A 115,343-nucleotide genomic window follows, 5' to 3' on the forward strand; every position below is an offset into this window, starting at 1 on the left:
TCGCCAGGGCACGAACAAGCCGTTCAACGTCAACTTCTTCTGCCATCAGCCTCCGGCCGCCGATGAGCAAAAGGCCCGCGACTGGAAAAACCTGCTGGAACCCTACTATCGCGAGCTGGGTGTCGATTTCGATGCGCCGACGCCGGTGTCCAACCGCGCGCCCTTCGATGCGGCCGCCTGCGAGGTGCTGGAAGAGTTTCGCCCTGAAGTGGTGAGCTTCCACTTCGGCCTGCCGGAAAAATCCTTGCTGGATCGGGTCAAGGCCACCGGCGCGAAAATCATCTCGTCGGCGACCACCGTCGACGAAGCGATCTGGCTGGAGCAGAACGGTTGCGACGCGATCATCGCCATGGGTTACGAGGCCGGCGGCCATCGTGGGATGTTTCTCAGCGATGACCTGAGCAGTCAGGTCGGTACGTTTGCCCTGGTGCCGCAAGTGGTCGACGCGGTGAGTGTGCCGGTGATCGCTGCCGGTGCGATTGCCGATGCGCGCGGCGTGGCGGCAGCGTTCCTGCTCGGCGCTTCGGCGGTTCAGGTCGGCACGGCGTATCTGTTTACCCCGGAAGCAAAGGTCAGTGCGTCGCACCACAAAGCCTTGCGCACCGCCAAGGAAAGCGAGACGGCGGTGACCAATCTGTTTACCGGGCGCCCCGCACGGGGGATTCTCAATCGGGTGATGCGCGAGCTGGGTCCGATGTCGGACAAGGCCCCTGCCTTTCCGCTGGCGGGCGGTGCCTTGATGCCGTTGCGCGCGAAGGGTGAGGCGGAGTTCAGCAACCTCTGGGCCGGCCAGGCGTTCACGCTCGGCAAAGACCTCGGCACCGCTGAACTGACCCGGCAACTGGCGGTAGGCGCACTGGCAAAACTGACGCGATGATGACCCCGAACGGGTGAGGAGCGTGGCGCCCTCACCCGTTTCAAAGCAGTGCTTCCCGTTTGGCGGCATTTCGCTATATATTTCGCTATATAGCGTTTCGCCCCCTCGCATCGGCGCAGTCTTCCTTCCAATAACAACTGCCCACTGCACTTGCCACCCACGGAGCCGTTACATGATCAATCGTGCCTCACGTTTTGCCCCTGCCCTGCTCGCGGTATTCGCCATCGGCGCCGCGCAGGCTGACGAAGTGCAAGTCGCGGTCGCGGCCAACTTCACCGCGCCAATCCAGGCGATTGCCGCCGATTTCGAAAAAGACACCGGGCACAAACTGGTCGCTGCATACGGCGCTACCGGCCAGTTCTACACCCAGATCAAAAACGGCGCGCCGTTCGAGGTGTTCCTCTCGGCCGATGACACCACCCCTGAAAAACTCGAGAAAGAAGGCGACACCGTCAAAGGTTCGCGCTTCACCTACGCCATCGGCACCCTGGCGCTGTGGTCGGCCAAGGAAGGTTACGTCGATGCCAAAGGCGACGTTCTGAAGAAAAACGAGTACCAGCATCTGTCCATCGCCAACCCGAAAGCCGCCCCTTATGGTCTGGCCGCCACTCAGGTGCTGGAAAAACTGAAACTGACTGAAGCCACCAAGACCAAGATCGTCGAAGGCCAGAACATCACCCAGGCCTATCAGTTCGTGTCCACCGGCAACGCCGAGCTGGGCTTCGTCGCCCTGTCGCAGATCTACAAGGACGGCAAGGTCAGCAGCGGCTCGGCGTGGATCGTTCCGGCGAGCATGCACGACCCGATCAAGCAAGACGCGGTGATCCTCAACAAGGGCAAGGACAACGCCGCTGCCAAAGCGCTGGTTGATTACCTCAAAGGCCCGAAAGCCGCTGCGGTCATCAAGTCCTACGGTTACCAGCTGTAAATGTCGCTCACGAGTGCCGATTTTGCGGCGATCTGGCTGACCCTGAAACTGGCGTCCCTGACCACCGCGATCCTGCTGGTCGTCGGCACTCCGATTGCCCTGTGGTTGTCGCGCAGCCGCTCCTGGTTGCGCGGCCCCATCGGCGCGATTGTTGCCCTGCCGTTGGTGCTGCCACCGACGGTCATCGGTTTCTATCTGCTGCTGGCCCTTGGCCCCAATGGCTTCATTGGTCATTTCACCCAATGGCTGGGGCTTGGCACCTTGACCTTCAGCTTCACCGGCCTTGTGATCGGCTCGGTGCTCTATTCCATGCCGTTCGTGGTGCAGCCGTTGCAAAACGCCTTCTCCGCGATCGGCACTCGCCCACTGGAAGTGGCCGCGACATTACGCGCCAATCCTTGGGACACTTTTTTCAGCGTGATTCTGCCCCTGGCCCGTCCCGGCTTCATCACTGCGGCAATCCTCGGCTTCGCCCACACCGTCGGCGAATTCGGTGTGGTGCTGATGATCGGTGGGAATATTCCCGACAAGACCCGGGTAGTTTCCGTACAAATCTACGACCACGTCGAAGCCATGGAGTACGCGCAGGCGCACTGGCTCGCCGGGGCGATGCTGGTGTTTTCGTTTCTGGTGTTGCTGGCGCTGTATTCCAGCCGCAAGACCCGCGCGGGCTGGAGCTGATCGATGATTGATGCACGTCTGAAACTGGCCTGGTCGGGCTTCAGCCTCGATGTCGATCTGCAGATGCCCGGTCGCGGCGTGACCGCGCTGTTCGGTCAGTCCGGATCGGGCAAGACCACGTGCCTGCGCTGCATCGCCGGGCTTGAACGCGCGCCGCAGGCGTTTATCCGCATCAATGACGAGGTCTGGCAGGACAGCGAACAAGGTATTTTCGTGCCGCCGCACAAACGCGCGCTCGGCTATGTCTTTCAAGAAGCCAGCCTGTTTCCGCACCTGTCGGTGTTGGCCAATCTGCAATTCGGCCTCAAGCGAATTCCCAAGGCGCAGCGCCGGGTCGACATGACCCAAGCCACAGAACTGCTAGGCATCGGCCACTTGCTCGATCGTCACCCTCAGCACTTGTCCGGCGGTGAGCGCCAGCGTGTCGGCATCGCTCGCGCGCTGTTGACCAGCCCCAAATTGCTGCTGATGGACGAGCCTCTGGCGGCCCTCGACAGTCAGCGCAAAAGCGAAATCCTGCCCTACCTGCAACGCCTGCACGACGAACTGGAAATCCCGGTGCTGTATGTCAGCCACGCGCAGGACGAAGTGGCCAGGCTCGCCGATCATCTAGTGCTGCTTAGCGGCGGCAAAGCGCTGGCCAGCGGTCCGATTGGCGAAACCCTGGCACGGCTCGACCTGCCCCTGGCCATGGACAACGACGCCGGGGTGATCATCGAAGGTCAGGTCAGCGGCTACGATGCCGACTATCAATTGCTCACCCTGCAACTGCCGGACTCGTCATTGAGCATTCGCGTGACTCACGAGCCGATGACGACGGGCCAGAGACTGCGCTGCAAGGTGCATGCGCGCGACATCAGCCTGACCCTGCAAAACAGCGAGTTCAGCAGCATCCTCAATCGCCTGCCGGTCACGGTCGTCAGCGAACAGCCGGCCGATAACGCCGCGCACGTGCTCATTCGCCTCGATGCCGGCGGGACACCGTTGCTGGCGCGCATCACTCGCTATTCACGGGATCAGCTTGGCGTGCATCCGGGCCAGTCGTTGTGGGCCCAGATCAAGGCTGTTGCGGTACTGGCGTAAATCTGCGGGCACGACCGTCATGACGCGCGGTCAATGGCTTTAACAGCCTGATTTGCCGCGAAGGAAGTCCGCCATGCCCGATACTGCGCTCACCGAGGTGTTGCCTTCGGATCTGCATTACGTCGATGACACGCAGCCCGGTATCACCCGCAAAAAACTGCGCGGAAAGTTCGCCTACTTCGATCCCGCAGGCCAGCGCATCACCGATCCCGACGAGATCAAACGCATCAATGCACTGGCCGTTCCACCAGCCTACGTCGACGTGTGGATCTGCGCCGACCCGCGCGGCCATCTGCAAGCCACCGGCCGCGATGCCCGTGGACGCAAGCAATATCGCTATCACGCTCGCTGGCGCGAAGTGCGTGACGCGGACAAGTATTCGCGTCTTCGCGAGTTCGGTCTGGCGCTGCCCAAACTGCGCAAACAGCTGGAGGCGCTGCTGGCATCGCCGGGCTTCAGCCGCGACAAGGTCATGGCGACGGTCATCACGCTGCTCGACGCCACCCTGATCCGCGTCGGTAACACACAATACGCGCGGGACAACCGCTCCTACGGCCTGACCACCCTGCGCAGCCGGCATGTCGAGGTCAACGGCAGCGCGATCCTGTTCCAGTTTCGCGGCAAGAGCGGCATCGAACATCAGATCACGGTGAAGGACCGGCGCCTGGCGCGGATCATCAAGCGCTGTCTGGAAATTCCGGGGCAGAACCTGTTTCAGTATCTGGATGAAAACGGCGAGCGGCACACGGTCAGTTCCTCCGACGTCAACACCTACCTGCAAACCCTGACCGGCGCCGACTTCACCGCCAAGGATTACCGGACCTGGGCCGGGAGCGCCCTCGCTTTGGCGGTTCTGCGAGAGCTGCAATGGGAATCCGAGACCGAGGCCAAGCGGCATGTGGTGGAGATGGTGAAAGGTGTCGCCCGACAACTGGGCAACACGCCGGCGGTCTGTCGCAAGTGCTACATCCACCCGGCGGTGGTCGAGCATTTCATGCTCGGCGCCTTGGCCGAGTTGCCAAAACCGCGCATCCGCAAAGGCCTGCGCAAGGAAGAAGTCGCGTTGGCGCTGTTCCTTGAGCGGATGGTCGAGCAGGCAGGCACGCCTTGAAGCCTTCGGCCGTCTCGACTAGGCTACGCCCTCCTACCTCCCCGGGATGACCGCAGAAGTGAACAACTAAGCCTTCAAAAATGTAATCGCGACACGCCGTACATGGCGCTTGTCACTGTTCACGACATTTTTTGGAGGTGCCGATGACTCACGTCTCGCGTACGCCTGCTCTCGTCTCCCTAAATCAACTGGGTTTTCAGTTCGCCAATGGCGAGACGATTTTCACTGCACTCAATCTGAAATTCGATCACACCCCGACCGCCATCGTCGGGCGCAATGGCGTGGGCAAAAGCGTACTGGCGCGCCTGATCGCCGGACATTGGCAACCCACCAGCGGCAGCGTGACGCGTGCCGTGGCAGCAACCTACGTGGCGCAAACCTTTGTCGCAGCATCCGGCGAGACGGTCGCCGAGACCACCGGCAGCGCCGCGATTTTTCAGGCGCTGGAGCGAATGAACCGGGGCTGCGGATCAGTCGAGGATTTCGATCTCATTGGCGAACAATGGGATCTGGCGGACCGTCTGCGTCGCCTGCTCGATGACGCCGGCCTGGCCGAAGTTGCCTTCACCGATCACACCGGGAACCTCAGTGGCGGCCAGCAAGCGCGCATCGCCCTGATTGGTGCGTTTTTGAGTCAGGCTCCGTTGCTGGTTCTCGATGAGCCGACCAACCATCTGGATGCATCGGGACGGCAATGGCTGATGAACTCGCTGGAACGCTGGCACACCGGCCTGATCGTCGTCAGCCATGATCGACAACTACTCGACCGGATGCAGCGGATCGTCGAGTTGAGCGCATCGGGGGCTATCGAATTCGGTGGCAATTACTCGGCATTCCGCGAGCATCAACGAATCCATCAAGCGGCGGCGCAGGCACGTCTCGACCACGCCAGAAGCGAACGCCAGCGCGAGCGGATTCGCTTACGACGCGAGCACGACACAATACAGCGGCACGCTGCCAACTCGCGACGCAACGCCGAAACCGCCAACATTGCCAGTTTCGAATACGTGGCGATCAAGGGCGCCGCGCGAGAGATCATGGGGCATGTCCGTCAGGGTCATCAGGCCCGCAAGTCCGAACTGGATGCCCAGGTGCGCGAGGCTTACGCCAAGGTGCAGCCCGAAGGCAGCGTGCTGATCAACCTGCCCGGGAGCGCGGTGCCGAACAACCGCCAGATCTGCACGCTGATCGACGCTCAGCTGCCCTGGCTGTCAAACGGCGCACTGAGCCTTACGATCCACGGCCCGATGCGCATCGCTGTCAGCGGACCCAACGCCTGCGGCAAATCAACCCTGTTGAAAGTTCTCGCCGGGGAACTGGCACCCGTCGCTGGAGCCGCCACGACTCACGTGCCCTTCGCATTCCTGGATCAGCAACTGGCGCAACTGGACGATCAGCGTTCCATCACCGAACAGCTGATGATGCAAGGGGCGGCGCTGACCGAGGGCACCCTGCGCAGCTATCTCGCTCACTTGCAGCTGGATGCGAGCCGCGCCACGGCCCCTTGCGCTTCGTTGAGCGGTGGCGAGCGCCTGAAAGCCGCACTGGCGCTGGCCTTGTGGCGAGTGGATCCTGCGCAGCTGTTGCTGCTGGATGAACCGACCAATCATCTGGATCTGCCATCGGTGGAAGCGTTCGAGCGGTCATTACAGACATTTCCGGGCGCAATCGTCGCCGTTTCCCACGATCAGAACTTCCTTGAGGCGTTGAATCCGACTCACCACTTGCGCTGGCACCCATTGGGCTGGCAACTGCACCCGACGAACTGACTTGGCTATTTTTTGCACGATTGCTCAGGGCTTCTATAGTTGATCTGGTACGAATCAGCCGCGGTGACGCCATGGAAGACATATTCGTCGTGAAGCGCTGCAACAAGATCGTCATCCACGGCCGGCGCGCCGGAGAGACTCTCCATGAGCCCGCCGAAGCCCTGGGCTGGTATCGCATCTGCGACACGCGAACCGGCGGCTTCATCGGCGACGGCTACGATCGGGAAGAAGACGCCCGCAAGGAATGTCATCGGCTCAACGCCGCCAGCTCGCGAGTGACCGCGCCCGAGTCGTCGGGCTGATAGCTGTCATTTACGGGTCTATACTCAAACCAGCTGAAGGAGCAGCGCCCCAACGGCAGAAAGCTCGCCCTTCGCGGGCTTTTTGCTGCCACCGAGCGGATTAATGAACGGAGGTGTTCCATGTCCGAAAGAGAGTCCATCACCACTCTCCTCACCTTGCTCGATGCCCGCGAAGCACGTCTGGCCGCGGCCTGCAAAGAGATCGCCGACTGGGTCGACCATCAAGGCGGGCACCCCACCGCCCTGCGCATCCGCGACCGGCTGAACGATATCGAAAAGGATACCCCGCTGATTCGCAGCACCCTGTCATCGCTCAAACCGATCGACCGGCCACTGCCACGCTTCAGGTAAGCCATCGATTCACGGTGCGCGAAAAAAGAACGTCCTTGGTCGTGAGAGGTCAATACCTTTACACGTCACCAAGGAGACGTCTTATGGTCATTCATTTCAAAGTCGACGGGCACCTGGCCTGCGGGCACAAGGGCAACAACCTCTCCTCCAGCAGCGAACTCAATCGTGTGAAGTGCCGCAGCTGCCGCAATACCGACGCATACAAGGATGCGCGCAAAGACCAGCGCAATGCGGCGCGGCGCGCGGCTCGCCATTCAAAGGATGCGCACACGGCGTCCGACTGGCGTTCCGAGTGGATCGAGCGGTTGACCGCGATGGCCGGACTTCAGCGTTTGCCTAGGGGATTCAACGGGCAGGCGTTTGTCTGAAAACAAAAAAGGCTTGCATGAGATATATCATGCAAGCCTTTGATTATTCGTGGTACCGAAAACCAAAATTGGGCCTCCCCTACAGCGTTCGCGCGCGAACTCCCCGATCACTTTCGCCGATAGTCATACTTTTCTCCGGGAAAAAATCTCGCTGAACGACGGGATTTCTACCAACTTACGAATGACTACGCTGATGCTGTACAATCGCGCGCAAATTTAGAGGAAGGCTCCATGCGAGACTCAATGGACAAGGCTGGGAGCATTCCAGCACTTACCGGCATTCGTTTCTTTGCTGCGTTAATGGTTTTTTTTTCGCACTATCCAATTATTGGATCCGGCGAAATTCTGAAAAGATTTCAAGTTGCCGGCTACTCAGGAGTTACGTTCTTTTTCATCCTTTCAGGTTTTATAATCACGTATAACTACCTGGATAAATTTGAGAAACGAAGCGGAGCATCAATATCTTCATTTTATGCTGCCAGGTTTTACCGAATTTACCCCTTGTATGCGTTTTGCACTCTTTACGCCTGGGCGAACTCATCCGAAACAATTCCATTATGGCCACACCTGCTGGCGGTTCAAGCATGGAGCGGAGACACGTTATTGGCCATGGGTTTCAACGGGCCTGGATGGAGCATTAGTGTTGAAGCATTCTTATACCTGATGTTCCCTCTCGTGCTGCCAGTAATGCACTATCTCGGCATCACAAAATCGAAAAATCGATTAATTGGCTTTGCAACACTAATGTTCAGCTGCCAGCTAGCTTTGGCTATGTATTTTTGGCTTTCAGGCAAAGCGGACTTATCACCGTTCGACCCTGACTCCGCCCACCGGTGGCTATACCGCACACCCGCAACAAGATTGTTCGATTTCTGCATTGGTATATCCGCCGCTATTTATTACAAGCAATTCATGCAGAACTCGCGTCAATCAGACGTGACATGGAGCAGACTTACTTATATTTCGTTAATGGCTGTATTTGCCATGATGCTATGGAAAGAGAACTACAGATCGGTATTCAGCTGGGACGTTATCTATGTTATCCCCTTTACCTTGCTGATTATCGGCGTCTCCCAGGCACGGCAATCCTTTATATCCAGGGCCTTGTCAACCAGAGCCGCCATACTGCTTGGAGAAGCTTCCTTCGCACTCTATTTGATACATACTCTGATGAGGGGTATGTACCCATCACAACCAAACGAGTCGTTTGCGTATACGCTGATGCAGCACGGATTTTTCCTGGCAGTAGTAATTGTTATGTCAATAGGTCTGCACCTTGCGATAGAAAAACCTGCACAAAAATCACTAAAATCTTTTTTTACGAAAAAACACACAAAAGAAATACAACACGAACTCTCTTAAAGTCGGCAGATCAGCCTCGGTAGAAAGAAACTCAACAATAGACTTGTACAGTGAAACCCAGGATGGAAACCAGAGATTTTAGTGAACCACGAAATTCGATCGCATCCTTCACTTCGCTGGGTGCTATTGCTTTAGAGTTATGTGAAATTGAGGAGCGGCATGATGCCAAAATTTTCAAATAGGACGGGAGCGATCCCAGCGCTAACCGGACTTCGGTTTGTGGCAGCGCTGATGGTATTCTTCTCTCACTATCCTATTTCCGGTCTTGGCGAAGTGCCTGAGCGGATTATGGCATCTGGATATTCAGGGGTCACATTTTTCTTTGTCCTTTCTGGCTTCATCATCGCTTACAACTATATTGAACAATTCGAGACAAATCCACTGCGCAGCACACCCAAATATTTGTGGGCTAGATTCAGCCGCGTTTACCCCCTTTATATATTGAGCATGGCTTTTGTGTGGCTGCAAAAAGACGCCAACACCCCCATCGCCATATATATTTTTGCGGCACAAGCCTGGCATTCAGACACATCCATAATCGCAGGACTTAACAGTCCTGCATGGAGTGTTAGTGTCGAGTTTTTTTTATATTTATGCTTCCCGTTACTAATTCCAGCATTTTCATCTCTTGGAATTCTACGACCGGGCTTCAATATGTTTGCAGCTGCGCTGATCGTCATAATTGCGCAACTGTCTTTAGCCGTATACTTCGGGACACCACCGCATGACTCTTTGACTCTCGGCGACCCCAATTCTGCGCATCGGATGCTTTACAATTTCCCTCTGCCAAGGATATTTGATTTCACACTCGGAATCTTGACCGCCGCTTACTATTTAAGGCGAGAAGAGAATCGCACAAATTCAAAACAGTGGGGTTACGCAAGTTACGCGATAGCCGCTGCCATTATTTTACTCATGGCATCAAAACTGAACTATTTATCATCCTTCAGTTGGGACGCGTCATATGCCTGGCTTTTTGCCCTGCTCATACTTTCAATTGCCGAAAGCCAACAAAGCATGCTCAGCATGTTTCTATCTACAAAAAAAGCTGTATTGCTCGGCGAGGCCTCATTTGCCTTTTACTTAATACACGTCATCGCACTGCCTTTATTCGACCTGAGCACACAGAGGTCATTCGCCGCAGCGATAGCATTTGAGTTTATGTTTCTTGGATTGATTATTACGATGTCCATCGGACTACATTTATCCGTTGAAAAACCTTGTAGGAGATGGTTGATTAGATTGGTATACGGTCGTGAAAAGGGTGGCGCGCATGGCGGCTCGATTAACACACAGCCCTCACCCGCATATCGCGCTCATCCCCCTGATTAAGGCGCCCAACCGGGTTACCGGGCCACATCCGCGCTGGGGCAGCGCCCCAGCTCAGTGCGAATATGAGCGGCGCACAATTAAAATTCTTCAAGTTCCGTCCATTCAGCGGCACAGGCACCGATGTCAGGATTAGACAAGATCAATACCTGAAGTGGCCGAGCACTGTTGTGATCAATCCGCTCGAGCCCTCCCGGATTTGGTGATCAAGGATTCACATAAGGGGGACTGACGCATAAAAATCTGTCCCGTCATACGCCCAACCCTGTTGCGGCTGCGGATTTATGATGAACGCCTCCGGAATAAAAACACCCTGCGAACGCGCAGCCCTCGCAGGGTGCCAGGGTGACATCTCATTAGCCGCGCTTAGGCGGTTTGAATAATCAACATCTACTAATAGGTAGCCACCCGAAAAAAGGATTTTCTCCTTATCGCCAACATTATTTTCCTGTGAACAGGTAACTCAACATAGTTTCCTATGGCACCGGAAACAATAATTACCAGAAAGAAATAACCAACAAATACAATCGATCCGGAAAAACCATTACTTGAGCACCATGTTCGAAGACCATTTCCGTAGGCTATGCCGAATGCTACCGTATGAATCAAATAAATCGAGTACGACCCATCTCCCAGCCAAACGAAAACCCGAGTTATTTTTTCTGAAATACCCAAGTCAACATCCTTGATTTCCGTGCCGATCGCTGCCGCAAAGATCAACACCGCAGCACCACCAAACAAAATTATCCTAGGTAAAAACATGTCTCCACGGGTCATAGAGACCCCATAGACATTAATCGAAAGATAGATTGCCAACGAAAGAACAAGGGCCGCGGCCATCCATAGTACAATTGACATTTTTGCCAATCGCGATTCCCATCCTAATGACAACAAATAGGCCAATGTGACACCGCAGAAAAATTCGACGAACCATAGTGATGTGAGGTAGCCAGGCAATAGACCATCTACCCAACGATTCCAAGACACGTCCGCCATGAAGGCATTGTAATCGTAGAAAGTCGCTGCCCCGGAGCTGATTACTACAACTGCCTTCAATACAAATAGCCCTACAACAATGCTTAGCGCGCAATACCTTTTACGACTGGAATAAATAAACATGAGCGCAAACGCCAGCCAATAAAACAAAACCTCATATACCAGAGTCCAGGCTACCGGCAATAGCTGCGTTGAAATCCGCTGCGGGTAGAGCATTATGGATTTTGCAACATCGGCATTTCCGCTACCAAGTCCAAAAAATAAAATAACAAACACCACAGCTAAATATGGAATATAAATTCGGGCAGTTCTACCAAGTAAAAAACCAACTCTGTCAGTAGATGTTAATTTTTCTTTGGCGATCATAGGCCAGAGTACAAACCCGCTTGTAACGAAGAACAGATCTACTCCAAAAAAACCGAACCAGCTCAATGGGCCGGGAGCGGCAATCCCTAGAACGGCCAATAGTTGATCCTCAAAATGGTAGGCCGCGACCAATAACGCTGCCAGACCACGCATTATCTGTACAGAAGTCCATCTTTTTCTTTCAATAGTTGAGCTGTTCACACCTGGTGATCCTTGGTCTATAGGCGCGGAACTATACCATCTGTAATGTTCGAATAAAGGCCGCCGTTGGGCTAATGCTGTTCACTTAAGCATTCGAGTCTCAGCAGGGCTTCCCCGAAAACCCGTTGCCAGATCTCTGTCTTCGGATTTTTTATGTCTGTTCAACAGGAATTGCTCGAACTTGGCGACTTTTTTTACTTCTGTGACCTGAGCACCTTCACCCAAAACATCCCCGTTGAATGGGTGGCGTCGGCGGTAAACCTTTCCAGTCAGGCCACCATTCACCGCCATTGGCTGATCCCGGCCAAAAACAAGCACGAATAGTGAGGAGGTGACCCGTTACAGCCAGCACGACCGCTTGGTGCGCATGAAAGTCTCTCCGCAGGCCAGGACACGAAACCTGACGCTCCCGACGCACCGGGAGGCGCGTGAAGTCCGCTATGAAGGTCAAGGCAGACTCAACGATTATCAGAGTTAAGGGAGGTATTGGAGCGTTATCACCACCCAAGGCCTTCGAGGCCAAGGACGCTGAAGATTTCAAAGACACGGTCTCCAGTGAACCATAAGGCTTCTCCCCTTAAGTGAACAGAATCAAGATCGAATCGGCCTTTTTTCTGTTCACTCAACGCCCGGGCGATCAAAGCCCGGTTAATGGAACACCCGGATTACTTCGTTTTCTTCACTTGGCAAACCCCATTGGCTTTGTTCTTGCCCGTATACGAGACATCAGGTGAGCCGTCGGACATGATCGTCAGCGAGATGGTCACCCCGCCGCCTTTCGCTTCGAAGGCGTTTTCGTTGAATTTCTTCAGTTTCCCTTCTTTACCGTTGATGTAGATGGGGCCGCCCTTGTCAGCGTGGACCTCGATATTTCCAGGGCATGTCGCGTTCAGCAGTGGAATTCCTGCTTGAGCAAGGCCGGAAAATATCAGCAAAACGCCCATTAGCAGTCGCTTCATCATCATTGCCCTGTGTCAGGTTTAGCGAGAAATAAACACTAGCTCACTTCGATTGCAATGACCTGACAACACGTCTGAAATCGAAAGGAAAAGCAGGTGATACCGCTAAATGATTGGCGGAAAGGAATTTTTCATTGCGGAAAAAACAGAAACGCCTGCATGAGGTATCTCATGCAGGCGTTTGATATTCATGGTGCCCGAAGCCGGAATCGAACCGGCACGCCCTTACGAGCGGGGGATTTAAGTCCTACGTTAGAATCAGGCGGGCTGCGGCTTTGAGCCTGTTTTCCGGGCCGCAATTCTTCCCAGTCCATACTCATTTGGCCCAATGTTTTCAGATGCTGAAAAATAATTGCGGCCCGGAGTTTTCTACAGAAATCGGCACTGCCAATGTTTAGAAAACGACTATCCATCAAATGGCATCATGCCGATTTTGCATACTCCCTCCCACGGCGTTCTGCCGACCGAACACAATCAAAAATCCTACAGCTCGTCGCTTCACCCTCGCCCACCTATTGCACCTCGATTACTGTATATCCAAACAGTTCAAAGCAAGACGGCCCCGTGGATCCCCTTTTTATAGAAGACACCGACGAATGGCTCGGCTGCCCGACGCCGCTCGAAACATGCCGTCAGCAACTCAGGCTTTACGAAAATGAATTCGAGGAACTGAATCGTCAGCTGTGCGAAGAGAGGGCGGATATTCAAGCTGGTCCAGATGAACACCGAGACCAACAAAGACCGTGACGCACTGCGTAAACAACTGCAGGCGGCCCAAGCCGATGTGGGAAGCCGAGACCGATCATTGCGATGACGCCTAAAAGCTTCATGTAACTGAACACACGCTAATCCTCTGCTATACAAGAGATCCGCAATCGATAACCAATGGAGTTGGAAATGCCTACAAAAAGGGAAATTACTATCGCAGGGATCGGCGCGGCGCTCGGTGCCGGGGCCAAACAAGCGCCTGCTGAATTCAGCATCGGCAATACAAATATCAAGATCGATAATCGGGGAATCAGCATCATCCTGAACGAGGCAGGCCTCGACCAATTCGCACTGAGAATTTACCGGCCGGATATCGACGCTTCAGCCTGGGGGTATGTGCTTGTGGCTGAGCCAGGTGCGAAACCCAGTGATAAAGGTGAGGCAGGTTGGAGCGACTATCATGTTGTCGGGTTCATGCCAAAGACTGCATGATCAGACGAGAATATTCAGCACTTTCTCGTACAAAGCTTGTAGCTCATCAGCGCCGTTTGGAGTACGCCCGCGCCGACCGGTGTTGATGATGCTGCCAATATTTGTGTTGTCACCAGAATCCGCCAGAGTGTTGAGTCAGTGCGTTGCCGACCACCAGGCTGCCGACATCGTGGCGTGCTGTAGGTCTGGTTCACCGAACCCGGGCGCCAATCCGACTTCACGCCCGGAAAGTTGTAGTTGCCGCTAGCATCACGAATCGGCGTGTTGTCCAGGTAAATGTCGTATTCGGTCGGAACGCCGTCAAACTCGCCCTCGCCCACGGCGATCAGCAGCTTGGCCAGGTTGGTCGAGCGCAGGCTGTCGCTGGCTTCGACCGGTGATTTCGGCTTACTGCCGCCGCCCTTCTCGCCGATATTTTCGATTTGTTCCGCTGCTCCCATGCTTTCCTCCAGGCATAAAAAACCGCCTCGCGGGCGGTTGGTGTACTACTGTCCTTCTTACACTTTGTCTTCGGCCAGGATTGAGGCCGAGATGATCATCCCGCCCCATCGGCGATCGCCGATGCAGATCGGCACCGGGTTTCCGCTGGCCGTGGTGTTGTTAGCGCTGCCGAAGGCGTGGGACGGGGCGATTTCGGGGGATGCGCTTTGCTTCAGGCCTGAGGCTTGGGGGCTGAGCATTTGGATAACGCCGCCGGCGACAAGGCCGATACCCGCGCCAATCAGTGGCGCACCAAATGGCGTGGTCGAAAGAAACGTACCGGCAACGATCAAAACAGCACCGATGATGGTTTGAATCAACCCAGCCTTCTTGCTTCCGTGGATGACCGGCACAATACGAATGTCGGTTGCGCCACCCAAACCAAATTCTGCTTCGCCAACGTTCTTTCGATTGCGAAACACGGCGAAGCGCATGCCCCGCCGATCAAGGCGCTGAATCTCCTCCTTGAATCCCTCAAGCGTCGCCTTCAATGCTCGGAACGCTTCCCAAGCCTGGCCAGAATCCAATACTCGACGATGAACTCTGCCAAACTTGGCCGCAAGAGACCCGGACAGCTTGATCGTAGTCGTCGGCTGATAGCGAGCAACGCTCGATTGCATGACTTTCTCCAGTCATAAAAAACCGCCCGAAGGCGGCTGATTTGAATTCATTTACTGATAATCGACGTGCGGTACGAGAAAATAGCCGCTCATGTCTCCACTGATTCTGTAGAGGCTTTCTTTGCCGCTTTGCACATTGGCAGAGATCGTACGAATGGCTGCTCCGCCACACAGCCCAGAACCAGCGAGACTTGCTCCAATACTTGGATTACCCGGCGGCAGATAAAAGGAAGCGCGCTGACCGGTGCCGATTTTCGCGGCCTTCCGACCATCGACATACACGACGATGTCACAACCAGATCCAACCATTCCCGAGTCCCGGACGACCATTACCTTGCCGCTTTCTCCGGGTGGTTTGGTTTGAAACGCGTACAGCTCATCACGCGGTACCGGATCAGCCTGGCTAACCGGAATAGCTGACGATGCACATCCAGCCAACAGCGCCAACGCCAGCGCTCCTACGATCAATTTCATGCAGGTCACTCCTGTGGAAATGGCGCGTACTGTAGCATTGACCGCGCAGGCGATTCGAACCTGCCCCAACGCCAATTGAAAACCCTACAAACAGCGGAATTCCTCATGGAAGAATGGACAACAAACCCTCAGTTTTGGATAAGCAGTGCTGTATCGGCGCTCGTAGGGTTTCTACTTCAATTTTTGTATCGCTCATCGCAAAGTGCAGTTCACGCTATGCTCGTCGGAGCAAAGGGCCGCATTCGATCCTTTTTCCGAGGTCGGAAGCTGAAAGACTTAAAACGAATCAAGGCTGCTAGATTCGACAGCGCAAAGATTAACCGGGAGATCGCGCTGAGCTACGCCATGCTGACGCTGTTCATTTTAAATGCAGCAGGATGTCTGTTGAGCTTCGGATTTGCTCCATCCGTGACACAAAAGAGCTACATTTTGGCAATTCTCTACGCCTCACTCACAGGCATTCCGCTTCTAATTTTTGAATTCGCATGGCTGGTGACGTCAACAAGAGTGGACGAAATGCTGAAGTATCGTAGTCGCATCAAACGACGCAATCGTCGCCTCCGCTAAACAGAAGCCCGGCCCGCAGGTTCTTCATTCGTATAAGAAAAAATTTTAAGTGCAGTGCTGGGCCTTCAATGAATAAATATGGAACCGTATGACAGCCCCCTCCCTCATCTTCAAATACCTTGGCCACACCAAACGAGATGACGGTTTGATTAGACGTTACAATTTAGAAGTCACCGATAGCCGGAGCGGCAAGACTGTAACGATCTCTGTCGAACCCAAGCACCTTGCCTCAGCCCGAAGCATGAAAAGAATCCTTCTGGACCGGTGTATGTTCTACAGAGCAACTCGTGCAGAGCATGACGAGATGCTACTCAAGATTCTTGATCTACAGTCTGAAGCGCTCCAAGAGTAGCCCTGCTTCGCCTGCCTTTTAAGACTGTTCAAGCCCTTAAAAAACGCCCCTCATCAGCACAAACGCCAGCGCTCCTAAGATCAACTTCATGCAGGTCACTCCTGTGGGAAAGGGTTCACTGTAGCGCGGCACTGTCCGGGCATCCAGCGTGGATGAAATGCCAGTGGCAGAATTGGATCCAGCCATAGTAGCCTTATGCCAACAACAAAGAAAAGAGGACATGAAGCATCACTGCTTTAATAAAACCATGGATGAAATTAAAGACCTTCTGCCTACTCTCCAATTGTTGTTACCTGGCTTTCTGACAACTGTCATTTTCTATTGGTTAGCAGATGTTCCTAAGCCGTCTCAATTCGAGCGAGTGATTCAGGCACTAATTTGCACCCCGCTTATCAACCTTACTGTTCAATTAGTAAAATTCTTATCACTGAAGATTGGGGATTATTACTCATTCGGAAAATGGGAAGACCATACCAACACTATTTACTCTATAGCCATTTCAATATGCGCAGGAGTAGTCCTTGCTTACGCTTGCAACAAAGACTTTTTCTACTCCATTGCTAGAAAAAGAAAAATAACATCAAAAGCGTCACACAGTGATCAAATCCATATATTTCGGAGTCGTGCAGGAAACGCAATAACACTTCAACTCAAGGACTCCAGACGTCTAATGGGATATATCGCTGCAATCCCATCCTCAGAATCTTCAGGTCAATACTTGATCCAATGCCCTAGATGGATTGTCGGCGAAGAATACAAGGAGTGTGAAGGCACAGAATCGATAATGATTAGCCACTCAGAAGTGCAATGGGTTGAATTTACAGATTAATGGAGCATCACTATGACACCGAAAGAGCTGGAAGAACTGCAGAAGCGATTTGAGCGCGGCGAAATAAGCGTGGGCATTGAGCATTTGATTCCAACAGTTGACAGAAAGCCAATGCCGACGAAGGTTCCAACCCCGCCCCCCCCAATAGAGGGTGAGAAAAAACAATAGCGACTATCCCAGTCCTTTTCCTGCAAGCCCAAGGACTGGGATTGCGCCAATTTCGGCGCGGACAACGCAAGGAGCATGAAATGAGTGAAAAAAAAGTTTTGAGTTCATTCGAGACAGGAACCCTCGCCGCGATCACCCTTATAGGAACCGCCCTCGCTGGTTTGGATCTGTCAAAGCGTACGAAAATCAGTAATGCCGCGCAGGACCTTATCGAGGCGCTGCCTGTTGATCGAGAGTACGCTGATGGCTCATCGGGTCATCAGTTGGCGCTTCGAGCGCTGATAAAAGGTTTGCACCCAATTGAGTCGCCGAAATCTGACGACTGATCCATTGCAACAACTTCCCTGCGTCAGCGTGACCAGGGAAGTCGCCAATGGGCTTATTTTTGGTTCTTCACGGATTACCGGGAAAGACGCTCTTGATCTTCATGAAAAAGAATTCGCTATCCCGGTAACCGTACGCCATACGCTTGATGACCTTTATTCGATTGTTTATTCCTTCCAACTGACCGGTGTGCATCGGCCAGCGAACCCGACTCACGATGGCCCGCCAGAACCTTTTAGCCGTTTGGCAAAAGGATCAGGGCCGGAATTTCGCTTTCATGAGCATGACGCAGCCATTGCTTCCAGGCCGATCTCCAGGCGCAGGCGGTACTCGGTGCCCAGCGAATTCATCCATCACCAAACGTCGTGGTTGCGCCTTCGGCAGTTCGCTCAATACCGCCTGCAAGGCGCGACGCTCCAGCAATCTAACCGTGTCCCAATGCAGGCCAAACATTTGGGCCACGTGCAGGGTAGGAAAGCGCTCGCAAGCCTGAATAACCGCATCGGCCAGGCGGCGCGTCATGCGCGCATAGCGATCCAGCCAACTGACGGCCTCCATGCGTTTGCCACAATCGCGGCAGCCAACTCGCCTGAGCAAAACGTTGAGGCGTACCGCACGGCCAAGAATGGGCAAATCACGAACGACTCGCTCGCAATACTCATGAGTGGTTGAACAGGTTTTTTGGCAGCCGCCACAGGAAGGGAATCGGGTGGCGTGGGGTGTTAGATCGATCTGGAGGGCGTCACCATCGGGCTTGATGTTGACGACAGAAAAGCCCTCCCAAAAAGGAAGGAAAGTATTAATATCGCGCATAAGAACGCCGGTTTGTTAGATGTGTTTGCTCGCACGAACATCATCAATCAAATCGGCGTTCTTGTTTCTGTGTTTCCCGGGATTCCGTGAAGAACCTATTAATTCGCCCACCCTCCACCGCCCGGGCATGCCCCGGCATAGGACTCCACATGCCCACAGAAAACAAACCGGTCGATCCGTTCGGCCCCAGCGGTCGCACATTCCACATTCACTTAAGCGTGCGCGGCGCGCTGCGTGACTTCAGCAAGCGCCAACTCCGCGGAATGTTCCAGCACGCCGACGGCACCAAGTGCTCCGCCGATGAGGCGAAGGATCACCTGCTGAAGCGCTGGCCCAGGGCAAAAGAGGTGCTGCCGTTCGGGCCGCCTTGCGAGGGTTTCGATTTCACCGGCAATGGCTGCCCATGACACGACACGGAGGCAGCATGAAGCGCATCTACCTCAGCGGTCCCATGACCAATATGCTGGACCTGAACTACCCGCTGTTCCATTCCACGGCCGCCAGCCTACGCGTCGCCGGGCACAGCGTCATCAACCCCGCCGAGTTAAACCCAGGCCCGGGCACCTGGAGCGAGTGCATGCGCCGCGATATTAAAGCGCTGATGGAATGCAACACCGTTGCCACGCTGCCCGGCTGGCAGGACTCCCGCGGTGCCAGCCTCGAAGTGCACATCGGAAAGGAACTCGGCATGAAGGTTGTGAATGCCCATGATCTGGCATCGATGGAGATTGCAGGATGAGTGACTACTCTGCGTCTAGGTCCGCCCTGATGCGAGCAGCGATAGACGGCGCCCAGTCCTGGCCAGTAATTTGATACGTCGAACGCTTCTTGCTAACGATTCGAATTGAATAACTGTCTGCTGATGGCGAGACAGGAGTCACAAACAAACCGATGACCTCCCCCCAGGTGGCCATTCCTGCAGGTGCTTCGGATTTGATGACGCCAGCACTCTTGTTTGACTCGACGATTGCCAAGCCGGAACTCATAGCGCTCACCGACGCCTTCCACACCTCGTTGTAAGTTTTATCACGTACCTCAACAGTCACTCCACTGTCAGTTGGCTGAAGCCCGTCAACAGTAGAGCAAGCAGAAACACTAAGGCACAAAGCACCCACAGCTAAAACCTTCGATACGTTTTTAATCATAAAAACCCCCATCGATCAGAAAACTTAGTAAAGCTCAGTTCCACTGAAGCGGTTTGGCTAGATGAAAGCTCGCAACGGGCCAGAGCTTCGCATAAATCCCGGAAAAAATTCCCTCCCCTTCAAAGTCAGCCGCTATAGCGGATCGAAATCGCCTAATTGCTCTCGAGCAATTGGGATAGCGAATTCCAGCAGCTCCAGAGGTACATCCTGCTCGAACAGTGTCACCTCAAAGCGCATCGACCCATCGTTTCGAAAGATTTCAAACACTGGTCCGGCATTTCCGCGCCAGCACTCCCACGCGAGACCATCGCGCCCGTGGACAACGCTGGATGCCCGACAGAAACGATATTCAATCCCGTGAACGACCATCCGCAACCTCCTTTCTTGAGGACTGAACGATACCCCTCCATTGATAGCCGCTATAGCGGTAAGGACCCCATGTGCTCAATGCAAAAATTTACCACTCACTGAACACGCTTACTGCAAGCCAAATGGCCAAGTTGCTGGCGATGCATCACGGAATCGGTGCTTTCGGCTACAAGTACGAAAGCCTGCGTGACGCACCGAATGGCCTAATTACGCTTGAAGATTTGGCGTCCATGCCCGGCGAGGATCTGGAACGACTTTACGATGAGAGCTCGCACAATGACGCGGTGAACGAGGTACGTTACAGCGCAGTAGCCGCCCCGGGAATGCCGTCTTGGTGCCACTACAGCTGGGAGCGCGACTACGAGGTTGATGTGAAGTCCTTCATCCTGCCCGATGGCCGTGCGCTCGCTTTTTTGTGAGATGAGCGGCGGCGGTAAGCACGGCGAGCCAGATGCCTACCCCCCCTAGGTTGAAGAGGCCAGGTTCATCAAGGTCTCCGGCGTCGAAGAGCGCGTCATCAAGACTTACAAGTTCGAGGATATTCCAGAAGCCTCAGAGCAGATGCCATGATTGCCCTCGCCTGGTTCACCTACGTCTACTGCTACAAAGTCCGGCATCCATGAACCGTCTGGTCAGCGTCCGCATCAAGGAACTGACCGGACCGGCGCTGGACTGGGCCATCAACGCGATCGAGGAGGACCAGCAGCCCGTGGCAGGCCAGTTGGACCTCTTCGCCCTGCCCGACACTGAGCATCTGATCGCGAACTACGGCGTCTGAGTCGAGCGTGGGAACCAGTCACCCTGGTTGGCCGATATGGCCCGTGATCCATTCAACCGCCAGCCCGGCGAAACCCGAACCATCGCTGTGTTCCGCGCCGTGGTCTTTGCCAAGCGCGGCGCCACGGTCAAAGTCCCCGCCGAACTCCTCTAGCAGCAAATCACTACCGAAAAACCACCTTCTGCCGCCGCGCGCGGCATGGATAGCTCATGAACATTCAATTTTTATCGCACGAAGAAGTTTGCGAGCTGACCGGCGCGCGGACCAAGGCAGGACAGATCCTGAACCTGAAGAAAAACGGAATCCGGCACTCGATCAAGCGCAATGGCTGGCCGGCGGTGACAACGTTGGCAGTAACCGCCGTTGGAAGCTACGAAGCTGAAAAACCAGTATGGACGCCAAGAAAGGCGAGTTGAGATGGGACGAAGACCTAGCAAGCCGGGCTCAATTGCTCGGGTGAGAGAGCGCAAGAAAGCCAGCGGCCGCATCTACTATTACTACAACACCGGCGGAAAGGACCGCAAGGAGATCGCGCTTGGCAGCGTTTACGGCCTGGCAATCATGGAATACGCCAAGCTGGAGCGGGATCGGACAGACGTTGACTTGGTCGCCAAGGTCGTCACGTTCCGCTATGTGGCAGAGAAGTACATGGTCGACGTGGTGCCCACCAAGGCCGCAAGCACCCAGAAAGACAATGCACGCGAGCTGAAGAACCTGATGGCATTCTTCGACGATCCGCCGGCGCCACTGGAAACAATCCAGCCCCTGCACGTACGCCAGTACCTTACCTGGCGGAAATCCGCACCCATCCGCGCAAACCGTGAGAAAGCTCTGCTCAGTGCGATCTGGAACTACGCCCGAGACAAAGGCTATACCTCGCTTGCCAACCCATGTTCAGGCATCAGGGGCAACAAAGAAACCGGCCGGGACACCTACGTCGAAGACGAACTGTTCAAACGGGCCTACGACAAAGCAGACCCAGGGTTACAAGATGCGATGGACCTGGCTTACCTGACCGGTCAAAGGGTCACAGACACCCGAATGATGGACGAACGGGACGTCCGGGATGGCCAGATCTGGGTTTTGCAGGGGAAAACGAAAGCCAAACGGCGAATCGAGGTCATTGGCGAGCTGAAGGTTTTGATTGATCGAACCATGGCCAGGAAGGCAGGACACAAGGTCCGCTCGACGCGGCTGTTCGTGACAGAGGATGGCACTCCGATGACGGAGGCGATGTTGCAGAGGCGGTTTGATGTGGCCCGGGAGGCCGCTGGAGTCGAAAAGGCCGAATTCCAAATGCGTGATCTGTGAGCCAAGGCCGGTACCGACAAAGCGGAATCGAGCGGCGATATCATGCAGGGCAAAGATCAACTTGGGCATACCACCGTCGTAATGACCGAGCAGTACATTCGGAATCGCAAAGGCAAAAGAGTCATGCCTACGAAGTGAATTGCGGACCACTGTCAAAATTTCGGCCCGGAAACAAACAAGGGTTTGCATCAGCTTTCGCTCGCAAACCCTTGATTTAAGATGGTGCCCGAAGCCGGAATCGAACCGGCACGCCCTTACGAGCGGGGGATTTTAAGTCCCATGCGTCTACCAGTTTCGCCATTCGGGCGGTAGCGCGGTGTTGCTTGGCTCTTACGACGATTCACAGTCCTGACAGGAACTGTACGTCGGCGGCAGAGGGGGAAATATATACATCACTTCCCGGTGAAGCAAGTTTGCAGTTGCCGTTTCAAAGACAAAATCTTTCAGTGCAACGCAAATAAAAAAGCTCCGTAAATCATGGATCTACGGAGCTTGTTTATAGTGGAGGCCGAGGTCGGAATCGAACCGGCGTAGGCGGATTTGCAATCCGCTGCATAACCATTTTGCTACTCGGCCTCAAAACATTTGCTGTCAGTAGCGCAACAACAAACGTTGTACAAACTTGGAGCGGGAAACGAGACTCGAACTCGCGACCCCGACCTTGGCAAGGTCGTGCTCTACCAACTGAGCTATTCCCGCTTTGTGTGGCGCATTCTATAGATTCCAGATGCCCCGTCAACCCTTTGATTCAAAAAAGTTTTATTTCTTTTCAACATCGGTCTTCAGATGTGGCCAGGCAGCGCGAAGGTATTGAACCATCGACCACAGGGTCAGGCCTGCCGACACCATCAGCAACGCGTAACCGATGACAACCCAGAAACTGAAAACCTTGGGATTGGCCAGCAGGATCACCAGTGCAAGCATCTGCGCAGCAGTTTTCCACTTGCCCAGATTCGACACGGCCACATGGGCCCGCGCACCGAGCTCGGCCATCCACTCACGCAATGCCGAGACAACGATCTCGCGACCGATGATGACAGCAGCCGGGAGAGTGAGCCAAAGATTGCCATGCTCTTGCACCAGCAACACCAGGGCAACAGCGACCATCAGTTTGTCAGCGACAGGATCCAGAAACGCACCAAACGGCGTGCTTTGCTCCAGGCGTCGCGCGAGGTAGCCATCCAGCCAGTCCGTTGCCGCCGCAAAGGCGAATACCGAACTTGAGGCCAGATAGCTCCATTGGTAAGGCAGATAGAACAACAGAATGAAGATCGGGATGAGCAGGACGCGGAGAACGGTAATCAGATTAGGGATATTCATCGGCACAACTGGCTACGAGGTGAATGGGCATTCTACTCACTATGCAGGTTTGCATAAATCGACTCTGCTAGCTTTTTGCTGATCCCCGGTGCTTTGGCGATCTCTTCGATGCTTGCACGAGACAGCTCCTGCAATCCACCAAAATGTTTCAACAAGTCCCGACGCCGGGTCGGCCCGACGCCCGCAACGCCTTCCAGCGTCGACGTGCGGCGGGTCTTGCCGCGCCGTGCACGGTGGCCGGTAATCGCAAAGCGGTGGGCTTCGTCACGAATCTGCTGGATCAGATGCAGCGCCGGCGAATCACCCCGCAAGGTGAACTCGTTTGCCGCATCATTCAGATACAAAGTCTCGAATCCCGCCTTGCGCGTGGCCCCCTTGGCGACCCCCAGCAAGATCAGATCCGGAACAGCCAGTTCGTTGAGCACGTCACGCGCCATCGACAGCTGCCCTTTGCCGCCGTCCACCAACAGGATGTCGGGCAACTTGCCCTCGCCTTCCTTCAGCTTGCTGAAGCGTCGGGTGAGGGCCTGGTGCATGGCGGCGTAATCGTCGCCGGCGGTCACGCCTTCGATGTTGTAACGACGGTAATCCGACTTGATCGCCCCTTCCGGGCCGAACACCACGCAGGAAGCCACCGTGGCTTCACCGCTGGAGTGGCTGATGTCATAGCATTCCAGCCGTTGTGGCGGCTCATCGAGGTTCAACACTTCAGCCAGCGCTTCGAAACGTGCGGCAACGTGCTGACGGTTGGCCAGCCGCGCACCCAGCGCCTGTTCGGCATTGGTTACGGCCAGTTGCTGCCAGCGCGCCCGTGTACCGCGTACCCGATGGCTGATGGTCAGCTCACGTCCGCGCAGCGCCTGAATGGCCTCGATCAGCGCAGGGAAGTCTTCGTGCACGACGTTGACGATCAGTTCGCTCGGCAAGTCGCGTTCCGGGCTGCTGATGAAGTATTGCCCGAGGAAAGCGGCCATGACCTCGGCCACTTCTTCTTCAATCCCGACTTGTGGGAAGAAATTCTTGCTGCCAAGCACCCGCCCTCCCCGCACGCTGATCAAGTGCACACACGCACCGCCCGGATTGACGAACGCGGCGATCACATCGATATCACCCGTTCCGCCTTCCATGCTCTGCTGATCCTGTACCCGACGCAGCAAGGCAATCTGGTCACGCAGTTCGGCGGCGCGTTCGAATTCGAGGTTGATTGCAGCCTCTTCCATCGCCGTCGACAGCTCATTGGTCAACGCATGGCTGCGTCCTTCGAGGAACATCACCGAGTGACGCACATCCTCGGCGTAAACCTCAGGCTCGACCAGCCCGACACAGGGCGCCTTGCAACGCTTGATCTGATATTGCAGGCACGGCCGGGTCCGGTTCTTGTAGTAGCTGTCCTCGCACTGACGCACGAAGAACGTCTTCTGCAGAAGGCTGAGGCTTTCGCGAATCGCCCCGGCACTCGGATAGGGACCGAAATACTTGCCCTTGGCCTTTTTAGCCCCGCGATGAATGCTCAGGCGCGGGAATTGCCCGTCAGACAAAAAGACATAGGGATAGGATTTATCGTCGCGCAATAGGATGTTGTACGGCGGCCGCCACTCCTTGATCAGGGTTTGCTCGAGCAGCAACGCCTCTGTTTCATTGGAGGTGATGGTGGTTTCGACCTGGGCGATACGCCCGACCAGAGCCGCGGTTTTGGGTGCCAGGCCTGTCTTGCGGAAATAGCTGGCCAGACGCTTCTTGAGGTTCTTGGCCTTGCCGACGTACAGCAGACGCGCATCGCTGTCGAACATGCGATACACGCCGGGGCGCCCGCTGACGGTCGAAAGAAAGGCGCCCGAATCGAATGCTTCAGTCATGGTCAGAGGCTGGCATCAACCATGCCGTGTCGAACCGCCAGCAGCGTCAGCTCGACATCGCTGCTGATCGATAGCTTCTCGAAAATGCGGTAGCGGTAGGTGTTAACGGTTTTCGGCGACAGGCACAATTTGTCGGAAATGATCTGAACCTTCTGACAGCCGACAATCATCAACGCAATCTGGATTTCCCGCTCCGACAACGCATCGAACGGCGAATCATTGGTCGGCTGAAAGGATTTGATGGCCAACTGCTGGGCAATCTGCGGGCTGATATAGCGCTGGCCGGCAAACACCAGGCGAATGGCCTGAACCATTTCCGGCAACCCGGCGCCCTTGGTCAGATACCCCGCCGCACCGGCCTGCAACAACCGTGTAGGAAACGGATCTTCCTCACACACGGTGACCGCGACCACTTTGATGTCGGGATGACTTCGCAACAGTTTGCGCGTGGCTTCGAGGCCGCCGATGCCCGGCATCTTGACGTCCATCAGCACCACGTCAGGCTTCAACTCACGAGCCTTGATGAGGGATTCTTCCCCGGACTCGGCCTGGCCTACCACCTGCAGGCCATCGATATCGGCCAGCATCCGTGTAATGCCTGTACGAACGAGATCATGGTCGTCGACCACTAGCACCCTAATCAAGCAGACACCTCGCGATATGGTCTTATTGGGATGCCGGACACCTTAGCAAAAAGTGCCGGGCAGACCTAGCGGCAAGCGACATATAAAAAGTTTCAATTCTTCATCGAGGGCTTGCCAGCCGTGGGTTTCAGAGCACAGGTGTACTGAAATCGAGCTGCATTCGCAGGAAACACTCGTCCTCGCCTTGCACAAACATTCCTTTTCTTCGATACAGGTTTTGCGCCGGATTGTTTTTGAACACCGTCAGGCGCAACGCCGGGCGACGCTCCAGCCGAGCCATCGCAACAACCTGATCGATCGCCCAGGATCCCGCGCCCTTCCCTTGAGCGCTTTCGACGATCTGCAATTCGCGGATATACACGGCCCGAGCATCACGACTCAGACTGAAATAGCCCAGCAATTCGCTTTCACGAAGGATCAACCAGTTTTCACGCCCGGCCCAGGCAACATCAAACGCCTCGTCCTGCCACAGCAACTCATAGTGAATGTAGTAGCGGAGCATGTTTCGGCAAGTCAGCTCTCGTACAAACGACAGGTCGGCGGAGGTTGCCTGGCGCAGCTCAAAACTCATTCCTGCCTCGATCTTCTTCAAATTCACGCCCGTTCCTTGAGCACACGTTCAGAAAGCAGAGTGTGTCACACCTTGGCGGGCGCTCAACACATAGAGGCCCTCTTGTGCCTCCGATAGCAATTTCTGATTGCTGACGCGCAGCCGCCTCTAGTAAGCTCGGCGCATTCTTTGGAGACAGCTCATGTTCAATACCCTCTCACAGCTTCGTACCGCCAGCGCCTCGCGCTCGGTTGCGGCTGCCCGGGTGAACGGCGTCTGCGCTGCTCCTGCAAGCTTTTATTTTGGGTATTGGTTTAGCCACTGGCGCGCCTGATACCCACACGGCGCCCATTTGAACGGGTCGCCTACCAGAGATTTCTCAACCCCCGGTCGGCCTCCCGACCGGGGGTTTTGTTTTTTCAGGCCCTGACTTTTTCAGCAACACACCAGACACTTTGAGGATTCAACCAATGAACTACGCCACTTATTACCGTTACGACAGTTTTACCGCTTGGCGATTTACCAGCCTCCGCTCGGGACAGCCTGCCGCCTCCGATCGGTCACCCACAGGTGGCAAGCCAACACACGTAGCCAATCCGGCCAATTGTCGAACACCCCAGTAGGGCCGAGTGAGCGGGACGCCCCCGCCATCCGCCCAGGAAGACCGAATATGAACTCGTCCGTTTCTGCTCTGCCACTGTCCACCCTGAACCCTGCCAACGAAGCATTGACCCTGCGTCTGCCGAGTTCGCTGCAACTCAAACAGCAATTGCCTCTGAGCAATGCGCTGAACCAGCAGGTCGCCGCCCACCGCCAGGCGGTCCGCGCGATTCTCGATGGCCATGACCCGCGCTTGCTGGTGATCGTCGGCCCCTGCTCGATACACGATCCCGAGTCCGCGCTCGAATACGCCAGCAAACTGGCGCGTCTGGCCGAAGAAGTCCGTGATGACATGCTGCTCGTGATGCGTGCCTACGTCGAAAAGCCTCGCACCACCGTCGGCTGGAAAGGCCTCGCCTACGATCCTCATCTGAATGGCAGCGACGACATGGCGGCCGGCCTCACGCTGTCGCGCGAACTGATGCTGGAAATGATCCGCCTCGGGCTCCCGATTGCCACCGAATTGCTGCAGCCCATGGCTGCCGGGTACTTCGATGACTTGCTGAGCTGGGTCGCCGTTGGCGCCCGCACGACCGAATCCCAGATCCACCGGGAAATGGCCAGCGGACTGAGCATGCCGGTTGGCTTCAAGAACGGCACCGATGGCGGTGTGACCGTCGCCGTTGACGCAATGCGTTCGGCAGCGCATGCCCATCGCCATTTCGGCGTTGACAGCCAGGGCCACCCGGCAATCATCCAGACCGCGGGCAACCCGGACACCCACCTGGTGCTGCGTGGTGGTCACCAAGGGCCGAACTACGACCGCGATAGCGTTGCCGTCATCAATACCGATTTGAACCGCCTGAAAATTCCGAGCCGGATCATGGTCGATTGCAGCCATGCCAACAGTGGCAAGGACCCGCTCCGCCAGCCGGGCGTGTTCAACGATGTGCTGGAACAACGACTGCAAGGCAATCGTTCATTGATCGGCATGATGCTCGAGTCGCATCTGTTCGAAGGATGCCAGCCCCTGAGCGAGTCGCTGCGTTATGGCGTTTCGGTGACTGATGGCTGCCTCGGATTCGATGCAACAGAACGCCTGTTGCTGGACGCCGCGCAACGCATTCGACAACAGGCCTGACAGTCAAGCCGCCCTCCGGTGCGTGATTCACCCGGAGGGCCAGCCGACGCTCAACGTCGACGCATCAACCCTGCACTACCCGCAGCAGGGTCACGCTGGACATCTGACTCACATCATCAAGCCTCTCGACCGAATAGGACACTTGCACAAGGGTGTCCACATGTTCGCGCCAGAATCGATACGGCACGATGAAGACCAAAGGTTGCATGGCCATTCCGCTGATTATTTCGCGGTCATCGCGGTGAAAGAATGACTCGCCGTCGCACTTGAGATAAACCAGCTCACCCTCTTCGACCCGCGCATCACTGATCAATACACTGACACCGTCGATTGCATCCTGCACATCGAGCACCCCGTCATTGGCTTCGAGCACCTGGGGTGCCACCAGCTCACCTCTTTCAAGAGGAGCAATGCTGATCCGCGTCACACCTGACTCGCGAATCGCTCCGCTTTGCTGTTCGACACAGTATCGAATCACCACTTCCCCGCCGAGATGCGGCGTGATGAATTCAGGTGCGATCCCCAGCACCAGAGGCCGACCGACAGCAAAGGACTCGACTATCAGCGTGTCTCGAAGTGATTTGTCATGCACCGGCCCCTCCCAGATCAACCGCACCCGGTCGCCGACACACATTCCGGCATAAGGCTGAAGCGTGACCGAGGTCCCGTCGATGACGCGCGCGGGGTCGAGACTGCCCCCGACAGCGTCCTCGAGGGTGACCGGCATGAGGCTGTAACGAACATCTCCGACATCCAGTTGCCTGCGCAAGGAAATCAGTGGCTCCGGATGCGAGGCACTGGTCAATGTCCAGAACACCTCCAGCGAACCTCCGTCCAGCGCCGCGATGTGATTGCCCCGAACGACCAGAACGATCTCCCTGCCCAACTGGGCTTCGCTGACAAATCGCGTGATTTCATGTTGATACGGCATACCTTCGATATCGTAGCCGCACCAGCTCAACACGACCCTGTCCCCACAGGCCATTCCTGGATAGGGGGCGATCCGCACGACTACCCGATTCAGAGAGGGATCAAGAACTGTACCCTCCAGCGAATCGATTGCGGGTTCGGGCAGCGATAAAGCGTGTTCGCGTGTCCGACAATGTCCGAAGACCCCGACCCGTTCAGCATCCATCCCCATGCCTCGCACTTGCGAAGCCGTTACCCGTTCATCCGTCATGTTCATTCGCTGCTCCATTCCCTGGAAATGACACGCCGGCGGGCTGCGTCAAAGAGCCTTTATTTAACGCGCTTCATCGCCTCCACGATGTCAGCCGGGCACCCGGCGAGACAGAGCTAAAGGCACAGGGTCGAGTAGGCAAAAATGGGAAAAATACATTCGCCGAGGCTAGACCCCTCCAAATATTCAGAACCGGATTTCATTCAAAAGTGAAATTTCATACGCACACTGATCCAGTTTCCACCCCACTAGAAAGACTCTTCAGGCATCACGTGCGCAACGACTGTTTTAGAGTGGCACGCAGACAACATCGATGAATCTCTGCGATCAAGGACGAAAAGTGCAACGAAATGCCACAACTCTCTATCCCGTACTGTTGGTGCATGGTCTGTTCGGATTCGAGCGCATTGGCCCTTTCGAACTGTTTCATGACGTCAAACAGGCGCTCAAGGCTGTCGGGGTGCAGGTATTCGTGCCGCACATGTCCGCGGTTCATGACAACGAAGTGCGAGGCGAGCAATTGCTTTCGCAGATCGACTCCGTGCTCCGAGGCACAGGCGCGACAAAAGTCAACCTGATCGGACACAGCCAGGGCGCACTGACGGCTCGGTATGCTGCGGCGCATGTGCCACACAAGGTCGCTTCCGTGACCTCGGTCAGCGGTCCCAATCACGGTTCGGAGCTGGCGGACTTCCTGCGCAAGGCATTGATCCCCGGACGGCTGCCGGAGACCGTGGCCCAGAACGTAGCTACGTTGTTTTCCAACTTTTTATCTCTGCTCAGCGGGCACAAAACACTGCCTCGCCATGCACTGGCGGCACTCAATGCGCTGACGACGGAAGGTGTCGGCCAATTCAATGACAAATACCCGCAGGGCCTTCCCGAAACCTGGGGTGGCCAGGGTGCCGAGCGGGTCGATGGTGTTCGCTATTATTCGTGGAGTGGCGTTGTGCCGGAGCTGACCGCGCAGGCCCTCGACCCGGTGCAAGGCATCTGCCTGGCCCTGTCGGAATATTTCATTACAGAACCCGCGCAGAACGACGGTTTTGTCGGCCGTTTCAGCTCTCACCTCGGCACCGTGATCCGCTCCGATTATCCGCTCGACCATTTGCGCAGCCTGCGTCGGGGCATCGGTCAGCGCACCACGGAGAACGATCCGATCCAGCTCTACGTGGAACACGCCTTGCGCCTGCAAGCAGCTAATCTGTAGCGACCGGTATCAGACGAGCGAATGGAACTTTGCCGAGAAATCGGCCACTGAATCCGGTAGGCTCCCCCCTTTACTGATTTGATTGGAGAGTTTCCCCATGGCTAAAGCCACTGCCCGCCACATCCTGGTTTCCAGCGAAGCCAAGTGCAACGAACTCAAGGCCCAGATCGAAGGTGGCGCTGATTTCGCCGAAGTGGCCAAGGCCAACTCCACCTGCCCGTCCAGCCGTCAGGGCGGCGACCTGGGTTCGTTCGGTCCTGGCCAGATGGTCAAGGAATTCGACACCGTGGTATTCAGCGCGCCGATCAACGTCGTGCAAGGCCCGGTGAAGACCCAGTTCGGCTACCACCTGCTGGAAGTCACCAGCCGTCAGGACTGATATTCAGCCCGACCTGCTGTGCAACGGCCCGCCTGATGGCGGGCCGTTTTGTTTTGGTTACACCACACCGCTGGCGAACGGCGCGCCGCTCGCGTACAAATTGCGCTTATCGATTACCCGGCTTTAAGGCTGACAATGCGACTGGCTTTCCCGACATTGATGTTTACTGCCGTGACCCTGCTGCTTGGGATCACCGGTGTGGACGCCGCACCCCAGCATGCGATGACCGTCTATGGCGAACCGGCAAAGTACCCGCCCGGCTTCAGTCACTTCGATTACACCAACGTCCGGGCGCCCAAGGGCGGGACGATGCGCCGCTCGGCCATCGAGATCGGCCACTTCGACCACGTCCTGCCGTATATAGATAAAGGCATCGGCGTCAGCCAGATCGACGGCCTGCTGTATTCCCCGCTTGCCCAGCGCTCGATGGACGAGCCCTACACCGTATACGGCCTCGTAGCGCAGAAAATGGAGCGATCGGAGGACGGCCTGTCGTTGCGCTTCTTTATCAACCCCAAGGCTCGCTTTGCCGATGGCAAGCCAATCACCGCCGAAGACGTGCGCTACACCTATGACTTGCTGATGACCCAGGGCAGCCTGCGTTATCGCACCCAGTTCGCCGACGTCAAAGGCGTCGAAGTCGAAGCCCCGCTCACCGTGCGTTTCGATTTCAAGAGCAACGAAAACCGCACCCTGCCGCTCGATATCGCCACGCTGCCGGTATTTCCCGAGCATTGGTGGAAGACCCGTGATTTCGCCGGTGGTGGCGGCTATGAACCGCCGCTGGGCAGTGGCCCGTATCGAGTCGGCAAGGTCGACTCCGGACGCAGCATCACCTTTGAACGCAATCCCGACTGGTGGGGCAAGGACCTGCCGGTCAGCCGTGGCCTGTACAACTTCGATCACTTCAGCATCGAGTATTTCGGCGACACCGACGTCGCCCGCCAGGTCCTGCGCGGCGGCGCCTACGACTACAACCGTGAGTTCTCCGCCACCGGCTACTCCATCGGTTACGAGAGCCCGGCCCTGAGCGACGGTCGTCTGCAAAAGGCTCACCTGGCCACCGAAGCGCCGCAGTCGGCCCAGGGCTTCGTGTTCAACCTGCAAAAGCCGATATTCCAGGATCGCCGCGTTCGCCAGGCACTGGCCATGCTCTGGGATTTCGAGTGGAGCAACCGGCAGATGATGCGCAACATGTACATCCGCCAGCAGAGTTACTTTTCCAACAGTGATCTGGCCGCCCGCAAACTGCCGGACGCCGCCGAGCTGAAGATTCTAAAACCCTTGCGCGGACAGATTCCCGACGAGGTGTTCACTCAGGTCTTCGAAGCGCCGAAGACCGATGGCAGCGGCATTATCCGCGACAAACAACTGCAAGCGCTGGAGCTGCTGGAACAGGCAGGCTGGAAACCCGATGGCGACCAGTTGGTCAATGATCGTGGCGAGCCGTTGAGCTTCACCTTCCTGGTCAGCCAGAACGGCATGGACCGCCTGCTGCTGCCGTACAAGCGCACGCTGAAGCAGATCGGCATCAACCTCGACATCCGTCGCATCGACTCCTCGCAGTACGTCAATCGCCTGATGAGTCGTGACTACGACATGATCGTCACCGGCTACCCGGTCACCACCTCCCCCGGCGGCGAACTGTTGAACTACTTCGGTTCGGCATCGGCCAACGACCCGGGCGCCAACAATTACATGGTGCTGAAGAACCCGGCGGTCGACACCTTGATCAACGGCCTGATCCGCGCCTCGACCCAGGCCGACATGCTGCGTTACGCCCATGCGCTGGACCGGGTGCTGCAATGGAACTACTACTGGATTCCCAACTATTACCCGCCGGGCACGTCGACCGTGTGGTGGAACCGTTTCGGCATTCCCACCGTGCAGGCGAGCAATGACGAGGCGATCGAGAGCTGGTGGGAAATCAGCAGCACGCCGCTGACCAACCAGCAGATGACGGCCGAGAAAATCAACCGTGGCAGACCCGGAGGGCCGCACTGATGTGGGCTTACATACTGCGGCGCCTGCTGCTGATCATCCCGACGCTGGTGATCATTCTGCTGGTCAACTTCGTGATCATCCAGGCCGCGCCGGGTGGTCCGGTGGAACAGGCCATCGCCCACTTGCAAGGCATCGGCGGCGCCAGTGTCGGCGGCGGTGCGAGCGAGACCATGAGCGGCACGTCCCGCGCCAGCCGTGGCCTCGATCCGCAACTGATCAAGGACATCGAAAAACAGTACGGCTTCGACAAACCCGCCCATGAACGCCTGTGGCTGATGCTCAAGAACTACGCGCAGCTGGATTTCGGCAAAAGCTTCTTCCGTGGCGCCACGGTCACCGACCTGATCCTGCAGAAAATGCCCGTGACCATTTCCCTCGGGCTGTGGGCGACGCTGATCACTTATCTGGTGTCGATCCCGCTGGGCATCCGCAAAGCCGTGCACCACGGCAGCCATTTTGATATCTGGAGCAGCACGGCGATCATCATCGGCTACGCCATGCCGGCATTCCTGTTCGCGATGTTCCTGATCGTGGTGTTCGCCGGCGGCACCTCGCTGAACTGGTTTCCGGTGCGCGGGCTGGTGTCCGACAACTTCGAATCCCTGTCGACGCTGGGCAAGATCACCGACTACTTCTGGCATCTGGTGCTGCCGGTCACGGCGTTGGTCATCGGCGGTTTCGCCACCCTGACCATCCTCACCAAAAACTCGTTCCTCAATGAAATAACCCGCCAGTACGTGGTCACCGCGCGCGCCAAAGGCCTGAGCGAAAACCGTGTGCTCTACGGACACGTGTTCCGCAACGCAATGCTGCTGGTGGTGTCGGGCATTCCCCAGGCGTTCATCAGCGTATTCTTTGCCGGCTCATTGCTGATCGAAGTGATCTTCTCCCTCGACGGCCTTGGGCGCATGAGTTACGAAGCGGCGGTGTCCCGGGACTATCCGGTGGTGTTCGGATCGCTGTTCATCTTCACCCTGTTCGGCCTCCTGATAAAACTGATCGGCGACCTGTGCTACACGCTGGTCGACCCGCGCATCGACTTCGCCGCGAGGAACGCCTGATGTTCAAGCTCTCGCCTCTGGGCCGTCGCCGCTTCGAACGTTTCAAGAAAAACCGCCGGGGCTGGTGGTCGCTGTGGCTGTTTATCGGACTGTTCCTGCTTAGCCTCGGCGGCGAACTGATCGCCAACGACAAGCCATTGGTCGTCAGTTATCAGGGCCAGTGGTACTTCCCGGTGTTCAAACGCCACACTGAGCAGGAGTTCGGCGGACAACTGCCGTTCCAGGCGGATTACCGCAGCGATTACGTGCAGAAGCTGATCCGCAAGGACGGTGGCTGGCTGCTGTTTCCGCCGATTCCGTTCAGTGACGACACCCCGAACTACGACCTCAACAAACCGGCGCCGAGCCCGCCGACTTCGGTCAACTGGCTGGGCACCGACGATCAGGCGCGCGACGTACTGGCTCGGGTAATCTTCGGCGCCCGGGTGTCGATCCTGTTCGCCCTGATGCTGACCTTCGTCAGCGCCCTGATCGGTATCGCAGCTGGTGCCCTGCAGGGTTATTACGGCGGCTGGGTCGATCTGCTCGGCCAGCGCTTGCTGGAGGTCTGGTCGGGATTGCCGGTGCTTTACCTGCTGATCATCCTTTCGGGATTTGTCGAGCCGAACTTCTGGTGGCTGCTGGGGATCATGGCGCTGTTTTCCTGGCTCGCGCTGGTGGACGTGGTACGCGCCGAGTTTCTGCGCGGCCGCAACCTGGAGTACGTCAAGGCTGCCCGGGCTTTGGGCTTGAGCGATCGCAAAGTGATTGTCCGGCACATCCTGCCCAACGCGATGAACGCAACCCTGAGCTATCTGCCCTTCATTCTGACCGGGGCGATTTCTACCCTGACTGCGCTGGACTTCCTCGGTTTCGGCATGCCCGCCGGCAGCGCATCGCTGGGCGAGTTGATCGGTCAGGGCAAACAGAACCTGCAAGCGCCGTGGCTCGGATTGACCGCGTTTTTCACCCTGGCGCTGATTCTTTCCCTGTTGGTATTCATCGGCGAAGCGCTGCGCGATGCCTTTGACCCGCGCTCATGAACGGAACCTTGATATGACTGACAATCTGATCGAAATCCGTGACCTCAGCGTCGCCTTCCATGGCCAGGCCGTGGTTCGCAACCTGTGCCTGGACATCCGCCCCGGCGAGTGCCTGGCACTGGTCGGCGAATCGGGCTCGGGCAAATCGGTGACGGCCCACTCGATCCTGCAACTGCTCCCCGAATGCGATGCCCGGACCACCGGCAGCATCCGCTATCGTGGGCAGGAACTGGTCGGTGCCGATCCCAAGACCCTGCGCGACCTGCGGGGTAACCGCATCGCCATGATTTTCCAGGAGCCGATGACCTCGCTCAATCCGTTGCACACGATTGAAAAGCAGATCGGCGAAACCCTGTTGCTGCACCGTGGCCTCGGCGGCAAGGAAGCTCAGGCGCGGATCCTCGAACTGCTCGAACTGGTGGGCATCCAGAAACCGAAAGAACGGCTGAAGGCTTATCCGCATCAGCTGTCCGGCGGCCAGCGTCAAAGGGTGATGATCGCGATGGCCCTGGCCTGCGAGCCCGAACTTCTGATCGCCGACGAACCAACCACAGCCCTCGATGTGACCGTGCAGCGCAAGATCCTGTTGCTGCTCAAGTCCCTGCAACGGCGCCTGGGCATGTCGCTGCTGCTGATCAGCCATGACCTCAATCTGGTGCGCAGCATCGCCCAACGGGTGTGCGTGATGAAGGCCGGGGAAATCGTCGAGCAGGCGCCGTGCGAAACCCTGTTCACCGAGCCGAAACACCCTTACAGCTGCGTATTGCTCAACGCTGAACCGGAGGGCGAAGCGCTGCCCCGGGACGAGCGCGAAAACGTGCTGGAAGTCGATGATTTACGAGTCGACTTTACGGTCGGCGGCGGGCTGTTCCAGCGCAAGCAATACCTGCGCGCGGTGGATGGCATCAGCCTGAACATCCAGCGTGGCAAGACGCTGGGCATCGTCGGCGAGTCCGGTTCGGGCAAGTCGACCCTCGGTCAGGCGATCCTGCGGCTGCTCGACTCCAAGGGCAGCATTCGCTTCCAGGGCACGGCACTCGACGGTCTCGACCAGAAGCAGATGCGGCCGTGGCGCCGACAGATGCAGGTGGTGTTCCAGGACCCGTTCGGCAGCCTCAGCCCGCGCATGTCGGTGGCGCAGATCATCAGCGAAGGGCTGGAGGTGCATTGCCAGTCCACTGCCGACGAGTGCGACGACCAGGTGATCCGCGTGCTCAAGGAAGTCGGGCTCGACCCTGAAAGCCGTCATCGCTATCCCCATGAATTTTCCGGAGGCCAGCGCCAACGCATCGCGATTGCCCGGGCGCTGGTCTTGAAGCCTGCATTGATCCTGCTCGACGAGCCGACTTCGGCACTGGATCGCACTGTGCAGAAACAGGTGGTCGCCCTGCTCCGCCAGCTTCAGGAAAAACATGGCCTGACGTATCTGTTCATCAGCCACGACCTTGCAGTGGTACGCGCACTGGCCCACGACATGATCGTGATCAAGGACGGCAAGGTGGTCGAACGCGGCGCCAGCCACGACGTATTCGATTCACCGCAGCATCCCTATACCAAAGAGCTGTTGGCGGCGGCGCATCCGGGATAGGCATAATCGCGCCACCTGACTTCCGCCAATGGACGCCGCCATGAACACCACCGAAAGCCTCAAGGATTACCAACGGGTCCGCACGCTGGCGATCCGTTCGTTGTTCGAGATCATCGAGCAATCCAGTGAAGGCACGGTGATTGTCGACCGCGACGCGAACATCGTCTGGATGAACGAGCGCTATGCCCGGCGCTTCGGGCTCGACTCCGCCGCCGGGGCCATTGGTAAACCCTGCGAAAGCGTGATCCCCGGCAGCCTGCTGCGCGAAGTGGTGCGCACCGGGCGGCCGATTCTGCTGGACATGCAGGACACCCCGAAAGAACCGCTGGTGGTGATGCGCCTGCCGATCCATGACGACGCCGGGGCGGTGATCGGCGCCATCGGCTTTGCGCTGTTCGACGAATTGCGCACCCTGTCGCCGATGCTCAAGCGCTACCTGAGCATGCAGGAGGAGTTGGCCTCGACCCGTTCGCTGCTGCGCGCCCGCCAGACCAAATACAACTTCGCCCATTTCATCGGCACCAGCGCTGCCAGCCTGGAAGTCAAACGTCGTGCCCGCCGCAGCGCGAGTGCCGCGTCGCCGGTTCTGTTGCTGGGCGAGACCGGCAGCGGCAAGGAGTTACTGGCGCAGGCCATCCACGGTGCATCGCCCCGGGCGCACAAGGCGTTCGTCAGCATCAATAGCGCAGCGATTCCCGAAGCGCTGCTCGAAGCCGAGTTCTTCGGCACCGCGCCCGGCGCCTTCACCGGAGCCGATCGCAAAGGCCGCACCGGCAAGTTGCAGATTGCCCAGGGCGGGACGCTGTTTCTCGACGAGATTGGCGACATGCCGCTGCCGCTGCAAAGCAAATTGCTGCGAGTGTTGCAGGAAAAGGAATTCGAGCCCGTAGGCTCCAACGACGTGATCCAGAGCGATGTGCGGGTGATTGCAGCCACCTCGACGGATCTGGAGGCGGCGATCAAGCGCGGAGAGTTTCGCGCGGATTTGTACTACCGGCTCAACGTGCTGCCGATTCAGGTGCCGCCGCTGCGGGAACGGCTGGACGATCTGCCGGCGCTCAGTGAAGCGATTCTTGAGGAGTTGCGCAGTCAGCACGAGTTGAACCGCGAAGCGCTGGAGCTGCTGGGCCAGCACGCCTGGCCGGGGAATATCCGCGAGCTGCGCAATGTACTGGAGCGGGCGGCGTTGCTCAGTGATGACTTGATGCTGACGGCGGATGACATTCGGGCGGCAATTGGCACGTTTACACCGGTTGAGCGAGCACTGGCGCCTCTGTCAGAGCCGGCAACCCACGAGACCTTCAGTCAGGCCCGCGAGCGGTTTGACCGGCAGTTGATTCAATTCACCCTCGCGCAATGCGGGGGCAAGGTGATCGAGGCGGCTGAGCGGCTTGGACTGGGTCGTTCGACGCTATACAAGAAGATGATTGCGCTCGGGATCGTAGAGTCTCAATAAAGAGACTCAATTCTCCATAAAGGGACAAGATCAAAAGCTTCGCGAGCAAGCCCGCTCCCACAGGGAAATGCATACGAATGTGGGAGCGGGCTTGCCCGCGAAAGCGTCCTCACAGCCATAGAAGTCTCCAAACAGAGACAAAACCCCGAAAACCACCGCCAAATATCAAATTAATTCCTTTTATTTCAATAACTTAACCATCTGGCACAGATCTCGCTATAGCCCTCCCACACCCGTTCCACCCACAAAAATAACAATCGAAGGAGCACACCATGAGTGTGATCATCGCCTTGGCAGCCCTTGCGCTGCTGATGCTCGCGGCCTACCGTGGCTACAGCGTTATCCTTTTTGCCCCGATCGCCGCTCTCGGCGCCGTCCTGCTCACCGACCCGTCCGCCGTCGCCCCTGCTTTCACCGGGGTGTTCATGGAAAAGATGGTCGGCTTCATCAAACTCTATTTTCCCGTGTTCCTGCTCGGCGCCGTGTTCGGCAAGCTGATCGAACTGTCGGGATTCTCGCGCTCGATCGTCGCGGCAGCGATTCGTCTGCTCGGCACCCGCCAAGCGATGCTGGTGATCGTGCTGGTCTGCGCCCTGCTCACCTACGGCGGCGTTTCGCTGTTCGTCGTGGTGTTCGCGGTCTACCCGTTCGCAGCGGAAATGTTCCGTCAGAGCAACATCCCCAAACGCCTGATCCCGGCAACCATCGCCCTCGGCGCGTTTTCGTTCACCATGGACGCCCTACCCGGCACACCGCAAATCCAGAACATCATCCCCAGCACCTTCTTCAACACCACCGCGTGGGCAGCGCCGTGGCTGGGTGTGATCGGCACGATTTTCGTGTTCTGCGCCGGCATGCTGTTTCTGCAGCGCCAGCGCAACAAGGCTCAGCGTGCCGGTGAAGGCTACGGCACCGAACTGCGCAACGAACCGGAAACCGCCGAAGACCTGAAGTTGCCCAACCCGTGGATTGCCCTGTCGCCGCTGCTGGCGGTGGGCATCATGAACCTGCTGTTCACCCAGTGGATTCCGCAGTGGTACGGCAAGACCCACAGCCTCGCGCTGCCGGGCATGGCCGCACCGGTCACCACCGAAATCGCCAAACTGACCGCGATCTGGGCGGTGCAGGCAGCCCTGTTGGTCGGCATCCTGATGGTGCTGGCGTTCGGTTTTAAAGCGATCAAAAGCAAGCTCGCCGAAGGCAGCAAAAGCGCAGTCAGCGGTGCGCTGCTGGCGGCGATGAACACCGCGTCGGAATACGGTTTCGGCGCGGTCATCGCCTCGTTGCCGGGTTTCCTGGTGCTGGCCGACTGGCTCAAAAGCATTCCCAATCCGCTGGTCAACGAAGCGATCACCGTGACCCTGCTGGCCGGTATCACCGGTTCTGCTTCGGGCGGCATGAGCATCGCGCTGGCAGCGATGTCCGAACAATTCATCAGCGCCGCCCACGCCGCCAACATTCCGCTGGAGGTGCTGCACCGGGTGGCCGCGATGGCCAGCGGCGGCATGGACACGCTGCCGCACAACGGCGCGGTGATTACCCTGCTCGCCGTCACCGGCCTGACTCACCGTGAGGCCTACAAGGACATTTTCTGTATTACGCTGATCAAGACCCTGGCGGTTTTCGTGGTGATCGGCACTTTCTACGCCACTGGCATTGTGTGAGGTATAGATGACGACTCTTTCTGGCAAGACCGCACTGGTTACCGGCTCCACCAGCGGCATCGGGCTGGGCATCGCCCTGACGCTGGCCAAGGCCGGCGCCAACCTGATCCTCAACGGTTTTGGCGATGCGTCGAAGGTGATCGCCGAAGTCGAGCAGTTCGGCGGCAAGGTCGGCCATCACCCGGCAGACGTCAGCGACCCGGCGCAGATCGCCGACATGATCGCCTACGCCGAACGCGAGTTCGGCGGCGTGGACATTCTGGTCAACAACGCGGGCATCCAGCACGTCGCGACGGTGGAAGAGTTTCCGGTGGAGCGCTGGGACTCGATCATTGCGATCAACCTGTCATCGGTGTTTCACAGCACTCGCCTGAGTTTGCCGGGCATGCGCGCCAAGGGTTGGGGGCGGATCATCAACATCGCTTCGGTGCACGGTCTGGTCGGTTCCACCGGCAAAGCCGCGTATGTGGCGGCCAAGCATGGCGTGATCGGCCTGACCAAGGTGGTCGGCCTGGAAACCGCCGCCAGCAATGTCACTTGCAACGCGATCTGCCCGGGCTGGGTGCTGACGCCGCTGGTGCAGAAACAGATTGATGATCGAGCGGCCAAAGGTGTCGACCCGCAGCAGGCGCAACACGATCTGCTGGCCGAGAAGCAGCCGTCGCTGGAGTTCGTCACCCCGGCGCATCTGGGTGAACTGGTGCTGTTTCTGTGCAGCGAGGCCGGCAGCCAGGTGCGTGGCGCGGCGTGGAATATCGATGGTGGGTGGCTGGCGCAGTAAGTTCGTAACTGATCGCTCCCACGCCACAGTGGGAGCTTTCTGACCAACAATAAGAGGCAAACCATGTCCGACATTCTCTGGCAGCCCGATGCCAAACGCATTGCCCGGTCCCGCATGGACGGCTTTCGGCGCTTCATCAATCAGCGCCACCACCTGAAGCTCGACGACTACCCGGCCCTGCATCAATGGTCCATCGACCAGCGCGAAGCGTTCTGGCAGGCGATCGTGGATTTCTTCGGCATCAGTTTTCACACCCAACCGGACGCCGTTCTGCGTGGCGGCCTGAAAATGCCGGGCGCCGAGTGGTTTCCCGGCGCTACCCTGAATTTTGCCGAACACCTGCTGAGTCGCCGCGACGATGCCATCGCCGTGATCGCTATCGGCGAAAACGGCCAGCGTGAACTGCTGACCTGGGCCGAACTGGCCCAACAGGTCGCCGGCTTCCAGGCCAGCCTGCAAGCGGCCGGTGTTGTGCTCGGCGACCGGGTTGCCGCGTGCATGCCCAACACCTGGCAAACCCTGGTGGCGATGCTCGCGACCACCAGTCTCGGGGCGATCTGGTCGTGCTCATCGCCGGACTTCGGCACCCACGGCGTGATCGACCGCTTCGGCCAGATCGAACCGAAAGTACTCATCACCTGTGCCGGTTACCGTTACGCCGGCAAAGAGATCGACCAGACCGTCAAGATCAACGAAATCCTCGAACAGCTGCCGTCTCTGCAACAGCTGATCATCGTGCCTTACGCGCGCCCCCACGCCCATGCCACGGATTACCGGACACCCGCCAACGTCACGTTGTGGGACGACTTCTATGAGCCGGGCGATGAGCCGCAGTTCGTCCCGGTACCCTTCGATCATCCGCTGTACGTGCTGTATTCCAGCGGCACCACCGGCGTACCCAAATGCATCGTTCACAGCACTGGCGGCGTGTTGCTGCAACACGCCAAGGAGCACGGGCTGCATGTCGACCTGGGCCCCGGCGACCGTCTGTTCTACTACACCACCTGCGGCTGGATGATGTGGAACTGGCTGGTCTCGGCACTGGCGGTCGGCAGCGCGGTGATGCTGTATGACGGCTCACCGTTTTATCCGGACAACGAGCGATTGCTGGAGCTGCTCGACGACGAGCAGGTCAGCGTGTTCGGCACCAGCCCGAAATTCCTCGCGACCCTGGAAAGCAGCGGCATCAAGCCGCGCGAAAGCTACGACCTGAGCCACCTGAAAACCCTGCTGTGCACCGGCTCCGCGTTGTCGCCGCAGAGTTACGACTTCGTCTATCGCGACTTCAAACCGGATGTGTGCCTGTCCTCGATGTCCGGCGGTACGGACATCGTGTCCTGCTTCGTCAACGGCAACCCGATGTCGGCGGTCCGCCGGGGTGAAATCATGGGCAAGAGCCTGGCCATGGCGGTGGAAGTGTGGAATGACGCCGGGCAACCGGTGATCGGCGAAAAAGGTGAGTTGGTATGCACTCGACCATTCCCGGCAATGCCCATCGGACTCTGGAACGATCCCGACGGCGAGAAGTTGCGCAAATCCTATTTCAGCCAGTTCCCCGGCGTCTGGGCCCAGGGTGACTACGCCGAACAGCTACCCCACGGCGGAATGCTGATTCACGGCCGCTCTGATGCCGTGCTCAACCCCGGCGGCGTGCGCATCGGCACGGCGGAAATCTACCGTCAGGTGGAGAAAGTCCCGCAAGTGCTGGACAGCGTCGCCATCGGCCAACAGTGGCAGGATGACGTGCGCGTGGTGCTGTTCGTGCGCCTCAAGGACGGCGTAACGCTGGATGAGGCACTGCAACAGCAGATCCGCCAGGTGATCCGCGCCAACACCACGCCGCGCCATGTGCCGGCGAAGATCGTCGCGGTCACTGACATCCCGCGCACCATCAGCGGCAAAGTGGTGGAGCTGGCCGTGCGCAATGTGGTGCACGGTGAACCGGTGAAAAACACCGATGCGCTGGCCAATCCGCAAGCGCTTGAGCAGTTTCGCAATCGGGTCGAACTTCGCGACTGAAGCCTGTCAGTCCATCAGTCCCCACTCGCCGGTCGAGGGCGGTGGGGACGGCATGGTGTCGGCGTGCAGCTTCAGACGCAGGCGCAGGTTGTTGACCGAATCAGCATTTTTCAGTGCCTCGTCTTCATCGATCACCCCTTCTGCTACCAGCGCGAACAGTGCAGCGTCAAAGGTCTGCATGCCCAGTTCCGCCGATTTTTCCATGATGGTTTTCAGCTCGCCAAAGTCATTGCGCCGGATCAGATCGGCAATCGTCGGCGTACCGAGCATCACCTCGGCGGCGGCGCGTCGCTGACCGTCCCGGGTTCGTACCAGACGCTGGGAGACGAACGCCTTGAGGTGATTGCCCAAGCCATGCAGCAATTGCGGGCGGCGCTCTTCGGGGAAGAAGTTGATGATCCGGTCCAGCGCCTGATTGGCGTTGTTGGCGTGCAATGTCGACAGCACCAGATGCCCGGTTTCGGCGAAGGCCAGCGCATGTTCCATGGTCTCGCGGTCACGGATTTCGCCGATCAGCACCACGTCCGGGGCCTGGCGCAGGGTGTTTTTCAGCGCTGCGTGAAAGCTGCGGGTATCGACCCCGACTTCGCGCTGGTTGATGATCGATTTCTTGTGGCGATGGATGTATTCCACCGGGTCTTCAATGGTGATGATGTGCCCGCTGCTGTGGCGATTGCGATGATCGATCAGTGCCGCCAGCGACGTGGATTTGCCCGAGTCGGTGGCGCCGACGAACAGGATCAGGCCTTGCTTGAGCATCACCGATTCGAGCAATACCGACGGCAGTTTCAGGTCTTCGAATCGAGGAATGTCGAGTTTGACGTTGCGGATCACGATCGACACGTCGTTGCGCTGTTTGAAGATGTTGACCCGGAAGCGCCCGATACCCGTGCGGGAAATCGCCAGGTTCATTTCCAGATCCCGGTCGAACTCCCGGCGCTGCTCGGCGTCCATCAGGGAGGCGGCGACAGTCGCCACTTCGCCCGGTTTGAACGGCTGCTCGCTCAAGGGCGTCAGCACCCCGTCGAACCGCGCACTGGGCGGTGCGCCCGTGGACAGGAACAGATCCGAACCGTGGCGGCTCGCCAGTTGTTTGAGCAATGCATCGATTTCCATGGCCAAAAGCACCTGCGAAGCTTTCAATGAACTTAAGACCGTGCGTCGTGACGCGACGGGCCTTACAGCGTCTACCGCACTAGGATAGTAGACGCCGCCTCACCGACCGACGCCCAGGATTGATGTGATGAACGCTGTACCGAACACCAACGACGCCCAGGCATTGATTGCCCGCACCGACTGGAGCCGCAGCCCGCTGGGCGCCGCTGGCACCTGGCCACAGAGCCTGCGCACCGCGGTGGACATCGTGATTCACTCGCCGATGCCGATGCTGCTGTTGTGGGGCCCGCACCTGACCCAGATCTACAACGACGGCTTCGCGTTGCTCGCCGGGAGCAAGCATCCGCACGCTTTCGGACAACCGGCGCACCAGATATGGCCGGAACTTCGAGACTTTACCGACCCGATTTACAGCGCGGTCCTACAAGGCCAGGTGCGAACCTACAGCGAACGGCGTTTTACCCTGCAACGGGACGGCCAGGATTCCGATTTCTGGCTGGACCTGACCTACAGCCCGATCCGCGACGAAAGCGCGCAAGTGGCTGGCATTCTGGTCACCGCCATCGAAACCAACGAACGCCGGCGCATCGCCCTGGAATTGCAGCAGCGCTCCGAAGACAGCCTCAAGGCCCAGCGTGAAAGCGAAGAACGCCTGCAACTGGCGCTGGCGGCCACCGATGCGGTCGGCACCTGGGATTGGGACATCGGCGAAGATCGCTTCATCGCCGATGCGCACTTCGCCCAGTTGCACGGTATCGATCCGGCGCTGGCCGGGCAGTTGCCGATCAGCGAATACCTGCACGGCGTGCACCCCGAAGACCGCGCGCTGATTGCCCGCAGCATCAAGCATTGCATCACCCACGGCACCGAATACGCCGAGGAATACCGCCTGCTGCAAGCCAATGGCGAGCTGCGCTGGGTGTTCGCGCGCGGGCGCTGCTACAAGGATCATCATGGCCGGCCGATGCGTTTCCTCGGCGCCGCGCTGGATCTGACCGAGCGCAAGCACACCGAACAGGCACTGCGGCAAAGCCAGACCGAGCTGCAACTGATCATCAACGCCATGCCGATCCTGATCAGCTATGTCGACCACGAAGAACGTTTTCGCCTGAACAACGCCGCGTACCTCGACTGGTACGGGCTCACGCCGCAGGAGCTGTACGGTCGCACGATCCGCGAGGTCATCGGCGAAGAGGCCTATTTCCTGCGGGCGCCGTACATCGCCGAAGCCCTGGCCGGTCGTCCCTGCTCGTTCAGCCTGTACACGCCGCACCGCGACGGCAGCCAGCGGCATGCCCTGATGAACTACCTGCCGCGCCACGGTGCGGACGGTGCGGTGAACGGTTTCTACATCTTCGTGATCGACGAAACCGAACGCAAAAAGACCGAAGAAGCGCTGCGCAACCTCAATGAAACCCTTGAGGAACGTGTCAGCGCACGTACCGAGCAGTTGGCCCAGGCCAACCAGCGTTTGCAGAACGAGATGTTCGAACGCGAGCGCGCCGAAGACGCCCTGCGCCACGCGCAGAAAATGGAAGCGGTCGGCCAGCTCACTGGCGGCATCGCCCACGACTTCAACAACATGCTGACCGGCATCATCGGCAGCCTCGATCTGATGCAGCGCTACATCGCCAGTGGCCGCGCCGATGAAATCGGTCGTTTCACCGACGCGGCGGTGTCCTCGGCCAACCGCGCGGCGGCACTGACCCACCGTCTGCTGGCGTTCTCCCGGCGTCAGTCGCTGGATCGCAAAACCATCAACGTCAATGAACTGATCCACTCGCTGGAAGACCTGATCCGCCGCACCAAGGGTGATCCGATCGAGCTCAAGTTGCGCCTGGCCGACAACGTATGGTCGGTCAGCACCGATGTCAGCCAACTGGAAAACGCCCTGCTCAACCTGGTGATCAACGCCCGCGATGCCATGCCCGACGGTGGTGAGCTGTTGATCGAAACCGCCAACGTCTACCTCGACGGCAACGACATCACCACCCTCGAACCGGTCAAGGCCGGGGATTACCTGATGCTGGCGGTGAGTGACAACGGTACCGGCATGACGCCTTCGGTACGCTCCAAAGCGTTCGATCCGTTCTTTACCACCAAGCCGATCGGCCAGGGCACCGGGCTCGGGTTGTCGATGATTTATGGCTTTGCCCAGCAATCCGGCGGACACGTCAGCCTCGACAGCCTGCCGGGTCAGGGCACCTGCGTGCGCCTGTACTTGCCGCGTTTGTATGCACTGGAACCGGAGCGGCCGGTCATCGAAACGGTCACCGAGGCTCCCGCCGTGGCAACCGGCGAAACCGTGGTGGTGGTCGAGGACGATCCGGCGGTGCGCATGCTGGTCATGGACCTGCTCAAGGAGCTGGGTTATCGCGCCCATGAAGCCGAAGACGCCAAGGGCGCCCTGCCGTTGCTCGAATCGGATCTGCGGGTTGACCTGCTGGTGACCGACGTCGGCCTGCCGGGCATGAACGGCCGGCAAATGGCGGAGATCGCCCGGCAGCATCGTCCGGGCCTCAAGGTGTTGTTCATGACCGGTTACGCGCAGAAAGCCGCCGAGCGTCAGGGCTTCCTCGAGGACGGCATGGACATGGTCGCCAAACCGTTTTCCATCGAGCAGCTGGCCGGCAAGATCCGCACGATGATCAGCCAAAACCCGTGACTTGAGGCATAATCCGCGCCCCGCCGTCACCCCGCTACAGGTATTGCACGATGAAAGCCCAAGCCCGCCACATTCTGGTGAAGACCGCCGAAGAGGCTGAAAAACTCAAGCAACGCATCGCCAACGGTGAAGCGTTCGATGTGCTGGCGAAGAAATTTTCGACCTGCCCGTCCGGCAAGCGTGGCGGCGATCTGGGTGAAGTGCGGCCGGGGCAGATGGTCGGTGCGATCGACGCGGTGATCTTCAAGAAACCGCTGCGCACCGTGCACGGGCCGATCAAGAGCAAATTCGGGTATCACCTGGTGCAGGTGTTTTACCGAGATTGAGTGTTTGCCTTCGGGCCCAAATCGCGAGCAAGCTCGCTCCCACATAAGAGCTGTGAACGACACTCAACCACTGTGGGAGCGAGCCTGCTCGCGATCCGATTGCCCGGCAATCGGCCATTCACCGATTACTTCGGAATCAGAGCGCCCGGGACCTGAATAACCTGGCTCGCCAACAGATGCCCGGCTTGCGCCGCTTCCGTCGGGCTTGCGCCGGACAAGCGACTCGCCAGATACGCCGCACTGAACGAATCCCCCGCCGCCGTGGTGTCCACCACCTTCTCGACCTTCTGCGCCGGCACCTCAAACGCTTCCCCGTCACAACGGATCAGACAAGCTTCAGCGCCGCGCTTGAGCACCACTTCCGGCGTGCCGATCTGCGCGTACGCTTCAAACACCGCATCACAGTCCTCGAAATGGAACAGCGCCTGCTCGTCGTCCACCGTCAGCAACGCCAGATCGACATGGGGCAACACGCTGCGATAAGCGGCCCGCGCCTCTTCCACCGAAGCCCACAGGCGTGGCCGATAGTTGTTGTCGAAGACGATCCGCGCATCACGCTGGCGGGCCTCAATCAAGGTCTGAATCAGTTTCTTCCGCCCCTGAGCGCCGAGTACCGCCAGCGTGATACCGCTGAAATACAGCACGTCGTAATCCGGCAGCGCAGCCAAAATCGGTGCGGCGGCTGGCGTAGTGAAGCAGTCGCGCACTGCGGCTTCGTTGCGCCAGTAAAGGAAGCGGCGCTCCCCGGCAGCATCGGTCTGGATGCAATACAGGCCCGGCAAACGACCGGGCAAGCGCTGGACCAGATCCAGACCAATGCCTTCGTCGGCCCAAATGCGGCACATCGCGTCACTGAAGCTGTCGTCACCCAGCGCCGTGACGTAATCGACCTGCGCCTTGTCGCCCATGGCGCGGGACAGATAGACCGCCGTATTCAGCGTGTCACCGCCAAAGCTCTGTTGCAGGCTGCCATCGGCACGTTGCTGGAGTTCGATCATGCATTCGCCGATCAGGGCGATACGCGGGGTGTTCGGACCCAATGGACTGAGCGTGTTCATCAGAAGCAGGTTTCCATGGTTTCGATCACCGACAGCTGCTCGTCCACCAGCAGCCCTACGCGCCACTTGTCGAAGGTCAGGCACGGGTGCGAAGTGCCAAAGGAAATGATGTCGCCAACGCGCAATTCCACGCCCGGCGCCACGGTCATGAACGCGTGCTGGTCCATCACCGCCGTCACCTTGCAGGCGCCGACATCGTCGCCCACCTCCTGCAGCACACCGGCCTTGTAACGCAGCAGCGGCACCGGCATCCCGGCATCGAACGCCACGTCACGCTTGCCCAGGGCAATCACCGCAAACCCCGGCTCCGGCAGCGACTGCACGTGAGCCCAGACTTCCAGCGCCGGGCGCAGGCCTTCGTGCAGATCGCTGCGACGGTCGAGTACGCAGCACTGCGCCTCTTTATAGATGCCATGGTCGTGAGCCACGTAACTGCCGGGACGGAGCACGCTGAGGAAACGCCCGCCAGCGTTCTGCGCTTCGAACGATTCGGCGACCAGGTCGTACCACGCCGAACCCGACGCGGTGATGATCGGCTTGGCGATGGCGAACGCGCCACTGTCCTGCAACTGCACCGCCAGGCGCACCAGCGAGGCGGCGAATTCACGGATGCCGGTCACGGCGTGATCGCCATGGATCACGCCTTCGTAACCTTCGATGCCGGTCAGGGCCAGCGCCGGTTGTGCGCCGATGGCCTTGGCCAGTTCGATGACTTCCTGCTCGCTGCGGCAACCGCAACGGCCGCCGACCACGCCGTATTCGATCATTACATTCAGACGCACGCCACGGGACGCAAAGTAAGCACCCAGATCGGCGACGTTGTCCGGGTGATCGACCATGCAATAGAAATCGAAGCCGGAATCGGCCGCCAACAGATCGGCGATCAGCGCCATGTTCGGTGTGCCGACCAATTGGTTGGCCATCAACACCCGGCGCACGCCGTGAGCGTAAGCGGCGCGGGTCTGGGTGGCGCTGGCCAGGGTGATGCCCCACGCGCCGGCGTCGAGCTGACGACGAAACAGCGCCGGGGTCATGCTGGTCTTGCCGTGGGGCGCGAGTTCGGCGCCGCTGTCGCTGACGAATTTCTGCATCCAGCGGATGTTGTGTTCCAGCGCTTCGCGATGCAGCACCAGCGCCGGCAGGCTGATGTCACGCACCAGTTGCGCGCCGAGGGCAGCATCGCCCTTTTCCACGGCAGCAGTGTTGTTGGCAGTCGTCATGGTCGAACTCCTCACAGTCGCGCCCGCTCGCGGGCGCGGTTATTCGTTGATTCGCCGGGCGAGGCTGTTGGCGCTCTCGATCAAGACCCGGCGATAGTCGTTGTAATTGTTTTTGGCATCAGCGCGCGGGGCGACGATGCACAGGGTGCAGATGGCAACGCCTTGAGGGTCTTTGACCGGGGCGGCGAAGCAATGGGTGAAGGTGTCGGCGACACTGTCGAACGAGAAGAAGCCGTCGATGCCGGCCTGACGGATTTCCGCCAGAAACGTCTCCATCGGCAGGCGTTCGCCACCCGGCAGGATGAAGTCGTCAGGGTCGATCAGGTCGCTGATCTGCTGATCACTCAAGTGCGCCAGCAGCAGCCGCCCGGAGGCGGTCCACGGGATCGGCGCGTTTTCGCCGATATCGGAAGAAATGCGGAAATGCCGCTCGCCCTCCTTCATCAGCGCCACCGTGTATTTGCGCCCGTTGAGCAGGCACATCTGCGCGGTTTCCCGGGTCTGACTGACGATCTCCTGCAAGGCGTGATCGGCTTCGCGACTGAGGTCGAAGTGACGCAAATGCGCCTGGCCCAGGAAGTACAACTGACGACCGAGATAGACATGACCGTCCTTGCCCACCGGCTCCAGAATCCGCCGTTCGAGCAACGAGGCCACCAGTTCGTAGACCGTGGATTTCGGGCTGCCTATGCCGTTGGCGATGTCGTTCGGACGCAGTGGCTGGCCGATTTCCTTGAGGAAATCGAGGATATCGAACGCCCGGTCCAGACCGCGTGCCCGGCGCTTGATGGTGTCTTCGGTCATTTCAGTGGTTCCCATTCAAAGTGCCGGGAGTTTATCGCGAAAGATCGCTCCCACGCTCTGCGCGGGAGCGGTCGATACTCAAGCCTTTTTCTTGTACGCAATGCAGTCGATCTCGACCTTGCAGTCGACCATCATGCTCGCCTGCACACAGGCCCGGGCCGGTGCGTGTTCGGGCTTGAAGTACTCGCCGAAGACCTTGTTGAAACTGGTGAAATCCCGCGGATCGTCCAGCCACACGCCGGCGCGTACCACGTCTTCCAGGCCATAACCGGCCTCTTTGAGAATCGCGATCAGGTTCTTCATGGTCTGGTGCGTCTGCTCGACGATGCCGCCCACAATGATCTCGCCATCCACCGCCGGCACCTGCCCGGAAACGTGCAGCCAGCCATCGGCTTCAACGGCGCGGGCGAATGGACGAGGCTGGCCGCCAGCGGCGGTGCTGCCGGTGCCGTAACGAGTAATGCTCATGGGTGTTTCTCCTGATTGAAAAAGTGAAAAGTCAGAACCGCGTGCTTTTGAGAAATTCCGCCAGCCGCGGCGATTGAGGACGCTCGAACAGTTCCTTGGGAGGCCCCTGCTCTTCGATGCGCCCCTGATTCATGAAAACGATCTTGTCCGAGACCTCGAAGGCAAAACGCATTTCGTGGGTCACCAGCAACATGGTCATGCCGTCCTCGGCCAGGCACTTGATCACGTTCAGCACTTCGCCGACCAGTTCCGGGTCGAGGGCCGAGGTGACTTCGTCGAACAGCATCAGGCTCGGGTTCATCGCAATCGCCCGGGCAATCGCCACGCGCTGTTGCTGACCACCGGACAACTGACCGGGAAAGTGATTGCGCCGCTCCAGCAGGCCGACTCGCTCCAGCCATTTCTCGGCCAGGACCACAGCTTCGTCCTTGTGCATCTTTTTGACTTTCAGCAAGCCGAGCGTGACGTTCTGCAACGCGGTGAGGTGCGGGAACAGGTTGAATTGCTGGAACGCCATGCCGGTCATCGCCCGATGACGGGCGATGACTTTTTCCGGGTGGCGCACGCGTTTGCCGTTGAGTTCGTCATAGCCGATGGATTCGCCGTCGAGCAGGATCTGCCCGCCCTGGAATTCCTCGAGCATGTTCACGCAACGCAACAGCGTGGTCTTGCCCGAGCCGCTGGAGCCGATCAGGGTCACCACGTTGCCGCGCTGCATGCTCAGGTCGACGCCTTTGAGCACTTCGACCGCGCCGTATTGTTTGTGCAGGCCACGGATGTCCAGCAGGGGCTGACCGTTCTGGACGTTGGAAACTTGAGCTTGAGTCATGGCAGGGCCACCCGCTTTTCAATGTGCCGGCCGAGTAATTCGATGCCGTAGTTGATGACGAAGAACAGAAAACCGGCGAACAGGTAAAACTCCAGGGTCATGAACGTCCGGGCGATGATCTGCTGGGTGCTGAGCAACAGCTCGGCCACGCCGATCACCGACAGCAAGGTCGAGGCCTTGACGATTTCCGTGGACGAGTTGACCCAGGTCGGCAGGATCTGCCGCAACGCCTGAGGCAACAGCACGTAACCGAGGGACTGATAGAACGTCAGGCCGATGGCTTTGCCAGCTTCCATCTGCCCGCGTGGCAACGCCTGCAATGCACCGCGCACGATCTCGGCAACGTGGGAGCCGCAAAACAGTGTCAGCCCGAGTGCGCCGGCCTGAAACGCGCTGATCTGCCAACCGAGCGCCGGTGCCATGTAGAAGCACGCCAGCACCAGCACGAACACCGGCGTGCCGCGAATCAGGTCGACATAAAAGCGGAACGGCGCGCGCATCCAGAACTTGCCGTAGGTCAGCACCAGCCCGGCGAATACGCCGATGACCGTGCCGAACAGAATGGCCAGCGCCGACACTTGCACGCTGGTCAGAAAGCCTTGCCACAAGGCTTCGCGGGCAATCCACAACTCATGCAACCAACTGGGGGATTCGTACATCGCAGCCTCCTATCGGCGGATTGCCAGACGCTGCTCGAGGTAACGCAGCAGCATGGCAATGAGGTAACAGGCCGCGACATACAACGCCGTGGTCACCAGCCAGGTTTCGATCACCCGGTAGCTTTCGACGTTGATCTTGCGCGCGTAATAGGTCAGCTCCGGCACCGCGATCGCGGCGGCCAGCGAGGTGTCCTTGAACAGCGAAATGAAGTTGTTCGACAACGCCGGCAGCACGTTGCGCAACATCACCGGCACGGTGACGTAGGCCTTCACCTGCCACTCGCCGAGACCAATCGCCAACCCCGCTTCGCGCTGGCCCTTGGGGATGCTCAACAAACCGCCGCGGAACACTTCGGTCAGGTACGCCCCGGCATACAGCGACAGGGTGATGATGAACGACGGGATCTTGTCCAGCCGGATCCCCAGGCTCGGCAACGCAAAGTAGATCAACAGAATCAACACCAGAATCGGCGTGTTACGGATCACCGTCACATACACCGATGCCAGCACCCGCAAGGCGCGATGCCTGGACAGCAAGGCAAACGCCATCAGCAGGCCGATCACGCAGCCGATGGCGATCGACACCAGCGCCAGTTCAAGACCCAGACCGAGCCCCGCCAGCAAGGTGTCGAAGTCGCGCCACACGGCGGCAAAGTTCAACTGATAGTTCATGGTCGGCAGTACCTTGAGCGGGGCGCATCAGGGCGCCCCACTCTCACGGGATCATTTGAATTCGACAGGGAAACCGATTGCAGGCGATGGCAGATCGACGCCGAACCATTGCTTGAACGACGCGGCATAAGTCGGGAACTCCACGCCGGTCATGGCTTCATGTAGAGCGGTGTTGACGAAGTTCAGCCAGTCCTGATCGCCACGTTTGACGGCGCACGCGTAGGTCTGCGGGCTCCAGGCATACGTCGGGCTGCGGTAGCGGCCAGGGTTCTGCACCATCAGATATTTGACCGAAGACTGGTCGGTGGCGGCGGCATCGGCACGACCGGAGTTCACCGCCTGATACATCAGATCGACGCTGTCGTACTGATCGACCTTGGCCTTGGGCAGCGCCTGATGCACCAGCTCCTCGGCGTACACGTTCTGCAGCACCGCGACGGTCACGCCGTCACCACCGGCCTGCAGGTCTTCGATTTCCTTGTACTTGCTGTTGTTCGGCAGCAGCAGGCCGACGCCTTCGCGGTAGTACGGCAGGGTGAACGCCACTTGCTGCGCACGGCTGGCGGTGACGGTGATGAACTGGCAGCTCATGTCGACTTTGTCAGTCAGCAGGTTGGGAATCCGCGCATCGGACGACTGCACCACGAACTCGACCTTGCTCGGATCATTGAACAGACCTTTGGCCACGATCCGCGCGATGTCGATATCAAAGCCCTGCAACTTGCCGTCCGCGCCCTGGAAGTGCCACGGCGCATTGGTGCTGCCGGTGCCCACAATCAGCTTTCCACGAGCCAGGACGCTGTCGAGCTTGCTGTCGGCCGCCTGGGCCATACCCATGACAGCGGACGAAGCCGCGAGAACAAAAACACACGCTTTGAACAAGGAAGGTCGGCGATGCATGGCAAGCACTCCAGAGGATTGTTTATTCCGCTATAACGGAACACGGTTTGTTACTACGGAATAGACAGCAGAAAGTGTGCCACAGGATTCGCGGGGAATCTGCAATGGATTGAAATTTGTTTTGAATCAAAGAGATGGAGGTAACCCGCGGATCGGTGTAACCAAAAGTGATTCCGCGCCTCGCTACTTTGCGCCACACATGGCGGGTAGCCGGGCCACATTCTGGTGCGCGATGCACGATTGGGCGCGGGCTGCACCTGTCAACTCTGACAGTTGCGGTAACGGTCGCAGCGCCCCTAACGTCGCACTGTCCCGCACATCGAATAAAGGAGGCTCCAATGACGACACCGACTCGATATTCAGCGTTGCCCCCGACGTACCGGAAAGTCTTGAAAGCCAGGCGTCTTGTCGTCCTGTATTTCTTCAACGAGCACTGCGGTGCCTGCGTGTTTTCCAGCCCCGTTTTTCTCGAGATAGCCAAGCCCTTTCGGCCCTGGATGGATATCTTCATGCTCGATACAGCACAGTGTTGTCGGAATCCGGAGGTCTCGGGCACGCCGACGGTGTTGTTCTACAAGGAAGGCGTTCTGGTTAAAAAACTGAAAGGCATCGGTTCGGAAGAATCCCTCCTGCAGGACTTCACCCAATTCCTTGGCAAAACCAGACACTGTGTTGCACCGCGCAAACCGACCCATGACCTGAACTGGCTTCGCCACACCCTCAGCACCCTCTGCACCATCCCCCGCGCAAAACGATTGAACTTTTCCTGAAAGTGCCACCTAAGAGCCATCAGGTAATGGCACCGTCGTTCCAATTGATCTGTAACAACTAGCCTCGAGGCCGGATTGGACAAGCTCCCATCCGGCTGCTTTTCTTTGTTTCTCAGAAAGAGACAAGTGCTGCCGGCCCTCTGGTCGCAGCCTTGCTTCGTCCCAGGAGGGGTCAATGTCCTTTAATGTCATGATGGTTTTCGGTACTCGCCCGGAGGCCATCAAAATGGCCCCGCTGGCCCGGGTTCTGCGTCAGTGGCCCGACATCACACTCAACATCTGTTCCACCGGCCAGCATCGCGAGATGCTCACTCAGGTGCTGGATGCGTTCGAACTGACGGTCGACGAAGACCTGCAAGTCATGACCCAGGGCCAGACCCTGAACGGTCTGTCGCAGCATCTGCTCGCCCAGCTCGATCAGGCCTACGAGCGGGTCAAACCGGACATCGTGCTGGTTCACGGCGATACCACCACCAGTTTCATCGCCGCCCTCGCCGCCTTCAATCGCCAGTTGCCCATTGGTCATGTCGAAGCCGGTTTGCGTACCGGCAACCTGCGGGCGCCCTGGCCCGAGGAAGCAAATCGACGCCTGACCGGCGTGATTACCGACCTGCATTTCCCGCCGACCTCCAAGTCCGCCGCCAATCTGCTGCGCGAAGGCGTACCTGAAGACAACATTGAAATCACCGGCAACACCGTGATCGATGCCTTGCTGTGGATGCGCAAGCACCAGCAGGAAATCGATTGGCATCCGCCTGCCGATTCGCCCCTCGCGGCGCTGGATGACCAGCGCCGGATGATTCTGGTCACCAGCCATCGACGGGAAAATCTCGGCGACGGTTTCCGCAATATCTGCCAGGCGCTGGCCGAATTGGCCGAGCAATACCCGGACGTGCAATTCGTTTATCCGGTGCACCTCAATCCGCTGGTGCAGGAGGTGGTGTACGGCATGCTGGCCGACAAACCCAATATCTATCTGGTGCCACCGCAGGACTATCCGAATTTCGTCTGGCTGATGGGCCGCGCGCACTTCATCCTGACTGACTCCGGCGGCGTCCAGGAGGAAGCCCCGGCGATCGGCAAACCGCTGCTGGTACTGCGCGACGTCACCGAACGGCCTTCCGTGCTCGAGAGCGGCACCATGCTGCTGGTGGGCACCGACAAGGCGCGCATCGTCAAGGAAGCCCGCCAACTGCTGGACGACCCGGACACCTACGCGCGCATGAGCCGCGTGCACTTCCCCTATGGCGACGGTCACGCCAGCGAACTGATCGCCACCCGCCTCCACGCCTGGCTGAGCGCACGCTCGGCGGCGGGTAAAGGGGTATGAGTCTGGGTTGGGTCGATTTCTTCGCGTATGTGCTGTTCGGTCTCAAATATGTGGCGATTGCCCTCGCCCTGCTGATGTTCATCCTCGGGCTCGATGACCTGTTCATCGACCTCGTCTACTGGAGCCGCAAGTTCATCCGGCGCTGGCGGATCTACGAGAAATTCAAGCGTGCCGACGAGGAGCGTCTGTATTCGATTCCCGAGAAGCCGCTGGCAATCATGGTGCCGGCGTGGAACGAGGTCGGCGTGGTTGGCGAAATGGCGCGTCTGGCCGCCTCGACCATCGACTACGAGAACTATCAGATTTTCGTCGGCACCTACCCCAACGACGCCGAAACCCAAGCTGATGTCGACGCGGTTTGCCAGCACTACCCCAACGTGCACAAAGTGGTGTGCGCCCGCCCTGGCCCGACCAGCAAGGCCGACTGCCTGAACAACATCATCGACGCGATCCTGCGCTTCGAGAGCGAGGCGAAAATCCAGTTCGCCGGGTTCATCCTGCACGACGCCGAAGACGTGATTTCGCCGATGGAATTGCGCCTCTACAACTACCTGTTGCCCAACAAGGACCTGATCCAGATTCCGGTCTACCCCTACGCGCCGGAGTGGAAAGGCTTCACCGCTGGGCATTACGTCGATGAGTTCGCGGAAAACCACGGCAAGGACGTTATCGTCCGCGAAGCCCTCACCGGCCAGGTGCCCAGCGCCGGCGTCGGCACCTGCTTCAGCCGTAAGGCCATCAGCGCCCTGCTGGAAGACGGCGACGGCATTGCCTTCGATGTGCAGAGTCTCACCGAGGATTACGACATCGGTTTCCGCCTCAAGCAGAAAGGCATGAAATGCATCTTCGCCCGTTATTCGGTCAGCGATCCGAAACTGGCGCTGGAGCAACCCTGGGTGTTCGGCATGAACCGCGAATTCTCCCAGGTGATCTGCGTGCGCGAGCACTTTCCCCGCGACTTGCAACACGCAATTCGGCAGAAATCGCGGTGGATTGTCGGCATCGTGTTCCAGGGCACCAAGAACCTCGGCTGGAGCCGCAAGGGCCTGCTCAACTACTTCCTGTGGCGCGACCGTCGCGGGCTGATCGCCTACCTGCTGAGCTTTCTGGTGAACCTGCTGTTCCTGGTGCTGCTGGCGATGTGGGCGGTGACGATCATTTCCCCGGACTCGTGGCGCTATCCCTCGATCCTCGCCGACAGCTCGCTGCTCTCGGTGCTGTTGTGGCTCAACGGCCTGATGCTGCTCAACCGCCTGTTCCAGCGCGGCTGGTTCGTCACTCGTTACTACGGATTGGTTGAAGGTCTACTGTCGGCGCCGCGCATGATGTGGAGCAACTTCGTCAACTTCTTCGCCAACCTGCGTGCCCTGCGTCAGGTCATGGAAATGGGCGATTCACGGCGCGTGGCCTGGGACAAGACTACCCACGAATTCCCGGCGCTGACCACGGCGCAACGTACTCCGCTCGGCCATCGACTGGTGGAAAAAGGCCTGCTTACCGAAGAACAGCTGGAAGCGGCGATCACCAGCCCCGTGCGCCGTCGACTGGGCCGCGAACTGTTGCTGCGTGAGTACATCGACAGCACTCAGCTGGTTCAAACCCTCGCCGAGCAACTGGATCTGGAATGGGCGCCACTCAATCCGTTCAAGCTCGACAAACGTCTGATCGATGCCGTACCGCGCCGGGTCGCCTCCCACTACGGCATTTTGCCGGTGGCCGAAGAAGGCGACACCCTGATTCTGGCCTCCGAAGGCCCGGTCAGCCAGGTCTCGCTGGGCGCCATCAGCCGTCAATTGAAACGCCCGGTGCGCAGCCGTCTCGCACCACAGGGCCGCGTCACATTGGGGATTCGCTACTGGTACGCCAGCCCCCGCCAGAATGAGGAAGTGCGTCATATGCTCGAAGTGCTTGAGCGCCATCAGGACGATGAGGCCCTGCTGGAACGGGTCAGCCGCCATCAGGTGCTGCTGGGCAATCTGTTGCAGGTGCGCGGCATGGTGCCGCCGACCCTGTTCAATCAGGCGCTGATCGACTTCGATGCCGAGCACATGTCACTCGGCGAGCATTTGATTTCCCGGGGCATGATTACCCCGGAAGTACTGGAACAGGCCCTGGCCGATCAGGCCAGCGAACAGCAAGCCGCCTACCGCATCGTCCGGGAGGTCGCATGAAGCCTGTGCATCGTCAAACCCTGCTGATGGGCAGCCTTTTGCTGGGCCTGAGCACCGCGTATCCGCTGCAAGCGGCACCGCTGAGCGACTTCGAACAGTTCCGCAGCTACCCCTACATGGACCGCAGCTATCGCGAGGCGAAAAAGGGCAACTGGAAAGAAGTCGAACGACTGATGCGTCACTTGCTGGAAAAGGTCCCGAAAAACGACGAGGCCCGGGCGCTGTTGGTAGAGTCCCTGGCCAAGCAACGTCGTTACAAGGAAGCGCTGCAAGCGTTGCCGGACAACAGCGAAGCCCTGCTCGACCTGCGCCTGACCTGGATCGAACAGGATCCGCCAACCAGCACGCAAGTTGAAAGCTGGATGGCCACCAGCAATCTGAATGACCGCGTGCGTCTGTGGCAGGCTTACAGCCTGAGCCTGGCCAAGTTCGGCGGCGCGGCCAAGGCCCATGACTGGCTGGCACAACTGGCGCCCAAGGGTGACGACAACATCCTGCGCCTGGCCCGCGCCAACTGGTCGGAGCAACTGCGCGACTGGAGCGGCAGCATCGACCAACTGGCGCCGCTGGCCGCACGCAAACAACTGGACGCCGAAGGCTGGCAACGGCTGGCCAACGCGTATGTGCAACGCCTCGATGAAAAGCCGCTGCAGCAACTGCTGCAACAGGCGCCGAGTCCCGAGGCCGCGCGCAACATTCGCCTGGCGATGGTCGACCGCGCCATCGCCATGGGCCACGAGCAACAGGCCCTACGCTGGATGCAGTCGCTACCGGCGAGCGACCTCGCCGACCCGGCGCAACGTCAACGTTTGTGGGAACTGGCGCGCAAGACCGAAGACGTGCCCACCGTGCAGCGCCTGAGCAACGATTTGCAACGGCCTTGCCTGGAAACCGCCGAATGGCTGTCGCGCCAGGATCCGGAAGCGGCGCTCAAGCAACTGCGCAGCTGTACACCGACGGACGATCCTCAGACCTGGCTGGTACTCGCCCAGCGCCTGCAAGCCACGGATCAATTGCAAAGTACCCGTCTACCGGAGCCTTGGGATAGCCGTCGGCAAACGCAGGTGCTCGACATCTGGCAGAAGCAAGGTCGCAGCGCCGAGGTCAACGCCTGGCTGGCCGGTCAGAAGCAGACGCCCGATATCGTCAAGCGCCGGGCGGAGCTGACGCAGCGCATGGGGCGAATGATCGAAGCGGAAACCCTGTGGGAACTGCATTACCGGCAAACCGGCAATCTTTCCTCGCTCAATCAGGCCACTTACCTGGCGGTAAATGCCGGCGATCACGCGCACGCTCAACAGTTGCTGGAATCTGCGTTCGATCGCCATGACGGGCGTTTGCCAGCGACGGCGTTGCAGCGCCTGGCCGGTTTGTATGCCGCTGCGCCAACAACGACACCAGAGCAACAGCGGCGCATGGCGCTGCTGCTCAACCGGGTGGACGGCGCCACGCGCGGCCAACTGCTCGCGCAACTCGCGGAGACCGGCCAGTGCGACGCCGTGCAGCAAGCCATCGGCAGCCACGCGCAAGCGGCGGGCGATTACCGCGCGCTCGGTCGCTGCGCCATGCCTGATCGCCCGGGTGAAGCCGTCGTCTATTACCAGCAGGCTGAAAAACTCGGTGATCGCGGCAGTCGTCTGCCGCTGGCCTATGCCCTGGAAGCGGCCGGTGATTCTGCCGGTGCACTGACGATCTGGCGCAGCATCCCGACCGCCGAACTCAGCGACAACGCGCGTCTGACAGCCAGTCGCAGCGCCCTGAATGTTGGTGACAGCCAGACCGCAGAAACCTACTGGCAACAAAGCACCACTCGCGGCGCCAATGAGTGGGCCCTCGGCGCAGCCATCGCCGACGCGCGGGGTGATCACGCCCAGGCACTGCAACGTCAGCGGCAGGCCCTGCAACAGGCACCGGATGCCGGACAATTCTACGCCGCGTCGGTCACCGCGCAAAAGGCCGGAGACTTGCCACAAAGCACCGCGTGGCTGGCCGAAGCGGTACGCCGCGAGCCGAACAACCCGCGTTATCGCGCCGACTACGGCATGCGTCTGTCCGGTGCCGAAACCCGCGAAGAGCGCGCCACGGCGATTCCGTATCTGCAACAGGCGACCCGGGATTTCCCCGAGGATTACCGCCTCGGCGAAACCCTGGCCTGGCGCTACGACGAAACCGAAGATAGCGCCTCCGCACGCAAGGAACTGCGCCGGGTGATCGATCTGGAGCAGAACCCGGTGGCGGCCGATGACGAAGACGGCAGCATGGAGGCCCGCCGTTATCGTCAGCGCCGCGCCCATGAAACCTTGTCACGGCGTGACAGTTTCACCGTCGCCAGCACCTGGTCACCGGCCGGAGTTTCGACCAACGACTTCCTGCGCCCGGATGACAGTGAAGGCAGCAAACGAGTGACCCGCTCGCAGAACGTCCAGGTCGCGATGTGGGATCACGCGCTGGGTGAAGAACCGAGTCGGGCCGGCAGTACGCTGTCGGTTTACGGCCGGCTGTTGTTCGGTGGCCAAGGTCGCTCCAGCTATGGCGAAACCTTCGCTACCGGCGTCGGCCTGCGCTACAAACCGTGGGGCACGGCCAACGTCAACCTGTATGCGGAAATCTACAAGCAAACCGGTGTCAGCGACGATGGCAGCGGCGGCATGCGCCTGGGACAGTTGTTCAGCCCGGTGAAAGTCTGGGATCAGGGTCACGACTACGATCGCTTCGGTCGCACCAGCACCGACTACCTGCTGCGCGCCACCGCTTCGTTCCTTGATCAGGGCAAGTACCGCAATGACTGGCGGGTCGACGAAAACGAATGGGACGAGCGTTTCCTTTACCTCGACGCGGCCTGGTGGACCAAGGCCGGCGATCACCAGTGGCTGTCGCGCTTCCAGCAAGGTCACGCCTGGAAACTGCCGTTCAGCGGAGCCCAGACGATCATGCCTTACGGCTTCCTCGAGTTTGCCAGCCAGGACCCGAGCAACGACTGGCGCCAGGACCTGCGCACCGGTGTCGGTCTGCGCTGGCAATGGTGGTACGACGAGGATCGCTACAACGCCTACCGCTCGAAACTGACGGTTCGCACCGAATATCAACAGTCGCTGGGCGGCAATCTGTATGAAGGCGGCAACGGTGTACTGCTGGGCGTGGAGTGGAATTTCTGATGGCTCGATGGATGTTGTGTTTGTGCCTACTGATGAGTGCCACTGTCGCCAAGGCCGATGAGCGTGTCTTCTATCAGCCGCTGAATGTCGATGCCGGCCTGACTCAGGCGCAGTGGCAGAAAGTCTGGCAAGACACCGCGAAACAAGGCACGCGAACCGTGATCGTGCAGTGGACGGCCTATGGCGACTCGGACTTCGGCGGCGCCAATGGCTGGCTCGCCAACAGCCTGAAACTCGCTCAACGACAAGGTCTGCAACTGGTGCTCGGCCTGGCGATGGACCCGGCCTACTACAAGCGCATCGATGAACTGGACAGCGCCGGCCTCGGCGCTTACTGGCAGGCACAACTGGGTCAGTCACTGGCTCAGCAGCAGAAGCTGCGCCAGGACTGGAAGCTGCCGGTCAGCGGCTGGTATCTGCCGCTGGAACTGGACGACCTGCACTTTCTGGCAGCAGATCGACGGGCCACGCTTGAGCGTCAGTTGAAGGACTTCGCCGCGAAGCTGGATGCACCGCTGCATGTCAGCGCCTTCAGTGCCGGCAAGCTGGCCCCGGCGGTCAACGGTCAATGGCTGGGCGAATTGACGGCGGCCGGTGCGCAGGTCTGGTGGCAGGACGGCGCAGGCACCGGTCGTTTGTCACCACTGGTGCGCAACGGTTACGCCAGTGCACTGCCCTGCTCCGTGGGGATCGTGCGCGAGGCCTTCCGACAGGTCAGCCGCGAGGGCGAGCCCTTCCGTGCCGAACCGGCCAACCCGGATGCGACCTCGACCGGCTGCCATCAGAACGCGGTGTTTTCCCTGCGCTATCGGCCGTGGGGCTCGGTCATCCTCGATAACCAACGCAGGCATCCGGGCAGCAATGTACAAAACCATTGAAGACGAAGTCCTGAAGAAGACCGCGCCTGCCGAGCTATGGAGCGAGTTCATCCAGCATGAATTCGAGCGGCTGCACAGGTTCTGCCTGCTGATTTATCTGGCAAGCATCAGTGTCTGGATTGTCTTCGATTTGATCGTCAGTTTTCTGGGCGGGCAAGGTTTTACCTGGCGATCGATGGTGTTTCTGACGGTGTTTTCGATTCAGGCGGTCATTCTGCTGTTCACGCGAAAAGCCGCCCATTTCGACATCCTGAACATCCTGTTCGTCGTTGCCATGACCGTTGGCGTGCGACTGCTGATCGACGGCCTGCCCGCCAGTTTTCAACCTGCGTGGCTGGTGCTGGGCGCCTCGAGCATGCTTTACAGCATTTCGGTTCTGCCCATCAGCCGCTGGTCGTTTTACACCTCGCAAGGGGTGATCTGGCTGGTGCTCAATCCGTTTTTTGGTACCGAAGTCGGCCTTTTCGAACTCAAAGGCGTGATGACCATCGCGTACGCCGTGTTTCTCTGCGGGTTGACGATCTATACGTTTTTGAAGCTGCGCGAGGCCAAGCTCTACAACTACATCATGTCCAAGCTGTTGCTGGACCAGGCCTACAACGACACCCTCACCGAAATCCCCAACCGTCGCTCGTTCATGACCCGCGCCGGAAAAACCCTGCAAGCCGTGCCGCGCGAGCACGACCATTACCTAGCGATGATCGACATCGACAACTTCAAGAAAGTGAATGATGTGTACGGCCACGACATCGGCGATGAGGTGCTCAAGCGCATCGCGGCGGACATCAAAACCGTGATGTCACGTTTCGAGTACGCACGGTTGGGCGGTGAGGAGTTTGCAATCTATCTGGCCGGTGTGCGCCGCGAGGATGTCGAGGCGCTGGCCGGGGAATTGTGCCGGGTGGTGCGTGAGCAACCGACCCAGCACCCGGTGACCATCAGCATCGGTCTGGCCCGGGTCGAAGATGGCGACACCCTCAATCAGGCCCTGATCAAGGCCGATGAAGCGTTGTACGAGTCAAAGCATACCGGCAAGGACCGGTACACTTTTCATCAGTGAGGCCGTCAGGCCTCACGCACCAGCAGCACCCGCGTCACGCGACGTTCTTCGACCGCCATCACGGTCATGCCCCAACCTTCATGTTCCAGTCGATCGCCCTTCATCGGCAGGCGATCCAGCAGGCTCATCACCAGCCCGGCGAGGGTCTGGTAATCCTCGGTCGGCTCGGCGCGAAAACCGGTGTGCTCGCGGATGCGGGTCAGGTTCAATGCACCGTTGACGATGAACCCGCCCTGCTCCTCGACCACGTCGGGGCCGGCGATTTCGCTGGCGTCCGGCAGTTCGCCGGCAATCGATTCGAGAATGTCGGTCATGGTCAATACACCAACAAAATCACCGAATTCATTGACCACAAAGGCAATGTGGGTCGAGGCCGCACGCATTTGTTCCAGTGCGTTGAGAATCGAATAACTGTCCAGCAGATTGACGGTCTTGCGCGCCAGGTGTTCAAGGTTCGGCTCGTTGCCGGCCAGGTATTCCTTGAGCAGTTCCTTCTTGTGCACAAAGCCCAGTGGCTCATCCACCGCGCCGTTACGAATCAACGGCAAGCGCGAGTAGGACGAATGCATCAATCGCGTACGAATAGCCTCGGCGTCGTCGGCCAGATCAATGTGATCGACATCGGCACGTACCGTCATCAAGGCGCGAATCGGTCGTTCGGCCAATTGCAGCACGCCGCTGATCATCACCCGCTCGCGACGGTCGAACAGCTCCGCGCTCGGCGCTTCACCGTTGTCCAGCAAGTCGGAAATTTCCTCGCCGACCTCTTCCACCGCCAGTTTGCGACCACCCAACAGACGCATCACCGCATGAGCCGTGCGTTCACGCATCGGGCGCAAGCCCTGCATCGAGCGCTTGCGACGAGCGCGGGCGATCTGGTTGAAGATTTCGATCAGGATCGAGAAACCAATGGCGGCGTACAGATAACCTTTCGGAATGTGGAAGCCCAGGCCTTCGGCCGTCAGGGCAAAACCGATCATCATCAGGAAGCCCAGACACAGCATGATCACCGTCGGGTGGGCGTTGACGAAGCGGGTCAGCGGCTTGCTGGCCACGATCATCACACCGATGGACACGACCACCGCGATCATCATCACCGCCAGTTCATCGACCATGCCCACGGCCGTAATCACCGCGTCCAGGGAGAACACCGCGTCGAGCACGACGATCTGCGCCACGATCGGCCAGAACAGCGCATAAGCGGTGTTGGTCGAACGCTCGCCGATATGGCCTTCCAGGCGTTCGTGCAACTCCATGGTCGCCTTGAACAACAGGAACACACCACCGAACAGCATGATCAGGTCACGGCCGGAGAAGCTCTTGCCGAACACTTCGAACAACGGTGCCGTGAGGGTAACCAGCCAGGAAATACTCGCCAGCAGGCCAAGACGCATGATCAGCGCCAGGCTCAAGCCGATGATGCGTGCGCGGTCGCGCTGATGCGGCGGCAGTTTGTCCGCCAGGATCGCGATGAACACCAGGTTGTCGATACCCAGTACCAGTTCCAGCACGATCAGTGTCAACAAGCCCAACCATGCCGTGGGATCCGCTAACCATTCCATAATCTGTCTCTATCTCTCGTCAGTGAATTCAGGCTGCCAGACACGGCAAAGTGCGGCGCGAAAGCTCGAAGGCTGCGCCATCAACGATAGTCGGTAGTCGGAAGACTGGATGTTGCGAGTGCGTCAAGACCGCGCCGTGGCGCGAGGGGAACGGGGTTTCTGGAATAGAACTGGGAGGCTCCGAGAGGGTGTTCATGCAAATCCTGAATGAAAAAAGGCCTTGAAGCGTACAGGCTCAGATGACTTTTCCTACAGCTGGAAATCATTTCAAAATCTGTACGCCGCAGACATCTCCGGACTTTTACGGGTAAAGCATCGACAACACGCGGTCTGCATTGGCACCGCAGCTCATGCCTTCGGGCTTGGACTGAATGTTGTCGATCACCTCCAGCAACCGCGCCTTGCTCTGGGCCAGATGCTGCTGCATGACTTCGATCTGCTCTACCTTTCGGGTCAGGCCTGCCACCAGCTCATCGTGCTTGAATTCACCGGTTCCGGCAGCCGGCAACAACTGTTTGAGTTCTTCCAGGGAAAAGCCGGCCTGCTGGGCGCTGCGGATGATGTTCAGGGTCTGCAGCACTTGTGGCGGGTAACGTCGGTAACCATTGCCCTGGCGCTCCACTTTGGGAATCAGTCCCTGAGCCTCATAAAAACGAATACTCGAAGCGCTCAACCCGCTCTGCTGCGCCAATTCACCGATTTTCATTTCAGCCTCGATTCGCCCGCTTGACATTAAAGTTAACTTTAAGCTTAGCCTCTCTCCATCACTGATGAGGAGTCAAGCAATGTCGCCCTTCCAGATTTTGAATCTGCCCAACGGTCAGACCGTCGGCAACCGTATAGCCAAAGCCGCGATGGAAGAAAACCTCGCGGACCGTGACCAGGCACCTTCGCGCGAACTGTTCCGCCTTTATCAGGCCTGGGCCGACGGCGGTGCCGGGTTGCTGTTGACCGGTAACGTGATGATTGACCGCCGTGCCATGACCGGGCCCGGTGGCGTGGTACTCGAAGACGAGCGGCATCTGGAGCGTTTCCTCCAATGGGCCGAAATCGCCCGCAGCGGCGGCGCGCAGGTCTGGGTCCAACTCAATCACCCCGGACGTCAGACCTTCGCCAACATGGGCCAGCAAGCGCTGGCGCCGTCGGCGGTGGCATTGGAAATGGGCTCGTTCTCGAAACTGTTCGCCGAGCCCAAGCCAATGACCGAGGACGATATCGAAGAAGTCATTCAACGTTTCGCCAAAAGCGCCGCGCTCGCCGAAAAAGCCGGATTCACCGGCGTGCAGATTCACGCTGCTCACGGCTACCTGCTCAGTCAGTTTCTCTCGCCGCTGACCAATCGCCGCACCGACCGCTGGGGTGGCTCGCTGGAAAACCGTGCGCGTCTGCTGCTGTCGGTGATCGAGGCCATCCGCCAAGCGGTATCGCCGCAGTTTTGCGTGACGGTGAAGCTCAATTCGGCGGACTTCCAGCGCGGCGGCTTCGACACCGACGACGCGCGTCAGGTGATCGAATGGCTCAACGAGCAACCCATCGACCTGCTGGAACTGTCCGGCGGCAGCTACGAAGCGCCAGCAATGCAAGGCGAAGCGCGTGACGGACGCACCCTTGCCCGTGAGGCGTTCTTTCTGGAAATGGCCACGGAACTGGCCAGCGTCGCGCGCATGCCGGTGATGGTCACCGGCGGTATCCGCCGCTTGCCCGTGGTCGAACAAGTGCTCGACAGCGGCATCGCCATGGCCGGCATCGCCACTGCACTCGCCATCGAGCCGAGCCTGGTCAAGCACTGGCGCGAAGGCCGCAACAGTGAGCCGCAACTGCCGCCGATCCGCTGGAAACGCAAACCGCGGGCCGCGCTGGCGAACATGGCCGTGGTGCGCTTCCAGATGGCCCGCCTGAGCCGTGGCCGCCAGCCCAAACCCGAGGTGTCGGCACTCTGGGCGCTGATCCGCGACCGCTTGTACCTCAGCCGCCGGACCCGTCAGTACAGACAGGCGATGTCTGCCTGATACTGATGAGCCATTTAAGGCGAACGGCTGATTCGCTATGGATTAGCCATCAAACGAGTAACGTTGGATGATGCCCGTGTATTTTTCGACTCGATACTTCGATCCACCTTTCTGTTTCGAAACCATCCCTGTGTAGATATCCAGAATTTCACCAAAACGTTTGTATTCGGCTCGGAATTCATCCGTTTGTTTGTAAAGAGTCAGCGATTTGATGTCGCTCATCGCGCAACTGCCCGACGTATTCGCTAGGGACTTCAGCACTTGTGAAAAACAAACCGGAGTTCCCATTGCAATCGCCAACAGAGTCAGCAGAACCTTGTATTCACCGACGTCCAGCGCCTTGATGTCTTCAGTTTTGAGGCTGGCCTTGATCAAGCGATAGACGTTCAGGAAACGAAGCGCACGTCGGGGGGACGGACCAATGCAGGGCGCAAGCTTTTGCAATGCGTCGGTCTCACCTGGCGTGATGTGCAGTGCCTGGGCAGTAACATCTTCAACGTCGGGAACGTTCACTCTGGCATGGCCATCGAGTATCGAGCCTATCGGTTTCACGGACTCGGCACCTTTCATTCTTTCCAGCCGTCCATTCAAGAACTGCGCACTGGACGCCTTGTCCATTGGACGCATCCAATAGGGAATCTGGAAAATCTTCTCCAGATAGTCAGATACCGATGCTGTCTGTTGTTCTCCGACTTCACCCATCAATTCCGGATAATGTTGAAGCAATGCCTTGCGTACCCAGCGCACATCGACGGCAACCATCACCACGAACAACGGGAACGTCAGTAACAGATGCACCGCCTGCAAGACTTCTACAACTTTATCCGGCGAGCACCGATCCAGATCATCGATATAGAGCACAATGCGTTTGAATGATTGAACGTCAGTTTCAGATTGCTCTGCCGTTGCTTCTAACTTCGCAATGTCCTCATCATCCAGCAACGTTTTGTTCTCCTTCAGAAACTCCTTCATTTTCGCAGCAAATGCCTCACGTTCCGCCTCGACGGACTCCCTCAGGCTGCCCGCTTCGGCCACATTAAAGGCCAGCTCTTCGAAGTCCTTGCGTACGGTAGCGATCAGTCCCAAGTGCTGCGCGTAGGCCCCGTCAGTCGCGCGGGCACGAACAAATTTTTTCAGGCGACCGGCCCCTGTACCTTGAGAGAAATCGTGGTTAGCCAAAGCCAATTGCTCGCTGGTGACCTGCACCAATGCCTTGGCCTCTTCGACGCAAGCATTCATCCTGGCCAACCCTTCGCGCGCGGCCTCAAACGACTTTTCCTTATCGGCAAGCTCGCTCTTGATGACTTTATCCAGGGCCTTCTTGCCGGCTTCCAGTTGTTTCAATGCCGCGCGAGCCGTATCCCAGATGTAGCGCAGACGAGTCGTCACCGCCACCACTGCAAAACTCGACAGAATCAAGCCCTCATGCAGACTTTCCAGTGAAGGAAACTGGTTTTTTAGCAATGTCAGCCCTGTCGCGAGCCATGGCAACGCCAGAATGAGCGTGGCGAATGCCCCTACGCTCCACCAATTCAGCAGTTGAGACTTGTAACCGGTGGCCAGCAACCTGGCTTTTCCAGCCTCGTTACCTAATGCACTGGATATGCTCTGAAAATCCTTGACGCTATCAGCCAAAGTATCGATTCCAAGTAATCTGGCAGCGTTCGCCATCTCGGTTTTTGCCGCTTGAACCTCTTTGGCTGGAGCATCGGCGCCGAGAATCTCACTCAATGTTTCAAGATAGAGCAAGGGCGAAGTAACTGTTTTTGCATGAGCCTCCTCCAGTTCATTACGAGCCTTGAGCAGTTGCTCTGCGGCAGCGCGCTGCTCACGGCGGCGACGTACCAGTTCCTGAGCAGCATCCATCGTCAACATTCGAGAAGTCGACAAATGCTCGAGCAAAGGGTCACGTACCTCGGGATTGTGCTTTATGTACCAGCGATCCAGTTCGATGAACAAGTGACTGACAAGACTGGCCCACAGGTTGGTCTCCGCGTAATGCCAGGCATTGAATCGAATCTGTACGACATCCGTATGAAATGCCTCCGAACCTGACTCAGGGGCTTGGGCAGTCGGTTTGCCTTGGCTCAAACGCTCGATGTGTTGATAGATCAGCCGCATGAAGAACGACTTTCCGCTGCCCCAGTTACCAAACAATCCAATCGCCAGCGGAGGCGTGAAATCCTTGGCAACGGCCAGGCGTGCAAACGCTTTCGCCTCATCGTTTGCACCCAGGCGATCGTCCAGATCAGTTGCCCATGGGTCATCGTTCTGAGTAATCGCTATGGATGTGCTAGCCGAAGGGTTGATCCGCTTTTCCTGGGCTGATTCAAAGGCCCGTGCCATCTCCACTACCTCTTTGGGTACCTGAAGTGGTGGGTCTTGTTGGGGGATCTCTGATTGCACGGAGGTTTCATTTGATGCTGCGTTGGACTTTTCACGTACGGTTTGCTTGGTTTCTGATGACCGAAAAAGATTTTCTGGCGGGATACGCTGCCTTGAACGCTGCCCCTGTAACGGATCCGTTTGACGCGAGTCAGTTGAACTTTCGTCTGGTCTTTTCGAGTTCTCGTCGCGCTTTTGCAAGCTCTCGTCAGGCCGTATCGAACTCTCTATTTTGTTATCCATGACCTACTCCGGCTCATATGAGCAACCTGAGAAAGAATTCGGTGAAAAGGTATAAGCCCTCTCGCCCTCGCTAACGCCCGGCAAATCGCAGGCGAGACAATTGGCGCAGATCGTCCTCGACGTAGTAGTCGTTGGTCCAGCTGTCATCCGCCGCCAACGGCTGTACCTGCTTCAACGCCAGTTTCTTCGCGAAGTAGCGAAAACGGTAATGCTCGTAGAACCGCAGCAGTTCCAGGCCATAACGGTCCGCCAGATCGGTGTCGCCGCGAATGATCAGGTAGTTCTCGTCATTGCCGTTGCTGGCCGAGGAACTGAGGTTGTGGCTGCCGCTGATGAGGGTCGGGCTGTCGCTGGTGAAGTCGGTGACCACCGCTTTGGTGTGCACCAGCAGGTTGCCTTTCTGGCCCTTCATGTTCTCCCGCAGCCAGCCTTCCAGCCCGGTGTTGAGCAACGCGGTGGCGGCGAATTCGGCAGTTCGGTCGGCGTGAAACCCGGTGATGCGGCTGACGGTGTTTTGCAGGCCGTAACGCAGGATGTCGTCGTGGGGCTGGCCGAGCAATGCGTTGAGAATCGCGTCCGGCAAGGCGAATGCGGTGACGAACAGCAGGTCTTTTTTCGCCCCCTCGATGATATCGACGAACTCCCGCAGATCGGCGCCGCCGGTACGCGGTGAAAACCCGGCGAACAAGGGCTGCGCCGGGTTCATCGGGTTGTGTTGGGTGATCCAGTCGCGAGTGGTGCCGACGTCCGCCGGCTCGGCCCAGATCTGTTCGAAGGTTTTCAGGTAACTCGCGCTGACCGCCGAATCGTCCAGCACATGTACCACGTTGGCCTGGCGGTACACGCCGTTGGCGGTGAAGTTGGTGCTGCCGCACAGCACCGCTTGCGGCTGGCGCTCACCGCCTCCGTCCAGGCGGCTGAGGACGATGAACTTGTTATGGAAAATGTTGTGAGTGACCCGCCCGCGTTTGCTCGTCGACGGCAGTTTCGCAAGGCTCGCTTCGTTGATCGTCGTGTCTTCGTCGTCGGGCCGGGCGTGATACAGCACGCGCACCTGAACACCTCGATCGAACGCCGCGTTCACCGTGTCGATGATGGCTTGCAACTGGTATTCGTAGATCGCGATGTCCAGCGCCCACTGGCCGTCGACTGCACGCTCGATAAACCCTTGCAGGCGCCCGAGCAGACCGTTCTCCAGCCACTGACGCGCTGCATCGGGCCAGGCTTCGATGGGCATGTTTTTGTTGGCGCTGATCTGTGCGTCGAGATTGGGAAATTTGCGCTGAAACGCCTGACTGGCGGCCACGGCGCGGTTGAAGATCACGCCCTGGTTGGCGGGATGACCGTCGTCGGAGCGGATTGTCAGTTCCAGCGCTTCACCGAGTTGCGGCACATCCGGCGTGCCATACGCCAGGTGCACGCGATAGTGAATCGTCATGCCGGGATTGACCGCGTAATCGGCCCAGCGAAATTTCTGCAGCGGCGCCTTGTCGCTCGGCGTGGCGTGAAACTGCGGGAAGGTGTGAACCTTGCCGGGAAAAGTCAGGCTGTTGAACAGGAACAGCCACGGCTTGTCGCCCTGCTGCTTTTCGATGGCAAACCCCAGCAGACCTTTGCGGCGGGGTTCGGCGAGGTCCATGGCGAGCAGCACGCCGTTGGTGCCGGCGTAGGCCTTGACGCGAAAATCGTCCTGCGGATTGGCGACCAGTACGCGCATGATTCACTCCCTGTGATTTGGCCTTACTGCAGCATAGCTCTCAGACCGACAACAACTCGTCGATATGCCGGTAATCGGCGTCCAGTGCTGTCGCCAATTGTTTCGCGCGGCCCAGGCGAATCGGCCCGCGCTCGATATCGATCAACAGGCCCGGGCACGCGAGCCCGGGCAGTTCCGGACAGTCTTTCAATCGGCCATCGGTGATCACCAGCAACCGGTGCTGTTCGGCGGGGAAACGCTTGCGCCGCACCGCCAGCCAATGCCCGGCTTCCGTCAGCGCTGCCAACAGAGGCGTGCCGCCTCCCGCGCCCAAGCCATCGAGCCACGCGCGTAACCCGCTGGAGGCCTTCAGCCCCTGCACCTGCCATTTCGGCGCAGCGCCGCTCGCGGTCAACAATGCAAGCCGTGCGCGCTGCCGGTAAGCGTCGTCGAACAGTTGCGCGAGTACGCCCTTGGCATCACTCAATGCCTGATGGCGACGGGTCGAAGCGGAGGCGTCGACGATCACCAGCCACAGTTCATGGGGCGTGCGGGTGCGCAGTTGAAACAGCAGATCCGCTCTGGTTTTCGGACGGCCATTGAGCAAGGTTCCGGGCCAGTTCACCGAGCCACTGCGAGCCGCGTGACGCTTGCCCTGGCGACCGTTATCGAGGCGTCCGGCGCGGGGTCTGGCATTCGCCCCCGCTTCGGATCGGGGGCGAATGCCTAGGGCTTTTTTGGCCAGACAGGCACTTCGCGGCGAGCACCGGTCGAGAGTGCCGGCGCCGGCATTTCGCCCCACTGCCCCTGCCCTTCGCTCGGTTCGGCGTTAGTGCCGGATGGCGATTGCGCCGGTGGCTGCGCAGGGGATGAAGACTGTTCGCGGCGACGATGACGCAGTGCAAATTCAGCCACCGCATCGATGTCCTGCTCGGCGATGGCTTCCGCGCCACGCCACGCCGCATGAGCCCGCGCCGCACGCAGCCAGACCAGATCGGCGCGCAAACCGTCGACGCCTGCCGCGAAGCAGCGCTCGGTGATCTGCGCCAACGCCGCGTCATCCAGCGGGATACCCGGTAAAACCTTGCGGGCGTTCTCGCAGCGCTGACGCAGAGCTTGCTGCTCAGCCTCCCACTGCGCACAGAACGCCTGCGGATCGCTGTCGAAATCCAGCCGACGACGAATGATCTGCCCGCGCTCGGCCGGCGCCGTATGACCGCTCAGGGCGACGTTGAGGCCGAACCGATCCAGCAATTGCGGACGCAACTCACCCTCTTCCGGGTTCATCGTGCCGATCAATACGAACTTCGCCGAATGCCGATGGGAAATCCCGTCACGCTCGATCAGGTTGGTGCCGCTGGCAGCCACATCAAGCAGCAGATCCACCAGATGATCCGGCAGCAGATTCACTTCATCGACGTACAACACACCGCCGTCAGCCTTGGCCAGCACACCCGGAGAAAACTGCGCACGACCGTCGCTCAATGCCGCGTCCAGATCCAGCGTGCCGACCAGCCGCTCTTCCGTCGCCCCCAACGGCAAGGTGACGAACTGACCACTGGCCAACAGATCCGCCAGACCCCGGGCCAGCGTCGACTTGGCCATGCCGCGCGGGCCTTCGATCAGCACGCCGCCGATCTTCGGGTCGATGGCTGTCAGGTACAGCGCCAGTTTCAAGTCATCGGCGCCGACCACGGCGGAGAGCGGGAAATGCGGGGTGTCGGTCATGTTCAGTCTCAGCTCTCTTCTTCTATGTCCAGCAGCAGGTTTTCCAGGGCCTCTTTGTAGGCGCCCGGTTCCTGCCACATCCCGCGCTGCTGTGCTTCGAGCATGCGTTCGGTCATGTCGCGCAGCGCGTGGGGATTATGCTCGCGCACAAAGTCGCGGGTCGCCGGGTCCAGCAGATACGCATCGGCCAGCAAGGCGTACTGGTGATCGTCGATCAGTTGCGTGGTGGCGTCGAAGGCAAACAGGTTATCGACTGTCGCCGCCAGTTCGAACGCGCCTTTATAGCCGTGGCGCTTGACCCCGTCGATCCATTTCGGATTCGCCGCCCTGGAGCGGATGACACGGTTCAGCTCTTCCTTCAAGGTGCGGATCTTCGGCAGATCCGGCTGACTGTGATCGCCGTGATAACTGGCCGCCACCTCGCCGCGCAGACTTTCCACAGCGGCGAGCATGCCGCCCTGGAACTGGTAATAGTCGTTGGAATCGAGCAGGTCATGCTCGCGGTTGTCCTGGTTTTGCAGCACGGCCTGCACCTGGCTCAGGCGCTGGACGAATTGCTCGCGGGCGGCGGTGCCCTCATCGGAACCGCCGTAAGCGTAGGCGCCCCAGTTCAGGTAGACCTCGGCCAGATCCTCGCGGGTTTGCCAGAGTCGACCATCGATGGCGCCCTGCACGCCCGCGCCATAAGCGCCGGGTTTGGCACCGAAGATCCGCCAGCCGGCCTGACGTCGGGCAGCCTCTTCATCCAGCCCGGACTGGCGCAGCGCCTCACGCTCGGCACGCACTTTGGCGGCCAGCGGATTGAGATCGTCCGGCTCGTCCAGTTCCGCCACGGCTTGTACGGCAGCGTCGAACAGGCGGATCAGGTTGGCGAACGCATCGCGGAAAAATCCGGAGACCCGCAACGTGACATCCACCCGAGGTCGGTCGAGCAGGCTCAGCGGCAGAATCTCGAAATCATCGACCCGCTGACTGCCGGTGGCCCACACCGGACGCACACCCATCAGCGCCATGGCCTGGGCGATGTCGTCACCGCCGGTGCGCATGGTCGCGGTGCCCCAGACCGACAGGCCGAGCTGGCGCAGGTGATCGCCGTGATCCTGCAGGTGCCGCTCGAGAATCAGGGTTGCCGACTGGAAGCCGATTCGCCAGGCCGTGGTGGTTGGGAGATTACGCACGTCCACCGAATAGAAATTGCGCCCGGTTGGCAGCACGTCGAGGCGGCCGCGACTTGGCGCTCCGCTCGGGCCGGCCGGGACGAAACGGCCGCTGAGGGCATCAAGCAAGCCGTGCATTTCGGCCGGGCCGCAGGCGTCCAGACGCGGGGCGATCACTTCGCGCAGGTTCTCAATGATCGCGCTGACTTCAACCCAGCGCGGCTCCTGTGGGAGCGAGCCTGCTCGCGATGGCGTCAGGTCAGGCCATTCCGTTTTGAATGACCCACCGCTATCGCGAGCAGGCTCGCTCCCACAGGGGGATGGCAGTGACTGGGAGATCAACTGGGTGGCGAACAGCTCCAGGCGCTCGCGGGTATCTCCCGCCGTGCGCCAGACTTCATCGCTCAGCGATTGCAGTTCCATTGGGCGCAGGCCAGTCCAGGGGTCGGCAAGTGCACAATCCAGCGGATCGAACCCCAACTGAAACGCTTTGGCCAACGCCCGCAACAGACTCGATTGCGCACCCTTGCCATCGCCACGCGGAATCCGCAGCAACGCGAGCAAGGTGTCGATGCGCAAACGCCCGGTCGGCGACTCACCGAAAACATGCAAGCCATCGCGGATCTGCGATTCCTTCAAGTCACACAGATAAGTATCCAGACGCGGCAGCCAGATCGCCGCATCGGCATCGCTGTCGAGGCCTTCGTCCAGCTGCAATTCGCGATCAATCTGCGTGTCACGCACCAGTTGCAGAATGTCGCGCTGCAACTCCCGGGCACGGCGCGGATCGAGCAACTGAGCTTCGTAATACTCGTCCGCCAACAGTTCCAGATTGCGCAGCGGACCGTAGGTTTCGGCACGGGTCAGCGGCGGCATCAAGTGGTCGATGATCACCGCTTGAGTGCGACGCTTGGCCTGAGCACCCTCGCCCGGATCGTTGACGATAAACGGGTAGATATTCGGCAGCGGCCCGAGCAATGCGTCCGGCCAGCAGTTCTCCGACAGACCCACGCCTTTGCCCGGCAGCCATTCGAGGTTGCCGTGCTTGCCGACATGAATCACGCCGTGAGCGCCGTAGGTCTGGCGCAGCCAGAAATAGAACGCGAGGTACGCGTGCGGCGGCACCAGATCCGGGTCGTGATACACCGCGCTCGGATCGACCTGATAACCCCGCGCCGGTTGAATCCCGACGAAGGTCAGGCCAAACCGCAGGCCGGCGATCATCATTCGCCCGTCACGGCACATCGGATCGTTTTGCGGCGAACCCCAGCGCTCCAGCACCGCTGCGCGATTGGCTTCTGGCAATGCGTTGAACATCGCGAGGTAATCGTCCATCGCCAGGCTTTGCTGGCACGGGCGCTGATCGAGGGTGTCGAGGTCATTGCTGACGCCGCCGAGCAATTGCTGGATCAGTTCGGTGCCGCTGTCCGGCAGTTCGGCCGGCAACGGATAACCTTCAGCCTGCAACGCTCGCAGGATATTCAGCGCGGCAGCCGGCGTGTCGAGGCCGACGCCGTTGCCGATGCGTCCGTCCCGGGTCGGGTAGTTGGCAAGGATCAGGGCGATGCGCTTTTCAGCGTTCGGCACCCGCGCCAGATCGACCCAGCGCCGCGCCAGTTCGGCGACGAAATCCATGCGCTCGGGCTGGGCCCGATAACACACCACGTCGGACTGACTGCGCTCGCTGCGCCAGGCCAGATCCTTGAAGCTGATCGGCCGGCTGATGATCCGGCCATCAAGCTCCGGCAATGCAATGTGCATCGCCAGATCCCGCGGACCGAGGCCCTGCTCGCTCTCGCGCCAGCCGGGCTCGTTGTCCTGGGCGCAGATCGCCTGAATCACCGGAATGTTGCGACGGAACGGCCGCAGATGCGGCGCTTCCGGGCTGGACTGGGCGAAACCGGTGGTGTTCAAAATCACCGAGGCCTCGACCTCATCCAGCCAGTCCTCGACCACCGACAGGCAGCCGGGCTCTTTCAAACTGGCCACGGCGATCGGCAGCGGATTGAGTCCGGCAGCCTGTAACCGTTGGCAGAACACGTCGATAAACGCCGTGTTCGCCGCTTGCAAATGCGAGCGATAAAACAACACCGCCGCGACCGGTTGACCGGGCAGCCAGTCGGCTTGCCAGTCACTCAGTGCGGCGGTGCTTTTATTCGGGTGGTAAATCGCCGTGCGCGGCAGCGTCTGCGGCTCGCCCCACACGTAATCCCGCGCCAGCCAGCGATTGGCCAGGCAACGGAAAAAGTCCAGCGCATTGCCCATGCCGCCCTGACGCAAAAACTGCCAGAGCCGGTCGCGATCCTCGACGCCCACGGTGCTCAAGTCACTGAGTTCCGGGTCGGGCCGGTCATCGCCCGGCACCAGAATCACCTGCACGCCACGCTCGGACAGCTCGACCAGCCGCTCGACGCCATAACGCCAATACGCGATGCCGCCGTGCAGCGAAATCAGAATGACCTTGGCGTGACGCAGCACTTCATCGACGTACAGGTCGACCGACGCATGGTTCTGCACCTGCATCGGGTTGGCCAGCCGCACGCTCGGGTAATCCTCGGGCAGTTGCTGCGCCGCTTCGGCGAGCAGCGCGAGGCTGGAATCACCGCTGCACAGGATCACCAGCTCGGCGGGGGTTTGTCCAAGGTCGGCAATGTTGTCATCCGACACGAAACCGCCGGGCTGGGTCCTGAGCAGGTGCATGGCTTAAACGCTGAGCGCGGCGCGCAGTTGCGCTTCGAGCTGGGCTGCGTCCAGCTCCTGACCGATCAACACCAGACGCGTCACGCGCACCTCATCGGCGCCCCACTGACGGTCGAAGTGCTTGTCGAAACGCGTACCGACGCCCTGAATCAGCAGACGCATCGGCTTGTTCGGGATCGCCGCGAAGCCTTTGACCCGCAGGATGCCGTGCTGGACCACCAGTTGCGTCAGTGCGTCGAGCAGCAGGCTTTCGTCGGCTTGCGGCAGCTCGATGGAGATCGAGTCGAAGGCGTCGTGATCGTGGTCATCGTGATCGTCATCGCCTTCACCGTGGTGGTGATCGTGATTGCTGTGGCGGCTGTCGATGTGTTCTTCGGAACCGGCACCGAGGCCGATCAGCACGTCCAGCGGCAGGCGACCGTTGCTGGCTTCGATGATTTTTACCGCTGGCGGCAGTTCTTCGGCGACTTCCAGACGGACGCGCGCGAGGTCTTCAGGGCTGGTCTGGTCGGCCTTGTTGAGGATCACCAGGTCAGCGCTGGCCAGTTGGTCGGCGAACAGTTCGTGCAGCGGCGATTCGTGGTCCAGGTTCGGATCGAGTTTGCGCTGGGCATCGACCTGATCGGGGAACGCAGCGAAGGTACCGGCGGCCACGGCCGGGCTGTCGACCACGGTGATCACCGCGTCAACGGTGCAGGCGCTGCGGATTTCCGGCCACTGGAAGGCTTGCACCAGCGGTTTTGGCAGGGCCAGGCCCGAGGTCTCGATCAGGATGTGGTCGAGGTCGCCGCGACGGGCCACCAGTTCGCGCATCACCGGGAAGAACTCTTCCTGAACCGTGCAGCACAGGCAGCCGTTGGCCAGTTCGTAGACGCGGCCGGTGGCTTCTTCTTCGGTGCAGCCGATGGTGCACTGTTTGAGGATTTCACCGTCGATGCCCAGCTCGCCAAACTCGTTGACGATCACCGCGATGCGGCGGCCCTGAGCGTTGTCGAGCATGTGCCGCAGCAAGGTGGTTTTGCCCGAGCCGAGGAAGCCGGTGACGATGGTGACGGGGAGTTTGGCCAGTGTTTTCATCGGATGCCCTTTGGCAAGGTGGCGGGCATACGGGACGAGACCGGCAACGCGGGTGCGTGCCTGGAGAGTTCGCCACCGGATCACCCCGCCCGGTTGAAAGTGAGAATCTGTGACGAGGCAGGTCTCCTGGCTGACGGTGTTCGGGCCTTGGCCCGGTATTCGCTGCGCCTTCCCGCTGGCTCTGGATTGAGTTGGCAGTGGCGTGGCAGCGAACAGCACCGTTCACAGTTGCGGGGGCAGCCGCGGCTTGGACCGCGTTCCCTTCTTAGCTTCGGCGTGGGCCGAAGAACCTCGAAAGCGCAAGGCTACGCAGGGTGTGGGGATGGGTCAATGGTTGGTGCTTTTTGGTTTTGTGGGCATATCCGTTGCTGCGGTAACGGCTTCTTATGGTTTCGCTCTTACAGCGAGTCCCTTTTTCAAACGCCAAAAAGGAACCAAAAGGCTTTTGCCCCGGCGTACGGCACTTCGCTTAGGCTCAGTGTTCCCTCGCTACGGTGTCCATCAGGGGGCATCGCCTACGGTTTGCTTCGCTGCACCTCCTCTCGATGTATGCGGCTTCGCCGCACGGCGCTACGCGCCTACCCCCTGATGGACACCTCCGCTCGGCCTGCCGAAGGGGCAAAAAATCAAAAGCCAGAGCCAAAGCAAAAACCAGATCAAGAGCCCCCGCTCCTCACCACGCAACACGATGAGCGTTAGCTCGAGTACCGCTTTTGATCGCAGGGCCCGTCGGCAGGCTGAGTGGAGGGATTGATCCGGGGGTGGGAGCGCAGCGACCGTGCGGCGCAGCCGCATGCATCGAGAGGAGGTGCAGCGAAGCAAACCGTAGGCGATGCCCCCGGATCGATCCCGGAGCGAAGGAACCCCGAGCCTCAGCGAGGGGCCGTACGTCAGGGTTAGAGACCTTTTGGTTACTTTTGGGGCGTTTGCCAAAAGTGACCCGCCGTAAGGGCGGAACCCTAAGCAGCCATAACCGCAGCAACGGATCTGCCCCCAATCCCAATCCCAATTGACTCAAATCCCCCGCCCATGGTCTCCTACACAACTTGTTACGGGTGCCCCTCACAGGGTGAAACGGGAAACCGGTGAATCATGTGCTTTACTCTAAAGCCATGTCAGTCCGGTGCTGCCCCCGCAACGGTAAGCGAGCGAAGCGTCAGATCCACTGTGCCCACAGGCATGGGAAGGTGACGCTTGCAGGTCGGCCAGACGCCAACCCCTCGTGAGCCCGGAGACCGGCCCGCAACACAGTGCGCATCCTTGCGTCACTGAACATAACAAACCCGCGGTGGGCGGGCGCTGTTCGAACCTCTGCGTGCCCGGCCGCAGGGGTTTTCATGCGCTCAATTCACCCGCTGACACTCCAGAGGGAAGCGCCATGTCGATCATCAGCAGCACCGGCAGCAATTCGGACAAGATCTCCAGCACCACCACCCTGAGCCAACGCCTGACCGCCGCCGTCTGCGCGTCGATCCTCGGTGCGTGCCTCGTGTATTTCGCCGGTTTCTCGCACATCGAAGCGGTGCACAACGCCGCTCACGATACCCGCCACAGCGCCGCGTTCCCGTGCCACTGAGACCTGACGACATGATCAAGCGTATTGCGCAGACCGCAGGTTTCACCGGCCTTCTGGCCGCCCTGCTCCTGACGTTGCTGCAAAGCTTCTGGGTTTCGCCGCTGATTCTGCAGGCCGAGACCTTCGAGAAAGCCGAACCGGTTGCCGAAGTTCACGAACACGCCGCCGGCACCGCCGCCCATACACACGATGCCGAAGCCTGGGAGCCGGAAGATGGCTGGCAGCGCGTGGTCTCCACCACTGGCGGCAACCTGGTGGTTGCCGTGGGTTTCGCCCTGATGCTGGCGGGTCTGTACACCCTGCGTGCGCCGACCAAAACTTCGCAAGGCCTGCTCTGGGGTCTGGCCGGTTACGCGACCTTCGTGCTCGCGCCGACCATGGGCCTGCCGCCTGAGCTGCCGGGCACTGCCGCTGCGGATCTGGCCGCGCGGCAGATGTGGTGGATCGGCACTGCGGCCTCCACCGCTGTCGGCCTGTCCTTGATCGCGTTTAGCCGTCACTGGCTGATGAAGATCCTCGGCGTGGCGATCCTTGCCGTGCCGCATGTGATCGGCGCGCCACAACCGGAAGTGCATTCGATGCTCGCCCCGGAAGCCCTCGAAGCCCAGTTCAAAATCGCTTCGCAGCTGACCAACGTCGCGTTCTGGCTGGCCCTGGGCCTGATCAGCGCCTGGTTGTTCCGCCGCAAAAGCGAAGGTCAGTACCACGCATGACCGATGACAGCGCAGCGCCGACCTTCGTGGTCGGCCTGGGCTGCCAGCGCGGCTGCCCGGCCAGCACGCTGCGTGCATTACTTGACCAGGCGTTACAGGCGCATCGAATTGATCTTGAGAAGGTCAAGGCGCTCGCCAGTATCGACCTCAAGCGCGACGAACCCGGTTTGCAGGAACTCGCCACCCAACTGGCGCTGCCGTTGCTGTACTTCAGCAGCGAAGAACTGGCCAGTTACCAGCAACGTTTGAGTCATCACTCACAGATCGCCTTCGAACGCACCGGCTGTTATGGCGTAGCTGAAAGTGCCGCTCTGGCCCTCGCCGAACAATTGATCAGCGGCCCGGCAAAACTGCTGATTTCGCGGCAAAAGTACGCTCAGGCAACTCTGGCATTGGCCGGCGCGGCGTAAATTCCCGATAATCCCCGCTTTCGATCATGAGCATTCTTCATCTGAAGGGCTTGTGACGCACCGCCCTGCCCCTTTTCTACAGGATCCAACGATGACCGTTTACTTCATCGGCGCCGGCCCCGGCGACCCGGAATTGATCACTGTCAAAGGCCAGCGGCTGATCCGCAGTTGCCCGGTGATCATCTACGCAGGTTCGCTGGTGCCGACGGCGGTGCTGGAAGGTCATTGCGCTGAAACCGTGGTCAACAGCGCCGAGCTGCACCTGGAGCAGATCATCGACCTGATCAAGGCCGCCCACGCCAAGGGACAGGATGTGGCGCGGGTACATTCGGGGGATCCGAGTCTGTATGGCGCCATTGGCGAGCAGATTCGTTATTTGCGCGAGCTGGATATTCCGTTCGAGATCATTCCCGGTGTGACCGCCACCGCCGCGTGCGCCGCGCTGTTGGGCGCCGAACTGACCCTGCCGGACATCTCGCAAAGCGTGATCCTGACCCGATATGCGGACAAGACCGCGATGCCGGTTGGCGAAGAGCTCGGCAATCTGGCGCAGCACGGGGCGACCATGGCGATTCATCTGGGCGTCAATCATCTGGAGAAGATCCTGGCTGAGCTGCTGCCGCATTACGGCGCGGATTGCCCGATCGCGGTGATTCACCGGGCGACGTGGCCGGATCAGGACTGGGTGGTCGGGACGCTGGAGGATATTGCCGAGAAGGTTGCCGCCAAGGGGTTTCGGCGTACGGCGTTGATTCTGGTTGGGCGGGTGTTGGGTAGCGATCATTTCAGTGAGTCGTCGCTGTATCGCGCCGGGCATGCACATCTTTACCGCCCATGACGGCCCTTTCGCGAGCAAGCCCGCTCCCACATTTGATCGCATTCCAAATGTGGGAGCGGGCTTGCTCGCGAAGGCGTCATTGAATCTCACGCATAAAAAACGGCGCTCACGGGGCGCCGTTTTTCATGCCGCAGCGAACACCTTAGTAGTAGGCGTTTTCTTTCTGCGTGTGGTCGGTCACGTCGCGCACGCCCTTGAGCTCCGGAATGCGCTCAAGCAAGGTGCGCTCGATGCCCTCCTTCAGGGTTACGTCCGCCTGGCCGCAGCCCTGGCAACCGCCGCCGAACTGCAGCACGGCAATGCCGTCTTCAACCACGTCGATCAGGCTGACCTGCCCGCCGTGGCTGGCCAGCCCCGGGTTGATTTCAGTTTGCAGGTAGTAGTTGATGCGCTCGTTGATCGGGCTGTCGGCGTTGACCATCGGGACTTTGGCGTTTGGTGCCTTGATGGTCAGTTGGCCGCCCATGCGGTCGGTGGCGTAGTCGACGACGGCATCATCGAGGAACGCTTCGCTGAACGAGTCGATGTAAGCGGTGAAGCTTTTCAGCCCCAGCGCCGTGTCTTCAGGTTTCTCTTCGCCCGGCTTGCAGTAGGCAATGCAGGTTTCGGCGTACTGGGTGCCAGGCTGGGTGATGAAAACGCGGATGCCGATGCCCGGGGTGTTCTGCTTGGAGAGCAGATCGGCCAGGTAATCATGGGCGGCGTCGGTAATGGTAATAGCGGTCATGGAGACTCCTCGCAGGCTTGAGGCGGAGTTTACGCCAATCGGCGCGCGGCACAAAGTCCTAGTATTTACGTAGGAATAGTTCGCAAATCGGCTAGGCGCCAGGTTCTCCGTCAATCCGCGCTTTAAGCCATTGATAACTGCGTTTTTCCACCCATTCGTAGCTCAGCCACGAACCGATAGCGATGGCCAGCGCACAGACGACAAACATCAAATACGGGTTGATCCCGTAGCGTCGGGCCAGATAACCGCCGGCCGACAGCACCAGCACGTGCATCAGATACACCGAGTAAGAACAGTCACCCAGCAGCTTCAGCAGCCTGTTGCGCTCGACATGACGTTCGAGCGCCATGCTGGCCATGACCAGCACCGCACTGGGCACGCCCCAGTTCAGCAATCGGGGTTCCGGCGGCAGGTGATAGATCGCCAGCAACCCCGCACCGATCCCCAGTAACGGCAGCCACAGCGCCGGCCCGATCCAGCCGCGACGGTAAAGCATGCCGATGCCGATCCCCAGCAGGAACTCATAAACGATGCCCGAGCGATAAAACTCGCTGACCCAGCCAAACCCGGTCCAGGCCTGGCACACCGCAAACAGCAGCGCCGCGACCACCAGCAAGCGCACTTGCAGCCGGAACAACAGCGCCCAGGCGAACAGCACGTAGAACAGCATTTCGTAATTCAGGGTCCAGCCGACATTCAGGGTCGGGTAGATCCCGTAGCCGCCGGGATTTTCGGTCGGGATAAACAGCAACGACAGCAGCAAATGACTCCAGTCCACCGTCTGATCCGGCAGCAACGGCCGGGCGAACACCACCAGCAACGCCATCAGCACCGTGTAGAGCCAATACGCCGGGACAATGCGAAACAGTCGATACAACAGAAACCGCGCCGGCGGCAGCGCCTTGCCTTCGGTGGACAGGAAAATCACCAGCCCGCTGATCACGAAAAAGATATCGACGCCCACGGCGCCCTTGTCGATGAACAGCTGGCCTATCGGCCCGCGCGCCTCGAAGTCGAAGAAAATCTGCATGAAGTGATGGCAGACCACCGCCCACGCGGCGAGCGCTCGCAGGGCCTGCACTGAAATCAACATCGATGGTGCTCCCGATCCCGTACTTCACAGGATTGGGACAACCGCCATCGCTCAAACGATCAAAGATTCTCGTACCGGTTCATGTCCAGCACACCCTCTTCCACCGGGTCGGTTTCGTGGATGTACTGGCTCAAATCATGGAAATAGAACCAGAACTGCGGATGGCTGCGGCGGATACCCCAACGTTCGACGATTTTCTCGAACTGCGCGGCGTCCTTCGCACTCTCCATGGCATCGACAAACGCCGGCACCTGATCCGCCGGGATGTTGAACATGAAATTCGGGTAGCTGCTTAGCACACCCGGATAGATCGTCAGCGTGTCCAGCCCCGGTTGATAGCGCAGCGATTCACCGAGCAGGAACGCCACGTTGCTGTGCGCACGGTTGCGCAGCAGGCTGTAGACCTCGCGCTTGCCGCTGCGGGTTTCAACCCGAAGCATGGTCGCTTCCGGCAATTGATCGATCACTTTCAGGCCGGCTGCCGGGCGCGAAGTCAGGCGACTGAGGGCCTGCTCGGCGTTCTGCAACGCCGGATCAATGTTCGGGCGCGAGCAATAAGCGTCTTCGCAGCGGTTGATCGGATCCGGACGCGCATTGAGATCGCCGTAGCGCGCCAGCAATTGCATGGCGAAATCGTGCTTCGGGTCTTTCTCGTCGAGTTTCAGCGCGGTTGGCTTATCGTCATCGATGGCTTCGTAATCGAGCCACATCTTGAACTGGCCGCTGCTCTGGTACCAATCGTCGAGGTAACCCTCGCGGGAGTCGGCGGGCATCAGGCGCAGGAAGTTCTGTTCGGCACCGTTGCGGATCAGGTCGAAATACAAGCGCGTTTGCGCCTGATGGGAAACGTTGCCGAACACATCGAAATTCACCGCCAACTGGTAATAGGTGCGCTCCAGCAGCGGATAGTCGAACAGCCACATGGTCTGCGGCACTTCGCCGATCAGGCCTTTGGTCACCGAGGCGCTGTCGAAGTGGCGGAAGATGCTGAGCAAGGCGTTGTCGTTGCCGGCCCACAGGGTCGACCAGCTCGGTGCCGGCAAGTCGGCGTAGCTGTCACGGCGCAGGGCTTCGTATTTGTTTCGCTTGTTGCGGTAGTTGTGCCACAGGCTCAGGACACTGCCGACATCGTCGTTCTGCCCCGGCATGGCCAGCAATGGCGTGGCCTGGCCGCGATAGTTCGGGTCGGTGATGTACAGATCGTGTTCCGGTGCCTGGAACAGCGCCCAGAAGTTGTCGCGGATCACGTCGGTCGCGATCTGCCCACGGCACACCGGGCCGCGAATGAAGGTGCGCACGAAGTATTCGGCGTTATCAAGCATGAACTGGTAACGCGCCTGCGCCGGGATCGCCTCGAAGGTCGCGAACGGGTTGGCCCGGCTCTGCGGCCCGTAGCCCGGCAAGGCGTTGACCTGCCAGTTGCCGTTGTAGAACAGGCTTTTGACCCGCGCCATCTTCGCCGCGCTCAGCGGATAGGTGATGTGGGTCTTGTGCACGATCACGCCCTGCACCGGCCACAGGCGGTAATACACCTGAGTGCCCGGATCGTCGTTCGGGCGACGCGTGGCGATCAGATCGATCGGCTTCCCCGTCGGTGTGCGCGAACGCACCCACTGGAAGTAATGCCCCGGCTCGCCGTCCTTGAAATAGATGTGCGCCAGGAACCAGTGCTCGTACAGCCAGCGCCCGACCAGACTTTCCCGCGCGCCGGGCTGGTTGAGCAGGTTTTCCCACTGGACGATTTGCAGCGCTTCCTTGGTGCTCGGCGCCAGGCCTTGCTCATCGATCGGCGCGCCGGACGCCAGCCAGCGTTGCAGCGTCTGATATTGCTGATCGGTCAGGCCAGTCACCGCCAGCGGCATGCCCTCTTTCGGGTGGGCGCCGGCATAGCCGTCGAATTCGGCGGGCATCGCGCACAGGTTCTCGCGGTTGAGGCCCAGCACGATGTCTTCCGGCAGCTTGGCGTTGGGGGTCAGTGGTGTTTTGTGTCCCAGCTCCAGCATGCGCGCCATCAGCGCGGCCTGGCTGCCTTGGGCGTCGAGCACCGAATAGAAGTCTTTCTGCTGCCAGGCACGTTTGCCGAAGGCGTCATAGAACAGCCGCGTGGTCGGTGCCGCCTGGGTGCGTTCGCCATCGTAGACCGGCATCTTGCTCGCGCCACGGGCCGCGCCTTCGCCGCTGCCAAGGTTCAACTGACAGGCAGAGTCGTAACACGCATGGCAGGCCACGCACTTCTCGTTGAAGATCGGCTGGATGTCTCGGGTGTAGGAGATAGGAGAAGAAATAGCGGGACTCTGCGCCGCCGCGCCAAAGCTTAAAAACAGCAATGCAATGCTGATGACGCGGTACGACATATCCCTGATCCTGATCCTGAAGAAAAACGCCGCGATTCTACCGCTATGACGCCCGTGCCAACATGAGCGATATTCATGCAAAAGCGCCACATGCTCTAAATCGGCACAGGTTTGTTATGATCCCGCTCCTTCGTCATGGTCTTTTTCGAGTAGTCCCAATGTCCGATCGCAGCGTCCGCCTTCAAGCTCTCAAGCAAGCTCTCAAAGAGCGCATCCTGATTCTCGACGGCGGCATGGGCACGATGATCCAGAGCTACAAGCTCGAAGAGCAGGATTATCGCGGCAAACGCTTCGCCGACTGGCCGAGCGACGTCAAGGGCAACAACGACCTGTTGGTCATCACCCGTCCGGACGTGATCGGCGGGATCGAAAAAGCCTATCTGGATGCCGGCGCCGACATCCTCGAGACCAACACCTTCAACGCCACCCGCATTTCCATGGCCGACTACGGCATGGAAGAACTGGCCTACGAACTCAACGTAGAAGGCGCACGACTGGCGCGCAAGGTCGCTGATGCCAAGACTGCCGAGAACCCGGACAAGCCGCGCTTCGTCGCCGGCGTGCTCGGTCCTACGAGTCGCACCTGCTCGCTGTCGCCGGATGTCAACAACCCGGGCTATCGCAACGTCACCTTTGACGAGCTGGTGGAGAACTACACCGAAGCCACCAAAGGTCTGATCGAGGGCGGCGCCGACCTGATCCTGATCGAAACCATCTTCGACACCCTCAACGCCAAAGCCGCGATCTTCGCCGTGCAAGGCGTGTTCGAAGAACTGGGCTTCGAGCTGCCGATCATGATTTCCGGCACCATCACCGACGCCTCCGGCCGTACCCTGTCGGGCCAGACCACCGAAGCGTTCTGGAACTCCGTGGCCCACGCCAAACCGATTTCGGTCGGCCTGAACTGCGCCCTCGGTGCCCGCGAACTGCGTCCGTACCTCGAAGAGCTGTCGGACAAGGCCAGCACCCACGTTTCGGCGCACCCGAACGCCGGCCTGCCGAACGAATTCGGCGAGTACGACGAGCTGCCGGTGGACACCGCCAAAGTCATCGAAGAATTCGCCCAGAGCGGGTTCCTCAACATCGTCGGCGGTTGCTGCGGCACCACGCCGGGCCACATCGAAGCCATCGCCAAAGCCGTCGCCGGTTACGCGCCACGGCAGATTCCGGACATTCCAAAGGCCTGCCGCCTGTCGGGCCTGGAGCCGTTCACCATTGATCGCAGCTCGCTGTTCGTCAACGTCGGCGAGCGGACCAACATCACCGGTTCCGCGAAATTCGCCCGCCTGATCCGTGAAGACAACTACACCGAAGCCCTGGAAGTCGCCCTGCAGCAGGTCGAGGCCGGCGCCCAGGTGATCGACATCAACATGGACGAAGGGATGCTCGATTCGAAGAAGGCCATGGTGACCTTCCTCAATCTTATTGCCGGCGAGCCGGACATCTCCCGCGTACCGATCATGATCGACTCCTCGAAGTGGGAAGTGATCGAAGCCGGCCTCAAGTGCATTCAGGGCAAGGGCATCGTCAACTCGATCAGCATGAAAGAAGGCGTCTCGCAGTTCATCCACCACGCCAAGCTGTGCAAGCGCTACGGCGCCGCCGTGGTGGTGATGGCGTTCGACGAAGCCGGCCAGGCCGATACCGAAGCGCGCAAGAAAGAAATCTGCAAACGCTCCTACGACATTCTGGTCAACGAAGTCGGCTTCCCGCCGGAAGACATCATCTTCGACCCGAACATCTTCGCCGTGGCCACCGGCATCGAAGAACACAACAACTACGCTGTGGACTTCATCAACGCCTGTGCCTACATCCGTGACGAACTGCCGTATGCCCTGAGCTCCGGCGGCGTGTCCAACGTGTCGTTCTCGTTCCGCGGCAACAACCCGGTGCGCGAGGCGATCCACTCGGTGTTCCTGCTGTACGCGATCCGCGCCGGCCTGACCATGGGCATCGTCAACGCCGGTCAGCTGGAGATCTACGACCAGATCCCGCAGGAACTGCGCGACGCCGTTGAAGACGTGATCCTCAACCGCACCCCGGAAGGCACCGACGCCCTCCTCGCCATCGCCGACAAGTACAAGGGCGACGGCAGCGTCAAGGAAGCCGAGACCGAAGAGTGGCGCAGCTGGGACGTCAACAAGCGTCTGGAGCATGCGCTGGTCAAAGGCATCACCACTCACATCGTCGAAGACACCGAAGAATCCCGTCAGTCGTTCGCCCGCCCGATCGAAGTGATCGAAGGCCCGCTGATGTCCGGCATGAACATCGTCGGTGACCTGTTCGGCGCCGGCAAAATGTTCCTGCCGCAGGTGGTGAAATCCGCCCGTGTGATGAAGCAGGCTGTGGCTCACCTGATTCCGTTCATCGAACTGGAAAAAGGCGACAAGCCGGAAGCCAAGGGCAAGATCCTCATGGCCACCGTGAAAGGCGACGTACACGACATCGGCAAGAACATCGTCGGCGTGGTGCTGGGTTGCAACGGCTATGACATAGTCGACCTCGGCGTGATGGTCCCGGCCGAGAAGATCCTGCAGGTGGCCAAGGAGCAGAAGTGCGACATCATCGGCCTGTCCGGCCTGATCACCCCGTCGCTGGATGAAATGGTCCACGTGGCCCGCGAGATGCAGCGTCAGGACTTCCACCTGCCGCTGATGATCGGCGGCGCGACCACCTCCAAGGCGCACACGGCGGTGAAGATCGAGCCGAAGTACAGCAACGACGCGGTGGTCTACGTGACCGACGCCTCTCGCGCCGTGGGCGTGGCGACGCAGTTGCTGTCCAAGGAACTGAAAGCCGGTTTCGTCCAGAAGACCCGCGAAGAGTACATCGACGTCCGCGAGCGCACCGCCAACCGCAGCGCCCGCACCGAACGCCTGAGCTACGCGGCTTCGATCGCGAAAAAACCGCAGTTCGACTGGGCCACTTACACCCCGGTCAAACCAACCTTCACCGGCACCCGCGTACTGGACAACATCGACCTCAACGTACTGGCCGAGTACATCGACTGGACGCCGTTCTTCATCTCCTGGGACCTGGCCGGCAAGTTCCCGCGCATCCTCGAAGACGAAGTGGTCGGTGAAGCGGCAACCTCGCTGTACAAGGACGCCCGCGAGATGCTGACCAAGTTGATCGACGAGAAGCTGATCAGCGCCCGTGCGGTGTTCGGCTTCTGGCCTGCCAATCAGGTGCATGACGACGATATCGAGCTGTACGGCGATGACGGCAAGCCAATGGCCCGCCTGCATCACCTGCGCCAGCAGATCATCAAGACCGACGGTAAACCGAACTTCTCCCTGGCCGACTTCGTCGCGCCGAAGGACAGTGAAGTGACCGACTATGTCGGTGGTTTCATCACCACCGCCGGCATCGGCGCCGAAGAAGTGGCCAAGGCCTATCAGGACGCTGGCGACGATTACAACTCGATCATGGTCAAAGCCCTGGCTGACCGCTTGGCCGAGGCCTGCGCCGAGTGGCTGCACCAGCAAGTGCGTAAAGAGCATTGGGGTTACGCCAAGGATGAAGTCCTCGACAACGAGGCATTGATCAAAGAGCAGTACTCCGGCATCCGCCCTGCCCCGGGCTACCCGGCGTGCCCGGATCACACCGAGAAGGCCACCCTGTTCGCCCTGCTCGACCCTGAAGCCCAGGAAATGCGCGCCGGCCGCAGCGGCGTGTTCCTGACCGAGCACTACGCGATGTTCCCGGCGGCAGCGGTCAGCGGCTGGTACTTCGCCCATCCGCAGGCGCAGTATTTTGCCGTGGGCAAGGTCGACAAGGATCAGGTGCAGAGCTACACCTCGCGCAAAGGCCAGGAACTGAGCCTGACCGAACGCTGGCTGGCGCCTAATCTGGGTTACGACAACTAATACAGCTTCACGAAATACCCTGTGGGAGCGAGCTTGCTCGCGAAAACGGTCGATCATTCAGCATTAATGTTGAATGGCGCGCCGCCATCGCGAGCAAGTCGGATCGTCGCACCGTCGCTCCCACAGTTCGTTTTGCGGTGTTCTCCAGATGGTTGGCTATGCTTGTCTGACACACACGACAGACGGGGGATTTATGGACGATCCAGTCGACAACAAGCCACCGACCTTCTGGCAGATGCTGCACAGCGTCATGGCGGCGGCGTTCGGGGTGCAGAGCGGCAAGAACCGGGCAAGGGACTTCACCCACGGCAAGCCCAGCCATTTCATCTTCCTGGGCATCGCGTTCACGGCGGTGTTCGCCCTGACGCTGTTCGGCATTGTGCAACTGGTGGTGCATCTGGCGGGCGTCTGATCCGCTCAGCGCATCAACGTCTGCAGATTGAACGGATAGCGATACGAAACCGGACGGCCCTTCGCCGAGAGCTTGCGAAAGTGCACGCCGTAGTCCGGTGAGGTGCCCATGGCCAGCATTCGGCGGGCATGATCCTTGTCGATCAGTTGCAACAGCGGAATCTGCCGGTCACGACCGCCGTACTGATTCAGATCGACGCCTTGCGCGTGATCGTGCAACTCGACCAGCGCCCAGCCACCGAGGGTGAAATGCCCGCCGAGCAATGCGCTCAGGCGACCGTCGACCATGGCTTGCAAGGCCTCGTGCGAGGTGTTGACCGCGCTGAACAATACGTCCTTGCCCGGCACCTTGCCGACCTCGGACGCGGCGCGCATCGCCCCGAAGGCCATTTCATCATTGGCCGCCCACACCAGTGACACGTCCGGGTAGCGAACCAGCAATTGCTTCGCCTGCTCGTAGGCCCGCTGTTGCGTCCAGCCGCCGTAGACCAGTTGGCGCAAACGCACTTGAGGATGCTCGGCCAGCGCTCGCTGCATACCTTTTTCGCGCAGTTGCGCCGAGGGCGTGATCTTCAGGCCGGAAAACGCCAGTAGGTCGATGCTTTCACCGGGCGCCACGGCTGGATGCAGACGAATCAGTTCCTTCATCATCAGGTAGCCGCCCTCCTCGTCATTGGGCACCAGGCTGCCGATGCGATCCGCGCGGTCGCTCACCAGCGCCTGCTGGTTGGGCGTCAGGGCCGAATTGACGATAAAGAGCTTCACACCGCTGTCGTTGGCCATGCGCAGAATCTGCGGCGCCACGTACTGTTCGTTGACGAACACCAGATAATCCGGGCGTTCAGGCCCCTGCAGGGCCAGTCGCGCCTGCGCCAGGGTCAGTTCCGGCTGGCGTTGGGCGTAGAGGATGCGCAGGTCGATGCCCAGATCCCGGGCGGCAGCCTGCATGAATTGCGAGTAGCTGACCCAGAACGCTTCCTGCGTCGAGCCCGGATTCAGGAACAGCACTGACTCTGCACGCGCGCAGGTACCGAAAACCGCGCCGAACAGCAGCAGGCTGAGGTGGAGAAGCTTGAACATGAATCATCCGGGCCCGAGGAAAAATGGCCGCGCATTATAGCCACTCATCGCCTGGCCTTTGGCGCTTCATCCCGCCTTTTGTCCGACAATCGTCGGAGGCGGGCCCGGACGAGTCGTTTTACTGATGGCTGACCCAGAACACCGCCGTTCCAACGACCAGAATGATCAGGAACAGAATGGCCCATGCATCGACGCTGCTATCGCTTTTCCTTGCCTTGGTTGGGTTGCTCATTGCATCGCCTCTTGTCGGTTTTATCGGTGATTGCAGAAAGACTCGACCACAGTTAAGACGATGATTGTCCGCACGACAAATGTGGGTTAGTTGACAGTGATTCTCGTTAGGCGATTTGGTTCTTTCCATATACTCAAACATCACTTTTGCGCATAACTGCAAACGGGTATATTGCCCCGGCTCCGTCATGGAGTGCGCGGCCGTGCGCGCAGAATTGCAGAGGAACCATCGGACTCCAGCAAGCGAAAACGCAGCGTTTTCCGAGTGGCCAAAGCCTGAGAACAGGACTTATATGTACGTATACGACGAGTACGATCAGCGGATCATCGAGGACCGCGTCAAGCAGTTCCGTGATCAGACCCGACGCTATCTGGCAGGTGAGCTGAGCGAAGAAGAATTCCGCCCCCTGCGCCTGCAAAATGGCCTGTACATCCAGCGTTTCGCGCCGATGTTGCGCGTGGCGGTGCCTTACGGCCAGCTGACTTCGCGTCAGATGCGCATGATGGCAAAAATCGCCCGCGACTATGACAAGGGCTACGCCCACATCAGTACCCGCCAGAACGTGCAGTTCAACTGGCCGGCGCTGGAAGACATCCCGGAGATTCTCGCCGAGCTGGCCACCGTGCAGATGCACGCGATCCAGACCAGCGGCAACTGCCTGCGCAACGTCACCACCGACCAGTTCGCCGGTGTTGCGTTCGATGAGCTGATCGACCCGCGTCCTTGGTGCGAAATCGTTCGTCAGTGGACGACCTTCCACCCGGAATTCGCTTACTTGCCGCGCAAGTTCAAGATCGCCGTCAACGGTTCGACCTCCGACCGTGCGGCCATCGAAGTCCACGACATCGGCCTTGAGCCGGTCCATAACGCTGCCGGCGAACTCGGTTTCCGCGTGCTGGTCGGCGGTGGTCTGGGCCGTACCCCGGTGGTCGGCGCGTTCATCAACGAATTCCTGCCATGGCAGGACCTGTTGAGCTACCTCGATGCCATCCTGCGGGTCTACAACCGCTACGGCCGTCGTGACAACAAATACAAGGCGCGGATCAAGATCCTCGTCAAGGCGTTGACTCCAGAAGTCTTCGCCCAGAAAGTCGATGCCGAGATGGAACACCTGCGCGGCGGCCAGACCACACTGACCGAAGCCGAAGTTCATCGCGTGGCCAAACACTTCGTCGACCCGGACTATAAGGCGCTGAGCAATCAAGACGCCGAACTGGCCGCCCTCGACAAAGAGCATCCGGGCTTCGCCCGCTGGCGCACCCGCAATACCCTGGCGCACAAGAAGCCGGGTTATGTGGCCGTGACCCTGTCCCTGAAGCCGACCGGCGTTGCGCCGGGCGACATCACCGACAAGCAGCTCGATGCCGTCGCCGACCTGGCCGACCGCTACAGCTTCGGTCAACTGCGCACCTCCCACGAGCAGAACATCATTCTGGCCGACGTCGAGCAGAGCCAGCTGTTCACCCTGTGGGGCGAACTGCGTGAAGGTGGCTTCGCCACGCCGAACATCGGCCTGCTGACCGACATCATCTGCTGCCCTGGCGGTGATTTCTGCTCCCTGGCCAACGCCAAGTCGATCCCGATCGCCGAATCGATCCAGCGCCGTTTCGACGACCTGGACTACCTGTTCGACATCGGTGAACTGGACCTGAACATCTCCGGTTGCATGAACGCCTGCGGTCACCACCACGTCGGCCACATCGGCATTCTGGGTGTGGACAAGAAAGGTGAAGAGTTCTACCAGGTCTCGCTCGGCGGCAGCGCCAGCCGTGACGCCAGCCTGGGCAAGATCCTCGGCCCGTCGTTCGCCCAGGACGACATGCCGGACGTGATCTCCAAGCTGATCGACGTGTACGTGGAACAGCGCACCGAAGACGAGCGCTTCATCGACACCTACCAGCGTATTGGCATCGACCTCTTCAAGGAACGCGTCTATGCAGCGAATCATTAAGAACAACGAGGTCGTCGACGAAACCTGGCACCTGCTGCCCAAGGATTTCAACATCGACGAAATCAGCAATTGCGACGACCTGATCGTCCCGTTGCAGCTGTGGCGTGAACACGCCCGCATGCTCAAGGCGCGCGATGGCGGTCTTGGTGTTTGGCTGGACGCCGATGAAGAAGCCGAAGAAATCGGTGACGACGTCAATGAGTTCCAGGTGATTGCCCTGAACTTCCCGGCGTTCACCGACGGCCGCAACTACTCCAACGCCCGCCTGCTGCGTGACCGTTACGGTTTCAAAGGCGAATTGCGGGCGATTGGCGACGTACTGCGCGACCAGCTGTTCTACATGCGCCGTTGCGGTTTCGATGCCTTCGCCCTGCGCGCAGACAAAGACCCGTACGACGCCCTTGAAAGCCTCAAGGACTTCTCGGTGACCTATCAGGCCGCCACTGACGAACCGCTGCCGCTGTTCCGTCGCCGCTGATCGTACGTCTACCTCGAGCCCGCATCGGCGGGCTCGAGGTCGCTGTGTTATCCCTCTCTCGTTCCCAATCTGTTCGGGCCCGGCGTGACCGGCAAGCTCAGCCCTGGATGCCTCGCCAGTGCCGCATTGGTCAGCTGTTTGCGCAGTTCCAGGCTTTCATTTCTGAAATTGTCGAAAATCGTCGTCATTTGCTGGCTGGCTGCTTCACGAGAAAGTCCGACTTGCGCTTCCAGTCGCGCAAACGCTAGAGCGCTGCGATCGAGAACGCTGGTAAATGCATCCTGACGTGTCGTCAGCAAATACTCGGCCCAAAACTCCTGCCTGCTGACTGACTCCGAGAGTTGCGTCGTCTGCTCGGCCCTGACCACCTCCAGGTAGGCGTGATCGATCTGCGCATCAGTCACCTCGGCATCCAGTGGCACATTCAGCTCTGCGGGTTGCGCCGGCAACGCCAGGCGCTGCGCCAGTCGCACCCGATAAATCAGGCTGATATCCAGTGCCTGACGCTGAGTGAAAGCTCCTGCGCGGGAGCGCCGCGCGATATCGAGCAACGCCTGTTTCTCTACCTGCTGCAACCGGAACAGCCCGCGCAACAGACGAACCAGATCGCCTTCGAGCGTCTGTGTACCGGTGCGGGCCGCCGCCGCTGCCCGATAACACAGAACCCTGACCTCCAGATCGCTGAACAGTCCCGCAACATTGGGCGCATTGCTCCAGCCTGTGCGGGCCATGCGAAACAGCGCGCGACGCAACGAGTCGTCCTCGCAGGCAGCTTCCAGTACATTCCATACTCGCTGCCCGAGCTGTTCGCGGGTTCGGGCGTAATCGGACGTTTCACGCAGTTGCATGAGCACTTCAAAAAAGTCTCTCGAGTCCGGATCGGCCGACAGTGACGACAACACTTGCTTCGCCCGACCGATCTCCACCGTCGGCAAGCCGTTTACCCATCCCGCCCCTTCCCGATCACCGGCCAGTCGTGCGGTGCTGGTGTACTCAGTGATGGTGACGCCCAGACTTATACCTTGTGACTGCTGGTACGCAGCGATGGCTTGCAGGCTTTCTGTCGACAACGGATTGCCATCGATCGTGGTGCCCCGATTCAGTACAGCACGGGCGGTGAACACGGAAGACGGGATATCGACGATCTGGTTGTTGCGCAGATCGAGTGATTCCAGGTGCGCAAGCGCATCGGTCGCGGGCCATTGGGTAATGCCGGTGTTGCGCAGATTCAGGTGGCGCAGATTGCGCATCGCGCTGACATCCGGAGTGCGCCCCAAGAGGGGGTTGAAGCCCAGATCCAGTGTGTGCAGGTGATGCTTGCCGGCCAGCTCTACAATCGCCTGCTGAGTAAGCCGGATACGGTTGTTGCTCAGATCCAGACCTGTCAGCCCCGGCATGTCGCCGATCGCGACAGGGATGCGTGTCAGTCCGTTTCCTGACAGGTTCAGCACCCTCAGTCCGGGAAAATTACGCAGAAACGTGTTCAAACCTGCACTGGCGCCAACGCCGCTCATTTCCAGCGCGGTGATGTGGGCAAAGTCACCGATAAGGGTCGGCATATCCCCCAACGGCACCGCATCGAGCGTCAGATTGTAGGTCGGATGCCTCGGGTGCGACGCGTCGCGGGTTTCCTTGCGCCACGCGCGCAGAATGGCTTGCATGGCCCGGGCCTTGCTGTGGACCGGAACCTTGAGCCTGGGCCCTTCTTCATCCTGATAATACGTGTCGCGATGAGTCCAGCGCTCCAGGGTTTCCACCATCTTCCGGTATTGTTCGCGCAACCGCTCAAGCGATCTGATGGCCAACACTTCGTCGGCGCCCAGTGAGGTCACGAAACGTTTGATCTGTGCGGTTGATTGGGTCGGGTACAACTCCTGCGCTCGACGCACGAGCGCGGGCGAAATGCCCAGAGATGGACTTGAAGGTGCCGATTGTTCGTCGGTGACCTGTTCGATCCGGGGATCTGCCAGCCTCATGGGTGAACGGTGACTCGAGCGCACCGGTGCAATTTCCAGCACCTTGGCGAAGGCTTCGCGCCGCTGCAGCGCCAATGCAGTGATTTTCTGGCGCAAGCCCGTGCCGTCGACGTCCGTTTCAACGCCGATGGCCTTGCGACTGTGGGCAGGAAGGCTTTCCCACAGCGCCTGAAAAAAACTCGCCCGGGTGCGTGACGGATGACTGGAGACGCTATTGTTGCGCGCATCCTGAACCTGATAACGCTCGGCATAGGCTTCGACAAGCACTTTGTGTGTAGCGTCGCTCGGGCCAACGACGGCCCGCTGATCGGCGTACACACCCCAGTCCAGAATTTCGACAAATACATCGCCAGGCCAGCCCGGCAAATGGCTCAAGGTGTCGAGTACCAGCATGTCGGCATCGCGCCCACTGGCGGCGTCCAGATATAACCCCTCGTAAGCGCGGTTCAACCGCTGTACCAGCTGATAGCGCCTGGCCTCCTCGGCCAGACGCAACGGTACGATATCGGATTCAAGCTGCGCCCATTCACGCGCATCGGCGTGTTGCACCAGTTCGTCGGCGACACTGGCTGAAAGCCCTGGAAACGCCTTGATGATCGACTCGCCTCTGGAAAGCTCGCAAACGTCGGTCCGCCGGAACAACCGGTCCATCATCGCCATGCGCATCCGCGGCGCCAGCCCGGCAATGTGCTTGCCCAGTAACGCAATCTGGTTTTTCGACTCCACGGTGGCCGAACCCAGCAAGCGAGTGCGCTCACTGTCGCTGAGTGCCGCCAGGAGAGGTGCATAAAATTGACCGTTGCGCAGTGCATCCTCACTGAGGCTCACCTGGCGAGCAGTCTTGTCTGCGCCATAGCGTGTCACTTCGTTACCAGTGATGTCCTTCACAAGGATGGCCATGTCCTGTGGCCAGCGACCTGCCCCTGTCAGCAAATACAGTTGCAGATCCGCATCCGCCAGCGACGCAGACGCGGGCGTATCAATTTGCGTCATGAACTGGCTGACGTCGGAATCGGCACGAAAGCGTCTAACCGAATCCGTGAGCATCGCCATCGGCTTGCCGCGTTCGACAAACAACTTGCGCATGGCCGCCTGGCTGATCCCGCTGGCCGCAATGACTTGCAGGGCACGGATGTCTGAAATCCTTTCCTCGCGAAAACCCAGACGACGGAACAGGGTCAGCGAATTCCACTCGTGGGGGAGTTCGGAATCATGACGCCAGGCGCCAGCCCCATTGGTCTCGAGCAGCGGTGAATAACATCCCGGCTGTTGTGGGTCATGTACCTCCCACAAGTCGGTGCCAGTGACCGGGCGCACTGCGTAGGCATCGAGCCCCAGCGGCAAATAGCGATTGTCTGCAAGCCATACAAGCCCTTGCGCATCCGCTGCAAAGCTGCGGGGCAATGGCTCACGCTGACGGTAAGCCGCCATGTCCGGATTCCACAGGCGATAAGACATTGGGCCAGCCGGAACGCGCCGAAGTCCCTGCATGAAACTCGACGAACGCACGACTGTGTAGGCTTTGCCGACAGCAACACCGCCAGCGGCAAAACCCGCCATGAGGATCAGGTTTTCAAGCGTGTCGAACAGGCAATCGGTGGCATGTTCCTGGTCACCGTGGGCCCAACTGTCGAAGCCCTCGTAGATCTGACCGAGCAGCTGTATCCCGGCGACGGCACAAATGACCTCGCCAAGGACCGGCACGAAGGACACAAAGAACAACAGGGTATTCAGCCCGATGGCTTTATAGGAGTCTTGCCTGGCAAGGCGGGTTTTCTCGTCTTCATCATCCGTCGGCACCACCAGCAGGCGAGTATCGGCCAGAACCTGCGCCGCGCGGTGTTCGAACATCGCGAGAAACAGGTTCTGTCTTGCGTCACCCTGGAGATCGAGCCCTGAGAGCGGAAGAAAGGTCGTGGAAACGGGAAACTGGTTCGGTCGGGCTTTCAACAGTCGTACATCGAGCCCGGTGAGGAAAACCGAACGGTCTTTCATCTGGATAAAGCGCATGAAAAAACTGCGAAACTGCGAGTTGCGTAAACGCCCGCTCAACTCGAGCTCGAATTTCTGGAAGGTCGGGTATTCCTTGAGAGGATGATCGGGATCGCCAGGGGTGTAGATCACACAACGGTAATCGCCATCCGTATGTTCACTGACTGGACCGATGAACATCGGCCCCCTGAGCTGTACCCCGAGCATTTCAAGGCTTTGATAACCCAGGGTGTTCTTGCCCAGCTTAATTGAAGGATCCGAGTTCCTCACCGACTCAAGCATGTGGTAAACATCGGAACTGATATGCCCACGCATATAAGCGATATGTCGCTCGACATCGAACTGGTCACTGGAATAGGCGATAGCGGATTCCTGCAAGCTTGCGACCTCGCTGTCGCTACCGAAGAACCCTTCCACATGTTTCTGATATTGTTTACCCAGATCCAGATAACGGCAAAGCCTGGCAAATTCGTGAGGCTGTATCGACAATACCTTATTATTGCGCCCGGTTATCTGCTGCGGGATGTACAGCAAGGAACTCTCGTGATAAGTGCTGGCCAGGGTTTCCGACAATTCGAAATTCTCGCAGGCCGCGGTCAACAAATCGCGATTGATGGGCAGCACCAGTTTTCTGCGCAGCCCCAAGAGGCTGGACGTAGAGCGCACATGCTGAAATATCGCCCCTTCGACCTCAAAGTCTTCGCCCAGCTTCTCGGCCATGGCCTTGGCCAGCAGGGGCGTGCAAAAGCTCTGAGGGGATTTCAATGTGCGCAATTGTTCCAGCGCGGTTTGACGGGATTTGAAACTGGTCTTGAAACTTTCATAAAGATCGTTTCGGGCAGTTTCCGAAGACTCCAGCAACCAGCCAGGAATCTGTTTTTTATACAGGTCAAAAAAAACGCCCTGTTGAGCGGGCGTCATGACAGGCGAAATCGAATCACTCTTTTCAACATCCATGTTTAGCAACTTTATTTCTGAGAGGAGCTTTCAGAGTAAAGTTTCAGTCTCTTTCAATACAGCGCGATTAGTTGATGAATCAACCAACAAAACAACAACAATATGCAACTATAAAATAACTATATACCGCACCTTCTTCCGCTGAAAATGCAGCACGCCCGCGAGCCTGATTGCTCACGGGCGTGTGAAGTTTTTACCAGAAGCGCTGCTGAGTCAGCCGGCTCCACCAGCTCAGCAACACGCGATCAACCGAGCCGCTCGCCGCCATGCCGATACGCTCCTGCAGGCTTTTGCGTTCGGCGTAGTGCAGGTGATAGACCTCGGACTGCTTGGCACGCTCGGCCAGGTATTCATCGCTGGTCTTGAGCTCGTCGACCAGTTGCTTGTCCAGCGCCGCGATGCCGAGCCAGACTTCACCGGTGGCGACCTCGTCGATCGCCAGTTGCGGGCGATAACGGGCGACGAAGTTCTTGAACAGTTGGTGAGTGATGTCCAGGTCTTCCTGGAACTTCTCCCGGCCCTTCTCGGTGTTTTCGCCAAACACGGTCAGGGTGCGTTTGTATTCGCCGGCGGTCAGGACTTCGAAATCGATGTCGTGCTTTTTCAGCAGGCGGTTGACGTTGGGCAACTGCGCGACAACGCCGATGGAACCGAGGATGGCGAACGGCGCACTGATGATCTTCTCGCCGATGCACGCCATCATGTAGCCGCCGCTGGCCGCGACCTTGTCGATGCACACGGTCAACGGCACACCGGCTTCACGAACGCGCGCCAGTTGCGACGAGGCCAGGCCGTAGCTGTGCACCATGCCGCCGCCGCTTTCCAGACGCAGGACCACTTCGTCCTTCGGCGTGGCCAGGGTCAGCAGCGCGGTGATCTCGTGGCGCAGGCTTTCGGTGGCGGAAGCCTTGATGTCGCCGTCGAAGTCCAGCACGAACACCCGAGGCTTGGCGTCGGGTTTCTTCTTCTGTTTCTTCTCGGATTTGGCCTGGCCCTTGCGCAAGGCCTTGAGCTGATCCTTGTCGAGCAGGGTCTGCTCCAGCCGCTCACGCAGGCCTTTATAGAAATCGTTGAGCTTGCTGACCTGCAACTGGCCCGCGGATTTGCGCCGGCCCTTGCTGCGCAACGCAGCGAAACTCGCCAGCACCACCAGAATGGCGATGACCAGCGTCACGGTCTTGGCCAGGAAACTGGCGTATTCAGTGAAAAACTCCACAGTGACTCCTTCAAACGATGCGCGGTCGTGAAACACACGCGGGAATTGGCTCCAGCATACCCATGCACCGGCCCGTCGGCCAGCCGTGAAACCTCTGGCAACAAGGCTGGAACGGGCATTTCAAACAAGCGTATGTTTTTTCATTGACAGCTCACCGTCATCCCCATAACCTCGCCACAACCTTCAACGTACCGGGATGACGCGGACGTGGGCAGCATCTACTTGATTCGACATGGCCAGGCCTCCTTTGGTGCAGACGACTATGACGTCCTGTCGCCGACCGGTGTACGCCAGGCAGAAATCCTCGGCCGTCACCTCGCCGAACTCGGAATCAGCTTCGACCGCTGCCTGTCGGGCGACCTGCGCCGCCAGCAACACACGGCCAACAGCGCGCTGGAACAGTTCGCCGCTGTCGGCCTGCCGGTACCGGCTCTGGAAATCGATTCGGCTTTCAACGAATTCGACGCCGACGCCGTGATCCGCGCCCTGCTCCCGGCCATGCTGCCGGAAGAACCCGAAGCACTGGAAATCCTGCGCAACGCCGCGCAAAACCGTGGCGAGTTCCAGCGCATCTTCGCCCTGATCATCGAGCGCTGGCTCGCCGGCACCTATGACACACCGGGCCTGGAAAGCTGGCTGGGTTTCGTCGAAAGGGTACAGGCCGGGCTGCAGCGGATTCTTGAACAGGCCGACAACACCCAGAAAATCGCGGTGTTCACCTCCGGTGGCACCATCACCGCCCTGCTCCACCTCATTACTCAAATGCCTGCCCGGCAGGCCTTTGAACTGAACTGGCAAATCGTCAACACCTCGCTCAACCAGCTGAAGTTCCGCGGTCGCGAGGTGGCTCTGGCTTCCTTCAACAGTCATGCACATTTGCAACTGCTGAAGGCCCCGGAACTCATCACGTTTCGCTGAGTCCGGATTACTGTGACCCTGCTGCAATCAACCAAAAAGGATCGAACCATGACCTCCGTAGCTGATGCCGTAAAAGCAATGCAAGCCAAGTTCAACCCAGCCGCCGCTGCCGGTCTGGATCTGGTCTTCGGTTTCAATATCACTGACGAAGACAAGCAATACGCCCTGATCGTCAAAGACGGCACCTGCGACATCCAGGAAGGCGAAAACCCGGACGCCAACTGCACGCTGGTGCTGGACAGCGAAACCCTGAAAGGTATCGTCAGCGGCGAAACCGACGGCATGCAGGCTTTCATGGGCGGCAAGCTGCGCGTTGAAGGCGACATGATGCTGTCGATGAAACTGTCCGAGCTGTTCCCGGCTTAAGACCGCAGCCAGTCTGCAAACAAATCCCGCCCCTGTGGCGGGATTTGTCGTTTCAGGCGTTCACACCGGCAAACGACGCCGCCAGCAGCTCCCGCGTATACGGGTGCCGGGCCGAATGGAACAACCCGGCCGTTTCACCACGCTCCACCACCTCTCCATCCTTCATCACGATCAGATCGTGGGCCAGCGCCCGCACCACCGCCAGGTCATGACTGATGAACAGATAGGTCAGACCGTGCTCCTCCTGCAACCGGCGCAGCAACGCGACGATCTGTTTCTGCACCGTGCGATCCAGCGCCGAGGTCGGCTCATCCAGCAGAATCAGATCCGGCTTGAGCACCAGCGCCCGAGCGATGGCAATGCGTTGCCGTTGCCCGCCGGAAAACTCGTGGGGATAGCGATGACGCGTCGCCGGATCGAGCCCGACCTCCTTCAGTACATCGATCACTGCCTGCTCGCGCGCCTGCGCATTCAAGTCACTGTGCACCTGCAAACCTTCGGCAATGATCTGCTCCACGCACAAGCGCGGGCTGAGGCTGCCGAACGGATCCTGAAACACCACTTGCAGGCGTTTGCGCAGCGGACGCAATTGTTTGCCGCTCAGTCGTTCAAGCGCCTCACCCTTGAAGCGGATGCTGCCGTCGGCGTCGATCAGGCGCAGGATCGCCTGACCCAGCGTGGATTTACCCGATCCCGACTCACCGACAATGCCCAGAGTCTTTCCCCGTTGCAGGTTCAGATCGATGCCATTGACCGCGTGCAGATACGACTTGGCCCGCAGCCACCCGCCGCCCAGAGGAAAACGCACATTCAGATTGCGAACCTCGAGCAAATCCTCCGCCGCATCCCGGCACAACGCCGCGCCACCGGGTTCGGCGTTGAGCAATTCGATGCTGTAGGGATGCTGCGGCGCGCGGAACAATTGCTCGCAGCTTGCCTGTTCGACGATTTCGCCCGCGCGCATCACCGCCACACGCTGGGCGATGGTGCGCACCAGATTCAAGTCGTGACTGATGATCAGCAGCGCCATGCCCAACCGCTGTTGCAGTTCCTTGAGCAGCAACAGAATCTTGCGCTGCACCGTGACGTCGAGGGCCGTGGTCGGCTCATCGGCAATTAGCAATTGCGGCTCGCATGCCAGCGCCATGGCAATCATCACCCGTTGCCGCTGCCCACCGGAGAGCTGATGCGGATACGCTTTCAGCCGCTCGCGCGGACGTTGAATGCCGACCAGTTCCAGCAACTCCAGAATCCGTTTGCGCGCCGCCGCGCCCGCCAGGCCTTTGTGCAGCGCCAGGCTTTCGCCGAGTTGCCGCTCGATGCTGTGCAACGGGTTCAGCGAGCTCATCGGCTCCTGAAAAATCATCGCGATGCGGTTGCCGCGCAGTTGCCGCAAGTAACGCTCGTGCACACCCAGCAATTCTTCGCCGCCGTAGCGGATGCTGCCGTCGATCTGCGTGATGTTCGGGTCCAGCAGTTGCAGAATGCTGTGGGCCGTTACCGACTTGCCGGAACCCGATTCGCCCACCAGCGCCAGACATTCCCCCGGGCAAATGTCGAGGTCGATGCCGTGCACCACTTCCTGCCCTTTGAACGCCACCCGCAGGTCGCGTATTTCGATCAGATGTTCACGCATATCAAGTCCTGGGGTCGAAAGCATCACGGCAGGCTTCGCCGATGAATACGAGTAAAGAAAGAATCAGCGCCAGGGCAAAAAATGCCGTCAGCCCCAACCACGGTGCTTGCAGATTGTTCTTGCCCTGACCGATCAACTCGCCCAGCGAAGCGCTGCCGGCGGGCATGCCGAAGCCGAGAAAATCCAGCGCCGACAACGTCGCAATCGCTCCGGTCAGAATGAACGGCAGGTACGTCAGCGTCGCACTCATGGCATTGGGCAGAATGTGCCGCACGATCACCTGCGCATCGCCGACACCCAGCGCCCGCGCCGCTTTCACGTACTCGAGCCCCCGGCTGCGCAGGAACTCGGCGCGCACCACGTCCACCAGACTCAGCCAGGAAAACAGCGCCATGATCCCCAGCAACCACCAGAAATTCGGCTCGACGAAGCCCGACAAAATGATCAGCAGGTAAAGCACCGGCAGCCCCGACCAGACCTCCAGCAAGCGCTGGCCGAGCAAGTCGACCCAGCCGCCGTAATACCCCTGCAAGGCACCGGCAGCGATGCCGATCAACGCGCTCACCGCCGTCAAGGCCAGGGCGAACAGCAACGAGACCCGCGTGCCGAATATCACCCGCGCCAGCACATCCCGCGCCTGATCGTCGGTGCCCAGCCAGTTTTCAGCGGTGGGCGGACTCGGGGCCGGTTCGGTGAGGTCGTAGTTGGCCGTGTCGTAGCCGAACGGGATCGGCGCAAACCACATCCGTCCGCCCTGCCCCTCGATCAGTTCACGTACCTGGGCACTGCGGTAGTCGGGCTGGAACGGCAGCTCGCCGCCGAAATCCTGCTCGGTGTAGCGCTTGAACGCCGGGAAATACCACTCGCCCTGATACGTCACCAGCAACGGTTTGTCGTTGGCGACCAGTTCGCCGCCCAGGCTCAGGCTGAATAGCGCGAGAAACAGCCACAACGACCACCAGCCGCGGCGATGGGCCTTGAACCGCGCCCAACGGCGCTGTCCGATGGGAGAAAGCGTCGGCATCAGGCAGTCCTCGCAGTGAAATCGATGCGCGGATCGACCAGCGTGTAGCACAGGTCGCCCAGCAGTTTTATCAGGAGCCCGAACAGGGTGAAGATGAACAGCGAACCGAACACCACCGGGTAATCCCGCGACACCGCCGCTTCGTAGCTCAGGCGGCCGAGACCGTCGAGGGAGAAGATCACTTCGATCAGCAACGAGCCGCCGAAAAACACCGTGACCAATGCCTGAGGCAATCCGGCCACCACCAGCAGCATCGCGTTGCGAAACACATGCCCGTACAGCACCTGTCGTTCACTCAGGCCCTTGGCCCGGGCCGTGACCACGTACAGCCGCGAGATCTCGTTGAGAAAGCTGTTCTTCGTCAAAATCGTCAGCGTTGCAAACCCGCCGATCACCAGCGCACTGACCGGCAACACCAGATGCCAGAAGTAATCGGCGACCTTGCCCCACAGCGACAGCTCGGCGAAGTTGTCCGAGACCAGCCCGCGCACCGGGAACCAGTCCAGCGCCGTGCCGCCGGCGAACACCACGATCAGCAGCAGCGCAAACAGAAAACCCGGCATCGCATAGCCGATGATGATCGCCGCGCTGCTCCAGACATCGAACGCCGAGCCGTTGTGCACGGCCTTGCGAATGCCCAGCGGAATCGATACCAGATAAGTGATCAGCGTCGCCCACAATCCCAGCGACAAGGTCACCGGCAGCTTCTGCCAGATCAGCTCGGTCACCGTCGCGCCCCGGAAGAAACTCTTGCCGAAATCCAGTTGCGCGTAGCTCTTGAGCATCAGCCACAAACGCTCGCCGGCACTTTTGTCGAAGCCGTACTGGCGCTCGATCTCGGCCACCAGTTTCGGGTCCAGACCACGGGTCGCACGGGACTCGCCGCCAATGCTTTCAACATGACTGGCACCCACCGCCGCACCGACACCAATCCCCTGCAGTCGGGCGATGGCCTGCTCGACCGGGCCACCGGGCGCGGCCTGCACGATGACGAAGTTCACCAGCAGAATCGCCAGCAAGGTCGGCACGATCAGCAGCAGACGCCGCAGGCTATAACCCCACATGGGCGTACTCCTTTTGCTGTTGCTGCATCTGCGTCGAGGTCAGCGCGGTAGGGCTGATTTCCCACCAGGTGTCGAGGCCGGCGTCGTACAGCGGCGCAATCGCCGGGCGACCAAAGCGATTCCACCACACCGTGGAAATCCCCGGCGGGTAATAGTTGGGAATCCAGTAATAACCCCACTGCAACACCCGATCCAGAGCATGGGCGTGGCGCAGCAGACTCTCGCGATTGTTTGCCTGGACCACGCCTTCAAGCAGCGCATCCACCGCCGGGTCGCGCAGCACCATGTAGTTGTTGGAGCCGGGATCGTCGGCGCCGTCGGAGCCGAAATAGTTGAACAGCTCGCGCCCCGGCGCCTGACTCACCGGGTAACCGACGACGATCATGTCGTAGTCGCGACTGCGCACGCGGTTGGTGTATTGCGCGGTGTCGACCTGACGAATATCGAAGCCGATGCCGATCTGCGCCAGGTTGCGCTTGAACGGCAGCAGCAGGCGCTCGAAGCCCTTCTGGCCGTTGAGAAAAGTGAATTGCAACGGCTCGCCGGCGGCATTCACCAATTGATCGCCACGGGGTTTCCAGCCGGCAGCCTCGAGCAATTTCAGCGCCTGCAACTGCTGCGCGCGGATGTTGCCGCTGCCGTCGGTGCGCGGTGCTTCGAATACCTCGCTGAAGACTTCATCGGGAATCTTGCCGCGCCAGGGTTCGAGGATTTTCAGTTCTTCGGCATCCGGCAGTTCGGTGGCCGACAACGCGCTGTGGGAAAAGAAGCTGCGCTGGCGCAGGTACATGCTGCGCATCATCTGCCGGTTGCTCCATTCGAAATCCCAGAGCATGGCGATCGCCTGCCGGACCCGGCGATCCTGAAACATCGGTTTCTGCAAGTTGAACGCAAATCCCTGGGCACCTTGCGCAGCACCGGGTGCGAGGTGTTCACGCAGCAACTTGCCCTGCTCCAGCGCCGCGCCGGCGTAACCGATGGTGTAACTGGTGGCGGAGAACTCGCGGTTGTAATCGAAACCGCCGGCCTTGAGCACCTGTCGCGACACGTCGGTGTCGGCAAAGAACTCCACGCTCAACTGATCGAAGTTGTAGAGCCCGCGGGTGATCGGCAGGTCCCTGCCCCACCAATCCTTGATCCGCTGGAATTTCACGCTGCGCCCGGCGTCCACCGCGCTGACCTTGTACGGCCCGCTGCCCGGTGGAATCTCGAAGCCTGCGCCATCGGCGAAATTGCGCGTGCGCCACCAATGCTCGGGCAACACCGGCAACGTCGCCAGATCCAGCGGCAAGGTACGGCTCTCGTTGTTCTTGAACACGAAACGCACCTGGGTCGGCGACTCGACCTGTACCTCGGCGACATCGCGAAACTGCTGGCGATATTTGAGGCTGCCCTGAGTGGTGAACAGCTCGAAGGTGTAGCGCACGTCTTCGGCGGTGATCGGCGTGCCGTCCTCGAACTGTGCCTTGGGGTTAAGGTAAAAGCGCAGCCAGCGCCGGTCCGCGTCCAGCTCCATCCGTTGCGCGACCAGGCCGTAGACGCTATAAGGCTCGTCCTTGCTGCGATAGGCCAGCGGCGCATAGAGCCAGCCGTCGATGTCGGCAACGCCGGTGCCTTTGTCGATGTAGGGAATCAGGTGATCGAACGGGCCGCTCTCCAGCGAAGAGCGGCGCAAGGTTCCACCCTTGGGCGCATCGGGGTTGGCGTAGGCCAGGTGCTGGAAGTCCGGGGCGTATTTCGGGGCTTCGCCGTAGACCGTGAGGGCGTGTTGGGGCGCCGCGAACAGCGCCGGGCTCAGCAACAGACCGACGCTGAACAGAATGACTCTGGAAAACATGGGCAGATCCTTTCACCACGTGCCTGCCTGACTGTGATGTGCAACAGGCCGGGCCTTTTTATAGGGCGGGGTTTAGAACGATGTGTTACTAAAACCCGCCCTGACCGATCATTCTCAGAACTTGTAATTGACCCGCGTGTACAACGTGCGGCCAAACGGGTCGCCGTATTTCGGGTCATAGCCGCTCTGGAACGTGTAGGTCTGGTTACTGAATGGCGGCTCGCGGTCGAACAGGTTTTTCACCCCGAGGGTCACCGCCAGGGTCTTACGCCAGGTGTAGGTACCGGCCACGTCCCAGACGTTGTACGAGCCCACGTAATCGTGAGTCTCGCGATCCGAGTCGTGGTAACCGCTGGTGTAGCGGTTGGTCAGGCTTGCGCCGAGCGGGCCGTAGTTCCAACTGCCGGTCAGGCTGTGACGCCAGCGGGCCACGGCGCCGGCCGAGGCAAAGTCGCCGCCGCGGAAATCACCGAGCTTGTCGATGTAGTCGCCCTTGAGCTGTTGCTGATAGTCGTAACGGGTGACGTAAGTGCCTTGCAGGCCGATGCCGAAATCGCCGTACGGTGTGCTCGGCAGGCGATAGTCGAAGCTCACGTCGACGCCGTTGGTCTTGATCTTGCCGAGGTTGGCCAGGCCAGTGACGATGTGATCGATCGAGCCATCAGGCTTGCGGATCAAACGCTCCGGGTACTGCTCCGGGTTCTCGAACACCGCCGACTCGGGAAACTCGGCGATCTGGTTGGCGATGTCGATCCACCAGAAATCCAGCCCGGTGGTCAGGCGATCGAATGGCTGATAAACGAAACCGAGGGTGACGTTGCGTGCGGTTTCCGGACTCAGGTCCTTATTGCCGCCGGTCCGGCTGTTGAACTGCTGAGCGCAGTCGCGGTTGGCAATCCCGCCGTTGCTCGGGTTGCCACCGGCACACAGCCGGGGGTCGTTGTAATTGGCGACGGTGAACGTGGTGAAGTTCGGGTTGTACAACTCGTACAGCGATGGCGCGCGGAAGCCTTCACTGTAGGCGCCACGCACCACCAGTTCCTTGAACGGCTGGAAGCGGAACGAGTATTTCGGGTTGGTGGTGCTGCCGAAATCGCTGTACTTGTCGTGGCGCACAGCGGCGGACAGTTCCAGGCTGTCGAGCACCGGCACGTTGACCTCGGCGTACTGCGCCGAGACGCTGCGATCCCCGGCGACGCTGGCATTGGGGTCAACGCCCAGGCTCTGCACATCAGCCGCGAACTGGGCGAAATCCTGATGGAAGTCCTCCTTGCGGTACTCACCGCCCAGCGCCAAGGCCGAAGGCCCGGCGCCGAACCAGTCGCCGATCTCGCGACTGATGCGACCGTCAATCGCCTTGACCCGGCCCACCGCCGTCGAGTAATCGCCGTCCACTCCGTTGGCTGCCAACAAGGCCGAACCGGCAGCGGTCTGCGGACCAAACGGGTTGATCACACCGTCGGCAATGCCCTGGCTGACAGCGCGGTCGTTCACATAACCGCTGCGAATCGTGTTGACCACCTTGTTCTGGTTGTACGACGCGCCGAGGTTGTAATCCCACCCGACCAGCGTGCCGTCGAAGCTCAACAGCAGGCGCTGACCAGTGTTGTCATCTTCATGCTGACGGGCACCGACGGCGGTTTCACGCCAGTTCACGTCCACCGGTTGCGTCGGGTCGAGGGCAAAACCACTCGGGCCGGGCGTAATGCCGTTCCCCGGATAGAACGCGGTGCCAGGATTGACCTGACTGCCCATCAAAGTGCCGGGCCCGATCTGCGTCCGGTTCTCGTTGCGCGCCCAGAAGTATTCGAGGCTGACGTTGTGGTCATCCGATAGCTTGCCGGTGGCCTTGGCGAACGCGGAGGTCTTCTCGGTTTCCGGCACCAGATCGAGGTAATTCCACAGGCTCTGGCGGCAGATGCCGTTGCGTGACAGCAGCCCCGGCGCATTGCAACCGGAGCCGGCCAACGGGTTAGTGGCGTTGCTGCCCTGGCTCCAGTTGGCGGGCGATGCCGTACCGGAGGTGTAATCCAGACCGCGTCCCGGCTGGTAGTTATAGGTGTAACCACGATCGTCGGCGGCCAGGCGGTTCTGCTTGTCGTAGCTCACCACGCCGAAAACGTTGAAGCGATCATCCTGCAAATCACCAAAACCCCAACTGCCGCTGAAGTTGCGGCTTTCACCGCCACCGGAATGGGTCGGCGTATCGTAGTTGGTGCTGATCTGGCCTTCGGTGAGGCTGGTCTTGGTGATGAAGTTGATCACCCCGCCGATGGCATCGGTGCCGTACAGCGCCGAGGCGCCATCTCGCAGCACTTCCACCCGGTCGATGGCAGCGAACGGGATGGTGTTGAGATCGACGCCGGAGCCGTTGATCGCATTGGTCGCGTTGTTGCTCAGACGCCGACCGTTGAGCAGCACCAGCGTCTTGTTCGGGCCAATGCCACGCAAGTCGGCGTAAGACGCCCCACCGCTGCTCGAACCCACCGAGCGCCCGGAGCCCACCGAAGACTGGTTGGCCGAGATGCGGTTGACCAGCTCTTCAGTGGTGGTCACGCCCTGCTTCTGCAACTCCTCGACCCGCAGGATGGTGACCGGTACGGCGGTTTCGGCATCGACCCGACGAATCGCGGTGCCGGTGACTTCGACCCGTTGCAACTGGGTGGTCGGTTCTGTAGCACGGCTGTCGGCAGCAATCGCCGGCAATGTGTTGATCGCCAGCAGCAAGGCCAGGCTCAAAGGGGATTTAACGGGTGAAAAATGGATCATGAACAGCCATCCCTGCGTTTTGGTTTATGCAGGGATGTGCGATGGCGGATGTTGATTTATAGGGCGCGATTTAGACCGTTGGGTGCTGAGGTTATGCAAAATGCAGCATGACGCTGCATCAGACCAACGCCATTTCCCTGACCAGTCGGGTATCAAGGCTGAACCGCTCCTGCGAGACCATCTTGAACTGCCCCTCTGCCAGGTCACAACTCACCAGCAAGTTCCACGAATGCCGGGTTGCCGCCGAGGGAATCAGTACAAACGGATGTTCAGCCAGTAAAGCGTCGGCAAACAATCGCTGATTGGGTGACGGCCGTGCAGGGCTCAGCCAGTAAGGGTTCGGCACTTCTTCGGGCTGCACGATTTTCACCTTCGCGTCGCTGATGACCTCAAAGCACGTCAATACATAAGGTTCGCTGTCCAGGGCATCAAAACTGCGGTTGGCTGCCACCTCAAGAATGGCCGAGGAAGGATCGACGGATGCGTAGACGACGCGTCGTCCTGGTATGTTCCATCGACCGCCTCTGAGCTTTGACCCCATCCCGCTGTCCCACGTCCCTCCATAAACCTCGCGATCCAGCCGCCACGCATACCAATGCTCGTCCCACGGCAAGGGGTTCATGGGTAAACCCCGTAGATAAGCTGCTGCAAATACTGCTCGACCATCTGAAAACCCAATGGATGCAGGGTCAATACCAGCGGCACATGACCGTAAAAATAGATAGAGGGTTTCTGCAGCCAGTCCTCCGCCCGTGGTTGCCCCCCGAAGGCCCGAATGGCCAACTCCAGCACCAATGCATATTGGTAGGCGATGACACTCTGCTGCGGGTCAAGCCGTACCGATTTGCCTTCCTTCAGCAGCCGCCTTACCGTTCTGACCGACTTGCCAGTGATGAGTTTGACCATGTCGCCTTGCTGGTAAAGCTCGGAGGTTGAAAGCATGTCGACGACGTCGTTCAGCTCGAAACCTTCATCGGTAAGCTGAACAATCAGCAGGGCGTCATCACCGATGTTCCGGCCATGCACGAGCAATTCGACCGGCTTGCCCTCGATCTTCTTCAAACCCGCCAACCGGGGTACTTTTGCGCTGGGCAAGGCGACATCCTCCATGGGGCACCTGGCACGATCATCGCGCCACTGATGGCGAGCGGAATAAGCAGGCGTTTCGTATTCGAGGTGTGCAGTTCGCATGATCAATCCATTATCAGAGGCCTGAGTGATCAGGCCGTTAACGACTTCAATGTCATCGCCGATGCTATAGATCACGCTTCCGACGGCCAACCTTAAAAAGTCGTCGGAAATATCCCCGTTTTTACCCAAAGTCCGGCAACTTCCGTAGGACGCTGCCGGGCGTCATTCCGTCCTCAACTGCCGAAGTGATAACTCACATCCAGCCACCACTGGCGCCCGTACGGGTCGTAGTTGCCGGTCGGGTAATACGGCCAGCCCGCCGAATCGTCATGCTTGACCTGGTTGAGCACATTGTTCACGGTCAGCCCGACACTCGCCCGGTCATTGAGCTTGTACCGTGCACTGGCGTTGAACACCGTCCACGGCGACAGACGCCCGTCGCCCGCGCCGTTAGTGACCGAGCCGTAACGAATCCCCATCAGCGTCGCCGTGGCCTTCTGGTAATCCCAGGTCAGGCTGGCGTTGACCTTGCTGCGCCAGTCGTAATTGGTGCGCGAGGTGCGCCAGTCCTGGGTCGGGGCTTCGTCCGATTCCTTGTAGTAATGCGAGAGCACCAGGGTGTAGCCCAGCGTCGAACTGAACGCGCCGTACTGCCCGGCGCCCCAGCGAATATTGCTCTTGAAGTCCAGGCCGCTGACCCGCTCGCTGGCGGCGTTGATCGCGTTTACCCGCACCCGCTGCAACTGATTGGGATCGACGGCGGCGTTGCCGGGATTGCGATCGACGCGCGCCAGGGTCGACTGGCAGTTGGCCGAATTGATGTCCTGGGTGCCATTGCGGCATTCGTTCTCTTGCTGCAGCAGACGGTTTTCGTCGACGGTGGTCAGCAGGTCATCGATCTCCACCCGCCAGAAATCGGTGGAGAAATCGAAATTGCGCGACGGCGACCAGACGAAACCGTAGGTCCAGGATTTGCCGCGTTCGGATTCCAGATCCGCCGTGCCGCTCTGGGTGTAATCGACCCGCCCACGGTCACAGGCGCCCTCCACGCCCTGGCTGCAACCGTAATAGTCGATCTGCGCCGGGTAGTAGCCGTTGCTGTCGGACTGATAGATGTAGTTCAGGTCCGGGGCGCGGAAACTGGTGCCGTAGCTGCCGCGCACCAGCAGGCTGTTCACCGGCCGCCATTCCAGGCCGAGGTTGTAGGTTTTCTGTTGTTCGGTGCGGCCACTGAATTTGTATTGGTCCCAGCGCCCTGCGGCTGTCGCCAGTACCGTGTCGGTGACCGGAATGCTGAACTCGCCGCCGGCCGCGTAACGCTTGCGCGAACCGCCGGAGCTTTGCGCCGGGGTTACGCCGTAGAAACTGCCGTCGTTGAGGCTGTCATCCGGATCGATGCGGTATTCCTGCTTGCCCGCCTCCAGCACGCCGGCGAATCCCACCGGGCCGGCCGGCAGGTCAAACAACTCGCCGTTGACCGAAGCGTTGTAACTCGTGGAGACCGACTTGCTGCTCTGCGTCAGGTTGCCGCGAAACTGCTCCCACTCCTGCGGCGTCAGTGGCCGGTCGAGGCGCGAAGCATCCGGCGCGAACACCGGGTAACCGTCGCGGGTGCCCAGCTGCGGGCCGAGGTAGAAATCCTGGATCGACGACAGCGGCGTGTAACGCGTGGTGCGCACGCTTTTATATTCAGACCGGTTGGCCGCCAGTTCATAGTTCCATCCGGTGTCGGCAATTTTATCCGAGAGGCCCAGGGTCCCGGTCCATGAAGTGTCGCGCCATTTACTGTTGTTGCTGGTGCGCCCGCCGATTTCCTCTTCACCGAAGCGCCGGTACCAGCGCTCCAGATTGCCGCTGTTCTGGTTGATGAAATCCGGCGACGTGAAGCTCGGGCCGCGTGTGTTGTTCTGGATGTGATCGAGGCCGTACATCAGATCGGCGAAGACCTGGCCGCTGTCGCTGAAATGCCAGGTGCCACGGGTGTAGCCGTCGTAGTTTTCCTTTTGCGTCTGCACCGTCCAGTAATCGTTGTACATCTGATCGGTGCGGCAACGTCCGCCGCTGTTGAACAGCTTGTTGTCGAACGTGCCCTGATAGGCCCCACAGCCGGGCCCCAGATAGCGGTTGTTGGTCAGGTCGCGACGGTAGCCGACATCCGCCAGCGGCCCGCTCTGCATGAAGCCGCGATCATCGGCCCAGATCGGATCGCGGTTGGTCAGTTCGAGGCCGAACAAACCGTCGAAGTCGCCCCAACTGCCGCCGCCGCTGATCTGCAAGCGCTGGTTGTCACCGCCGCCGCGCTCGCTGGTGCCGCCCTTGAGGTTGACGTCGACGCCATTCATTTTGTCCTTGAGGATGATGTTCACCACCCCGGCAATCGCATCCGAACCGTAGATCGCCGAAGCGCCGCTGCTGAGCACTTCGATGCGGTCGATGATCGCCGACGGAATGTTCGCAAGGTTGGTGAAGTTGACCTTGCCGTCGTACGGCGTCGGGTAATCGGCGACCCGCCGGCCGTTGATCAGCACCAGCGTGTGGTTGGGGCCGAGGCCACGCAGGTTGAGGGCGCTGGCCGCCGGTTGCCAGGTGTTGCCGTAGTCTTCGCCCTGGGTCATGCCGGTGTTCTGGGTTTGCGTGGCGAGGGCGTCGTAGACGTTCTTGTAGCCGCGCGCTTCCATTTCTTCGTGGGTGATGACGTTGACCGGCGTCGCACCATCGCTCTGCGCGCGGGCGATCCGCGAGCCGGTGACGGTGACTTTTTCCATGCGGTAATCGGCGCTGCTGGCGGGCGCCACGGCAGCGGCCTTGACCGGCGCGGTGCTCAGCGCATCGGCCGGGCGAATGCTCAGGCCCTGGCTGCCCTGCTCGACTTGCAGGCCGCTGCCGAGCAAGGCTTTCTCTACCGCCTGACGACCACCCAATGCGCCGCGCACCGCACTGCTGCGCTTGCCCTGAACCAGATTCTGGCTGAAGGAAATCGGCACGCCGGTCTGGCGCGAGATGTCCAGCAGCACCTCGTCGAGGGCCCCGGCGGCAATGTCGAAGGTATAGACCTGAACGGCGGCGTCTTGTGCCAGAACGGTGGCCGGGACAATGCCCGCCGCCAGCACGATGGCCAGCGTCAGGCGGGACAATTGTTGTTGTTTGAATGAGAACATCGAGGGGCTTCCCTGTTGAAGGCGTCTGCAGGGAATGAGCAGCGGGCCGGCGCTTTTTATAGGGGGACGGATAGACCAGGAAGTTATGGATTTATAACCGTGCTTCGATGCTCACCCAGTACGGGTTGTGCCAGGTGACACGGATGGGTAGCGAACGCTCCAGCAGTTGCAAAGTGCGGTCGCTGTCGTCCAGCGGATAGAGACCGCTGAGGCGCAAACCGGCGACCTCGGGGCTCAGGTGCAGGATGCCGCGACGGTAGCTGCGCAGGCTGTCGATGACTTCGCTCAAAGGCCGATCGCGCACTTCAAGCCGCCCTTGCACCCAGGCGCTTTCCTGCCCTTTGCTGCGTTCCAGCGCGAGGATTTCCTGCCTGTTGAACAGCAGACTTTCGCCCGCCTCCACCACTTGCCGCGCCCCACCGGCGGTGACCACTTCGACTTGCGAATGCAGCATCACCAGCTGCGTCGAATCGTCACCGCGCTGCACCAGGAATTTGGTCCCGAGCGCACGCATCCGCCCATGCTCGGTTTCGACCACAAACGGCCGGGCCAGATTTTTCGCCACATCGATCAGCAGCTCGCCGCTGCGCAAGTCCAGCAAACGTTCGAGATTGTTGAAGCGCGGCACCACGCGGCTGCGGGCATTCAACGTAAGGGCGCTGCCATCCTCCAGCGTGAATTCCCGACGCTCGCCGGTACCGGTCGACAACTCGCCGGCCTCGGGCAGCCAGCCATAACGTCGACCGAGCAAACCGGCCAGCACCGCGATCCCGAGCACACTCAAACTGCCGCTGAGGAATCGACGGCGACTGGACGGTGCATTCAGGCTATGCAACACACTCTCACGCGGCAACCCGCGCAGGTTCGAATGGCGCAGCAGGTTCAGCCCGCCACCCATTTGCTCGATGATCTGCTGATGCCTTGGGTCTGCCGTGCGCCAAGCGTCGAAGGCCGCGCGCTCCTGCAAGCTGACGTGCCCCGATTGCAGCAGCGCCATCCATTGCGCGGCTTCGTCGATCAGCGTTTCGTCCGGCCTCATGCCTGCATCGCCTGATAGCAGCGTTTGAAGGCTTCGACCATGTATTGCTGCACGCGGCTGGTGGACACGCCGAGGCGTTCGCCGATTTCGCTGTAGGTCAGACCGTCGAGCTGGTGATAGAGAAACGCAGCCTTTGCCTTGGCCGACAAGCCATTGAGCAGGCGATCCACCGCCAGCAGCGTTTCGATCACCAATTCCCGCTCCTCGGGCGACGGGTGCACCGGCTCCGGCGCCAGTGCCAGGCTCTGCAGATAGGCGCGCTCCAGATCCTGCCGGCGCCAGCCTTCATAGACCAGCCGCCGGGCAATCGTGGTCAACAGCGCGCGGGGTTCGCGAATCGCCAACGGATCGGGCAGTGCCAAAACCCGAAGAAACGTTTCCGAAGCAATGTCCTGTGCACTATGCGGGCAGCCGAGGGTACGGCTGACCGCTGCGCAGAGCCATCGGTAGTCCTTTTGGAACATTTGCCCGATGACCTGGTAATGCGGGTTGTGACTCCCCATGCCTTACTCCCTGAAAACGGGCTCCACCCGCTGCGAAAATCCATGGATACGCCGGGATCTTCCGGCGGTGATCAGGGGTGCGACTGTGCAATAGCGCCTGAGACATTTGAAGTAATAAAAAATCAGGATCATCAAACCTTTGAGAATAAGGCACGTCGTCGCCACGGCAACATTGGCTGACACAACGTTGATCTCGATCAGTGGCGCCCGTCACGCCAGTCTCTAACCTTGCGCCTCCATCGATAGCCACGGACGGCTCACCGGGAGCCTGCGGCTGACCTTTCAAGGAAGAGCAATCATGCGATCACTCAACATCATTCTTCTGTCGTCGGCGTTCAACGGCCTGACCCAGCGTGCCTGGCTGGAACTGCGTCAGGCCGGGCATTCACCCAGCGTGGTGCTGTTCACCGACGAAACCGCCGTGTGCGAGCAAATCGAAAACAGCGGCGCCGACCTGGTGATCTGCCCGTTCCTCAAGGATCGTGTTCCCCACGCGCTGTGGAGCAATCCGCAGCGCCCGGTCGTCATCATTCACCCCGGCATCGTCGGCGATCGCGGTGCCAGTGCGCTGGACTGGGCGATCATGCGCGAGCTGCCGTCCTGGGGCGTGACCGCCCTGCAAGCGGTGGAAGAAATGGACGCCGGCCCGGTCTGGGCCACCTGCGAATTCAACTTGCCGACAGGCCTGCGCAAATCCGAGCTGTACAACGGCCGGGTCAGCGACGCGGCGATCCGTTGCATCCGCGAAGTGGTGGAGAAATTCATCGAAGGCTTCGTGCCGGTCGCGCTGGATTACAAC

General features: G+C 59.6%; 95 protein-coding genes, 3 tRNA genes, 4 pseudogenes and 2 riboswitches (2 of these 104 running past the window's edge). Of the genes and pseudogenes, 53 read left to right on the forward strand and 49 right to left on the reverse strand.

Annotation, left to right across the window (positions count from 1 at the left end):
• The 11 genes from LOY31_RS15590 to LOY31_RS15640 all read left to right on the forward strand — a co-directional run.
• Nucleotides 1-877, forward strand: the 3' portion of a protein-coding gene (locus tag LOY31_RS15590; protein WP_258711807.1) for a nitronate monooxygenase family protein. 185 nt of this gene lie to the left of the window's left edge; only the last 877 of its 1,062 coding nucleotides appear in the window; the start codon falls outside the window, past its left edge; the stop codon is at nucleotides 875-877.
• 172 nt (nucleotides 878-1,049) lie between these two features.
• Nucleotides 1,050-1,805: a molybdate ABC transporter substrate-binding protein gene (gene modA / locus LOY31_RS15595; protein WP_221535021.1), complete on the forward strand. Its 756-nt coding sequence runs from the start codon at nucleotides 1,050-1,052 to the stop codon at nucleotides 1,803-1,805.
• Nucleotides 1,806-2,486 carry a molybdate ABC transporter permease subunit gene (gene modB / locus LOY31_RS15600; protein ID WP_007958914.1) on the forward strand — a complete coding sequence of 227 codons (681 nt, stop codon included), beginning with the start codon at nucleotides 1,806-1,808 and terminating at the stop codon, nucleotides 2,484-2,486.
• Nucleotides 2,487-2,489: 3 nt separating this feature from the next.
• Nucleotides 2,490-3,569: a molybdenum ABC transporter ATP-binding protein gene (gene modC / locus LOY31_RS15605; protein WP_258711808.1), complete on the forward strand. Its 1,080-nt coding sequence runs from the start codon at nucleotides 2,490-2,492 to the stop codon at nucleotides 3,567-3,569.
• A gap of 73 nt (nucleotides 3,570-3,642) precedes the next feature.
• Entirely contained in the window at nucleotides 3,643-4,680 is a 1,038-nt protein-coding gene (locus LOY31_RS15610; RefSeq protein WP_085745527.1) for a DNA topoisomerase IB, read from the forward strand.
• Between the two features lie 143 nt (nucleotides 4,681-4,823).
• Entirely contained in the window at nucleotides 4,824-6,449 is a 1,626-nt protein-coding gene (locus LOY31_RS15615) for an ABC-F family ATP-binding cassette domain-containing protein (RefSeq protein ID WP_258711809.1), read from the forward strand.
• Nucleotides 6,450-6,520: 71 nt separating this feature from the next.
• Nucleotides 6,521-6,751 (forward strand): hypothetical protein, encoded by a 231-nt coding sequence (locus tag LOY31_RS15620; RefSeq protein WP_007958903.1) that lies wholly within the window; start codon nucleotides 6,521-6,523, stop codon nucleotides 6,749-6,751.
• A 120-nt stretch (nucleotides 6,752-6,871) separates the two neighbouring features.
• On the forward strand, nucleotides 6,872-7,102 hold the full coding sequence (locus LOY31_RS15625; RefSeq protein WP_007958902.1) for a hypothetical protein: 231 nt from the start codon (nucleotides 6,872-6,874) through the stop codon (nucleotides 7,100-7,102).
• 83 nt (nucleotides 7,103-7,185) lie between these two features.
• Nucleotides 7,186-7,470: a hypothetical protein gene (locus tag LOY31_RS15630; protein ID WP_221535025.1), complete on the forward strand. Its 285-nt coding sequence runs from the start codon at nucleotides 7,186-7,188 to the stop codon at nucleotides 7,468-7,470.
• Nucleotides 7,471-7,701: 231 nt separating this feature from the next.
• Complete coding sequence (locus LOY31_RS15635) at nucleotides 7,702-8,832, forward strand: acyltransferase (RefSeq protein WP_170929348.1); 1,131 nt, start codon at nucleotides 7,702-7,704, stop codon at nucleotides 8,830-8,832.
• 159 nt (nucleotides 8,833-8,991) lie between these two features.
• Nucleotides 8,992-10,164 (forward strand): acyltransferase, encoded by a 1,173-nt coding sequence (locus LOY31_RS15640; protein ID WP_085603325.1) that lies wholly within the window; start codon nucleotides 8,992-8,994, stop codon nucleotides 10,162-10,164.
• Nucleotides 10,165-10,554: 390 nt separating this feature from the next.
• On the opposite strand, the gene LOY31_RS15645 is transcribed toward LOY31_RS15640, so the two are convergent.
• The gene (locus LOY31_RS15645; RefSeq protein WP_139834455.1) at nucleotides 10,555-11,724 is read right to left on the reverse strand and encodes an acyltransferase; all 1,170 of its coding nucleotides are present in this window, start codon (nucleotides 11,722-11,724) and stop codon (nucleotides 10,555-10,557) included.
• A 153-nt stretch (nucleotides 11,725-11,877) separates the two neighbouring features.
• Here LOY31_RS15645 and LOY31_RS15650 point away from each other — a divergent pair.
• Nucleotides 11,878-12,021, forward strand: a pseudogene (locus LOY31_RS15650) (IS4 family transposase); the annotation flags it as partial.
• A gap of 368 nt (nucleotides 12,022-12,389) precedes the next feature.
• Here LOY31_RS15650 and LOY31_RS15655 read toward each other — a convergent pair.
• Complete coding sequence (locus LOY31_RS15655; RefSeq protein ID WP_085605137.1) at nucleotides 12,390-12,683, reverse strand: hypothetical protein; 294 nt, start codon at nucleotides 12,681-12,683, stop codon at nucleotides 12,390-12,392.
• Between the two features lie 897 nt (nucleotides 12,684-13,580).
• Between LOY31_RS15655 and LOY31_RS15660 the strand changes: the two genes are divergently transcribed.
• Nucleotides 13,581-13,883: a hypothetical protein gene (locus tag LOY31_RS15660; RefSeq protein WP_221535026.1), complete on the forward strand. Its 303-nt coding sequence runs from the start codon at nucleotides 13,581-13,583 to the stop codon at nucleotides 13,881-13,883.
• Nucleotides 13,884-14,062: 179 nt separating this feature from the next.
• On the opposite strand, the pseudogene LOY31_RS15665 reads toward LOY31_RS15660, so the two are convergent.
• The 3 genes and pseudogenes from LOY31_RS15665 to LOY31_RS15675 form a co-directional block, all read right to left on the reverse strand.
• Nucleotides 14,063-14,323 (reverse strand): annotated as a pseudogene (locus LOY31_RS15665) (hypothetical protein); the annotation flags it as partial.
• Between the two features lie 57 nt (nucleotides 14,324-14,380).
• Nucleotides 14,381-14,983 (reverse strand): tail assembly protein, encoded by a 603-nt coding sequence (locus LOY31_RS15670; RefSeq protein ID WP_221535027.1) that lies wholly within the window; start codon nucleotides 14,981-14,983, stop codon nucleotides 14,381-14,383.
• A 51-nt stretch (nucleotides 14,984-15,034) separates the two neighbouring features.
• Nucleotides 15,035-15,457, reverse strand: coding sequence for a hypothetical protein (locus LOY31_RS15675; RefSeq protein ID WP_221535028.1), 423 nt, complete (start codon nucleotides 15,455-15,457; stop codon nucleotides 15,035-15,037).
• A gap of 105 nt (nucleotides 15,458-15,562) precedes the next feature.
• Between LOY31_RS15675 and LOY31_RS15680 the strand changes: the two genes are divergently transcribed.
• The 3 genes from LOY31_RS15680 to LOY31_RS15690 all read left to right on the forward strand — a co-directional run bounded on the left by LOY31_RS15680 (nucleotide 15,563) and on the right by LOY31_RS15690 (nucleotide 17,699).
• Complete coding sequence (locus LOY31_RS15680) at nucleotides 15,563-16,024, forward strand: hypothetical protein (RefSeq protein ID WP_221535029.1); 462 nt, start codon at nucleotides 15,563-15,565, stop codon at nucleotides 16,022-16,024.
• 509 nt (nucleotides 16,025-16,533) lie between these two features.
• Nucleotides 16,534-17,205 (forward strand): DUF6338 family protein, encoded by a 672-nt coding sequence (locus LOY31_RS15685; RefSeq protein ID WP_258713610.1) that lies wholly within the window; start codon nucleotides 16,534-16,536, stop codon nucleotides 17,203-17,205.
• Nucleotides 17,206-17,453: 248 nt separating this feature from the next.
• Nucleotides 17,454-17,699, forward strand: a complete 246-nt coding sequence (locus LOY31_RS15690) for a hypothetical protein (protein ID WP_221535031.1) — start codon at nucleotides 17,454-17,456, stop codon at nucleotides 17,697-17,699.
• Between the two features lie 67 nt (nucleotides 17,700-17,766).
• On the opposite strand, the pseudogene LOY31_RS15695 reads toward LOY31_RS15690, so the two are convergent.
• Nucleotides 17,767-17,937, reverse strand: a pseudogene (locus LOY31_RS15695) (transposase); the annotation flags it as partial.
• A 15-nt stretch (nucleotides 17,938-17,952) separates the two neighbouring features.
• Nucleotides 17,953-18,510 carry a helix-turn-helix domain-containing protein gene (locus LOY31_RS15700; RefSeq protein ID WP_258711810.1) on the reverse strand — a complete coding sequence of 186 codons (558 nt, stop codon included), beginning with the start codon at nucleotides 18,508-18,510 and terminating at the stop codon, nucleotides 17,953-17,955.
• Nucleotides 18,511-18,659: 149 nt separating this feature from the next.
• On the opposite strand from LOY31_RS15700, the gene LOY31_RS15705 reads away from it, so the two are divergent.
• Both LOY31_RS15705 and LOY31_RS15710 read left to right on the forward strand, forming a co-directional pair.
• Nucleotides 18,660-18,917 (forward strand): hypothetical protein, encoded by a 258-nt coding sequence (locus LOY31_RS15705; protein ID WP_258711811.1) that lies wholly within the window; start codon nucleotides 18,660-18,662, stop codon nucleotides 18,915-18,917.
• Between the two features lie 17 nt (nucleotides 18,918-18,934).
• Nucleotides 18,935-19,249 carry a DUF4406 domain-containing protein gene (locus tag LOY31_RS15710; RefSeq protein WP_221535032.1) on the forward strand — a complete coding sequence of 105 codons (315 nt, stop codon included), beginning with the start codon at nucleotides 18,935-18,937 and terminating at the stop codon, nucleotides 19,247-19,249.
• A 4-nt stretch (nucleotides 19,250-19,253) separates the two neighbouring features.
• Here LOY31_RS15710 and LOY31_RS15715 read toward each other — a convergent pair whose 3' ends face one another.
• A complete protein-coding gene (locus LOY31_RS15715; RefSeq protein WP_258711812.1) occupies nucleotides 19,254-19,655 on the reverse strand; it encodes a hypothetical protein in 402 nt (133 codons plus the stop codon).
• A gap of 440 nt (nucleotides 19,656-20,095) precedes the next feature.
• On the opposite strand from LOY31_RS15715, the gene LOY31_RS15720 reads away from it, so the two are divergent.
• The 4 genes and pseudogenes from LOY31_RS15720 (at nucleotide 20,096) to xerC (ending at nucleotide 22,251) form a co-directional block, all read left to right on the forward strand.
• Nucleotides 20,096-20,443, forward strand: coding sequence for a hypothetical protein (locus LOY31_RS15720; RefSeq protein ID WP_221535035.1), 348 nt, complete (start codon nucleotides 20,096-20,098; stop codon nucleotides 20,441-20,443).
• Between the two features lie 200 nt (nucleotides 20,444-20,643).
• The gene (locus tag LOY31_RS15725; RefSeq protein ID WP_258711813.1) at nucleotides 20,644-20,802 is read left to right on the forward strand and encodes a hypothetical protein; all 159 of its coding nucleotides are present in this window, start codon (nucleotides 20,644-20,646) and stop codon (nucleotides 20,800-20,802) included.
• 209 nt (nucleotides 20,803-21,011) lie between these two features.
• Nucleotides 21,012-21,218, forward strand: coding sequence for a DUF4224 domain-containing protein (locus LOY31_RS15730; RefSeq protein WP_221535036.1), 207 nt, complete (start codon nucleotides 21,012-21,014; stop codon nucleotides 21,216-21,218).
• Between the two features lies 1 nt (nucleotide 21,219).
• Nucleotides 21,220-22,251 (forward strand): annotated as a pseudogene (gene xerC / locus LOY31_RS15735) (tyrosine recombinase XerC).
• 82 nt (nucleotides 22,252-22,333) lie between these two features.
• On the opposite strand, the gene LOY31_RS15740 reads toward xerC, so the two are convergent.
• The 7 genes from LOY31_RS15740 to LOY31_RS15770 form a co-directional block, all read right to left on the reverse strand.
• Nucleotides 22,334-22,420 (reverse strand) — tRNA-Leu (locus LOY31_RS15740).
• A gap of 195 nt (nucleotides 22,421-22,615) precedes the next feature.
• A tRNA-Cys gene (locus LOY31_RS15745) sits at nucleotides 22,616-22,689 on the reverse strand.
• 47 nt (nucleotides 22,690-22,736) lie between these two features.
• Nucleotides 22,737-22,812 (reverse strand) — tRNA-Gly (locus LOY31_RS15750).
• 60 nt (nucleotides 22,813-22,872) lie between these two features.
• The gene (pgsA, locus tag LOY31_RS15755) at nucleotides 22,873-23,433 is read right to left on the reverse strand and encodes a CDP-diacylglycerol--glycerol-3-phosphate 3-phosphatidyltransferase (RefSeq protein ID WP_007958898.1); all 561 of its coding nucleotides are present in this window, start codon (nucleotides 23,431-23,433) and stop codon (nucleotides 22,873-22,875) included.
• 32 nt (nucleotides 23,434-23,465) lie between these two features.
• Nucleotides 23,466-25,289, reverse strand: coding sequence for an excinuclease ABC subunit UvrC (gene uvrC, locus LOY31_RS15760; RefSeq protein WP_085603310.1), 1,824 nt, complete (start codon nucleotides 25,287-25,289; stop codon nucleotides 23,466-23,468).
• A gap of 2 nt (nucleotides 25,290-25,291) precedes the next feature.
• Nucleotides 25,292-25,933, reverse strand: a complete 642-nt coding sequence (gene uvrY, locus LOY31_RS15765) for a UvrY/SirA/GacA family response regulator transcription factor (protein WP_032829778.1) — start codon at nucleotides 25,931-25,933, stop codon at nucleotides 25,292-25,294.
• Between the two features lie 127 nt (nucleotides 25,934-26,060).
• Nucleotides 26,061-26,504, reverse strand: a complete 444-nt coding sequence (locus tag LOY31_RS15770) for an N-acetyltransferase (protein ID WP_221535056.1) — start codon at nucleotides 26,502-26,504, stop codon at nucleotides 26,061-26,063.
• Nucleotides 26,505-27,153: 649 nt separating this feature from the next.
• On the opposite strand from LOY31_RS15770, the gene LOY31_RS15775 reads away from it, so the two are divergent.
• Nucleotides 27,154-28,224: a 3-deoxy-7-phosphoheptulonate synthase gene (locus tag LOY31_RS15775; protein WP_221535037.1), complete on the forward strand. Its 1,071-nt coding sequence runs from the start codon at nucleotides 27,154-27,156 to the stop codon at nucleotides 28,222-28,224.
• A 64-nt stretch (nucleotides 28,225-28,288) separates the two neighbouring features.
• On the opposite strand, the gene LOY31_RS15780 is transcribed toward LOY31_RS15775, so the two are convergent.
• Nucleotides 28,289-29,410 (reverse strand): hypothetical protein, encoded by a 1,122-nt coding sequence (locus LOY31_RS15780; RefSeq protein ID WP_221535038.1) that lies wholly within the window; start codon nucleotides 29,408-29,410, stop codon nucleotides 28,289-28,291.
• A gap of 334 nt (nucleotides 29,411-29,744) precedes the next feature.
• Here LOY31_RS15780 and LOY31_RS15785 point away from each other — a divergent pair, with 334 nt between their 5' ends.
• From LOY31_RS15785 to LOY31_RS15830, 10 genes are all read left to right on the forward strand, one after another.
• A complete protein-coding gene (locus tag LOY31_RS15785; protein ID WP_258711814.1) occupies nucleotides 29,745-30,614 on the forward strand; it encodes a triacylglycerol lipase in 870 nt (289 codons plus the stop codon).
• 97 nt (nucleotides 30,615-30,711) lie between these two features.
• Entirely contained in the window at nucleotides 30,712-30,993 is a 282-nt protein-coding gene (locus tag LOY31_RS15790) for a peptidylprolyl isomerase (protein WP_007952068.1), read from the forward strand.
• A 135-nt stretch (nucleotides 30,994-31,128) separates the two neighbouring features.
• Nucleotides 31,129-32,997 (forward strand): extracellular solute-binding protein, encoded by a 1,869-nt coding sequence (locus LOY31_RS15795; RefSeq protein WP_258711815.1) that lies wholly within the window; start codon nucleotides 31,129-31,131, stop codon nucleotides 32,995-32,997.
• Entirely contained in the window at nucleotides 32,997-34,058 is a 1,062-nt protein-coding gene (locus LOY31_RS15800) for a microcin C ABC transporter permease YejB (RefSeq protein ID WP_007952064.1), read from the forward strand. The genes LOY31_RS15795 and LOY31_RS15800 overlap by 1 nt, the downstream gene beginning before the upstream one ends.
• On the forward strand, nucleotides 34,058-35,080 hold the full coding sequence (locus LOY31_RS15805; protein WP_007952058.1) for an ABC transporter permease: 1,023 nt from the start codon (nucleotides 34,058-34,060) through the stop codon (nucleotides 35,078-35,080). Before LOY31_RS15800 ends, LOY31_RS15805 begins: the two co-directional genes overlap by 1 nt.
• Before the next feature lie 13 nt (nucleotides 35,081-35,093).
• Nucleotides 35,094-36,668: an ABC transporter ATP-binding protein gene (locus LOY31_RS15810; protein ID WP_221535041.1), complete on the forward strand. Its 1,575-nt coding sequence runs from the start codon at nucleotides 35,094-35,096 to the stop codon at nucleotides 36,666-36,668.
• 40 nt (nucleotides 36,669-36,708) lie between these two features.
• A complete protein-coding gene (locus LOY31_RS15815; RefSeq protein ID WP_085603296.1) occupies nucleotides 36,709-38,124 on the forward strand; it encodes a sigma-54-dependent Fis family transcriptional regulator in 1,416 nt (471 codons plus the stop codon).
• A 272-nt stretch (nucleotides 38,125-38,396) separates the two neighbouring features.
• Nucleotides 38,397-39,788: a GntP family permease gene (locus LOY31_RS15820; protein WP_007952055.1), complete on the forward strand. Its 1,392-nt coding sequence runs from the start codon at nucleotides 38,397-38,399 to the stop codon at nucleotides 39,786-39,788.
• Between the two features lie 7 nt (nucleotides 39,789-39,795).
• Nucleotides 39,796-40,569 carry a 3-hydroxybutyrate dehydrogenase gene (gene hbdH / locus LOY31_RS15825; RefSeq protein WP_085603292.1) on the forward strand — a complete coding sequence of 258 codons (774 nt, stop codon included), beginning with the start codon at nucleotides 39,796-39,798 and terminating at the stop codon, nucleotides 40,567-40,569.
• A 63-nt stretch (nucleotides 40,570-40,632) separates the two neighbouring features.
• Entirely contained in the window at nucleotides 40,633-42,588 is a 1,956-nt protein-coding gene (locus tag LOY31_RS15830) for an acetoacetate--CoA ligase (RefSeq protein ID WP_258711816.1), read from the forward strand.
• Nucleotides 42,589-42,594: 6 nt separating this feature from the next.
• Here the strand turns inward: LOY31_RS15830 and LOY31_RS15835 are convergent, their stop codons facing one another.
• Nucleotides 42,595-43,704: a PilT/PilU family type 4a pilus ATPase gene (locus LOY31_RS15835; RefSeq protein WP_258711817.1), complete on the reverse strand. Its 1,110-nt coding sequence runs from the start codon at nucleotides 43,702-43,704 to the stop codon at nucleotides 42,595-42,597.
• Between the two features lie 127 nt (nucleotides 43,705-43,831).
• On the opposite strand from LOY31_RS15835, the gene LOY31_RS15840 reads away from it, so the two are divergent.
• Together LOY31_RS15840 and LOY31_RS15845 are read left to right on the forward strand one after the other, a co-directional pair.
• Nucleotides 43,832-46,369: a PAS domain-containing protein gene (locus LOY31_RS15840; RefSeq protein WP_085603285.1), complete on the forward strand. Its 2,538-nt coding sequence runs from the start codon at nucleotides 43,832-43,834 to the stop codon at nucleotides 46,367-46,369.
• Between the two features lie 50 nt (nucleotides 46,370-46,419).
• On the forward strand, nucleotides 46,420-46,695 hold the full coding sequence (locus LOY31_RS15845) for a peptidylprolyl isomerase (protein WP_007952044.1): 276 nt from the start codon (nucleotides 46,420-46,422) through the stop codon (nucleotides 46,693-46,695).
• A 125-nt stretch (nucleotides 46,696-46,820) separates the two neighbouring features.
• Here LOY31_RS15845 and LOY31_RS15850 read toward each other — a convergent pair whose 3' ends face one another.
• The 8 genes from LOY31_RS15850 to LOY31_RS15885 form a co-directional block, all read right to left on the reverse strand.
• A complete protein-coding gene (locus LOY31_RS15850) occupies nucleotides 46,821-47,753 on the reverse strand; it encodes a sugar kinase (protein WP_085603283.1) in 933 nt (310 codons plus the stop codon).
• Entirely contained in the window at nucleotides 47,753-48,973 is a 1,221-nt protein-coding gene (locus LOY31_RS15855) for an amino acid deaminase (protein ID WP_258711818.1), read from the reverse strand. The genes LOY31_RS15850 and LOY31_RS15855 overlap by 1 nt, the downstream gene beginning before the upstream one ends.
• Before the next feature lie 39 nt (nucleotides 48,974-49,012).
• On the reverse strand, nucleotides 49,013-49,777 hold the full coding sequence (locus LOY31_RS15860; protein WP_085603279.1) for an IclR family transcriptional regulator: 765 nt from the start codon (nucleotides 49,775-49,777) through the stop codon (nucleotides 49,013-49,015).
• Nucleotides 49,778-49,855: 78 nt separating this feature from the next.
• Nucleotides 49,856-50,245, reverse strand: coding sequence for a RidA family protein (locus LOY31_RS15865; RefSeq protein ID WP_258711819.1), 390 nt, complete (start codon nucleotides 50,243-50,245; stop codon nucleotides 49,856-49,858).
• Nucleotides 50,246-50,276: 31 nt separating this feature from the next.
• Nucleotides 50,277-51,074: an amino acid ABC transporter ATP-binding protein gene (locus LOY31_RS15870; RefSeq protein WP_258711820.1), complete on the reverse strand. Its 798-nt coding sequence runs from the start codon at nucleotides 51,072-51,074 to the stop codon at nucleotides 50,277-50,279.
• A complete protein-coding gene (locus tag LOY31_RS15875; protein ID WP_007960241.1) occupies nucleotides 51,071-51,733 on the reverse strand; it encodes an amino acid ABC transporter permease in 663 nt (220 codons plus the stop codon). Before LOY31_RS15875 ends, LOY31_RS15870 begins: the two co-directional genes overlap by 4 nt.
• Before the next feature lie 9 nt (nucleotides 51,734-51,742).
• Entirely contained in the window at nucleotides 51,743-52,405 is a 663-nt protein-coding gene (locus LOY31_RS15880) for an amino acid ABC transporter permease (RefSeq protein ID WP_007960243.1), read from the reverse strand.
• A gap of 51 nt (nucleotides 52,406-52,456) precedes the next feature.
• Nucleotides 52,457-53,305 carry a transporter substrate-binding domain-containing protein gene (locus tag LOY31_RS15885; protein ID WP_085603277.1) on the reverse strand — a complete coding sequence of 283 codons (849 nt, stop codon included), beginning with the start codon at nucleotides 53,303-53,305 and terminating at the stop codon, nucleotides 52,457-52,459.
• Between the two features lie 338 nt (nucleotides 53,306-53,643).
• On the opposite strand from LOY31_RS15885, the gene LOY31_RS15890 reads away from it, so the two are divergent.
• From LOY31_RS15890 to LOY31_RS15915, 6 genes are all read left to right on the forward strand, one after another.
• The gene (locus LOY31_RS15890; protein ID WP_085603275.1) at nucleotides 53,644-54,075 is read left to right on the forward strand and encodes a co-chaperone YbbN; all 432 of its coding nucleotides are present in this window, start codon (nucleotides 53,644-53,646) and stop codon (nucleotides 54,073-54,075) included.
• A gap of 175 nt (nucleotides 54,076-54,250) precedes the next feature.
• On the forward strand, nucleotides 54,251-55,405 hold the full coding sequence (gene wecB / locus LOY31_RS15895) for a non-hydrolyzing UDP-N-acetylglucosamine 2-epimerase (RefSeq protein WP_085603273.1): 1,155 nt from the start codon (nucleotides 54,251-54,253) through the stop codon (nucleotides 55,403-55,405).
• A complete protein-coding gene (gene nrfB / locus LOY31_RS15900; protein WP_258711821.1) occupies nucleotides 55,402-57,576 on the forward strand; it encodes a cyclic di-3',5'-guanylate-activated glycosyltransferase NrfB in 2,175 nt (724 codons plus the stop codon). Before wecB ends, nrfB begins: the two co-directional genes overlap by 4 nt.
• On the forward strand, nucleotides 57,573-60,731 hold the full coding sequence (locus LOY31_RS15905) for an NfrA family protein (protein ID WP_258711822.1): 3,159 nt from the start codon (nucleotides 57,573-57,575) through the stop codon (nucleotides 60,729-60,731). The genes nrfB and LOY31_RS15905 overlap by 4 nt, the downstream gene beginning before the upstream one ends.
• Nucleotides 60,731-61,609: a DUF4434 family protein gene (locus LOY31_RS15910; protein WP_258711823.1), complete on the forward strand. Its 879-nt coding sequence runs from the start codon at nucleotides 60,731-60,733 to the stop codon at nucleotides 61,607-61,609. Before LOY31_RS15905 ends, LOY31_RS15910 begins: the two co-directional genes overlap by 1 nt.
• The gene (locus tag LOY31_RS15915; protein ID WP_258711824.1) at nucleotides 61,593-62,669 is read left to right on the forward strand and encodes a GGDEF domain-containing protein; all 1,077 of its coding nucleotides are present in this window, start codon (nucleotides 61,593-61,595) and stop codon (nucleotides 62,667-62,669) included. Before LOY31_RS15910 ends, LOY31_RS15915 begins: the two co-directional genes overlap by 17 nt.
• A gap of 5 nt (nucleotides 62,670-62,674) precedes the next feature.
• Here the strand turns inward: LOY31_RS15915 and LOY31_RS15920 are convergent, their stop codons facing one another.
• Together LOY31_RS15920 and LOY31_RS15925 are read right to left on the reverse strand one after the other, a co-directional pair.
• Entirely contained in the window at nucleotides 62,675-64,231 is a 1,557-nt protein-coding gene (locus LOY31_RS15920; protein WP_179694738.1) for a TerC family protein, read from the reverse strand.
• 301 nt (nucleotides 64,232-64,532) lie between these two features.
• Nucleotides 64,533-64,937: a MerR family transcriptional regulator gene (locus LOY31_RS15925; RefSeq protein ID WP_258711825.1), complete on the reverse strand. Its 405-nt coding sequence runs from the start codon at nucleotides 64,935-64,937 to the stop codon at nucleotides 64,533-64,535.
• Between the two features lie 79 nt (nucleotides 64,938-65,016).
• On the opposite strand from LOY31_RS15925, the gene LOY31_RS15930 reads away from it, so the two are divergent.
• Nucleotides 65,017-66,240: an NADH:flavin oxidoreductase/NADH oxidase family protein gene (locus LOY31_RS15930; RefSeq protein ID WP_258711826.1), complete on the forward strand. Its 1,224-nt coding sequence runs from the start codon at nucleotides 65,017-65,019 to the stop codon at nucleotides 66,238-66,240.
• Nucleotides 66,241-66,282: 42 nt separating this feature from the next.
• On the opposite strand, the gene LOY31_RS15935 is transcribed toward LOY31_RS15930, so the two are convergent.
• From LOY31_RS15935 to cobW, 6 genes are all read right to left on the reverse strand, one after another.
• The gene (locus LOY31_RS15935) at nucleotides 66,283-68,868 is read right to left on the reverse strand and encodes a KAP family NTPase (RefSeq protein ID WP_258711827.1); all 2,586 of its coding nucleotides are present in this window, start codon (nucleotides 68,866-68,868) and stop codon (nucleotides 66,283-66,285) included.
• Between the two features lie 70 nt (nucleotides 68,869-68,938).
• The gene (locus LOY31_RS15940) at nucleotides 68,939-70,585 is read right to left on the reverse strand and encodes a phospholipase D-like domain-containing protein (protein ID WP_258711828.1); all 1,647 of its coding nucleotides are present in this window, start codon (nucleotides 70,583-70,585) and stop codon (nucleotides 68,939-68,941) included.
• A 40-nt stretch (nucleotides 70,586-70,625) separates the two neighbouring features.
• Entirely contained in the window at nucleotides 70,626-71,309 is a 684-nt protein-coding gene (locus LOY31_RS15945; RefSeq protein ID WP_258713611.1) for a VWA domain-containing protein, read from the reverse strand.
• On the reverse strand, nucleotides 71,291-72,292 hold the full coding sequence (locus tag LOY31_RS15950; RefSeq protein ID WP_258711829.1) for an ATP-binding protein: 1,002 nt from the start codon (nucleotides 72,290-72,292) through the stop codon (nucleotides 71,291-71,293). The genes LOY31_RS15945 and LOY31_RS15950 overlap by 19 nt, the downstream gene beginning before the upstream one ends.
• A gap of 8 nt (nucleotides 72,293-72,300) precedes the next feature.
• Nucleotides 72,301-76,149 (reverse strand): cobaltochelatase subunit CobN, encoded by a 3,849-nt coding sequence (gene cobN, locus LOY31_RS15955; RefSeq protein WP_258711830.1) that lies wholly within the window; start codon nucleotides 76,147-76,149, stop codon nucleotides 72,301-72,303.
• Between the two features lie 3 nt (nucleotides 76,150-76,152).
• Nucleotides 76,153-77,226, reverse strand: a complete 1,074-nt coding sequence (gene cobW / locus LOY31_RS15960; protein ID WP_309475621.1) for a cobalamin biosynthesis protein CobW — start codon at nucleotides 77,224-77,226, stop codon at nucleotides 76,153-76,155.
• A 98-nt stretch (nucleotides 77,227-77,324) separates the two neighbouring features.
• Nucleotides 77,325-77,535, reverse strand: a riboswitch (cobalamin riboswitch).
• Nucleotides 77,536-78,262: 727 nt separating this feature from the next.
• Nucleotides 78,263-78,485, forward strand: a riboswitch (cobalamin riboswitch).
• A 119-nt stretch (nucleotides 78,486-78,604) separates the two neighbouring features.
• Between cobW and LOY31_RS15965 the strand changes: the two genes are divergently transcribed.
• The 4 genes from LOY31_RS15965 (at nucleotide 78,605) to cobM (ending at nucleotide 80,763) form a co-directional block, all read left to right on the forward strand.
• Nucleotides 78,605-78,802: a CbtB domain-containing protein gene (locus LOY31_RS15965; RefSeq protein ID WP_007959524.1), complete on the forward strand. Its 198-nt coding sequence runs from the start codon at nucleotides 78,605-78,607 to the stop codon at nucleotides 78,800-78,802.
• Between the two features lie 11 nt (nucleotides 78,803-78,813).
• On the forward strand, nucleotides 78,814-79,515 hold the full coding sequence (locus LOY31_RS15970) for a CbtA family protein (protein WP_258711831.1): 702 nt from the start codon (nucleotides 78,814-78,816) through the stop codon (nucleotides 79,513-79,515).
• Nucleotides 79,512-79,925: a cobalamin biosynthesis protein gene (locus tag LOY31_RS15975; RefSeq protein WP_007959522.1), complete on the forward strand. Its 414-nt coding sequence runs from the start codon at nucleotides 79,512-79,514 to the stop codon at nucleotides 79,923-79,925. Before LOY31_RS15970 ends, LOY31_RS15975 begins: the two co-directional genes overlap by 4 nt.
• 91 nt (nucleotides 79,926-80,016) lie before the next feature.
• Entirely contained in the window at nucleotides 80,017-80,763 is a 747-nt protein-coding gene (cobM, locus tag LOY31_RS15980) for a precorrin-4 C(11)-methyltransferase (protein WP_258711832.1), read from the forward strand.
• 142 nt (nucleotides 80,764-80,905) lie between these two features.
• On the opposite strand, the gene nfuA is transcribed toward cobM, so the two are convergent.
• The 3 genes from nfuA to LOY31_RS15995 form a co-directional block, all read right to left on the reverse strand.
• Nucleotides 80,906-81,490 (reverse strand): Fe-S biogenesis protein NfuA, encoded by a 585-nt coding sequence (gene nfuA / locus LOY31_RS15985; protein ID WP_007959519.1) that lies wholly within the window; start codon nucleotides 81,488-81,490, stop codon nucleotides 80,906-80,908.
• Nucleotides 81,491-81,581: 91 nt separating this feature from the next.
• A complete protein-coding gene (locus LOY31_RS15990; RefSeq protein ID WP_258711833.1) occupies nucleotides 81,582-82,583 on the reverse strand; it encodes an acyltransferase in 1,002 nt (333 codons plus the stop codon).
• 59 nt (nucleotides 82,584-82,642) lie between these two features.
• Nucleotides 82,643-84,937 carry a fatty acid cis/trans isomerase gene (locus LOY31_RS15995; RefSeq protein ID WP_258711834.1) on the reverse strand — a complete coding sequence of 765 codons (2,295 nt, stop codon included), beginning with the start codon at nucleotides 84,935-84,937 and terminating at the stop codon, nucleotides 82,643-82,645.
• 158 nt (nucleotides 84,938-85,095) lie between these two features.
• On the opposite strand from LOY31_RS15995, the gene metH reads away from it, so the two are divergent.
• Both metH and LOY31_RS16005 read left to right on the forward strand, forming a co-directional pair.
• Complete coding sequence (gene metH, locus LOY31_RS16000) at nucleotides 85,096-88,806, forward strand: methionine synthase (protein WP_258711835.1); 3,711 nt, start codon at nucleotides 85,096-85,098, stop codon at nucleotides 88,804-88,806.
• A 193-nt stretch (nucleotides 88,807-88,999) separates the two neighbouring features.
• Nucleotides 89,000-89,218 (forward strand): DUF2970 domain-containing protein, encoded by a 219-nt coding sequence (locus LOY31_RS16005; RefSeq protein ID WP_007959515.1) that lies wholly within the window; start codon nucleotides 89,000-89,002, stop codon nucleotides 89,216-89,218.
• Nucleotides 89,219-89,223: 5 nt separating this feature from the next.
• Here the strand turns inward: LOY31_RS16005 and LOY31_RS16010 are convergent, their stop codons facing one another.
• On the reverse strand, nucleotides 89,224-90,297 hold the full coding sequence (locus LOY31_RS16010; protein WP_258711836.1) for an ABC transporter substrate-binding protein: 1,074 nt from the start codon (nucleotides 90,295-90,297) through the stop codon (nucleotides 89,224-89,226).
• A 524-nt stretch (nucleotides 90,298-90,821) separates the two neighbouring features.
• On the opposite strand from LOY31_RS16010, the gene LOY31_RS16015 reads away from it, so the two are divergent.
• Nucleotides 90,822-92,480, forward strand: a complete 1,659-nt coding sequence (locus LOY31_RS16015; RefSeq protein WP_127798329.1) for a nitrite/sulfite reductase — start codon at nucleotides 90,822-90,824, stop codon at nucleotides 92,478-92,480.
• Complete coding sequence (locus LOY31_RS16020; RefSeq protein WP_007959510.1) at nucleotides 92,464-92,958, forward strand: DUF934 domain-containing protein; 495 nt, start codon at nucleotides 92,464-92,466, stop codon at nucleotides 92,956-92,958. The genes LOY31_RS16015 and LOY31_RS16020 overlap by 17 nt, the downstream gene beginning before the upstream one ends.
• 47 nt (nucleotides 92,959-93,005) lie before the next feature.
• Here LOY31_RS16020 and LOY31_RS16025 read toward each other — a convergent pair whose 3' ends face one another.
• Both LOY31_RS16025 and sohB read right to left on the reverse strand, forming a co-directional pair.
• Entirely contained in the window at nucleotides 93,006-97,883 is a 4,878-nt protein-coding gene (locus LOY31_RS16025) for an NEL-type E3 ubiquitin ligase domain-containing protein (protein ID WP_258711837.1), read from the reverse strand.
• A gap of 193 nt (nucleotides 97,884-98,076) precedes the next feature.
• A complete protein-coding gene (sohB, locus tag LOY31_RS16030; protein WP_085603233.1) occupies nucleotides 98,077-99,099 on the reverse strand; it encodes a protease SohB in 1,023 nt (340 codons plus the stop codon).
• 207 nt (nucleotides 99,100-99,306) lie between these two features.
• Here sohB and LOY31_RS16035 point away from each other — a divergent pair, with 207 nt between their 5' ends.
• Both LOY31_RS16035 and LOY31_RS16040 read left to right on the forward strand, forming a co-directional pair.
• A complete protein-coding gene (locus LOY31_RS16035) occupies nucleotides 99,307-100,017 on the forward strand; it encodes a histidine phosphatase family protein (protein ID WP_007959503.1) in 711 nt (236 codons plus the stop codon).
• A 48-nt stretch (nucleotides 100,018-100,065) separates the two neighbouring features.
• Complete coding sequence (locus tag LOY31_RS16040; protein ID WP_007959502.1) at nucleotides 100,066-100,383, forward strand: SCP2 sterol-binding domain-containing protein; 318 nt, start codon at nucleotides 100,066-100,068, stop codon at nucleotides 100,381-100,383.
• Between the two features lie 52 nt (nucleotides 100,384-100,435).
• Here the strand turns inward: LOY31_RS16040 and LOY31_RS16045 are convergent, their stop codons facing one another.
• The 10 genes from LOY31_RS16045 to LOY31_RS16090 form a co-directional block, all read right to left on the reverse strand.
• A complete protein-coding gene (locus tag LOY31_RS16045; RefSeq protein WP_258711838.1) occupies nucleotides 100,436-102,019 on the reverse strand; it encodes an ABC transporter ATP-binding protein in 1,584 nt (527 codons plus the stop codon).
• Between the two features lies 1 nt (nucleotide 102,020).
• Entirely contained in the window at nucleotides 102,021-103,043 is a 1,023-nt protein-coding gene (locus LOY31_RS16050) for an ABC transporter permease (protein WP_258711839.1), read from the reverse strand.
• Complete coding sequence (locus LOY31_RS16055; RefSeq protein WP_039768842.1) at nucleotides 103,043-104,107, reverse strand: microcin C ABC transporter permease YejB; 1,065 nt, start codon at nucleotides 104,105-104,107, stop codon at nucleotides 103,043-103,045. The genes LOY31_RS16050 and LOY31_RS16055 overlap by 1 nt, the downstream gene beginning before the upstream one ends.
• Entirely contained in the window at nucleotides 104,094-105,944 is a 1,851-nt protein-coding gene (locus LOY31_RS16060) for an extracellular solute-binding protein (RefSeq protein ID WP_258711840.1), read from the reverse strand. Before LOY31_RS16060 ends, LOY31_RS16055 begins: the two co-directional genes overlap by 14 nt.
• Before the next feature lie 114 nt (nucleotides 105,945-106,058).
• Nucleotides 106,059-108,713: a TonB-dependent receptor gene (locus LOY31_RS16065; RefSeq protein WP_258711841.1), complete on the reverse strand. Its 2,655-nt coding sequence runs from the start codon at nucleotides 108,711-108,713 to the stop codon at nucleotides 106,059-106,061.
• 118 nt (nucleotides 108,714-108,831) lie between these two features.
• Nucleotides 108,832-109,335, reverse strand: a complete 504-nt coding sequence (locus LOY31_RS16070) for an RES family NAD+ phosphorylase (protein ID WP_102687613.1) — start codon at nucleotides 109,333-109,335, stop codon at nucleotides 108,832-108,834.
• Nucleotides 109,332-110,033, reverse strand: a complete 702-nt coding sequence (locus LOY31_RS16075) for an antitoxin Xre/MbcA/ParS toxin-binding domain-containing protein (RefSeq protein WP_408980452.1) — start codon at nucleotides 110,031-110,033, stop codon at nucleotides 109,332-109,334. Before LOY31_RS16075 ends, LOY31_RS16070 begins: the two co-directional genes overlap by 4 nt.
• A gap of 44 nt (nucleotides 110,034-110,077) precedes the next feature.
• Complete coding sequence (locus tag LOY31_RS16080) at nucleotides 110,078-113,002, reverse strand: TonB-dependent receptor (protein WP_258711842.1); 2,925 nt, start codon at nucleotides 113,000-113,002, stop codon at nucleotides 110,078-110,080.
• 91 nt (nucleotides 113,003-113,093) lie between these two features.
• Nucleotides 113,094-114,041 carry a FecR domain-containing protein gene (locus LOY31_RS16085; RefSeq protein ID WP_258711843.1) on the reverse strand — a complete coding sequence of 316 codons (948 nt, stop codon included), beginning with the start codon at nucleotides 114,039-114,041 and terminating at the stop codon, nucleotides 113,094-113,096.
• Entirely contained in the window at nucleotides 114,038-114,544 is a 507-nt protein-coding gene (locus LOY31_RS16090) for a sigma-70 family RNA polymerase sigma factor (protein WP_011334510.1), read from the reverse strand. The genes LOY31_RS16085 and LOY31_RS16090 overlap by 4 nt, the downstream gene beginning before the upstream one ends.
• 298 nt (nucleotides 114,545-114,842) lie before the next feature.
• On the opposite strand from LOY31_RS16090, the gene LOY31_RS16095 reads away from it, so the two are divergent.
• On the forward strand, nucleotides 114,843-115,343 hold the beginning of the coding sequence (locus LOY31_RS16095; RefSeq protein ID WP_085603214.1) for a hydrogenase maturation protein. It continues 1,218 nt past the right edge of the window; only the first 501 of its 1,719 coding nucleotides appear in the window; the start codon lies at nucleotides 114,843-114,845; the stop codon falls past the right edge of the window.

The sequence above is a fragment of the Pseudomonas sp. B21-021 genome (genome assembly GCF_024749205.1).
GTDB classification, from domain to species: Bacteria; Pseudomonadota; Gammaproteobacteria; order Pseudomonadales; family Pseudomonadaceae; genus Aquipseudomonas; species Aquipseudomonas paraglycinae.

Coding starts and splice junctions, on each gene's coding strand:
- pgsA (WP_007958898.1), bottom strand. CDS start 23,433: ATGAATATCCCTAATCTGATTACCGTTCTCCGCGTCCTGCTCATCCCG.
- LOY31_RS15850 (WP_085603283.1), bottom strand. CDS start 47,753: ATGAACACGCTCAGTCCATTGGGTCCGAACACCCCGCGTATCGCCCTG.
- LOY31_RS15885 (WP_085603277.1), bottom strand. CDS start 53,305: ATGCATCGCCGACCTTCCTTGTTCAAAGCGTGTGTTTTTGTTCTCGCG.
- LOY31_RS16080 (WP_258711842.1), bottom strand. CDS start 113,002: ATGTTCTCATTCAAACAACAACAATTGTCCCGCCTGACGCTGGCCATC.
- LOY31_RS15725 (WP_258711813.1), top strand. CDS start 20,644: ATGAACCGTCTGGTCAGCGTCCGCATCAAGGAACTGACCGGACCGGCG.
- LOY31_RS15920 (WP_179694738.1), bottom strand. CDS start 64,231: ATGGAATGGTTAGCGGATCCCACGGCATGGTTGGGCTTGTTGACACTG.
- LOY31_RS15700 (WP_258711810.1), bottom strand. CDS start 18,510: ATGCGCGATATTAATACTTTCCTTCCTTTTTGGGAGGGCTTTTCTGTC.
- LOY31_RS15640 (WP_085603325.1), top strand. CDS start 8,992: ATGATGCCAAAATTTTCAAATAGGACGGGAGCGATCCCAGCGCTAACC.
- LOY31_RS15655 (WP_085605137.1), bottom strand. CDS start 12,683: ATGAAGCGACTGCTAATGGGCGTTTTGCTGATATTTTCCGGCCTTGCT.
- LOY31_RS15935 (WP_258711827.1), bottom strand. CDS start 68,868: ATGGATAACAAAATAGAGAGTTCGATACGGCCTGACGAGAGCTTGCAA.
- nrfB (WP_258711821.1), top strand. CDS start 55,402: ATGAGTCTGGGTTGGGTCGATTTCTTCGCGTATGTGCTGTTCGGTCTC.
- hbdH (WP_085603292.1), top strand. CDS start 39,796: ATGACGACTCTTTCTGGCAAGACCGCACTGGTTACCGGCTCCACCAGC.
- LOY31_RS15880 (WP_007960243.1), bottom strand. CDS start 52,405: ATGAACTATCAGTTGAACTTTGCCGCCGTGTGGCGCGACTTCGACACC.
- LOY31_RS16010 (WP_258711836.1), bottom strand. CDS start 90,297: ATGTTCAAGCTTCTCCACCTCAGCCTGCTGCTGTTCGGCGCGGTTTTC.
- LOY31_RS15965 (WP_007959524.1), top strand. CDS start 78,605: ATGTCGATCATCAGCAGCACCGGCAGCAATTCGGACAAGATCTCCAGC.
- modC (WP_258711808.1), top strand. CDS start 2,490: ATGATTGATGCACGTCTGAAACTGGCCTGGTCGGGCTTCAGCCTCGAT.
- LOY31_RS16055 (WP_039768842.1), bottom strand. CDS start 104,107: ATGTGGGGTTATAGCCTGCGGCGTCTGCTGCTGATCGTGCCGACCTTG.
- LOY31_RS15800 (WP_007952064.1), top strand. CDS start 32,997: ATGTGGGCTTACATACTGCGGCGCCTGCTGCTGATCATCCCGACGCTG.
- LOY31_RS15875 (WP_007960241.1), bottom strand. CDS start 51,733: ATGTACGAATCCCCCAGTTGGTTGCATGAGTTGTGGATTGCCCGCGAA.
- LOY31_RS16025 (WP_258711837.1), bottom strand. CDS start 97,883: ATGGATGTTGAAAAGAGTGATTCGATTTCGCCTGTCATGACGCCCGCT.
- LOY31_RS15730 (WP_221535036.1), top strand. CDS start 21,012: ATGAACATTCAATTTTTATCGCACGAAGAAGTTTGCGAGCTGACCGGC.
- LOY31_RS15925 (WP_258711825.1), bottom strand. CDS start 64,937: ATGAAAATCGGTGAATTGGCGCAGCAGAGCGGGTTGAGCGCTTCGAGT.
- uvrC (WP_085603310.1), bottom strand. CDS start 25,289: ATGACTGAAGCATTCGATTCGGGCGCCTTTCTTTCGACCGTCAGCGGG.
- LOY31_RS15790 (WP_007952068.1), top strand. CDS start 30,712: ATGGCTAAAGCCACTGCCCGCCACATCCTGGTTTCCAGCGAAGCCAAG.
- LOY31_RS16040 (WP_007959502.1), top strand. CDS start 100,066: ATGACCTCCGTAGCTGATGCCGTAAAAGCAATGCAAGCCAAGTTCAAC.
- LOY31_RS15795 (WP_258711815.1), top strand. CDS start 31,129: ATGCGACTGGCTTTCCCGACATTGATGTTTACTGCCGTGACCCTGCTG.
- LOY31_RS15680 (WP_221535029.1), top strand. CDS start 15,563: ATGGAAGAATGGACAACAAACCCTCAGTTTTGGATAAGCAGTGCTGTA.
- LOY31_RS16090 (WP_011334510.1), bottom strand. CDS start 114,544: ATGGGGAGTCACAACCCGCATTACCAGGTCATCGGGCAAATGTTCCAA.
- LOY31_RS15970 (WP_258711831.1), top strand. CDS start 78,814: ATGATCAAGCGTATTGCGCAGACCGCAGGTTTCACCGGCCTTCTGGCC.
- LOY31_RS15780 (WP_221535038.1), bottom strand. CDS start 29,410: ATGAACATGACGGATGAACGGGTAACGGCTTCGCAAGTGCGAGGCATG.
- LOY31_RS15910 (WP_258711823.1), top strand. CDS start 60,731: ATGGCTCGATGGATGTTGTGTTTGTGCCTACTGATGAGTGCCACTGTC.
- LOY31_RS15870 (WP_258711820.1), bottom strand. CDS start 51,074: ATGACTCAAGCTCAAGTTTCCAACGTCCAGAACGGTCAGCCCCTGCTG.
- LOY31_RS16005 (WP_007959515.1), top strand. CDS start 89,000: ATGGACGATCCAGTCGACAACAAGCCACCGACCTTCTGGCAGATGCTG.
- LOY31_RS15630 (WP_221535025.1), top strand. CDS start 7,186: ATGGTCATTCATTTCAAAGTCGACGGGCACCTGGCCTGCGGGCACAAG.
- LOY31_RS16050 (WP_258711839.1), bottom strand. CDS start 103,043: ATGCCGACGCTTTCTCCCATCGGACAGCGCCGTTGGGCGCGGTTCAAG.
- LOY31_RS15915 (WP_258711824.1), top strand. CDS start 61,593: ATGTACAAAACCATTGAAGACGAAGTCCTGAAGAAGACCGCGCCTGCC.
- LOY31_RS15710 (WP_221535032.1), top strand. CDS start 18,935: ATGAAGCGCATCTACCTCAGCGGTCCCATGACCAATATGCTGGACCTG.
- LOY31_RS15975 (WP_007959522.1), top strand. CDS start 79,512: ATGACCGATGACAGCGCAGCGCCGACCTTCGTGGTCGGCCTGGGCTGC.
- LOY31_RS15995 (WP_258711834.1), bottom strand. CDS start 84,937: ATGTCGTACCGCGTCATCAGCATTGCATTGCTGTTTTTAAGCTTTGGC.
- modA (WP_221535021.1), top strand. CDS start 1,050: ATGATCAATCGTGCCTCACGTTTTGCCCCTGCCCTGCTCGCGGTATTC.
- LOY31_RS15620 (WP_007958903.1), top strand. CDS start 6,521: ATGGAAGACATATTCGTCGTGAAGCGCTGCAACAAGATCGTCATCCAC.
- LOY31_RS15845 (WP_007952044.1), top strand. CDS start 46,420: ATGAAAGCCCAAGCCCGCCACATTCTGGTGAAGACCGCCGAAGAGGCT.
- LOY31_RS16065 (WP_258711841.1), bottom strand. CDS start 108,713: ATGATCCATTTTTCACCCGTTAAATCCCCTTTGAGCCTGGCCTTGCTG.
- LOY31_RS16020 (WP_007959510.1), top strand. CDS start 92,464: ATGCAGCGAATCATTAAGAACAACGAGGTCGTCGACGAAACCTGGCAC.
- cobM (WP_258711832.1), top strand. CDS start 80,017: ATGACCGTTTACTTCATCGGCGCCGGCCCCGGCGACCCGGAATTGATC.
- LOY31_RS15675 (WP_221535028.1), bottom strand. CDS start 15,457: ATGAAATTGATCGTAGGAGCGCTGGCGTTGGCGCTGTTGGCTGGATGT.
- LOY31_RS16070 (WP_102687613.1), bottom strand. CDS start 109,335: ATGAACCCCTTGCCGTGGGACGAGCATTGGTATGCGTGGCGGCTGGAT.
- LOY31_RS15815 (WP_085603296.1), top strand. CDS start 36,709: ATGAACACCACCGAAAGCCTCAAGGATTACCAACGGGTCCGCACGCTG.
- LOY31_RS15770 (WP_221535056.1), bottom strand. CDS start 26,504: ATGAGTTTTGAGCTGCGCCAGGCAACCTCCGCCGACCTGTCGTTTGTA.
- LOY31_RS15685 (WP_258713610.1), top strand. CDS start 16,534: ATGCCAGTGGCAGAATTGGATCCAGCCATAGTAGCCTTATGCCAACAA.
- LOY31_RS15865 (WP_258711819.1), bottom strand. CDS start 50,245: ATGAGCATTACTCGTTACGGCACCGGCAGCACCGCCGCTGGCGGCCAG.
- LOY31_RS15775 (WP_221535037.1), top strand. CDS start 27,154: ATGAACTCGTCCGTTTCTGCTCTGCCACTGTCCACCCTGAACCCTGCC.
- LOY31_RS15690 (WP_221535031.1), top strand. CDS start 17,454: ATGAGTGAAAAAAAAGTTTTGAGTTCATTCGAGACAGGAACCCTCGCC.
- metH (WP_258711835.1), top strand. CDS start 85,096: ATGTCCGATCGCAGCGTCCGCCTTCAAGCTCTCAAGCAAGCTCTCAAA.
- cobN (WP_258711830.1), bottom strand. CDS start 76,149: ATGCACCTGCTCAGGACCCAGCCCGGCGGTTTCGTGTCGGATGACAAC.
- LOY31_RS15840 (WP_085603285.1), top strand. CDS start 43,832: ATGAACGCTGTACCGAACACCAACGACGCCCAGGCATTGATTGCCCGC.
- LOY31_RS15830 (WP_258711816.1), top strand. CDS start 40,633: ATGTCCGACATTCTCTGGCAGCCCGATGCCAAACGCATTGCCCGGTCC.
- LOY31_RS15905 (WP_258711822.1), top strand. CDS start 57,573: ATGAAGCCTGTGCATCGTCAAACCCTGCTGATGGGCAGCCTTTTGCTG.
- LOY31_RS15635 (WP_170929348.1), top strand. CDS start 7,702: ATGCGAGACTCAATGGACAAGGCTGGGAGCATTCCAGCACTTACCGGC.
- LOY31_RS15855 (WP_258711818.1), bottom strand. CDS start 48,973: ATGACGACTGCCAACAACACTGCTGCCGTGGAAAAGGGCGATGCTGCC.
- LOY31_RS15930 (WP_258711826.1), top strand. CDS start 65,017: ATGTCGCCCTTCCAGATTTTGAATCTGCCCAACGGTCAGACCGTCGGC.
- LOY31_RS15715 (WP_258711812.1), bottom strand. CDS start 19,655: ATGATTAAAAACGTATCGAAGGTTTTAGCTGTGGGTGCTTTGTGCCTT.
- LOY31_RS15990 (WP_258711833.1), bottom strand. CDS start 82,583: ATGTTGATTTCAGTGCAGGCCCTGCGAGCGCTCGCCGCGTGGGCGGTG.
- LOY31_RS15610 (WP_085745527.1), top strand. CDS start 3,643: ATGCCCGATACTGCGCTCACCGAGGTGTTGCCTTCGGATCTGCATTAC.
- wecB (WP_085603273.1), top strand. CDS start 54,251: ATGTCCTTTAATGTCATGATGGTTTTCGGTACTCGCCCGGAGGCCATC.
- LOY31_RS15940 (WP_258711828.1), bottom strand. CDS start 70,585: ATGCGCGTACTGGTCGCCAATCCGCAGGACGATTTTCGCGTCAAGGCC.
- LOY31_RS15950 (WP_258711829.1), bottom strand. CDS start 72,292: ATGACCGACACCCCGCATTTCCCGCTCTCCGCCGTGGTCGGCGCCGAT.
- LOY31_RS16085 (WP_258711843.1), bottom strand. CDS start 114,041: ATGAGGCCGGACGAAACGCTGATCGACGAAGCCGCGCAATGGATGGCG.
- LOY31_RS15670 (WP_221535027.1), bottom strand. CDS start 14,983: ATGCAATCGAGCGTTGCTCGCTATCAGCCGACGACTACGATCAAGCTG.
- cobW (WP_309475621.1), bottom strand. CDS start 77,226: ATGAAAACACTGGCCAAACTCCCCGTCACCATCGTCACCGGCTTCCTC.
- LOY31_RS15805 (WP_007952058.1), top strand. CDS start 34,058: ATGTTCAAGCTCTCGCCTCTGGGCCGTCGCCGCTTCGAACGTTTCAAG.
- LOY31_RS15835 (WP_258711817.1), bottom strand. CDS start 43,704: ATGGAAATCGATGCATTGCTCAAACAACTGGCGAGCCGCCACGGTTCG.
- LOY31_RS15705 (WP_258711811.1), top strand. CDS start 18,660: ATGCCCACAGAAAACAAACCGGTCGATCCGTTCGGCCCCAGCGGTCGC.
- LOY31_RS15860 (WP_085603279.1), bottom strand. CDS start 49,777: ATGACCGAAGACACCATCAAGCGCCGGGCACGCGGTCTGGACCGGGCG.
- nfuA (WP_007959519.1), bottom strand. CDS start 81,490: ATGACCGCTATTACCATTACCGACGCCGCCCATGATTACCTGGCCGAT.
- LOY31_RS15660 (WP_221535026.1), top strand. CDS start 13,581: ATGCCTACAAAAAGGGAAATTACTATCGCAGGGATCGGCGCGGCGCTC.
- LOY31_RS16015 (WP_127798329.1), top strand. CDS start 90,822: ATGTACGTATACGACGAGTACGATCAGCGGATCATCGAGGACCGCGTC.
- LOY31_RS16045 (WP_258711838.1), bottom strand. CDS start 102,019: ATGCGTGAACATCTGATCGAAATACGCGACCTGCGGGTGGCGTTCAAA.
- LOY31_RS15890 (WP_085603275.1), top strand. CDS start 53,644: ATGACGACACCGACTCGATATTCAGCGTTGCCCCCGACGTACCGGAAA.
- LOY31_RS15820 (WP_007952055.1), top strand. CDS start 38,397: ATGAGTGTGATCATCGCCTTGGCAGCCCTTGCGCTGCTGATGCTCGCG.
- LOY31_RS16060 (WP_258711840.1), bottom strand. CDS start 105,944: ATGTTTTCCAGAGTCATTCTGTTCAGCGTCGGTCTGTTGCTGAGCCCG.
- modB (WP_007958914.1), top strand. CDS start 1,806: ATGTCGCTCACGAGTGCCGATTTTGCGGCGATCTGGCTGACCCTGAAA.
- LOY31_RS15810 (WP_221535041.1), top strand. CDS start 35,094: ATGACTGACAATCTGATCGAAATCCGTGACCTCAGCGTCGCCTTCCAT.
- LOY31_RS15625 (WP_007958902.1), top strand. CDS start 6,872: ATGTCCGAAAGAGAGTCCATCACCACTCTCCTCACCTTGCTCGATGCC.
- LOY31_RS15615 (WP_258711809.1), top strand. CDS start 4,824: ATGACTCACGTCTCGCGTACGCCTGCTCTCGTCTCCCTAAATCAACTG.